We start from the raw sequence: 112,601 nt of genomic DNA on the forward strand, positions 1-112,601 counted from the left end.
GAGATCAACGACGCCGTGCTGACCGCCAACCCGGCGCTGGCCGAACAGCTGGACCGCACCGACGAACGCGCCCGCCTCGACCAGGAGCGCCACGGCGCGATCCGGGTCGGCACGGCGGAAGAACTGGCCACGCTGGGCCGCCTGTTCGCGCTGATGGGCATGTACCCGGTGGGGTATTACGACCTCTCGGTGGCCGGCGTGCCGGTGCATTCCACCGCCTTCCGCCCACGCACCGCGCAGGCGCTGGCGCGCAACCCGTTCCGCGTGTTCACCTCGCTGCTGCGGCTGGAGCTGATCGAGAATGTCGCGCTGCGTGAGCAGTCCGCTGCCATCCTCGCCCAGCGCCGGATCTTCACCGATGCCGCGCTGGCCCTGATCGAACAGGCAGAACGCGAGGGTGGCCTGGATGAAGCCGATGCGCGCCGCTTCGTCATCGAAGCGCTGGAGACCTTCCGCTGGCATGGCGATGCGACGGTTTCGCTCGCCACTTACCACGCGCTGCACGACGCGCACCGGCTGATCGCCGATGTGGTCAGCTTCCGCGGCCCGCACATCAACCACCTGACCCCGCGCACGCTGGACATCGACGCTGCGCAGTCCGGCATGCTTGCACGCGGCATCGATGCCAAGGCCGTGATCGAAGGTCCGCCACCGCGCCGCTGCCCGATCCTCCTGCGCCAGACCAGCTTCAAGGCGCTGGAAGAAACCGTGCAGTTCCCCTCTGGCGATGCAGGCGACGCCGGCACGCATACCGCGCGTTTCGGTGAGATCGAACAGCGCGGCCTCGCGCTGACACCCAAGGGCCGCGCGCTGTATGACCAGCTGCTGGCACAGGCGCGCGACAGCGGCGGCGCCGGCAGTACCGGCCAGGACTATCCGACGCGCCTGGCGGCGGCATTCAGCGCCTTCCCGGATGACCACGACACCCTGCGCCGCGAAGGCCTGGGCTATTACCGGTACGCCCTGACCGATGCTGGCCGCGCCACCCCGGCCGCAGTCGGCGACCTGCCGGCCGAAGCGCTGATCGCCGCGGGCCTGGCCAGCGCCGACCCGATCGTCTACGAAGATTTCCTGCCGGTCAGCGCCGCAGGCATCTTCCAGTCCAACCTGGGCGGCGACGAACAGCGTGCCTATGCCGCGCATGCCAACCGCGATGCCTTCGAGCAGGCGCTGGGCATGAAGGTGGAGGACGAGTTCGCCATCTACGAGCGGCTGCAGGCCGAGTCGCTGGCGAGCCTGCGTACCGCTGTACGGTAGTGCCGGCCGCTGGCCAGCTCCGCATGTACCAAACGCGCATCCGGGCTTGCGGACGGTAATGCGTGGAGCCGGCCAGCGGCCGGCACAACCCGGAAAGAGAACGTCGTGGTCCCTACATCGCGACCCGGAAACAGAACGCCCCGGTAGGTACCGACCGTTGGTCGGTACCGTGCACCATCACGCCTTCATCGTGCCGGTATCGAGCCAGCGCTGGTGCCACGACAGCGCTTCGGGCAGCAGATGCGGGGTGTGCTTGCCGTAACTCTCGCGGCTGGCGCGGTCAAAATAATCGTTCAACTGATCGCGGAAATCCGGGTGCGCGCAGTTGTCGATCACCACCCGCGCACGCTTGCGCGGCGTCAGCCCGCGCAGATCGGCCAGGCCCTGTTCGGTGACGATCACCGAGACATCGTGCTCGGTGTGATCCACGTGGCTGACCATCGGCACGATCGCCGAGATGCTGCCGTTCTTCGCCGTCGAGGGGCTCAGGAACGCGGACAGGAAGCCGTTGCGCGCGAAGTCGCCCGAGCCGCCGATACCGTTCATGATGCGGCTGCCCATCACGTGGGTCGAGTTGACGTTGCCGTACAGGTCGGCCTCGATCATCCCGTTCATGCCGATGCAGCCCAGGCGGCGCACCAGCTCCGGGTGGTTCGAGATCTCCTGCGTGCGCATGATGATGCGCTCGCGGTAGAAATCGATGTGCTCCTTGAAGGTCTCGTTCGCCTGCGGGCTCAACGCGAAGCCGGTGCACGAGGCATAGCTCAGCACGCCGTCGCGCAGCAGGTCGAGCATGCCGTCCTGGATCACCTCGGTGAACGCACTCAGATCGCGGAAGCCGCTCTTGGCCAGCCCGGCCAGCACCGCGTTCGGGATGTTGCCCACGCCGCTCTGCAGCGGCAGCAGGTTGGCCGGCAGGCGGCCCTTGGCTACTTCGTGCTTGAGGAACTCGATCAGGTACTGCGCGATCTGCTCGCTGGTGGTGTCGATCGGGCTGAACGGGCTGTTGCGGTCCGGGCCATTGGTGCGCACCACCGCCACGATCTTGTCCGGATCGCAGCGCAGCGCGGTCTCGCCGATGCGGTCGTTGGCGTGCACCAGCGGGATCGGCTTGCGGTGCGGCGGCAGCGCGGTGCCGTAGTAGATGTCGTGCATGCCATCCACGCCGGCCGGCTGCCACTCGTTGACCTCGACGATCACCTTCTTGGCCAGGTCCAGCCAGGTCTTGTTGTTGCCGACCGAGGTGGAGGGCACCAATGAGCCGTCCTCGCGGATCGCCGAGACCTCGATCACCGCCGTGTCGATCTCGCCGTAAAAACCGAACCACACGTGCTGGGCGACATGGCTGAGGTGGATGTCGATGTAATCCAGCTTGCCCTCGTTGATGCGGTTGCGCGCATCCGGGTCGCTCTGGAACGGCATGCGCATCGCGATGCCATCGGCCTTGGCCAGCGCGCCATCCAGTTCCGGCGCGGTCGAGGCGCCGGTCATCAGGCTGATCTGGAAGGGCAGGCCCTGGGCGTGCACCGCCTCGATGCGCTGCGCCAGCGCGACCGGCACCGCCTTGGGGTAGCCTGAACCGGTAAAGCCGCTCATGGCGACGGTTTCACCCGGCTGGATCAGGGCGGCGGCAGCTTCAGGGGAGACAACGCGGTCACGCAGACGCGCGTTTGCAATGCGATCGACAGACATGACGACAACGTTTCTGGGGGGATCCCCATTATCGGCGATCCATGCAGCCGCAGGGGTTCTACCTTGGTGGGATGGCGTTTTCACATCGCCGCCTCCCTGTTCAGGTTTGCCGCCTACTTCTGTACCCGCAAGTATTGTTTTGCAGTGCAGCGTGCAAGTTCTCCGCCGACCCTAGAAGATCGACCTGCATCCCGACGTGGGGGAGGGAGCAGAGCCCGCTGGCAGTTCGCTGCAAGCGGGCTTTTTTATTCCCGCCGTTCGGTGAAAGGTACGCCGCGCCGTTCGACGATGCGGTCACGCGCCGGTCGATGACCGCGTTACCGCGATGGCGTCTGGCCGGGGACCGCCACGCCGCGATGCCACATAATCCCCCCATGCCGATTTCTGATCTCGCCGCGCCCGCGCGCGTCCCCGACGCCCTTGTTCCCCTGGTTGATCGCGCGTTGGCGCGCCTGGCCCTGTCGCTGACCGAGGCCGGCCACTGGCCGCCGCCGGCTCCCGTACTGGACACCGTGCGCGCCCTGGCCGTCACCAGCGATTTCGCCATCGACACGCTGTGTCGCCAGCCGGCGCTGTTGTCCCACCTCACCCAGGACGGCTGCCCACCGCTGCCGCTGCCCGAGCTGGATCCGCTGCAGCCCAGCGAATGGCAGCAGCGCCTGCGCCGCTACCGCACCGCTGCCTCCACCCGCCTGATCTGGCGCGACCTGACCGGGCAGGATGACGTGCCTGCGACGCTGGCCGGCGCCACCCACCTGGCGGAGGCGTGCCTGCAACTGGCGCTGACCGCGCTGGAGCAGGAATTCACCGGCCGCCATGGCGTGGTCCGCGCTGCCGACGGAAGTGCGCAGCAGCTGGTCGTGTTCGGGCTGGGCAAGCTCGGTGGTGGCGAACTCAATTTCAGCTCCGATGTGGATCTGGTCTACGCCTACCCGCAGGGCGGCGAATCCGATGGTGCGCGTCCGCTGGCGGCCGAAGAGTATTTCGCACGCCTCGGCCAGCGCCTGGCGCGGCTGCTGGATGACACCACCGTGGATGGCTTCAGCCACCGCGTCGATCTGCGCCTGCGCCCGTTCGGTAACGCCGGGCGGGTGGCGCTGTCGTTCGCCGGCATGGACCAGTACTTCCAGCGCGAAGGCCGCGACTGGGAGCGCTATGCCTGGCTGAAGGCGCGCGCCGTCGCCGGTGATATCGCGGCGGGCGAAGCGTGGCTTCAGACGTTGCGCCCATTCGTCTACCGCCGCTATCTGGATTTCACCGCGCTTGATGGTCTGCGCGAGATGAAGGCCGCGATCACCGCCGAAGTGTCGCGTCGGGAAATGCACGACGACATCAAGCGCGGCCCCGGCGGCATTCGCGAAATCGAATTCCTCGCACAGGCCCTGCAGCTGATCCGTGGTGGCCGCGAGGCACCGCTGCGCGAGCGTCGCCTGCTGCACGCGCTGCCGGCACTGGTCGCCTCCGGCCAGATGGCCGAACAGGACGGTGCCGACCTGCTGCATGCCTACGGCTTCCTGCGTCGCCTGGAGAACCGCCTGCAGATGCTGCGCGACGCGCAGACGCACGCGCTCCCCACCGACGCCACGGACCGCCTGCGCATCGCCGCCGGTCTTGGTTACGAAGATTGGGAGGCGCTGGTTGCCGCGCTCGATGTACAGCGCGCGCGGGTCAGCACCGAGTTCGCCGCGCTGCTCGCACCGCGCCGTGGCCAGGCCGCGCCGGATGCACTGGCCAGCTACTGGCGGGGCCTGCCCGACAACGGCAGCGCCGAGGTGCTGGCCGAGGCCGGCTTCTTCGATGCCGGCAGTGCCGATCAATCCCTGCGCGACTTCGCGCAGAGTTCCGGGGTGAAGTCGCTGTCCGATGCCCCGCGTACGCGCCTGGACCGCGTGCTGCCGGCACTGCTGCACGCCGCTACACGCTCCCCGCAGCCGGATGCCGCGCTCAAGCGCGTGCTCGGCCTGCTGCAAGCGGTCATGCGCCGTACCAGCTATCTGGCCCTGCTCGACGAACAACCCAGCGCGCTCGCACGCCTGGTCGATGTGCTCGCCCGCAGCGCCCTGCTCGCCGAGCGGCTGGCTGCCTATCCTCTGCTGCTCGACGAACTGCTTGATGTGCGCGTTTCCGGGCCGATGCCGGATGCGGCAGGCATGCAGGCCGAGTGCGATATCGCGCTGACCATCGATGATCCCGAGGCCGCGCTGCGCCTGCTCAACGAGACACGGCTGGCGCTGAGCTTCCGGATGGCGATGGCCACGCTGGATGGCCGCCAGCGAGCGGTCGATACCACCCGGCAGCTGGCCGAGCTTGCCCAGGCGGTCGTGGTCACCGTACTTGCGCTGGTGCAGGCCGACATGCAGCGCCAGCATGGCGGTATTCCGGGCGGACGCTTCGCGATCATCGGCTACGGCAGCCTGGGCGGACTGGAGCTGGGCTTCGGCTCGGATCTGGATCTGGTCTTCCTGCACGACCATCCGCCCGGACAGGTCAGCAGCGACGGGCCGCGTCCGCTCGATCCCGGCCGCTGGTATGCGCGCCTGGCGCAGAAGGTGATGGCGATGCTGGGGGCGGTCACCGCTGCCGGCCGCCTGTACGACATCGACGTGCGCCTGCGCCCGGACGGTGGCAAGGGTGCGCTGGTCTCCTCCTTGGCCAGCTACACCGAATACCAGCGCGAACGCGCCTGGACCTGGGAGCACCAGGCACTGGTGCGCGCCCGCGCGATCGCCGGCGATGCCTCGCTGCTGGCCGACTTCGAGCGGGTGCGCGCCGATACCCTCGCACGCCCGCGCGACAATGCCGTGCTCTACACCGACGTGCTGAAGATGCGCGCGCGCATGCGTGCCGAGCTGGACCGCAGCGACGCGGCGCGGCTCGACCTCAAGCAGGGCGCGGGTGGGATCGTCGATCTGGAGTTCCTGCTGCAGACCGGCGTGCTCGACAGCGCCGGCACGCACCCGCAGGTGGTGGAACCGCGCGATACCCCCAGCCTGATCGACGCCCTGGCGGCGATTGCGTGGCTGCCTGGTGGCACCCGCGAGGGCCTGCACGAGGCGCATGCCGCGCTGCTGGACGTGGGCCTGGCCTGCACGCTGGACCGCCGCCCGCGCCTGGCGCCACCGACGCCCGCCCTGGAAGCCGCGCGCGCGATGATCATCGCGGCCAGCGATGCAGCAGGGCTGCCGTTCCAGGCCCCGCACCCCGCGTAGAGGCGGGCTCTGCCCGGCTGTCTATCGTCCCGCATCGCGCAGCTACCCATGGGGTGGCTCTACTCAGACAGCGCACGCTGCACCAGGGCCCGGTCGCGTTCACCACGGCGCAGGATCGCGCGGCGCTGAAGCGCGTCGCGCAGCATGGGGTCATCAGCCGCCAGGCCATTGCGCTGGGCGATGTACAGCACCGTCTGCAGCGGCCAAGCGTAGAACGCGCTGTGCGCAACCACGTCATCGATCAACGCAACCGGCACTGTGCGCCAGGCCAACGCGCGCGTCAGCGAGGCATCGGCCAAGCGGTCGACCAGCTGCTGGGCCAGTCCATGGGCATCGTGGTTGCCGGCCCGCACGATCACGCCACTGTGGCCGGCAAAGCCGGGCATGCCGCCGGCAGTCGACATCACCGCCATCAGCATGTCCGGGTTGGGCAACGCCGACGCGGTGCCGTCGGCCCACGTCCTGCAGAACGCCACTGCCGTGGGGCAGTACACGGTCAACGTTGCCGCCCAGCCACCTGCAGCCCGCAGCGGGTACAGTCCGGCGCTGGCCAGTTCCGTCTTCCCCTCACGTACCACCCAGTCCAGCCCGCGCGTACGCACGCCGGTGTGGGTGGCAGCACCGGCGGCCAGGCGTGCGCGCACTTGGCGCTCCACGGCAATTTTGTAGGTGGCATCTGTTTCCATCGCCATAGCCTGCTGCACCCGCGTGGGCACTGTCCAGCTAGTGCACGGCCGCAGCGCGCTTACGCCGTGCGCGGTGCCATCTTCCACAGCAACGCGCGGAACGGCGCCAGCAGAAACACGCCGATCGTCAGCTTCACCGCCAGATCGCCCAGCGCCCAGCTCACCCACGGCAGGCTGGAACCGGCGAACGCGATGCTCCAGAAAATCGTCGTATCCAGCGTCGCGCTGCAGGTCGTTGCCACCATCGGCGCGCGCCACCAATGCCCACGGCGCAGCCGGTCGAACACGGTGATGTCCAGCAGCTGCGCGGCGATGAAAGCCACGCACGAGGCCACCGCGATCCGCGGCGTGGCGATCCAGATCGACAGCGGCACGGCCAGCGCAAAGCCCGCCCAGGCCACCTTGCGCGCGGCCTGCGGGCCGAAGCGGCGATTGATGAGGTTGCTCACCAGGAACGCCACCGGGTAGCTGAAGGCACCCCAGGTCAGCCAATCGTTGATCGGGTACTGCACCAGTACATTGCTGCCCAGCACCACCACGCCCATGGCCAGCACCGCCAGCAGCAGCGACGGCACGGTCAACGGGGCAAAGGCAATGGCAGGACGCGCGGACATGGCGAGCCGGGGGAATAGGGGGAAGCGGCGGATTATCCGGGCTTGGCCGGCCCGGGGCCAGCCCGGGCCGGTTTGCCTACCAGCGTTCGCTCAGGTTGCTGGCGGCAGCGTCGGTGGTCGGCAGGAAGGCCAGGGCCGCGCCGTCGACCGCGGTCACCGTCCAGCCGGCACCGGCCGGCGTCGGCTCGAAGGCCAGCACATCGCCCACTGCCACGGCAGGCGCGGGCGTGTCGCTGCGGGCCGGCCACTGCAGCAGTGCCAGGTCGTCTGGCGCGTCGGGGTTCTTCAGCGCGACCTGAAAGCCGCCATCGGCCTGGGGCTCGACTCGCTCCACGGTCAGCGGCGGCAGCGGGCCGGCCTTTTCCGCGCGGGCGACGCGCGCCCGGCTGCGTTGGACAGATCCGTCGTGCAGCTTGCCGATCCCGGCCGAGGTCAGCCAGATCGGCGCGGTGACGACGACCAGGCTCACTACCGAGGTCACGGCCACGCTGCTGGCGACCGGGTGGCGGTAGACGGAGTACTGCGCCTGGGCCGGCAGGCTGGCGGCGAACAGTGCCACGACCAGTGCCGGGGCGATGACGCGCGGGGAGAGCTGTTTCATCTGATCACTCCGTTCACAGAAAGGGGAGAGGGCAACCGGCGCTTACCAGCGCTCGCTGGAGTGCCCGGCGGCCGCGTCCGGCGTCGGCAGGAACGCCAACGCCGCACCGTCGGCGGCCGTCACGGTCCAGCCTGCACCGACCTCGGTCGGCTCGAAATGCAGCACATCGCCCACCTTGAGCGTCGCGGCAGGATTGTCCGGGCGTGCCGGCCAGTCGATCAGCGCGGTCGCATCGGGGGCGTCAGGCCGCTGCAGCGCAACGTGGAAGCCGCCGTCGGGCTGGCGATCGATCTGCTGCACGGCCATCGGCGGCAGCGGTTCGGCCTTGCTTGCATCAGGCTTGGTGCGCTTGGAACCTTCGCGGACGCTCTGCGACCCCTTGGCCACCAGCAACACCGGCGAGGCGGCAATGAACGAGACGGTGTAGACGCTGATCACCGCGCTCACGCCCGAGGCCTGATTGCCGTTGAGATTGCCGGCCGATGCAGGCAGTACGGTAAGCGCAGACACAGCGAGCAGGCTCGCGCAGAGAAGGGATTTCGTCATGACGCAGTTCCTGGAGAGGGTAGGGGATGACGCGCTCATGGTTTCGGTGCCGCAGCGCCGTCCACCGGCACGTGGGCCACGCTGAGTTCCTGCTGCAGCGCGTGACGCTGCGCGAGGAAATCGAACACCGACTCGACGGTCACCACCGAGTAATTGCCCGAAATGCGTTCGCTGGCGGGATGATCGGTTACCGCGGCATTCGGCACGAAGAAGCGCGCGCCCAGCCGCTTGGCCACGCCGATATGCAGCGTACTGGGGCGATAGTCGCGCTCCTTCAGCCAGGCCTGCGCCTGTGCGCGCTTGATCAGCAATGTCCCGTCGTCCTCATGCGCCAGTGCAGCGGCCAGCACCTCAAGCACCCACTGATTGGAATTCTGGTACTCGTCGCGGAACGGGTAGGCAACCACGCTGTAGCGTGGCTCATGCAGCGCACGCGCTTGGATGGCAGGCGGGGTGAGCATCGCGATCAACGCCTTGCGAACCGCCGGCGTCGGCACCCCGATGCGCAGATCGGTATGGCTGCCACTTTCACCGATGAAGGTACTCAGCCCTTCCCGGAACAGCTCGGACTGCGGTGATTTGCAGTGGTTGAGCAGGTGCACCGCGCGCCAGTTGCCATCGGCCTCACGCAACAGGAAGGCCAGGTGGCTATGGCGCAGACCGTACTTGCTGAGGTCCTGGCCACCGCGGGCGATGATCACCACGTCCACGCCGTCCAGCGCGTCGAGTGTTTCCCCGGCGGTCAATGCCACATCGAACATCGCCGCCAATGATTGCGGCGTGGGATGACGCTCCACGCACTGCGGTTCGGCCTGCGCGGTCAGCGCAGCGCCAAGCAGGGCGCCACAAAGAAAAAGCGGGCGCAGGCGTTTGATCTGGGCAGCGAAAGGTACGTCCATGTCACACGGTCTCCGGCGGCACCGGCCGCGGCCGCATCATAGCGTTGTGCAAGGATGTCAGGCCTGAATCCCCAGCCGCGCACGCACGTCCTCGGCAACCCGCGTGGTCTCACGCAACGGTTCGATGCGGCCCTGCGTCTGCCAGTCCAGCCAGCGCGCCTGCAAGCGGCCACGTTCGCGCAGCGCGTGCTGGAAGTGCGCCAGCCGCCCCTGCGCCTGTTCGGCCAGGGCCACCGCGACCGGCATGCGCGTGGCACACGCTTCAGAGAGCAGGTTCACCGAATCCGGCGAGACCACCACGCGGTTGGCCCAGCCCAGCAGGCCGGCATACGGATTCACGCCGTCGCCGCCGTCGCCCCAGATCACGTTCGGCACATCGGCGAACGCACTGCGCAGCGCACCGACCAGGGCCGGTGGTGTGCGTCGCGAAGTCGTGGCCAGCAGGCTGCCCCCCTCGGCGCGCAGCTGCGAAGCGAGTTGCTGGAACACCTGCACCATGTCCGGCTCGTGCCAGGGCGCGTGCGGGGTCGGCCCGCCGACCAGCAACGCAGTGCGCGGGCCGGGCAAGGCGCTGAACGCAGCGAACGCGGCACGGCCGCAGGCCAGCCAGTCATCGTTGACCGGATTGAGGCTGCCGAGCAGGGTGAGCACGTTGCTGCCGCGCAGGCGGTCGTGCTCGGGAACGACCAGCAGGTCCCAGTGGCGCGGGCTCAGGCGCGGGTCGAGGATCTGCACCACCTTGGTGCCACGGCGGCGCAGTTCGCGCAGTGCCCCGGCGGCCTGGCGGCCACAGCCGACGGCCAGCGCAGGGGCCTCGGCGGCCAGTGCGGCAAAGGCCTCGCCGTAGCCGTTGGCCGCGCCCGGCAACCAGCGCGGGGCCAGCCAGCGCCAGGGCGCACGCGGGGTGAGCACCAGCGGACGATGCGCCCCCAGCTTCAATGCCGTGGCCAGGGCCACCGCCTGCCGCACATTGCCGGCACGGCCGTCAGTGATCGTCCAGGGTGGACTCCATCGTTTCACGTATGGCATTAATTCGTTTCAGTCAGGCTGGGTGTTGCAACTGTCGCGACACTCTACACTGCCAGCCTTCGCCGATCGCGCTGTCGCCCTGCCACGGTAGCCGATGCGCGAACGATTCCCTTATTTCCGGAGGCTTCATGTCCCACGTCCTTGACGATGCTGCGCTCGATCAGCTGTTCCGTACCGCCCGCACCCAGAACGCCTTCCTTGATAAGCCGGTCGACGACAGCCAGCTCAAGGCGCTGTACGAGCTGCTCAAGTGGGGCCCGACTGCCGCCAACGGCAGCCCGGCGCGCTTCGTGTTCGTGAAGTCTCCCGAAGCCAAGGCCAAGCTCGCCCCGGCGCTGTCGGAGGGCAACCACGACAAGACCCTGGCTGCCCCGGTCACGGTGATCGTCGGCTTCGACGAAGACTTCCACGAGAAGCTGCCCTTCCTGTTCCCGCACACCGATGCCAAGGCATGGTTCGATGGCCCGCGTGAAGGCCGCACCGAAGGCGCCTTCCGCAATGGCAGCCTGCAGGGCGCGTACCTGATCCTGGCCGCCCGCGCGCTGGGTCTGGATGCCGGCCCGATGTCCGGCTTCGACAACGCCAAGGTCGACGAAGCCTTCTTCAAGGGCACCGCGATCAAGTCGAATTTCCTCGTCAACCTGGGGTACGGTGACGCCTCGGGCCTGTTCCCGCGGCTGCCTCGCCTGTCCTTCGACGAAGCGGCCCGCATCGCATAAGCGTTACCGCCGGATCGTGGCCCGTCCGTGCGGATGGGCTGCATGAATTTTTTTTCTTTTCCCTTCGATTACGAGAGAGACCTGACATGACCGTGACCCGCAAACTGCTGCTGCCGCTCGCCCTGACCCTGGCCATCGCCGCCTGCTCCAAGCCGGCCGACGAAGCCGCTGCCCCGGCTGCCGATGCGCCGGCCGCCACCGAAACCGCCGCCCCCGCCACGGACGCTGCGGCTGCCGCCCCGGCCGCCGATGCGATCCAGATCGCCTCGGGCACCTACAAGCTCGACCCGACCCACACCGACGTGCTGGTCCAGTGGAGCCACTTCGGCTTCTCCCACCCGACCGCGCACTTCGGCGCCGCCGAAGGCACCCTGGTGTATGACGCCGCGGACGTGACCAAGTCCACCGTGGAAGTGAAGCTGCCGCTGACCGGCCTGAACAGCTTCACCGCCAAGTTCGACGAGCACCTGAAGAGCGCCGATTTCTTCGACGCCGCCAAGTTCCCGGCTGCCACCTTCAAGAGCACCAAGGTTGAAGCCAACGGCACCAACAAGCTGACCGTCACCGGCGACCTGACCATCAAGGACATCACCAAGCCGGTGACCCTGGATGTGACCATCAACGGCGGCGGCGAGCACCCGATGGCCAAGGTGCCGGCGGCGGGCTTCGATGCCACCACCACCCTCAAGCGCAGCGATTTCGGCGTCGGCGCGTACGCCCCGAACGTCAGCGATGAAGTGAACATCCGCATCACCACCGAGGCCACTGGCGAAAAGCCGGCTGCCTGAGTTTCTCCTCACTCGTCGTGAGAAGGCAGAAAGCCCGCCAATTGGCGGGCTTTCTTTTTGCGCAGCGGCCGATCGATACCCGGTAGTGCCGGCCGCTGGCTGGCAACCAGGAATCCCGCCGAAGCGCAGCCACGCATGGCGTGTCTCTACCGTTGACGGGACCGGGGTAGATCCACGCCATGCGTGGATACCAGCGCGATCAAGCCGCCGCCACCGGGGCGATGATCACCCCGCCGCCACCTGCGCGATCACCTTGCCCAGCCACAGCGTGGTGAAATCGGTCGGCGTGCGGCGTGCCGGGGCGGTCAGGCCGCTCTCGCGCAGGAACGCATGGGTCGCCTGGGCGAACGCCTGGCGGGCCAGCAGCGCGGCCTGCTTCACCGAGGCCTGCTGCTTGCGCAGCTGCACGATCTGCAGGCTCGGCTTACCGGGCATCGCGTACTTCTGGTAGCGGCGCAGCTCATCGGCGACCAGGTCGATATCGATGTTCGCCTGCACCAGCGCGGCCTGCGCGCGGGCCAACGGCACCAGGGCGGTGCGCAGCGGGGCGATGTTCCCGCCCACGGAGGGCGCCACCGCCGCCAGGGCGGCATCCAGCGCGGGATCGGCGCGCTCGGCGCGGTCGATCAGATCGGTCAGTGCCGAAAGAGAAGGGGCTTGCATGAAAGGCACCGGCACAAAACGCGATTGTCGCATTCGCGGCCGGTGCCCGTCGCGGGCTCAGTCGTCGTGGTGCTCGCTGCCGTGCGCCTTCCAGTAGCCGGTCGAGCGGATCCAGTCCTTGGGCACGCCCAGGTGACCCTCGATGTACTTGCGCATCATCCGGGCCCGGCGCGATTCGGCGGCGATCCAGTAGAAGGTGTCGCCGTCCGGTTCCTCGAAATCGGTCAGCACGTCTTCCAGCAGGGTGCTGGTGGCGGCGTCGAAGCCGTTGCGCTCCAGCCACGAGATGCGGATGCGGTCGTCCTCCGGCAGCTCCTGGCGGTCGCCGGATTCGGGGATCTCGATGTAGACATCGGCGTTGGCGCCTTCCGGCAGCGTCTCCAGCCAGCGGCCGATCGCCGGCAGCGCGGTTTCATCGCCGATCAGCACGTAGGTGTCGAAGTCATCGGCGGTCATGTGCGAGCCACGCGGGCCGCCCACGGCGATCGCATCGCCCGGCTGCGCGTTGGCCGCCCAGGTCGAGGCCAGGCCGTCGCCGTGCATGACGAAGTCCAGCGCCAGCTCGTTGCTCTCCAGGTCCCACCAGCGCGGGGTGTAGTCGCGCGAGGGGGAGGGCGTCTGGCCTTCCGGGTAGCGCGGGCCTTCCGGGGTCATCGTCGGGACCACGAACTGGCCCTCGGCGTTGGGGAAGAACAGCTTGACGTGGTCGTCCGGCGAGGGCGAATCGAAGCCTTCCAGCGCCTCGCCACCGACGATCACCCGGCGCATGCACGGGCTGATCTCTTCGGTGCGCAGCACCTGCAGCGGGCGGAACTTCACGGTATGACGGAGCAGTCGGTTTTCATGCAGAGCCATGGGAATACCTGGATCAGTGCCGCAGCGCGGCGTTGAGAGAGAAGGACCTGGCGGGCGGAGGCTGGCTGGGTCTGAAAAGAAGAAGGGGGGTCAGCGGCCCTGCGCCCGGATCCGCGCGGCGGCCTCGCGCAGCGCCTCGGCCACGGCGGCGGCGTTGTCGTCCTGCCAGCGGCTATGGCACAGGCCCAGCGCGTGCTTGAGCTCGCGCAGCGCATCGCGCACGGACGGCGGCAGGTTGGCCTTGGTGATCGTGCGCGCGCTGTCGCGTACCCGGTGCACCGCGGCATCGACCTCGTCGCGCTGTGCCTCCAGCTCGGCCTGGCCCAGCGCGCTGAGGGCGTAGCGCTTGCGCCCACCCTCCTCGACCGCGCCGACCCAGCCGGCGGCCTCGAACTGCGCCAGCACCGGGTAGATCGAGCCGGCGCTAGGCGTGTAAACCCGCACGAACATGTCGCTGATCAGCTGGATCAGCTCGTAACCGTGGCGCGGCTGGTCGGCGAGCAGCGACAGCACCAGCAGGCGCAGATCACCGCGGCTGAGGGGCCGGGCGGTCAGCGGGCGGGCAGGGCGGTCGAGGTCGCGCGGAGAGGTCATTTCGATATATCGAATGCAGTGGCGGAACGATATATCGAAAACTCCGGTTCGGCCAGCAACTGCGCGCGCATGGCAGGGATGCGTTCAGGTCAATTCGGCGTGTGACGGTGCGTGCTCGTGGTGGAACACTGCGCCCCGTCCGCTCCTTCCAGCGCGCCCGATGATTCACGCCGATGCGCGCTCAGCCGGCGTCGCATCGCGCACGAACTGCGCCCATCGCCTGCGCCGCAGCGCCTGCGCTGTCCATCGGTGTCCCGCTGACGCGCCGGTGTCATCGCTGCCGGGCAGGCTGAAATGCAGCGTGGAACCTTCCAGCGCGGCCCGCGCGCTGTCGCCGGCTGTCCTTCCGGACACGCTTGGATGGTTCCATACGCAACCGTAGCGAGGTAAGCAAACCCCTTGGTGCGCTACACTTTGCGGCTAGAAATCTAAAACAGTCGCGCGCGTGCGTGCGGTCATGGGAGCGCAAATGAACTGGTTGAACGAGGTGCTGAACAACGACCCGAATCCTGTGGAAACCCAGGAATGGATCGAGTCGCTGAAGGCCGTTATTGATGTCGAGGGCCCCGAGCGCGCGCATCAGCTGTTGGAAGGCATGGTGGAACTGACCCGTCGTTCGGGTGCTTACCTGCCGTTCTCTCCCACCACCGAGTACGTGAACACCATCGCGCCGACCCTGGAGGCCAAGAGCCCGGGCAACGCCGAACTGGAATGGCGCATTCGTTCCATCATCCGCTGGAACGCGATGGCGACCGTCGTGCGCGCCAACCGCAAGCCGGGTGACCTGGGCGGCCACATCGCCTCCTTCGCCTCCGGCGCCACGCTGTATGACGTGGGCTTCAACCACTTCTGGCGCGCCCCGAGCGACAACCACCCGGGCGACCTGCTCTTCATCCAGGGCCACAGCGCCCCGGGCATCTATGCGCGTTCCTTCCTGGAAGGCCGCATCGACGAAGCCCAGCTGGACAAGTTCCGCATGGAAGTGGACGGCGGTGGCCTCTCCAGCTACCCGCACCCGTGGCTGATGCCCGATTACTGGCAGACCCCGACCGTCTCGATGGGCCTGGGCCCGCTCGCCGCGATCTACCAGGCGCAGTTCCTGCGCTACCTGGAAAACCGTGGCCTGATCGAGAAGTCCGATCGCAAGGTGTGGTGCTTCATCGGCGACGGCGAGAGCGATGAGCCGGAAACCCTCGGCGCGATCGCGCTGGCCGGCCGCGAAGGCCTGGACAACCTGATCTTCGTGGTCAACTGCAACCTGCAGCGCCTCGACGGCCCGGTGCGTGGCAACGGCAAGATCATCCAGGAACTGGAAGGCGTCTTCCGTGGCGGCGGCTGGAATGTCATCAAGCTGCTGTGGGGCGGTTACTGGGATGCCCTGCTGGCCAAGGACACCAACGGCGTCCTGCGCAAGCTGATGATGGAAACCGTCGACGGCGAATACCAGAACTGCAAGGCCTTCGGCGGCGCGTATACCCGCGAGCATTTCTTCGGCAAGTACCCGGAAACCGCTGCGATGGTCGCCGGCCTGAGCGACGACGACATCTGGCGTCTCAACCGTGGCGGCCACGACCCGCACAAGGTGTATGCCGCGTACCACGAAGCGGTGAACACCAAGGGCATGCCCACCGTGATCCTGGCCAAGACGGTCAAGGGCTACGGCATGGGCAGCGCGGGTGAAGCACTGAACCCGACCCACCAGACCAAGAAGCTGGATGACGACGCTGTTCGCCACTTCCGCGACCGCTTCAACATCCCGGTGACCGACGCCCAGCTGGCCGACGGCCAGGTGCCGTTCTACCACCCGGGCCCGGATTCGCCGGAAGTGAAGTACCTGCAGGAACGCCGCGCTGCCCTGGGTGGTTACCTGCCGCAGCGCCGCCGCAAGGCCGAAAAGAGCTTCAACGCCCCCAAGCTGGCAAGCTACGAGCGCCTGCTCAAGAGCAGCGGCGAGCGCAGCTACTCCACCACCATGGCCTTCGTGCAGAGCCTGAACATCACCCTGCGCGACAAGGAACTGGGCCCGCACATCGTGCCGATCGTGGCCGACGAAGCCCGTACCTTCGGCATGGAAGGCCTGTTCCGCCAGATCGGCATCTACGCGCCGTTCGGCCAGAAGTACAAGCCGGTCGATGCCGACCAGCTCATGTTCTACCGCGAAGACCAGAGCGGCCAGGTGCTGCAGCAGGGCATCAGCGAGCCGGGCGCCATCGCCTCGTGGATGGCGGCCGGTACCAGCTACTCGGTCAGCAACGTGCCGATGCTGCCGTTCTACATCTACTACAGCATGTTCGGCTTCCAGCGCGTGGGCGACCTTGCCTGGCAGGCCGCCGACATGCGCACCCGTGGCTTCCTGCTGGGCGGCACCGCCGGCCGCACCACGCTGAACGGTGAAGGCCTGCAGCACGAAGATGGCTTCAGCCATATCGTGGCCGGTGGCATTCCGAACGTGCGCAGCTATGACCCGACCTTCGGCTTCGAAGTGACGGTGATCCTGCAGCACGGCACCAAGGCCATGATGGAAGATCAGATTGATGAGTACTACTACATCACGCTGATGAACGAAAACTATACCCACCCGGAAATGCCGGAAGGCGCGGCTGACGGCATCGTCAAGGGCATGTACCTGCTGACCGACGCCGGCAAGCCGAAGAAGGGCGAGCTGCGCGTGCAGCTGCTGGGTTCGGGCACCATCCTGCGCGAAGCCATTGCTGCGGCCGAGCTGCTGGACAAGGACTTCGGCGTGACCGCCGACATCTGGAGCTGCCCGAGCTTCAACGAACTGCGCCGCGACGGCTTCGACGTGGAGCGTTACAACCGCTTCCGCCCGGAAGGCGAGCAGCGCAAGGCGTTCGTGACCGAGCTGCTGGAAGGCCGCCAGGGCCCGGCGATTGCCGCCACCGACTACGTGCGTGCGTACGCGGACCAGATCCGCTCGTTCGTGCCGATGTCGTACACGGTGCTGGGTACCGATGGCTTTGGCCGTTCGGACACGCGTGCCAACCTGCGTCGCTTCTTCGAGGTTGACCGGTACTACATCGCGCATGCCGCGATTGCGGCGCTGGCGAAGGAAGGGAAGATGACGGGTAAGGATGTGGCCCGGGCGATCAAGCAGTACAAGATTGATCCTGAGAAGGCTAATCCTGTTGGGGTTTGATCTGGTCATTTAGTTGATGCGAAAAGGGCGGCCATTGGCCGCCCTCTTTTTATGTGTAACGAAGTTCTAACGATTTCTATGTCCGCAGAATTTTTCATCTCTTTTTCCTGATCACTTTGGGTTTGAATTTCTTCGTTTTGCCCAGAGAGGGGTCTAGTGGAATGCTCGTCAATGCAACATTGAACCCAAGTGCGTCAAGGTGAGAAATCGCGTTCTTTAGTGTGACCTTGGAAAAGAACGGTAGCTCGCTAGGTAAAGTCTTCGACGTGGCTATTGCATAGGTGATGGTGTAAGCGCTCGGATTAGGGCGTATTGCTGCGTCTACTAGTGCGATATGGGTTGGTAGTTTTAAGTTTAATTTTTTACGAAAATCTTCATCCTTCAGGAATGCCTCTGCAGCCACCGCTCCCTGCGAAAACAGGTGGCTAAGCGTTGCGGATGATCTGTAGTACTTGACGTGGACAAAGTTATCGCTCCCGACGATCAGGTCGCAAAATTCAATTTTGTCGTATGGGCCGCCTGTTTTTACATTATTCTTATCCATTAAATGAATGTTTGCTACTGTCTTAGAGACTTGTAAGTTGTATTCACCCTCGTTGGCGTATGAGTATGAGGGCAGGTAGCTGGGGAGGACTTTTGCGTTGGCGAGTCGCTTGTCTATTTCCGCAATGAAGTCAGCCTCGATCCTGAACCACGAGCCATTTCTAATTATAAATCTATCGTTGCCATTTGCTATTTCTGCGTGAATGCATCTGTAGGCAGGCCAGCTCTGAGTTGATCTATAATTTTCGTCATTTATATGTATGCTGATGCTTTTGATTGCTTCGAGGCTAAATTCAATTGATCTTGAATCTAAGTATTCGCGGAGATCATCAATGCAGAGAGTCTGGTGGCGAGGACTGCTTGGGTACATGTCAAAAGAGTAGCCTGAATTTGTTTCCCAATTGACAATTTCAGGCTCTCCTAGCCATACGCTATTCCCTCCCGTTTTCGAGATTTCATCATCAAGAAGGAGGTCCAAAATCTTGATTGTGTCTGGATCCCTTACTTTTGCGACGTTGTCTATCCACGAATAAGCGATGGGTAGGGGTGATTTAAATAACTCTAGTGTCTTTGCTAGTATCTTCGGAATGCCGTCTAGTTTTGTCTCCACCATGAGCGTAAGCGCATCTCGACCAGTAATATGTGTGCCGAGTAACGGAACTTTGCAGGCGCCAGTAACTGCATAAACTAGGTCCGATTCAGTGTTCGCCTGGAGATCAAAAATGTCCACCTCAAGAGAGCTTTGTGTCCTGGAGTTCAGTGGATTATCGTCATAGCTGGCCTTGTCAAGGCTTCTTAGCTTTTCTGGATCAACTGCGTTTAGGGTTACGCGCAGCCCGAAATCCCTCTCGGTAAGTTCTCCATTGATAAGGTGGAATCCGGTGCCAAAAGAAATTAGGAAGCTTCTTCCATCTAGATTTGCGTAAAGAACAGCGCCCACGTTGCTGCTTTTCCCAAATTCAACTATTGGTCCATCAGGATGTTCGGTGAATATGCGTGTCCAAATCGGAGCGTGTGCGGGCGATTCCCGCTTTACGTAGAGAATTGAATCAATCCCCGGGATGTTGAATGTGTACTTTTGCCCAGACAGCTCAGGTTTGACGAATTCGTCCGCCGTAAAGCTCCCTTCCTTCATTAAATAGATTGAGAGCTTCTCTTTGCGTTCAGTAGTGTTTGCCAAGTGTCATCCCCCTAAATGAATGGCACGACTGCGCTAATGTTGTCTCAGTGATTTACCCCGAATCCTAAGTTGTGTCAACGCTACTCTGCGGACCTAATCCGGTTCTCCCTACAGCTCTCGCGGCATATCGCCTGGGATTAGTGTGATCCTCTCCCTTGGTCGAACCGTCTCGCTGCTGTGGTTGGAAAACCTAAAATGCATGCCCATTTGCCAGCTCGATTCTTCCGCGGCCGGACTTGTGGCCTGACCTCTAGATCTCAATTGTGTAGTTCGATCTCCATCTATTGATCTTCTCCGCGGCACCGCGCATGCAAGAAGTCCAATTGCTCATGAGCATTGCGAGCGGTGAGAGAAGGGGAGGGGGACGCGATGTAGGTTGAGTTGTTAGCGATGGGGCGAGCGTACCCAGGTATGAACGCATACTCACAGAGCCCGCCTTAATCTTGCTCACCGAAAGCGTGCTGATTGCGACACTGAAAGGTACTATCCCGTCTCGAGGCCGATAGGCCTCATCAATCAGATGAGACAGGGGAAGCAAGGGTGGCGTACTGGTGGGTGAACCAGAAGCAGACGTTTGATCGGGCTGTTAAGGCGGGTTACCTGTGGTCACCGAAGACCAACGTGAAGGGCGACGCGAATCCCTTCTATGAGCACATGACTCAAGTACAGCCAGCTGATGTGGTCTTTGCATTTGCCAACGCCCGCATCCAGGCCATCGCGATCGTCAACGGCGTGCATTACGCGAAAGATCGCCCCGAGGATTTCAAGGCGACGAACAACAAGTGGCGCAATGATGGCTGGGCCGTTCCAGTCGACTATCATCTAGTGGATGCGCCACTTAACGTGAGCGACCACATGGAACAGATTGGGCTGCACCTCCCGGGGAAGTATTCACCACTAAAGGCAGACGGTAAGGCCAATCAGGCCTATCTGTTCCCTGTGCCCGAAGCGATGGCTGCAGTACTTCTGGGGCTGCTCAATGTCGATATCGATGACCTCGGTGACTGGCAAGACGAGGTACCGCTCAAGGAGCTCAAAGAAGATAGGAACATTGGCGAGACCCAGAAGGCACAGCTAATCATGGCCAGAAAGGGCCAAGGCATCTACCGAAAGAAGTTGAGCGATATTGAGAAGGCTTGCCGCGTTACGGGCACGAGCGACGCCAAGTTCTTGATCGCTAGCCACATCAAGCCATGGGCAAAGAGCGAGAACAGCGAGCGTCTCGATGGCAACAATGGACTGCTGTTGGCTCCCCACATCGATCGACTTTTCGACCGTGGCTACATCTCCTTTGAGGACGATGGCGGGCTTATTCTCAGCAAGCAATTGCCAGAGGCGGTACGGTTGAAGTGGGATGTTACTCAGAAGATTCCGCGCGTGCCGTTTTCGGCGGCGCAAGTCCAGTACCTCAACTACCATCGGGCCGAGTTGCTGCGTAAGTAGGCAGGAATCGCCGACAGCAGGCATCCCCATGGTCGGGGCTGCCTTGTCGATCCATGTTGGATGCCGTGCGGCAAGGGTGGCCAACTGGCGGCAGCCTGGCTTCTCAAGATGAGGGTCAGGCGATGGGCCGGGGTCAATCCCACGATTCGTAACGCCGCATCAGTTTGCGAGTGGTCGTTTCCACTCGCTGCCAGTCCGTAAGCTCCCCCGTCAAGCAGACATTTCTAAAGTAGAGCTTCTGGCGTGAGCGGTACGGTACTCGACGGGGCTCATGCCGCTGAGCGAGTCATGTGGACGAATCTCGTTGTAATCGATCATCCACCAATGCGCTGCGTCACGTACGTCCTCAATACGTGCGAAGAGGTGCTGGTCCAGCACCTCCTCACGGAACGCGCGGTTGAAGCTTTCGATGAAGGCGTTCTGGTTGGGCTTGCCAGGTTGTATGTATCGCAGCGCCACGCCGCTGAGTTTGGCCCACTGGGTGAATGCTTCGCCCAGCAACTCAGGGCCATTGTCCGACCGTAGAACTTGCAGTAATCCGTGATCACGTTTGAGCTGCTCGAACGCGCGCACCAAGCGACCAGAGTTGAGTGATGTATCCACCTCAATATGCAGCACCTCGCGGTTGAAGTCGTTGACCACATTGAACGTTCGGAATCGTTTGCCACAGGCCAACGCGTCACTCATGAAGTCCATGGACCAGACCGTATTTGGATGCCTGGGAACATACAGCGACACCCGCTTGCGCTCTAGCAGACGGCGCTTGGCCGCTCTTCTCAGGTTGAGCTTCATCGCCTTTTATACACGATAGATCCGCTTCGGATTCCAGTCCGGTCGCTTCTTGCGTAGTTGATCGCTGCACTTCCAGAAACCTCGACTGGGCCGCTCCTCGAGCAGCCTGGCCAATGCCGAGATCAACTCCGCATCGCGCACGGTTCAGTCCAGTGGCGGCGCATACCAGGCCGCACGAGACAAGCCCACGTAACCGCAGGACCGGCTCAGGGAGCGCGCGTGCACCTCGGTGAGGAGACGCACTGCCTCACGCTTCTGACCCGGCCGTACAGTTTTTTTGCGATCAGGTCCTTCAGCGCCGCGTTGTCCAGCGCCATTTCCGCATACATGCGTTTGAGCTAGGCGTTCTCAGCTTCGAGGTCCTTGACTCGACGAAGCTCGGACGTCTCAAGCCCGCCGTACTTGCTCTTCCACTAGTAATACGTAGCCGTGCTGATGCCGGACTGGCGACATAGATCCTTCACCGCAAGCCGGGCATCGCCCTGCTTGAAGATCGTGATGATCTGCGTCTCGGTGAATTTTGATGTGCGCATGCACTGTTTGCAGCCGTCGATGAAATCAACGCGGAACCGGTCCAGCTTGTTGCGGCAACCGGCCATGCCCAGTGCCACCGTGGCCGCCAAGGCGGCCATCATCATGGTGCGCAGGGTCATGGCTCAGCCCCGGCGGCTCAGGATGAAGATCAGTACGCCCACCAGCACGATGGCGCCCAAAATCTGCCCCAGCACGGGGATCACGATGGTGGGCCAGAGTACGGGGCGGCCCAGGTTGTACGCAAAGCCCTTGTACGCGTACTGGCCCAGAAGGTGCCGTACGGCGCGAACGGAACAATGACAAGGGTGTTCATTGCGCAACTCCTGTTCCGGCGCTGTGCACCTGCGCGCCGGTGCCGACAATGCCAAAGCGGCAATCGGGCGATGGCCCGTCCATGTTCAACAGGTCTGGTAGTGGTTGGCTGTCCACTCTATGGACACCGCGGCACGACGCTGACGTCGCCGCGCTTCTGCGTTAGCGGCAGTGATGAGCGCGACTTTAGGATCACTATCAGGATTCTCGACATTGGTCGGGTTCGCGCGCCCAGCGCGCAGTAACGCGTGGCGCCGCTGATAGAATCCGCTCCGAAGTAAATCGCGCCATGCCAGCGGTGGCATGGCAAGCACTATGACAGGGGATGTTGATGTATATCATGCTGGAAGGGCGTGCAGAAATTGCCGCTGCGCAGAAACTGCTTGAGACCACACTGAAGTCGCAGAGTGATGGGAAGCAGAAAAAAACCATTGGCTACCCTGGCGGCAACATGCCGGGCGCCTCGGTACAGACGTTTGATGCCTGGTGGTTCTGGTCAGGTAGAAGCAGCAAGGAGGATTCCTCCGCCAGCCGGAATCTGAACTGGTTCGGCCAATGGACCGACGAGCGCCACAGCGTCGACATCACCGTGGAGATCAATACCGCGCATGCGCCAGACAGCGCCCGTATCGGTGGATTCTTCGCACGGGATGCCAATACCGGAACTGTCTACCTCTTCCATTCCGGCAAGGTGGGTGGCGGCAAGCCCGGCGTGGGAAAGCAAGCCTTCCTGGCATGGAGCAAGCTGGAGTTGAATGAAGTTGTTACGGCTAATGGCAAGAGCCGTAGCGGCATCATGGTCGGGCCGATTGACGACCGGAATGCCAGCGCGACGATGCTGCGCTATGTGAAGTCCGTCGCGGGCTTCAAGGAGGCAGTCGACAAGGGCGTGATTGATACGCCGACGTTCCAGAAGACCCTGTACGAGTATGGCGAGTACTACAAGGAATGGTGGGGCCAGGTAAAGGCCCGCCGTGCGCGCCGCCTGGATTACGTTTCCCGCCACGGCGAAGTGGTGGATGCGCTGAAGCAATGGCGCGAGCAGCAGGGCCTGCCCAAGGGGCGCAGCATGCGCAAGAACCAGCAGGTCGACCTGGGCGTGGGTACGCCCAGTACGCTGGATGAAGTGTATGAAGTGAAGACCTCGACTGACCGCACCTGCGTATACGGGGGCATTGGCCAGTTGATGGTGCATGGCCGCGACGGTTGCCGCCGCGTGCTGGTATTGCCCGACGATGGCGCGCTGTTCAAGGGTCTGTCGGCCGCGCTCTCGGCACTGGGGATCGAGCTGATTCGCTACCGCCTTGGCAGGGGCAAGGTGGAGCTTCCGGTGGTGGCGGGCAAGTAGGTGGCCGCACGTATAGGGCCGATGGCCCTGCACGGCACGGATGGCGCAGGAAATCACAAGGAGAGCAGCATGAAGATGAGTATGGTGGCATGCGCACTGGCGTTGCTGATGGCAGTGGTGGCCAGCAGTTGCAGCAGCGCCGACGATGAGATGTACCAGCATTTCCGCTGCGCCAAGGCAGCCACGCTGCTTGAACGGGAAACCGAAGCGCAGAACGCCATGGTGCGTTCCTACAAGGCGGCCAAGACGCTGGGCGAACCCAATGCGCGCTACTTCATGATGCTGGGCCAGCGCTTCCAGGATGATGTGCCGCTCTACAAGTACACCGCCGGTGGCCAGGTGCAGCTGCTGACCAGCGTGTACAAGGAGCGGCGCTGCCAGAAGATGTACGCGCCGATGACGCGCGAGGAAGAAACCGAAATGGCCCGTGTGCTGGGCATTGAGGCCCCGGGCGAGGCAAATGCGCGTAGCTCCGTGATCGGTGAGCCGATGGCCCCGCCACCGCCACCGCCACCGGCACCGCCACCGGCACCGGCACCGCCAGAGCCTGAGGCACCGGCACCGCCAGAGCCTGAGGCACCGGTTGCGGCCGCGCCGGCTGCCGAGGAGGCAGCGGTGGGTACGGAACCGGACATGGCGCAGGCAGCGGCCCAGGCGGCGTACTTCGCTTCGCAGCCGGCCGGCGATGTGCCCGTGCGCGCCGTGGCCGAAGCACCCCCCACCGGTAATGCCTTTACCCCCAGCTTCGATTGCGCGCGTGCCAGTACCGAGGTGGAGCACCTGATCTGTGGCGATGCATCGCTGTCGGTGATGGATGCGCGCATGGCCGGGGCCTACCGCAAGGCGCTACCGTGTGGCGGTGAAGGGCTGCGCGCCGAACAGCGCGAGTGGATACGCTACAAACGCAACGCCTGCCGCGATGGCGAGTGCCTGGCGGATGCCTACGCGGTGCGCACGGCCGAGCTGGGCGACCGCTGCCACTGAGCGGTCGCGGTCCCCGCCGTGCAAGGCCGGGGGGCTGGGAGGTGGCCGCGTCCCCCTGTAGGGTGACCTGCCGCAGCGCAGGTCAGCCCCCACCTGCTACCATGCCCCCGCTACCCAGCCAGCCCACCCAGCGCAGACAGATGCGGGGCCGGCCGTCACATGTACGGCCCAGCGAGCCAGGACACCCTCCCGTGCCCCTTCAAGGAAGCTCGCATGTTCCGCAATTCCGTAATCCGCTCGGCCGCTCTGGCCTTCGCCATCTCCCTGACCCTTGGCGCCCCGTCCGCGTTCGCCGCTGACCAGACCAACGCGTCCGCCAGCACCACCGCCGTTCAGCGCAAAGCCGTCGCCCAGGGTCTCTATGAGCTGGCCTTCAGCCCCAAGCAGAACGCCGTGTTCGTCGCCTCCTCGGGCGGTTTCGGTGACGCTGCCGGTCCTTCCCAGGTCCTGCGCCTGAATCCGGATACCCTGGCCGTGGAAACCGCCATCCCGCTGGAGCGCAAGGCGTTCGGTGTGGTGCTGGACGACGCCAACAACCGCCTCTACGTCGGCAACACCGTCGATACCTCGGTCACCGTGGTCGACACCGCCACGAACAAGTCCGTCGGCATCGTGCAGCTGATGGAAAAGAAGGTCGGCAAGGATGGCAAGGCCGCCTACACCCACGATCTGCGCGAGCTGGTCGTCGATGCCGCCAACAAGCGGCTGTACGTCACCGGGCACTCGGGCGAGGGCAGCGTGCTGTTCGTAGTGGATACGCAGTCGCTGAAGGTCATCAACACCATTCCGGGCCTGGGCAATGCCAAGGCGCCCGGTCTGGCGTTGGATGCCAAGGCCAAGCGCGTGTACACCTCCAACCTGCTGGCTGAGCTTGTTACCGTCGGCACCGACAGCGGCAAGGTCGAGCAGCGCTTCAAGGTCAGTGCGGAGCAGCCGATGAACATCGCGCTGGATCCGGCTGGCAAGCGTCTGTTCGTGACCGACCAGGGCTCGGAAATGATCCGCAAGTACCAGGCCAGCAGCTCGGGCTTCGAATCGAAGCACCCGGGCCAGCGTGTGCTGGTGCTGGACCGTACCACCGGCAAGGAGTTGGCCAGCATCCCTACCGACGCCGGCCCGCTGGGCATCCTGCTGGACGCACCGCGCAAGCGCCTGTACGTGACCAACCGCGATGGTGGCACGGTGACCGCGTACAACAGCGACACCTACAAGCAGGTGGGGACGTACGCGGTGCCGACGCACCCGAACAGCTTGGCGCTGGACGCCAAGAAGAACGTGCTGTACGTGACCGTCAAGAACGGTGACAGCGAGCCGAAGGGCAGCGAAGAGTCTGTTGCACGGATTGCGCTGTAACAAGAGACTCCGAGAGGCCCGCCCGGTGAGGATTTCACCGGGCGGCGTCTTCGGATCTTCACCTTCGGACCATTGATTGGTCGATTACCAATCGCACTTCGCTCGGTGATAAATCAGCGCGTGCGGGCTAACACGGTCAACGGCTGCTGCTGGAGTCGCCAGCGAAACACCCTCCAGCGACGCATAGGTTGAGGCGCGCAAGCTAGGGGCGATTAGAACCGTGCGCGCATCAGGGTCAACGGCAATCAGACGAAGGTCGAACAATGTATGGATGTCTGCCCTGAGTAGTAGCCCATTGCTTACTGCGTTTGTCTCGCCATCCAAGTACGGAAAGATGTGCGCGGCTTCGAGTGCATCCAGTACGTCACACCCTGTGACGGCACAGCGTCCGGTATATGCCTTGATCAACGCAGTACGAAATGCGGGCTGACCGCGTCGGCGGACAATGCTCGCGAGCACGCGCCTACGCTGATCTGAAGCACTTCCTGGATCAAACGCGCCCTGTGTCTCTGCGTCTTGAGTTACCTGATCCAGGGTGGGCGTGTCCACCTGTGGCGGAAATCGACGTACGTCGATTAGCTTGATCAAACGCGCCGCAACGTCATTTCCCACATTCCTGGCCGGCTTCAGTCCTTCAACCCATCGCAGGCCCAGACCATCCAGAACGTAGGAAATGTTCTGCATGCGGAACTCCCACGCCTTAGCGTTCCTCCCGACTTTCTCAGACAGCTCGCGATAGGCGTGTGCCTTGACGACGCGGCGGCCATTCAACTCATCGGTCAACATAACGAGGTAAGCATCCACTGCTGCTTCCAGCTCACTGTCTGTCCAGTGCTCCACCATGGCGTAACCAACTCCAATGCGAATCTTTGATTCGATAGAGCCAGCGTATCGCAATACATTGGGCCAATGAATGGAGTGGTTGCGATTGCCCTGACAGATAGGAGTCGATCCGGTGGCTACTGCGTTGCTAGCTTCCTCCGCACGTAATACCCCCGCCCCTCCCCAAACACCACACTCAACGCCTCCACCTTCCCGAACGCATCCCGATGGAACTCGATCTCCAGTCCATCGATATCCGGTGACACAAAACGATTCGGCGACACTGGCAGCACGCGCCCATCGCGTTTCGTCCCCGCCACACCCACGCGCACCTCCCCATCAGCCACCTTCACCTCCAGCGTCGGGATGTCGAAGATGTCCGCCAACGCGCGGCGCTGCGCCATCGGCACGTTCTCATCGTGTTCGAAGACCCCGGCATAGTCCGCATATCGCGGTTCATGAAGGTCCAGCGCAACCGTGCGCACGGCAGGATTCACCCCACGCCCAATCGCATCGGACAGCGCATTGCGGATCTCCTTCGCCAGCGCAGCACCGTTCTCACCGTTGGTAAGAATGACGAAGCCGTCACCCGTCTCCAGATATCCCTCGATCCACGCCCGGTAGCTGTCGTTGGAGCCACCATGGTGGAAGATCCGGGTCTGCCCGGCACCGTCCAGACGCGGGCTAAGACCGTGCCAGCTCGGCGAGACCTCGGTCATCATGTCAGTCGCAATGGGTTGCGGCAGGAGGTTGCTTTGGCCGCGGTAGCTGGCGGTCAGGGCGGCGACGAACGCCGCCAGGTCGTTGGCGCTGGTCCACAGGCCCGAGGCGCCCTGTTCGGGGAAGGATTGCCAGCCGCGCGGCAGGGCGGTGGGCTTGCCCTCGCTGTCATGCGCTTTGGCAATGTTGTCGGTGGTGGCCGGCGGATCGGTGAAACGACTGCGCTGCATCTGCAGTGGCTCGAAGACCTGCCTGCGTGCGAGCGTGTCCAGCGGCTGGCCGGTAACATCTTCGAGCACGAGTTGTTCGACCATCACGCCGCCACCAGAGTAATCGCCCCGTTCGCCGGGTGTATGGATCAGACGTACGGGTTTGTTCTTGGCCGGAGCGATGCCGTCCAATGTCTGCAGCAAGGTGGGCAACGGTTCGCCGGGCAGGTAGTCGGCGAAGCCGTGCACGCCCAGCCCGGCGGTGTGCGACATCAACATGCGCAGAGTCAGCCTCGGTGCCGGTACTGCCTGGGTAACAGGCACTTTCCAGCTGCGCAGATAACTCGCGATGTCCTGGTCCAGTGCGAGGGTGCCATCGGCCACCAAGCGCAGTGATGTGGCGGCCGTAACCACCTTGCTGACCGAGCCGACCGAGAACAACGTGTCGGCATTCACGGCAGCCTGCGTGCCCATCTCGCGCGTCCCGTAGCCGGCGCTGTGCACGAGCTTGCCATCCCGTAGAACGGCGATGGCCACACCGGGCACATGGTGCTGGGCCATGCGTTGCTGCAGCGACCAGTGCGGCAGCGCGGTATCGGCTGGCACCACGGTGGGGCGCAGGCCGGAGGCGAGCGCCGTGCGGATCGCTGCGTCTTCGCGGTCCGCCGCCGATGCGGGGCCGGCAAGCAGCAGTACCAGCGCGGCACACAGCGACGCGCGCAGCAGGCCAATCTGAACGCTGCGGGTTCGCGAGTGTAGGGATGCCTGCGGAGTGGATGCGTAAGCCATGCGATACCTCATGAAGGAGCGATGCGCGAAAGACAGGCGCGCGTGCACGCCGCAGAGAGGGGCAATACGGTTCAGCGAAAGGCAGTATTGAGTGGCGGGCGATGGCGGCGGAGGCTATCGCACCGATCAGCGTCAACCTTGGGCAATGCGTCCGCTCACCGTCTGCCGGCGACCGCACCACGCTGGGTGAGGTACTCACGGACGCGATCGTTGCGTGCCTGATTCAGCGGCGAGCGCCACTGCCCGAAATCGGCCACCACGCCCAGGTTGACGTCGGCACCGTGCTCGACCAGATAGGCCACGGTCTCTACATCGCCGGAGCGTGCAGCGTTGATCAGCGGGGTTTCGTCCAAGGCGACGATGCGGTTGACGTCGGCCCCGGCGCCGACCAGGCGCTCGACGACCGGCAGATGACCGCGACGTGCCGCAGCGATCAGCGGATTGCCATCGCCGCGCGAGGCCAGGTCGGGCTGCGCGCCTAGCACGAGCAGGGCGTCGACCATCGCCAGTTCGCCTTGCTTGGCGGCGATGATCAACGCGGTGCCGTCGCCACTGACCTGCGTGTCCACGGCAACACCCGTCTTGACCAGCTGTTGCACGCGGGAGATGTCGCCTTTGCTGGCCGCGCTGAGCAGCTGCTCGGCGTGCGGCGAGACGGTGCGCGACGTGGTGGCGGTTTCGTTCTCTGCAACGATGATCGTTTTGCCCAACCGCGGCGTAGCGGCCACGGTGACACCAACATGCGCGACCAGCGCAACCGCACACAGCGCGCCCCAGCCGAAGCGCGTTGTCCGGCGGGCCGAGCGCGTGTCCAGACGCAGCAGCCCATCGATGCGCTGGCTCAAGCCACTGCGGGTGGCAGACATACCGACGGCCAGTGGCGCGCTGCGCCTGCGCTGTGTCGTCAGGCCGGCGATACCGGCTAGGAGGGAATCGGCATAGCCGCGGCCACTCCCGGTGCGCAGGGCCGCCCGTTCATCGCAAGCCATCTCGCGGGCGAGATCCAGCCGACGGCCCAGCAGGCGCAGGAACGGGCTCCACCAGTACACAGCGAGCAGTGCACGCTGTGCAGCCGTGATCCACAGATCATGCCGACGAACATGCGCGGCTTCATGCAGCAGCAGATCACGCAGCGCGGCCGGGGGCAGGGTGGATGCCATCGTGGTCGGCACCAGAATGTGCGGCGACCACAGGCCAACCACCATCGGGCCCGGGGCGATATCGGATAGTGCAATGCTGGCACCCGCAGGCAGTTCTCCACCCAGCAGCGCTTCGTGCTGGGGCGAATGCCGCGCGCTGCGATGCAGGCGACGCGCTTGCCATGCGCCTTGGCCCAAGCGGGTCAGACCCCATAGCGTGCCGAGCAGCCAGATCAGCACGGCGCCGTGCAGCAGCGTCGGCGTGGTGGAGGCGGGGATCGTGTTGGTGATGCCGTCCACTTTCTGCGCGGCAACCGCCACTGGAGCCCCAGTGGGTGAGGGCAGTACGGCCTGCTGCGTGACCTCAACAGTCGTCGGCGCGGTGCGAGGCAGCAGGACCAACAGCGGTGACGCCGCGGCCAGCACAAAGGCCACGCAGAGCGCCCAGGAGCGCGCTTCCGCACTGAGCCGGCTGCGCCCCAGCACCAAGGCCGCAAGTGCGAACAGCAGGGCACTCTGCCAGAGATGTTGCGCGGCCATCGTTGCCAGGGCCTGGGTCCAATGCACGGTCATTTGGGCGTCCTCGAAGGAGATGCGTCGTCCACGCGTTGCTGCAGCGCTTTGAGCTCGTCAGCGTCCATGTCGTGCTCATCGATCAGGTGCTGGGCCAGCACGCTGGGCGAATCGTTGAAGAAGGACTTGAGCAGATTCTCCAACGCCTGTTTGCGCGCCTCGCTGCGGGTGATCGCGGCGCTGTAGATGAAGGCGCGACCCTCGCTGCGATGGTGGACCAGGCCTTTCTTGTCCAGCACCTTGAACATGGTCAGCACGGTCGTATAGGCGACCGGCTTCTTCTTGGACAGCTCGTCGGCGACCTCGCGCACGGACGCCTCCTTCTTCTTCCAGAGCACCTCCAGAATGCGGCGTTCGGCGTCGGTCAGGGCAGGCGATACGGGGCGGGCCATGGCTATCTACTGGTTCGTTAGTTGATGGCCGCATCGTGCGCCCGACGGATCGGTCGTGTCAACTATGTAATTAGTAATGGACGACCTGCGCGGCGAGCCATGGCTCCGCCGGCCACGTCGCCGGCACGCATCTATGGGTTGTCATGGCCACGCAACAGCGCGCAGCTGGCACAGCACTCGCTCTCCGGCCTCTGCCGCAGGGCAGCACGCAATGCCGCATGGGCTGCAGGATGCGCACCAAGGCCATGCAACAACAACGTAAGTGCCAGCCCACAGCAGGCGTTTCCGGACGCGCTGGGTTCCACACGATGCGCAGCCTCCGGTGTGATCTCATGACAGTCCATGTACCGGTTCCCAGCGTCGACGATGCCCCATGGCAACTATCGTCCGCTGGCGTCTCAGAGGCTGAGATCGTGGCCGAGTGATGCCAGCTTCGCACCGCTGAACGCACCGGTGGGTATCAGTCAGCCCTGTGCACGCCACGTCAGCGCCCTGCCGATTTCTTTCACAGCTCACCAAACCCCCCCTGCCTAGGATCGAACCTCCTTTCCCCATCGCTCCAAGGAGTTCCCATGGCTGCTTCCCGCGTTCGCCTGCACGTTGAAGATTCCGGTGGTACCGGCCGCCCGGTGGTGCTGATCCATGGCTGGCCGCTGTCGGCCGAATCGTGGAAGGCCCAGGTCCCCGCGCTGCGCGATGCGGGCTACCGCGTGGTGGCCTACGACCGCCGTGGTTTCGGTCGCTCGGATAAGCCGGCCGATGGCTACGAGTACGACACACTCGCCGATGATCTGGCCGGTGTCCTCGAGGATCTCGATCTGAAGGACGCCACCCTGGTGGGCTTCTCGATGGGCGGTGGAGAAGTGGCGCGCTATGTCGCCAAGCACGGTGAATCGCGCCTGCACAGCGTGGTGTTCGCCTCGGCGGTGCCGCCGTACATGCTCAAGACCAGCGATAACCCCGAGGGCCCGCTGACCCAGGAAAAGGCCGATGAAATGCGCAAAGGCCTGGAGAAGGACCGCGACACGTTCTTCGATGGCTTCACCAAGGATTTCTTCAGCGCCAACGGCGAGCTCAAGGTCAGTGAGGAAGAGCGCCAAGCCGCCATCAAGCTCTGCCAGCAGTCCGACCAGACCGCGGCGCTGGGCTGCATGAAGGCCTTCGGTACGACCGACTTCCGCGACGACCTCAAGAAGGTGACGGTGCCGACCCTGGTGCTGCACGGTGACAGTGATGGCACGGTCCCGTTCGAGGGCTCGGGCAAGCGCACGCATGCGGCCATCGCGGGCAGTGAGGTGGTGGTGCTGAAGGACGCACCGCACGGCTGCAATGCCAGCCACGCCGATGCGTTCAACAAAGCACTGTTGGACTTCCTGAAGAAGTAAGTCGCAGGTCGTTATGCGCTGTACGCGCCCGGCACGTTGAACTCACGTGCCGGGCGTTCTTGTACGCTGTCCCCGCGCAGCAAAACTGTAGCGCCAGTCCACACGAGACCGCCCATGCGCCAGACCCAGACACCGCCCTGGAAGAAACCCAGTCCCAATGGGAACAAGAAGTCGCAGCCGCTCTCCGAGGCGCAGAAGGATGCGGCACGTCAGCGCGCCGAGGAAAACGGGCGGCGCTATCCCAATCTTGTCGACAACATGTGGGCGGCCAAACTGCCACGCGGCAGTTGACCATCACCTCGCTCAGCGCTTGACCGCGAGTACCCCATCCATTGCCAGCTCGGCCTTGAAGCCTGCCTTTTCCAAACGCTTGGCGACCTCGCGCGGCACATCGCGGCCGCTGGTCAGCTTGTTCGGCGCTCCGGTGTAATGGAACATCCGGCCGCCCTTGCGGATGACACGCGCCAGCTGGTCGTAGAACACCTGTGAGTACAGCTCGCCGGCGATGCCGAAGCGCGGCGGATCATGCAGGATCGCGTCCACCGAGGCGGTCTCCAGCCCTTCGATCTCCTGCGACACGTCACCCTGGCTCAGCGCCAGCCGGCCGCCGCTGCTCTCCGCGTCCGGATCGGGCGACCACGGGTTGAGGGTGCGCAGCCACAGCACATCCGGGTTCTTCTCGAACGAGCGGATACGCGAGACGCCGCCTTCCAGGCAGCATGCCGCGAAGTAGCCCAGGCCGCCACAGGTATCCAGCACCGTCTTGCCGGCCGGCGCGATCAGCGCGACCTTGCGGCGGGCATCCTCGAACGGGGAGACCTGCGCGCTGGGCAGCATCTTGATGCCGTCGATCCCGAAGGTCGGTGCGTCCCAGTCGGTCGGCACCAGCTTGATCAGCGCCGAGCCGAAGCGCGAGATGGCCAGGAACTCCTCGCCGTCCCAGTAGTACAGGGTGCGGTCCTTGGTCTTGCCGGGATAGGCGTAGGTCTCGCCCTTCCACTGCCAGTGGTCGGCCGCCAGCGTGGCGGTGCCGGTGGAGCGGCCGAGGTCGAGCGAACCGGTCCATTCACCGGTGCCGGCATCGCGGGCGCGGGTCAGGCTCTCGGCGAGCGGGCGGGTCAGCAGGGGGCCGGTGTAATGGGGCACGGGATCCAGGGCCGCGGCGCAGACGCCAGGCGGCATGTCAGTCAGGGGTGGGCATCGTACCTGAGATGCCCCTGGCCGGCCCTCATGCGACCGGTTCATGACCGGGAGTCCGACCCGCGCATGCGCTGGTGTCCGAGGTGCGCACGGGGAGTGCGCTGATCGCGGTGCGGCCGGCAGCTTTGGATACTTTGGCCATGTCCTACGACCACCTCCTCTGGCCTACCGGCACCGCCTACTTCTTCAGCGCGCACCTGCGCGATCGCAGCAGCAGCCTGCTGGTGGAACAGGCGCAGACCCTGCGGCTGGCGTTCCGGGTGGCGCAGCAGGCGCGGCCGTTCCGGATCAACGCGATCGTGGTGCTGCCGGACCATCTGCATGGGGTGTGGACATTGCCGGAGGGCGATGAGGAGGGGCATCGCCGTTGGGCGCAGGTCCAGGCGATCTTCGACAGGCAGCTGCCGATGGTTGATCCGCGGCTGCAGCTGCGGCGGGACCGCAGCCTGCGGCCCCTATGGCACAACGGCTTCCGCGAGCACCGGATCGTTGACGCCGAGGACCTGCAACGGCACGTGGCCTATGTGCACCACAACCCGGTCAAGCACGGGCACGTGCGGGATGCCACGCAATGGCCCTACAGCTCGATCCACCGCGGTCGCCGGGAGCCGGAGGAGCCAGGCTGAGGGTTGGAGATGGGGATGGGGATGGGGTTCCCGCCTGTGTACGACCGCGGGCGGGGATGTTGGGGATGGGTGTCGCGGACCGGGCCACCGGTGCGGGCGGGCGGTTGCCGCCTGTATCAGTGGCCCGGTGGGCGGGATCCGGAAACCTTGCCCATCAGGGGCACTTCACCGGAAAGACCGGGCCGGCGCCGATCAGCACCAGCGCCATGTAGTCGCTGTCCTTGGCCTTGCCCTTGAGCGTGGCGCCCGGGTTGAACTTGAAGATGCCGAAGCCGCCACCGGGGCGGACCAGCGCTTTGTTGATCTGGTCGGCATCGTCGCGGAAGAACTGGGCGATCTCCGCGCGGCTGGATTCCTGCAGCGGCGTGGCATCGCGCTGCCATTGCTCATCGCGGTTGAAGGACACGTAGTACTGGCCGCTCTGCTGCTCGATGCGGAATTCGGCGGGCTTGCGCGCGTGGGTGGCATAGCAGCCGAGCATCGGATCGGAGGAGAACACGCCGGCGCTGTTGTCCTTGCCGCAGCCGGTCAACAGCAGCGGCGACAGGAAGAGCAGGCTGGGCAGTACACGCATGGCAGATCCTTGGCGGCGGGTGTGGGAGCATTGTCCAACACGGCGTGAAAAGATGCCGTCTGCGTGCCCCGTGCCCCGTGCCCCGTGCCCCGTGCCCCGTCGCCGGCAGGCAATGGTGTACGGTGACGCGATTCTCAGGAGACCCCTCGTGCCGCCAGATTCTCCGCAAGCGCCGCGCCCATCGTCTGTCGCACCCATGTCGGCTCAACGGCTACCGCTGCTTGGCCTGGTCAGCTTCCTCGGCCTTCCCGTCGGGGCGGCCGCCGCGCATATCGCCACGGCCGCCAACCACGGGGTCACCGCCGGCGCCAGCACCACCGGCGTCTCGATCGGCGTACTTGCTTCAGCAGCCGTGGGCCTGATCGCCACGGTCGGCTCGCGCGTCCGTCAGGAGCGCTGGCCGTGGCTGGGCATCGTCGGTGCGGTGCTCAGCGCGGCGCCGCTGGTGCTGTTCCTGGTCGGGATGATGTTCAAGCACTGAGCCGGGCCGTCCGCTCAATGCCGGTGCCGCCGCCAGGCATTCCACACATGCGTGCTGGCCAGCAGCAGGCTGCCGACCACGGTCATCGGGGTCTCGGCGTCGTGGCTCGGCCATCCCATGGCGCCGGCCAGCAGCAACAGGAGTCCGATCGCCGCGCCGGCCATCGCCAGCACGGGCAGGCGATGCTGGCGGTGGGCGCGCCACAACGCGAAGCCGGTCACCGGCGCGGCGATGGCCACGAACAGGGCATGCACCCACTCGGCCTGGGCCCACACGCCCATCAGCGGGAGCATCGCCGCGAGCAGCGGCAGGGCCAGGCAGTGCAGCAGGCATAGGCCGGAAAGCGCAATGGCGCCGGCATCCAACAGGGCAGAGGATCGCTTCATGGGGCGTGGGGGCCTTGGTCAGTGAATGTTATATAGTAACATTTCATTCCCCTTCCTGACCTGCTCTGCCATGACTGCCTCTGCCTCCTTTGATTCGCGTCTGCCGGTGACCGTGCTGTCCGGCTTCCTGGGCGCCGGCAAGACCACCCTGCTCAATCAGCTGCTGCGCAACCGCGAGGGCCGCCGGGTCGCGGTGATCGTCAACGACATGAGCGAGATAAACGTTGATGCGCAGCTGGTGCGCGAGGGTGGCGCTGCGTTGAGCCGCACCGAGGAGACGCTGGTGGAGTTCAGCAACGGCTGCATCTGCTGCACGCTGCGCGATGACCTGCTGCAGGAGGTGCGCCGGCTCGCGGCGGAGGGGCGCTACGACTACCTGCTGATCGAGTCGACCGGGATCGCCGAGCCGATGCCGGTCGCGGCAACCTTCTCGGTGCGCGATGAGGATGGCTTCAGCCTCAGCGACATCGCGCGGCTGGATACGCTGGTGACGGTGGTCGATGGCGCGCGGTTCCTGCACGACTTCGGCTCAAGTGACCGGCTGATCGACCGCGGCCAGCAGGCCGGCGAGGACGACGACCGCGGTGTGGTGAATCTGCTTGCCGAGCAGATCGAGTTCGCCAACGTGCTCGTGGTGAGCAAGTGCGATCTGATCGACGATGACACGCTGCAGTCCACGCTCGCCGTGCTGCGTGCGATGAACCGCGATGCGCGGCTGGTGCTGTCCGAGCAGGGCAATGTGCCGCTGCACGAGGTGCTTGATACCGGCCGCTACGATTTCGTCAAAGCGCAGTTGGCGCCGGGCTGGATGCAGGCGCTGCGTGGCCAGCACACGCCCGAGACCGAGGAGTACGGCATCACCAGCTTCGTCTACCGCTCGCGCCGGCCGTTCCACCCGCAGCGTTTCGCACGGCTGCTGGAGACCGGGCTGGGCAGTGTGATCCGCAGCAAGGGTTTCTTCTGGCTGGCCAACCGCATGGACTGGGTGGGCGAGCTCTCCAGCGTCGGTGCCGCCACCCAGACCTCGGCTGCCGGCTTCTGGTATGCCTCGCGCGAGCGCATGGAGGCCGGTCTGGAAAACACCTCGCCGCTGCTGCCGCCCACGCGCGTGCCCTATACGGATATCGGCTGGGCCCGCCAGCAGGCGGCGTGCTGGACCGCGCCGATGCCGAGCGTGGAACAGGTCGGCGATGCCGGCGAGTACCAGGCGATGCGTAAACTGTGGCATCCCTGGTGGGGCGACCGCCGCCAGGAGCTGGCGGTGATCGGGGTGGCGATGGACGAACCCGCGGTGCGCGCCGAGCTGGATGCCTGCCTGCTCAACGATGAGGAACTGCGTGCCGGGCCGCTGCTGTGGCAGCTGCTGCCGGATGCGTTTCCGGCGTGGGCGCGCACGTAGCCGCGCGGCGTTACACCGGCGTCAGCCGCCACCCCGCATCGGTTGCGCGCAGGGTGTGGGTCAGGCCCACCGCCTCCAGCAGCGCGCTATCGTGCGAGACGATCATCAACGTGCCGGTGTACTGACCGAGCATCTGCTCCAGCGCGCCCAGCGAGGGCAGGTCGAGGTGATTGCCGGGTTCGTCGAGCAGCAGCAGCTGCGGCGGCGTCCGGGCGTACAGCACCGATGCCAGCGCCGCTTTCAAGCGTTCGCCACCGCTGAGCGTGGCCAACGGCCGCAGGCTGCGCTCGGCATCCAGGCCGAGCAGGGCCAGCTGCGTGCGCAGCGTGCCTTCGTCGGCCAACGGATGCGCGCGCTGCAGCAGTGACAAGGCCGAGGCGTCGCCCGGCAGCAGCGTGAGTGACTGGTCGAGCAGGGCGACGCTGGCCGCTACCTCGACCTGCCCCGAGAGCGGTGCCAGTGTGCCGGCGAGCAGCCGCAGCAGCGTGGATTTGCCGCTGCCGTTGCGGCCCTGCACGCCGATCCGCTGGCCGCGCTGCACGGTGAGATCCAGCGTGTTCCAGGGCGCTTGCACCCATGGCAGCTCGGCGGCGATGAGCTCGGCCGCGCGCTGCGGCCCGGGCTGTTGGATCACCGGGGCGAGCAGGGCGATCTCGATGTCCTGCTCCACCTCGCCGGCAGCCTCGCGCACGCGCGCATCCAGTTCGGTACGGCGCTCGTTCTGCTGTGCCTGCCAGCGGCCGGCAGTGTGCTCGCTGCGGTTCTTCATGCCACCGAGCAGGATCGGTGCCTGGTTGGCGGTGCGTGCATCGCGTGTAGCGCGCGCCTGCCGATGCGCCATCTTCTCGCGCTGATCGCGCAGCTCGGTCTGCTGCTGGCGGCGCTCGCGCTTGCGCAGGGCCAGCTCGGCCTGGGCGCTGCGCCGCTCGCCGTGTTTCTGATCGGCGTAGAGATCGTAGTTGCCGCCGTATTGGCGCAGTCCGCTGGGCGTCAATTCGACGATGCGCGCCATGTGGCGCAGCAGCGTGCGGTCGTGGCTGATCACGATCAGGCCGCCGTGCCAGCGCTGCAGCGCGTCGATCAGGCGCTCGCGATGGTCGGCATCGAGATGGTTGCTGGGTTCATCCAGGATCAGCCCCTCGGCACCGGACAGGAACGCACCGGCCAGTGCGACCTGCATCGCCTGGCCACCGCTGAGCGTCGCCGCCGGCTGCAGGGGATCGAGCGCGGGCAGCCCGAGCAGGTGCCACTGTGCCTGCAGCTGCTCGCGCAGATCCCAGCGCTCACCCACGCAGCTGAAATCGTCCGGATCGACGCTGCCGGCTTCGATGCGGAGCAGGGCATCGAGCACCGCACCGACCCCGGCCAGGTCGGCAATGCGGTCCTCGGGTACGCCGCTGTGCTGGGTGAGCAGGTGCACCGGCCCACTGCGCAGGATGCGGCCGGAGGTGGGCGCGAGATCGCCGCTGAGCAAGCGTGCGAGCACGCTTTTGCCCACGCCGTTGCGTCCGACCAGACCGGTCGGGGTGCCGTCGAACGCGGCGGACAGTTCGGAAAACAGAACCCGGCCGTCGGGCAAGGTATGCGTCACGCGGTCGAGCGTGAGAGCGAATGCGGTCATGCGACCTCCATTGGATGCCAAAGACTCCCCTCCTGCGGAACAGGCGGGTGGAGACGGGCCGTCAGACGACGGCGGCATCAATGGCGCATGTAGGCCTACCTCGGCAACAAAGGCGGCTGGCTGCCGCGCGTGCAGTATAGAACCGCGCAGCGGCAGGGCGATGAACGCCGCCTGCTCAGCAGCTCACGCCGGTCAGCCGCGCGCTGATGAAATCGATGAAGACCCGCAGCTTGGGCAGCACATGGCGGCCGGAGGGCCAGAGCAGGTAGAAGGTGCCGCAGGCATGGATGCGCTCGGCCATCACCCGCTGCAGCCGACCGTCGGCCAGTGCCTCGCGCACCGAGTGCTCGGGGATGTAGGCGATGCCGCGCCCGGCCAGCGCGAAGGCCAGCCGCGCTTCGATCGTATTGCTGACCATCGAGACCGGCAGTGCCAGTGGCGCAGCGCCTGGCGTCTGCGGCAGCGGCCACGGCTCCAGCTTGCCGCTGCTGGGGAAGCGGTAGTGCAGGCAGTCGTGGTGCAGGAGGTCCTCGGGCACACGCGGCGTACCGCGCCGGGCGAGGTAGTCTGGCGAAGCGACCAGGTAGCGCGGGAACACGCCGAGCTGCCGGGCGCTGAGGCGCGAGTCGGTGGGCTCGCTGACCCGCAGCACGGCGTCGAAGCCTTCCTCGATCACATCCACCAGCCGGTCATCGAAATCCAGCTCCAGGCGGATGCCGGGATAAGCCGCCATGAACTCGGTGAGCAGCGGCAGCGAGATGTCGCCGACCAGCGGCAGGCTGACCCGCAGCACCCCCGTGGGTGCCTCGGTCTGCTGGACCAGCTCGTCACGGGCGGCGTCACGCTCATCCAGGATGCGCCGGCATCGGACCAGGAAGCGCTCTCCCTCGGCGGTGAGGGTGACGCTGCGGGTGCTGCGATGGAACAACCGCACGCCGAGTGCCTGCTCCAGACGCGACACGGTCTTGCCGGCGGCCGAGGCGGAGATGCCGAGCATGCGGCCGGTCTCGACGAAGCTGCGGGTGTCGGCGACCTGCACGAAGGTCTGCAGGTTGCCGAGGTTGTCCAGGGCTGACATGGGCGGGCACACAGGAAAAGAGCCTTCACTGTAGCGGGCGTCATGGCCTGCGGGGACAGGCGTGGTGCGATGCTGCTGCAACAGTGAGGATCGCAGGTGGCCGGTGGCCACCAGTGGCCCGATTGACGCGCATCCGCGCCGCACGCGACCATCCGTCAGCCCTGCTGTGGGGCCTGCTCAGCGTCAGGGGACGTCATGCAACTCGTATTTACCAAGGGGTCTGGAAAGCACGACCGGATGGACCTGATCCGCGACGGGCATATAGCCGAAAGTATCGAGTGCCCCAAGCAGGGCATCATTCCCCACGACATGGTCCACTTCGCTGTCGAAAGTGTGCTCCACAAGCGCGGGTTCATCGGTCGCGTGCTGGAAGGTGAGGCGGCGTCATTCCAGATGCAGGCCGATTCTGAAAGCGATGGCGTGGAGCGGCTGGTGGAGGTGTTCCAGGCCGATGGCTGGTCGGGCTGGAGCACGGCTGCGGCGGACATGCTGGATCTGTATCAGGTGACCTGCACCGCGCGTCACTGCGCTCCGCTGGAGGTACTGGCAGCGGATATCGAAGCGGTTCGCGGGAAGATCCTTGAATTGACCGCGCAATGGCAGTCGGTTCCGGTGGGCAAGTCGTTGACGCTGCAGTTCGTGCATGGTGCGGGTGCACACTGACGCGCGGGGCGGCGATCCCCGTCACCCTCACGTGACCCGTTGGCCTGCTGTGTGAGGCAGCCGGGGGAGCATGACCGCGATTGCGGAGCTGGCAGTCCGGAATGTACGGAGCGCTGACCCGCTGTTTCCCCAGCGGCTCAGCCCCTACGGTGGCGCTCCCCCCACTTACGGCGCCTCCATGTCTTTCTTCCCTGACGTCAGCGGTTCCACTGTCGCGCTGGATGCGGCCCCCACCCGGGTGCACCCATGAGCGGTCACGCGGTCGATACCAGCGCCGTGCCCCTGCCCAACGCGGCCACCCGATTGCCTTTCGGCGGTCTGCTGGCGCTGGCCTGCGCGGGCTTCATCACCATCCTCACCGAGGCATTGCCGGCGGGCCTGCTGTCACCGATGAGCGCCGATCTCGGCGTGAGCCGCGCGCTGGTCGGGCAGCTGGTCACCATCTACGCCCTGGGCTCGCTGGTTGCCGCACTGCCGATGACCGCATTGACGCGGCGTTGGCCACGCCGCCCGCTGCTGCTCACCGCGATCGCCGGTTTCGTGGTGGTCAATACCATCACCGCGATGACACATCACTACGGCCTGATGCTGGTCGCACGCTTCTGCGCCGGCATCAGCGCGGGCCTGCTGTGGTCGCTGGTGGCGGGGTACGCCAGCCGCATGGTGGTGCCGCAGCTGCAGGGCCGGGCGATCGCGGTGGCGATGGTCGGCACGCCGCTGGCGCTGTCGCTGGGCATCCCGGCCGGTACGCTGCTCGGCCAGACCATCGGCTGGCGCTGGGCGTTCGGGTTGATGTCGCTGCTCAGCGTGGGCCTGCTGGTGTGGGCGCGGCTGGCGCTGCCGCCGTTGCCAGCCCCGGGCGCGGCGGCCCAGCAGCCGTTGGGCAACGTGCTGCGCCTGCGCGGCATGCGCACCGCGCTGATGACGATGTTCCTCTACGTGTTGGCGCACAACGTGCTCTACACCTACATCGAGCCGTTCGCGTCGCTGTCCGGCGCGGCGGCGTGGCTGGATCGCCTGTTGCTGGTGTTCGGGGTGGCCGCGCTGGTCGGCATCTGGATCACCGGACTGCTGGTGGATCGCTGGCTGCGCGCGCTGGTGATCGCAAGCACCGTGGCCTTCGCACTCTCGGCAGTGGCGTTCGGCCTGTGGCCCGGCTCGCCGTGGGTGCTGGTGATCGGGACGGTGGTGTGGGGCATATCCTTCGGTGGCGTTCCCACGCTGTTCCAGACCGCGGTGGCGCGCCGTGCGGACGAGGCCGGGGACATCGCGCAATCCTTCGTGGTGACCGGCTGGAACCTGGCGATCGCGCTGGCGGGCATTCTCGGCGGCGTGATGCTGGAAACCGTCGGCGAACGCTGGCTGCCAGCGGTCCTGCTGGTGCTGCTGCTGGCCACGTTGATGGTGGTGTTGCGCCAGCCGCGCGCCTGGGCACCGATCACGCACTGAGCCCAGCCGCCGCACCCGGCAAGATGGACCGTGATGCCCGGCGCTATGCTGGGGCCGGGTATCGCGATGGGAGCAGCGGGTGCGCAAGGGAGTTCTTCGAAGTGCTGTACTGGCACTGCTGTGCCTGGCCGGCATCGCCCACGCGGCGGCGCCGGAGCGGCGCATCGCGCTGACCATCGATGATCTGCCCTGGCAGCGCCTGGACGAACGCGCCGAGCCCGAGCTTGCCGCCTGGCACGCGCGGCTGATCGCGGCCCTGAAGCGGGCCGACGTGCCGGTGGTGGGCTTCGTCAACGAGGTCAAACTGGAGGTGGATGGGCAGGTGCAACCCGCGCGGGTGCAGATGCTGCGCGACTGGCGCGATGCCGGCGTTGAGCTGGGCAACCACACCTACGGGCATGTCGACCTGCATGCGATCGGGCTGGCTGCCTACGAGCAGGACATCCTGCGCGGCGAGGTGACGCTGCGTCCGTTGCTGGCCGAGACCGGGCAGGCGCCGCGCTGGTTCCGGCATCCTTACCTGCGTGCCGGGCAGTCGCCGCACGAACGCGCGGCGCTCGGGGAGTTCCTGCAGCAGCACGGGTATCGGGTCGCACCGGTCACGGTCGACAACAGCGAGTGGATCTGGGCGTTCGCCTACGATCATGTGCGCGATACCGACACCGATCCTGTCTCGCGCGAGGTACGCCTGCGCCAGCTGCGCCGTGGCTACGTGCCGTACATGCTCAAGAAACTGGACTACTACGAACAGCAGGGCCAGCAGCTGCTGGGCCGGCTGCCGGCGCAGGTGTGGCTGATCCATGCCAACGCGCTCAGTGCCGACTGCGTGGAGGAGCTGGTTGCGGCCACGCGCCGGCGGGGCTATCGCTTCATCTCGCTGGAGGCCGCCTTGCAGGATCCGGCCTATCAGCATTCCGATGGCTACAACGGCGCCGGTGGCATCAGCTGGATCCAGCGCTGGGCGATGGCGGAAAACAAACCGCAGGCCTTCTACGCAGGCGAGCCGCCGGTGCCGGCATGGGTGATGACGCTGGCCGGGCTCGAGGGCGAATGATGCGCCGGCTCAGGCCACGGCATCGCTGTTGGGGTTCTGCATGTTTTCGCGTGCCTGGCCGTACTGCTGCTTGCGCTGCTGGTGGAAGGCCATGAATTCGGCCGGGGCCAGCGCCTTGGAGAACAGCCAGCCCTGCCCGAACTCCACCTGGCGCGCCTGCAGATAGGCCAGCTGCGCCGGGGTTTCCACGCCTTCGGCCACGGTGAACAGGCCAAGGGTCTTGGCCATGTCGATGATGTGCGAGGTGACCGGGCTGGTCGCGCTGTCGGTGCCGATCGCATCGATGAAGGATTTGTCGATCTTCAATGCATCCAGCGGCAGCTGCTGCAGGTACTGCAGGCTGGAGTAACCGACACCGAAATCATCGATCGCCACGCAGTGCCCCAGCCGCCGCGCATTGGCCAGGCTGGTGCGGGCGCGGCGGACGTCGATGAAGCCACGCTCGGTGGCCTCCAGCCAGATCTGCTGCGGGTGGATGCCGGTGCCGTGCAACTTGCTGGAGAGCACCTTCAGCGCGCGGCCGCTGCTGACATCCTCGGCGGCCAGGTTGATCGCGATGTGGGCGGTGCGGTCCTGCACCAGCAGCTCGCGCATGTCGGTGATCACATGGTCGATGACCTGGTCGGTCAGCGCTTCGATCAGGCCGGCCTCTTCGGCCAGCGGAATGAACAGGTCCGGCCGCACCAGCGTGCCGTCGGCACGGCGCCAGCGCACCAGCGATTCGGCGCCCACGCAGATGCCGGTGTCCAGTTCGATGATGGGCTGGTAGTGCATGAAGAACTCACGCCGGCGCACCGCCGTGGCCAGCTCGCCTCGCAGCGACAGCCGGCGCCGCGACAGCCACACTACGCCGCCGATCATCGCCAGCGCGCCGAGCACGCCCAACGGGATGAACTGCCCGATCTGGTGGCGGAACGCGGCGACCAGATCGGTCCGCGGCGCCATGGCGATCGCCAGCCACTCCTGGTCCTGCGCGCTGGCATACAGCGTCTGGCCTTCCAGGCCGCTGGCCGGTTCACGCAGCAGGCGCTGCAGCAAAGCCTCGTCGGGGATGTCCTGCTGGGCGATCAGGCGCCCATCGGGGCTGGCCACCGCCAGGCGCACGTTCGGGTCGACGATCACGTCGACCAGCCGGGCCGGGTCCATGAGGATGTCGTAGCGTCCCAGTTGCAGGGCCAGCAGCGGTTGCTGGGGAGTGCCTGCCAGCGGCCGCACGTCCAGGGTGATGCCCGCGCCTTCGGCGGTGACATAGGCCGGCGGGCGCTGGATGATCTGCGCGTCCATCGGGCCCCAGGACGTGCAGGCCAGCCGGCCGTTCTCGAAATAGCCCACCTGTTCGGCCGAGTGGGTGCGTATCACCAGGCTGCGCATCAGCTGCAGGTGCTCGGGCGAGCACGGTGCCAACGTGCTCTGGTTGAGCTCGCGCAGGGTGGCCAGCGCCGTCTCGTAGGCGCGGTGCGCGCGCTGCAGGGTGCGCTCGGCGGTGGTCTGCAGCCGCACCTGCTCGGATTCGCTGGCGCGGCTCCAGGTGAAATAGAACACGGTGGCGATCGGCACCAGGGCGCCGAGCAGGGCAAGCACTACGGTGGCGGCAATGATCCTGGCGCGGTTCAAGCAGACCTCGATGCCCTGGCGGAGCCCTATATGACCATCAGCGGGCAGGGATTGGAACCATCCGGCGGGGGCGCCATCGCCCTGCCGGCATCACGCGCGGTGGAGCGAGGTGAATCCGTCACGTCATCGCCCCGGGCAGTGCCCGGCCACGGCCCCCGCGAACGGCCCGATGGCGACTGGCGCAACGCCTCGCGGAGGTCTATGTTCGGACGCTTCGCCCCTGCCGACGCTGCCCCATGACCGATCCTGCCGTCCCGCCGGAACACCTCCGGCGCAGCCTCTCCAACCGCCACCTGCAGCTGATCGCCATCGGCGGTGCCATCGGCACCGGTCTGTTCATGGGCTCGGGCAAGACCATCAGCCTGGCCGGTCCGTCCATCGTGCTGGTGTACCTGATCATCGGCGCGATGCTGTTCTTCGTCATGCGCGCGATGGGCGAGCTGCTGCTTTCCAACCTGCAGTACAAATCCTTCATCGATTTTTCCACCGACCTGCTCGGGCCGTGGGCCGGGTTCTTCTGCGGGTGGACGTACTGGTTCTGCTGGATCATCACCGCCATCGCCGATGTGATCGCCATCGCCGCGTATGCGCAGTTCTGGTTCCCCGAGCTGGCACCGTGGATACCGGCGCTGCTGTGCGTGATCCTGCTGCTCAGCCTCAACCTGGTCACGGTGAAGCTGTTCGGTGAAATGGAATTCTGGTTCGCGCTGATCAAGATCATCGCCATCTGCGCGCTGATCATCACCGGCTTCGGGCTGGTCGCCTGGGGGTTCACCGCCCCCTCCGGGCACGTGGCGTCGTTCTCCAACCTGTGGAACGACGGTGGCGTGTTCCCGATGGGCATGGCCGGTTTCTTCGCCGGCTTCCAGATCGCGGTGTTCGCCTTCGTCGGCATCGAACTGGTCGGTACCACCGCGGCCGAAACCGCTGATCCGGAGCGCAATCTGCCCAAGGCGATCAACTCGATCCCGGTACGCATCCTGGTGTTCTACGTGCTGGCGCTGATCGCGATCATGGCCGTCACCCCATGGCGTGAGGTGGTGCCCGGCAAGAGCCCCTTCGTGGAACTGTTCGTACTGGCCGGCATTCCCGCCGCGGCCAGCCTGATCAACTTCGTGGTGCTGACCTCGGCCACGTCGTCGGCCAACAGCGGCATCTTCTCGACCAGCCGGATGATGTATGGCCTGGCCGAAGAGGGGCACGCACCGAGCGCGTTCCGGCGCCTGTCGCGCGCGGCAGTGCCGGCGCTGGGGCTGGTGTTCTCCTGCGTGTGCCTGCTGCTGGGCGCGATGCTGATCTATCTGATCCCGAACCTGGTGACCGCGTTCACCCTGGTCACCACGCTGGCCGCGGTGTTGTTCATGTTCGTGTGGTCGTTGATCCTGTGCTCGTACATCGTCTACCGCCGCAAGCGCCCGCACCTGCACGCCGTCTCGGCGTTCAAGATGCCCGGTGGCGTGCTGATGTGCGGGGTGTGCCTGGCCTTCTTCGCCTTCGTGCTGGTGCTGCTGACCCTGCAGCCGGACACGCTGTACGCGCTGGCGATCAGCCCGCTGTGGTTCGCCCTGCTCGGCCTGGGCTACGCCGGCAAGCGGCTGCTGGCCCGCCGCCACTGAGTCAGCGCCGGGCCTGCCAGCGCGGCAGGCCCGGTATTCACCTTCGGTTCGCGCCCCCGGCCGGATGATCGCGCCGCACCCTTCCGTGCCCCGATCCGAGCTCGATGAATCCGACCCTGCCTGCCGCGTTGGCCCTGTTGTCGTTGCTGCTGCCTGGCCTGGCATCGGCGCGCACGGTCTATCGCTGCGTGCAGAGCAACACGGTCAGCCTGGCCACGGCACCCGAGCCCGGCTCCAGGTGCACCCCGCAGCAGATCGACGACAACGCCGTGCAGACCCCCAACCTGTGGGGCAACATGGGCGTCTTCAGCGGCACCCTGTACGAACGTGAGCAGGACGGTGCACTGGTCTACTCGACCCGCAACCTGCCGGGCTCGCGGGTGTTCCTGAAATTCACCGTGGCCACCCCACCGGGCGAACCCGCGCACGAGGGCCTGGGCAAGGTCGGCACGCCGCAGTTGAACCGGCATGCCAAGCAGTTCAAGGCGGCGGCCAAGGCCACCGGCGTGGACGATGCCTGGCTGCGTGCGATCGCGCATGCCGAGAGCGGTTTCGATGCCGGCGCGATCTCACCCAAGGGCGCGCAGGGCGTGATGCAGCTGATGCCCGATACCGCCACCGAGTACGGCGTGGCCGATCCGCTCTCGGCCGAGCAGTCGATCAGCGGGGGCGCGCGCTACATGAAGGCGTTGTTGCGCCGGTACAAAGGCGACCGCGTGCTGGCGGCCGCCGCGTACAACGCCGGGATCGGTGCGGTGACCCGCTACAAGGGCGTGCCGCCGTATGCGGAAACGCTGGCCTACGTGGAGAAGGTCAGCGCGCTGTATGTGCGCTATCGCGAGGCGATGGGGTTCAAGGTGGAGACGCCGGCGAAGTAGGCGCTGCTCCAGGGCGAAACGTCACGCGCTGTACCGCGCATGGGTCGCCACGCGGCCCACTGTGTTCACCGCCGCCTTGACCTCGGCACGCTGCGTGGGCGGCTGCCAGCGCGCGTGGACCATGAGCGCTCCCGGCGTGCAGGGTTTGCAGGCACGCCACGAGCGGCTAAGGTCGTGTCCCGAACAGCAGCAAGGACAGCGATGACGCGCGGACGATGGACGATGGTGGTGCTGATCGCCGCTCTGATGGCGGCGGCGCTGGTTTGGACCTTCCTGCGTGAACCGGCCGCGCCGGCACCGCCACCGGGCCCGGTGGCGACGGCCCTGGGCTGGACGCCGGCGATCAGCGTACTGGCCGGCGACGGCGTGGGCGGCAGTACGGAAGGCCCCGCAGCCCAGGCGCGCTTCGCCGATCCGTACGGCCTGGCCGTGGATGCACACGGCGTGGTCTACATCGCCGATGCCGGCGACAACAACCGCATCCGCCGCGTCCATCCCGACGGTCGCGTGGACACGCTGGCCGGGCAGGGCGAGGGTTGGCGCGATGGCGCCGCCCTGCAGGCGCAGTTCAACACGCCCTCCGGGATCGCACTGGATGCGGGCGGCAATGTCTATGTTGCCGATACCGGCAACCACGTGATCCGCCGCATCGCGGTGGATGGCACGGTAAGCACGCTGGCCGGTGATGGTCAGCGGGGGTTCGTCGATGGCCCGGCCGCCCAGGCGCGCTTCGATGGGCCGATGGGCGTGGCGGTGGATGCGGGCGGCCGCGTCTATGTGGCCGATACCTACAACGACCGCATCCGCGTCATCGAACCCGATGGGCGGGTGCACACCGTCGCCGGTGGCGAGCGTCCGGGCCTGGTCGATGGCATCGGTGCGGCCACCCGGCTGGATACGCCGGTGGCGCTGGCACTGGATCCGCACGCCAACCTGCTGATCGCCGATCTGTTCAACAACGCGATCCGCCAACTCGCCCCGGATGGCACGCTGGGCACCCGGGTCGCCGATGGCGGCCTGCTCAGCGGACCGATGGCGCTGGCGGTGACCCATGACGGGGTGATCTACGCCAGCGACATCAACGGCAAGGTGGTGCAGATCTCGGCCCAGGGCCATCAGCTGGCACTGGCCGGGGTACCGCCGCAGCCCCGCTTTGCGCGGCCCACCGCACTCGCGCTGGATGCCGAGGGCGGCCTCTATCTGGCCGATGCCGCCTCCTACCGCGTGCACCGGCTGCGTGCCCTCGGGCCGGGGCAGACGGCGCCGCCGGCGTTGATCGGCCCGGCACCGGAGGCCCCCTTGCCCGACACCGCCGGCCGGTGGCCCCTGGCTCCGCAGGACGGGTGGCACGAAGTGGTCGGCACGTTGGGTGAGGTGCGCGGGGACTTCAAAGGCGAGAGTCGGCACCATCTGCATGGCGGGTTCGATATCCGCGGCGATGTCGGCCAGCCGGTGTTGGCGATCGCCGATGGCAAAGTCGATACGCCGTTCGCGGCGTGGTCGGTCGGCGGCCAGGCCGAAGGCCTTTCGCTGGGCCGGCTCAAATACATCCATATGAAGGTTGGCCGCGATCCGCGCGATCGGCCGTTCGATGCGCGCTGGCAGCAGGTGTCCGGTGAGGACGGCAAGCTCGAACGCATCCGCGTGCGTCGCGGCACCCGGTTCGCCGCCGGCGAAGCCCTGGGCAGCATCAACCGGATGGCGCATGTCCACCTGAGCGTGGGCGCCAGTGGTTTCGAGCGCAATGCGGTGGCACTGGGCTTCACCGGTTACGCCGATACGTTCGCGCCGCGCATCACCGAGGTCGCCGTGCTGGACGACCTGGACCAGCTGGTCAAGGCGGGGGCCGACGGACGCGTCGCGATCCCGCGCCAAGGCCCGGGCGTGCAGATCGTGGTGGAGGCGTGGGACCAGGTGGACCGCAATCTGCCGCGGCGGCGGCTGGGCCTGTACCAGGTCGGCTACCAGGTCCTGGATGCGCAGGGCCAGCCGCTGGCCGGCTACGAGCAGCCGCGCTTCAACATCGTGTTCAACCGGATGCCGCGTGAAGACAGCGCCACCCGCGTGGCCTACGCACCGGACAGCGGCATCACCGTGCATGGCAGCGCGGTCACCCGGTTCCGCTACCTGGTCACCAACACGGTGCGCGATGGGTTGGTCGAGACCGGACGCTGGCAACCGGATGCACTGCCGGCCGGCGAATACATCCTGCGGGCCAGTGCGCGCGACTACAGCGGCAATGAGGCCATCGGCCCGCGCGATCTGAAGATCACGCTGTTGCCTTGAGCGGTGTCAGGCGCCGACGCGTACGCGTTCGGCGTCCATGTCGGCCAGCGGGCGTACCTCGATGCTGCCGAAGCGCGACCACGGGAACTGCTGGGCGATGCGCATCGCCTCGGCGTGGTCGGGCGCGTTGATCAGGTTGAAGCCGGCCAGCAGTTCGTGGGTTTCGGCGAACGGGCCATCGGTGATGCGGGTCTGGCCCTGGCGCACGCGCAGCGTGCGCGCGCTGTCCACCGGTTCCAGCTTCTGGGCGAGCACCAGGGTACCCTCGGCCTGCAGGCGGTCGGCGTGGTGCAGGCAGTCATGCATCAGGCGGTCGTATTCGTCGCCGGGCAGGGCCTGCAACAGGCCTTCGTCGATATAGATCAGCAGAAGAAATTGCATGGCCGGACCAGGGTGGGCGGGGAAACCGCATGATGCCCCAGCCCGCGGTCATGGCGTGTTGCAGCGCCGCAGCGCGGCCCTGTTCAGCGACGAAAAAATAGTTCGTCGTGCGTGTCGATTTCCATCCCCTTGGCACGTTGTATCCAGTGAACGGCCCGGGTTCCGGGCTGGCACACAGGAGCACCCCGTGAAAGTCATGGTACTGGTGAAGGCAACCGCCGCCACCGAGGCCGGTCAATTGCCGACCGAGCAGGAAATCCGCGCGATGGGCGCGTACAACGAGCAGTTGGTCCAGGCCGGGATCATGCTGGCCGGCGAGGGCCTGCACCCGACCTCGCGCGCCCGCCGCGTGGCCTTCGGCAGCGAGCCGCCGCGGGTGATCGATGGGCCGTTCGCCGAAACCCGCGAGCTGGTCTGCGGGTTCTGGCTGTGGCAGGTGCGCTCGCTGGACGAGGCCACCGAATGGCTCAAGCGCGCACCGTTCGCTGCCGGGGATGTGGTCGAGCTGCGGCCGATCCTCAGTGCCGAGGATTTCGGCGCGGCCTTCACTCCCGAATTGCAGGCGCAGGAACAGCGTCTGCGCGACCAGATCGGCACCGCCGATTGATTCCCCCCGCACCCCTGGAGCATTCCCATGAAATTGATTCCGTTCCTCGACTTCAACGGCAAGACCCATGACGCCATGGCCTTCTACGCGCAGGTGCTCGGCGGCAAGGTCACCTCTGAAATGAAGTACCGCGACATGCCGCCCATGGAAAGCCAGGAGGGCTGTGGCGAGATGCCGCCGGAGACACTGGACCACGTCGCGCACAGCCAAATGGAGGTTGGGTCGGCGATCCTGATGGCCGCCGATGGCCCGTCTTCCGACGGGCAGGGCAGTACCACGATCAACATCGATGTGGATTCGATCGAGGAGGCCGAGCGCGTGTTCAACGCGCTGGCCGACGGTGGCGAGATCAAGATGCCGATCACCGAAACCTTCTGGGCCCACCGTTGGGGTTTTCTGATCGACCGTTACGGCAAGCCGTGGATGGTCAACTGCATGAAGCAGCCCTGATTCTTTCGTTCAACAGGAACCATCCACATGACCAACGCTACGCAGCAGATGATCTTCGTGAACCTCCCGGTGCGCGACCTGGAGGCGTCCAAGACGTTCTTCGCCGCCCTGGGATACACCTTCAACCCGACCTTCACCGATGAGAACGCAGCCTGCATGATCATCAGCGACAGCATCTTCGTGATGTTGCTGGTGGAGACGTTCTTCGCGCAGTTCACGACCCAGCCGATCAGTGATGCGCGCCGCCAGACCGAGGTGATCACCTGCCTGTCGGCGCAGAGCCGCCAGGCGGTCGACGGGCTGGTGGACAAGGCGCTGAAGGCCGGTGCCCGCGAGCCGCAGCCGGCGCGCGATTACGGTTTCATGTACCAGCGGGGCTTCCAGGACCTGGATGGGCACCTGTGGGAGATCGCGCACATGGACGGCGAACCGGGGTGATGCCACGCCGCGGTGCGGCTTGTGCGCCGGCCGCACCGGTGCTCTGATCGGCCGCATGGATACGGCACTGACGCAACGACTGGAGACGATCTGGCGCATGGAGTCGCCAGTGGTGACCGCCCGCCTGACCCGCCTGCTCGGCGGCGATGTCGGCCGTGCCGAAGAGCTGGTCCAGGACACCTGGCTGGCCGCGCTGGAGCGCTGGCCCAGCCAGGGCGTGCCGGACAATCCCGGAGCGTGGCTGATGACCACTGCGCGCAACCGCGCCATCGATGTGCTGCGCCAGCACCAGCGCGTCGCCGGCCAGCACGCGCAGTACGGCAGCGCGCTGGAGCCGCTGCCATTGCCGGCGCCGGACGACAGCGACGCGCTGGAAGACGACATCGGCGATGACCTGCTGCGGCTCATGTTCGTCGCCTGTCATCCGGTGCTGGCCGCCGACGCGAGGGTGGCGCTGACCCTGCGCCTTCTCGGCGGCCTGACCACCGATGAGATCGCACGCGCATTCCTCGCGCCGGAGCCGACCATCGCCCAGCGCATCGTGCGCGCCAAACGCACGTTGGCACAGAAGCAGGTCCCGTTCGAAGTGCCGCGCCAGACAGCACTGCCGGAGCGCCTGGCCTCGGTGCTGGAGGTGGTCTACCTGATCTTCAACGAAGGCTATGCGGCCAGTGCCGGCGATGACTGGATGCGCCCGGCCCTGTGCGACGAAGCGCTGCGGCTGGGCCGCGTGCTCGCCAGTCGGTTGCCGACCTGGCCGCAGGTGCAGGGGCTGCTCGCCCTGATGGAACTGCAGGCCTCGCGCACCGCCGCCCGCACCGATGCCACCGGTACGCCGATCCTGTTGCCTGACCAGGACCGCACGCGCTGGGACTGGCTGCAGATCGCCCGTGGCCAGGCCGCGCTGCAGCAGGCGGTGGCGCTGGGCGGCGGTGACGATCCCTATGCGCTGCAGGCCGCCATCGCCGAGTGCCACGCACGCGCTCGCCGCGCCGACGACACCGACTGGGCGCGGATGACCGCGCTGTACGCACGGCTGGCACAGCGCCAGCCCTCGCCGGTGGTGGCGTTGAACCATGCGGTGGCGCTGTCGCGGGCCCAGGGCGCGGCGGCCGCATGGCCGTTGGTCGACGCACTCGGTGACGATGCGCGGCTGCGCGACTATGCGCCGCTGGCTGCGGTGCAGGGCGACCTGCTGGCCCAGCTGGGGCGGCACGCCGAAGCACGGGCGGCATTCCAGCGTGCGGCCGCGCTGACCGCCAATGCGCGTGAGAAGGCGATGCTGCTGGCCCGTGCGGCAGCCGTGTAGACCGGCACTGCACTGCGCGGCGGCTCTGGCCTACACTCGGGCGATTGTCGGTCAGTCATGAGGTGCAGCGTGAAGCGTGTGGTAATCAGCCTGTTGGCGTTGTCGGTGTCGTCGGCCTTGATGGCCGCCACCCCCAAATTCGATGGCGCGCGGATCTCCGCCGACGTCAAGGAACTGGCGTCGGACGCCTACGAAGGCCGCTCGCCGGCCACTGCCGGTGAAGAGAAGACCATCGCCTTCCTGAGCAAGCAGTTCGCAGCGGCGGGCCTGCAGCCGGGCGGCGACCTCAAGGACGGCAAGCGCCTGTGGACCCAGGCCGTGCCGCTGCTCAAGGGCGATATCGTCGGCACCCCGAGCCTGTCGTTGAGCAGCAAGGGCAAGCCCCAGACGCTGAGCCAGGGCAAGGAAATCGCCGTGCGCGCCGCGATGAACGGGGCCAGCGCGGTGGACATCAAGAACGCGCCGCTGGTCTTCCTCGGCTACGGCGTCAAGGCCGCCGAGCGCAACTGGGACGATTTCAAGGGCGTGGACCTGAAGGGCAAGATCGCCGTCGTGCTGATCAACGATCCGGATTTCGAAAGCGGCCAGGGCGACTTCGACGGCAAGGGCATGACCTACTACGGCCGCTGGACCTACAAGTACGAAGAGGGCGCGCGCCAGGGGGCCCTCGGCGTGCTGATCGTGCACGAGACCGCGCCGGCCTCGTACGGCTGGGCCACCGTGGCCGGCTCCAACACCAACACCATGTTCGATGTGGTCCGCGACAACCCGGCCGAGGCGCATCCGCTGCTGGAAGGCTGGATCCAGCGAGATCTGGCGGTGGAGCTGTTCAAGCGTTCGGGCCTGGATTTCGAGGCGCTCAAGAAGCAGGCGCAGACCCGTGATTTCAAGCCGGTGGAGCTGAAGGGCGAGACCTTCTCGGCCAAGTACGCGGTCAAGACCGAGGTGATCACCTCGCACAACGTGGCCGCGCGCCTGGAAGGCAGCAAGCATCCTGACGAGACGGTGATCTACAGCGCCCACTGGGACCACATCGGCGTGGGCAAGCCGGACGCGAACGGTGACACCATCTTCAACGGTGCGCTGGACAACGCCAGCGGCACCGCCTCGCTGATCGAACTGGCCCGTGGCTTCGCCAAGGGCAAGCGCCCGGAGCGGTCGGTGCTGTTCCTGGCCGTGACCGCCGAGGAAAAGGGCCTGCTGGGCTCGGAGTACTACGCCACCCACCCGCTGTACCCGCTGGGCAAGACCGTTGCGCTGATCAACATGGATGGCATGGCGCCCTTCAGCCCCTCGCGTGACTTCGGCATCTACGGCTCGGCCAAGCTGGAACTGCTGGACCAGCTCAAGGACGTCGCCAAGGGCTGGGACATCCGCTACACGCCGGACCCGAAGCCGGAAGCCGGCCTGTTCTTCCGCTCCGATCACTTCCCGTTCGCCAAGCGTGGCGTGCCGGCAGTGTCGTACTCGGCGGGCCAGGACTGGGTGGAGGGGGGCGTGGCGGCCGGCAAGGCTGCTTCGGATGACTACACCGCCAAGCGCTATCACCAGCAGGGCGACGAGTGGCAGCCGGACTGGACCTTCGCCGGTGCCTCGCGCGATCTGGAAGTGCTGTACACGCTGGGCAACCAGCTGGCCAACTCGCGCGCCTGGCCGAACTGGAGCGAAGACTCCCAGTTCCGCGCCCCGCGTGACGCCAGCGCCGCCGAGCGGAAATAAGACGCGTCCGGCCGGCATGCCGGCCGGACGCCCGCTGTAGAGCCACGCCATGCGTGGCTTCGCGGTCTCGAACCCAGACGTAGCGCCACGCCATGCGTGGCTTCGCGGTCTCGAACCCAGACGTAGAGCCACGCCATGCGTGGCTTCGCGGTTCCGGAAGAAAGCCAGCCACCCATGGGGTGGCTCTACACCGCTTCGTCCCCCCAAACCCTGCCTTCGTCGCATGCCGCTTGTTCCCGCTGGCGGCGGGGCTATGCTCGCCTCACTCCCTATGTGATGACGCCGCCGTGTTCGCCAGCCTCTCCCTGATCTTCCGCATTCTGTTGGCCTGGGCCGCCGCCATCGTGGTGGCGGGGTTCGTCTGGAGTGGCTTCTTCCACGGTATGGATGAAGGCCCCGGCTGGGTGTTCGGCCTGTTGGCCCTGTTCGTGATGGTGACCGCACTGGGCAGCTGCATCGCCCATATCCGCCGCGTGCAGCACGTCGCCGGGCGCCTGGACGCGGCCACCCTGTCCAGCCGCCAGCGCCGCCAGATCGAGGTGCCGATGGATGCCGGCCCGGCCTTTGCCCTGGTCGAGGCGGCCATCGCCGAGCTGCCACGCGTGGAAGACATCGAAAGTGCGCCCGGCAGCCTGCAGGTCCGTGCCTATGTGCGCCGCGTGGATATCTACAACGGCCGCCCACCGTCGCGCTGGAACCTGCCTGCGCGGCTGGCGATCAAGCGCAACAGCGTGCTCGCCACGGTCACGCCGGGGCAGGGCACCAGCAGCGTGACCCTGCTGTTCGAGCCCGATGCCGGGGTCTGGGCCGATCTGCTGGCGGTGGACGAAGGCAGCAACCATGAGAACGCCGAAGCGGTCGGCCGTGCGATCACCCGCCGGGTGGCCGAGCAGCGCCGCGACGAGCAGGCCGCCGCCGAGCAGACCGCGACCGAGAAGGAACTCTCGGTGGCCAAGCTCAACCTGCTGCACGCCCAGGTCGAGCCGCACTTCCTCTACAACACGCTGGCCAACGCGCAGGTGCTGACCCGGACCGATCCGCCGCGCGCCGACCAGATGCTCGGGCACCTGATCCAGTACCTGCGCAGCTCGCTGCCCAGCGTGGAGGAATCGATGTCGACCCTGGGCGTGGAGCTGGAGCGCACCCAGGCCTACCTGGAAATCCTCAAGATCCGCATGGGCGCCCGCTTGGCCCTGCAGGTGGACGTGCCCCCGGCCCTGCTCAGCCTGCCGCTGCCCTCGATGGCGCTGCAGACCCTGGTCGAGAACGCGATCAAACACGGCCTGGAACCCAAACCCGGCGGCGGCACGGTGTGGATCATCGCGCGCGCCTTCGAGGACCATGTCACCCTCACCGTGGCCGACGACGGCCTCGGGTTCGGGCAGGGCACCAGTGGTACCGGGATCGGCCTGAAGAACCTGCGCGAACGCCTGCGCCTGACCTGCGGTGAGCACGCTGGCGTGGCGATCGTGTCCAATTTCCCCACCGGCGTGGCAGCGACGATCACCCTGCCGCGCGATGCCCGCGAGGCGATCCATGCAGCTTGACGCCCTCATTGCCGAAGACGAAGACCTGCTGCGCCAGTCGCTGGTGGCACAGCTGCAGCGGTTGTGGCCGGAACTGCGGCTGGTGGCCGAATGCGAGGACGGCGCCAGTGCGCTGGAGCGCCTGGCCGAGCTGAAGCCGGACCTGGCCCTGCTCGACATCCGCATGCCCGGCATCACCGGTATCGAGGTGGCCCGCGCGCTGCCCGAGATCAGCCCGCGCACCCAGGTGGTGTTCGTCACCGCCTACGACCAGTACGCCATCGACGCGTTCGAGCAGGGCGCGATCGACTACCTGCTCAAGCCGGTCAGCGATGAGCGCCTGCTGGCCACGCGCGAGCGGATCCTGGCGCGCATGCAGTTGGGCCGCCCGGACAGCGGCATGCTCGAGCAGCTGCTGCAGCGCCTCGGCAATCAGCCCGCCGCCGCCTCAAGCGCACCGCCTTTGGCCTGGATCACCGCCAGCAACGGCCGCGACACGCAGCTGATCATGCTCGAAGATGTGATCTACTTCCGTGCGGACAGCAAATACACCACGGTGGTGACCGAGCAGGGCGAAAGCCTGCTGCGCACCTCGCTGCGTGAACTGCTGGATGCGCTCGATCCGCAACGTTTCCGCCAGATCCACCGCTCCACCATCGTGAACATGAAGGCGGTCGCCGCAGTCACCCGCGATGACACCGGCCGCGGCCAGCTGCGCTTGAAGCACCGCACCGAAGTGCTCAACGTCAGCCAGCCGTTCATGAGCCTGTTCCGCGGGATGTAACGCGCCTTTTTCTTCGTCTGGAGCCTGCCATGCGTACCGCCGTTGTCGCCAGTCTCTGCGTGTTGATGCTGGCGGCCTGCCAGCAATCGAACGACACCTCCGTCACCCGCATCCGCGCCAACGGCGTGGATACGCTGTACAGCAAAACCACGGTCGACAACGGCGTGGCCAACTTCGACTGCATCGCCAGCAGCAGCGGCCGCTGCCATTACCTGGTGCTGGATGCGCGCTGCACGAAGGACGCAGACTGCCCCTATCCGCCGCTGCACCGGTTGGCGGTGGCGGTGGGCAAGACGGAGCAGATGGCCGGGCTCCAGGCCGGCTTCAAGCACTGCGTCAGCGCCGTCCAGAAAGAACAATGCCACCGTGAGTGATCACGGTGGCATCGTGGCTCCCCCCGCTTTTCAGTAGGGTCAGAACGCGGGCTGCAGATGCAGGTTGGTGCCGTTGGGCTGCTCGCCGACATGATTGAGCTGGCCCACCAGTTCGGTGTGCTGCTTCATCCGGCCGATCTCGCGCATGATGCGGATGTCCTCGTGGCGCAGCTCGCGCTTGGCACTCACCGCCTGCTTGTAATCCAGGACTTCCGGATAGTGCTGGGCCATGTCCAGCGCCTCGGCCACGCATTCGACCGTATCGGCATCGGAGGTGATGCGGGCGCGGCTGTTGAAGGCCTTCATCCAGCGCTCGAAGCCGGCGGTGTGATCGAACATGTTGGCCATGAACCAGATCACGAACAGGATCGACACCCATGAACCGAACACGATCACCACGCGGGTGAAGGTGATATGGAAGTCATCCTTCCACAGGTAGTTGCTGATCAGGCCGAGGATGAGCAGGGAGGACGCCTGCCAGCCCACGATCGAGGCCATCAGCCACTGGCCCTTGGCTTTGGCCAGTACCGCGACTTCTTCGCGGATCTGCTGTTCACTCTTGTTACGCCAATGCGCGACCTGTTTTTCGAACGGGCTGCTGTACAGCTCGTTGTCCTGCAACAGCAGACCCAAACCTTTGAACAAAGCGATCATGACGAGCTCCTTCTGGAACGTGCGGCAGCGCATTGGACGACGTTGTGGCGTATCCAGTTCTAGCACTTTCACGGCGCTTGGCAATGGGCAAAGCGCAAAGATCCGGCGCCATTTCTGCCTGAATGGGCAATCTCGCAGCGGATTTGCGCACTGCGGCACGTAAATCGCCGGGTAAATACGGCTCGGACGGCGGCTCCCATGCTGCATCTGCACATTGCGCAGACCCTGGCGGGCACCTGCCTCGCCAGCCCCACCGGTATCACGCAGAATTGACGCATCCGCGCGAAATGCCGGTCCGCTCGCCCTCGGTACTGCTGATGTCCTCCCTGCTGCGCTCGCTTGCCCGCCCTGCCACCGCCCCCATACGCCGCTGGGTGCTGGGCGCCTTCCCCCGCGGCCAGAGCGGGATCGACTACGACCACCCGCTGGGCGACCCCGGCTGGTTCGGCCCCGACAGCATCACCTGGCGGGTGCATGCCGAGTTTCCCGGCATGCTCGCCGGCGGCCTGTGCGCCCTGATGCTGCAGACCCTGCATCCATTGGCACTGGCCGGGGTGTACGACCACTCCAACTTCCGCGATGACCTGGTCGGCCGCCTGCGCCGCACCACCGCGTTCGTCGCTGGAACGACCTACGCACCCACCGCGGAAGTGGAGGCGCTGATCGCCAAGGTGACCCGCATCCATGCACAGGTGTGCGGTCACACCGCCGATGGCCGCGCGTATTCCGCCGACGATCCCGCGCTGCTCACCTGGGTGCACGTCACTGAAGCGTACGGTTTCCTGCAGGGCTGCCGACGCTATTGCCGGGACGTGCCTACGGCGGTCGCCGACCAGTACTACCGTGAGTACAAGCGCGTGGCCGAGGCGCTTGGCGCTGTAGACGTTCCCGCGTCGGAAGCGGAGGTGGACGCTTACTTCGCGCGCCATCAATCGCAGCTGGTGTTCGATGCGCGCTCGCGCGAGGTGCTGGCGGTGCTGTCAGGCATCCGCCTGCCGGTGCCGATGGCGGGTCTCTCGCGCGAGCTGTTCCTCGGTGCAGGTGCAGCGCTGCTGCCGGACTGGGCGACTGCGATGATCCAGCGCACGCCGATGCAGCGTGCGCAGTCGCGGGCATCGGCGGTGATGCTCAAAGGCATGGCGCCGTTGTTCCGGCGCGCGCTGCAGGATGGGCTGGCGACGCGGGCGTGCACGCGGATGGGTGTGTCGGCTGGGGTGCTTGCTGATTGGCCTTGAAGCGGCAAGTGCCCTGTGCCCGCTGGTTGGGTCGGGCACGCACAGGCTTCCGGGACCCGCTGCTCTACAGCGAAAAAAAACGGGCGCCGAAGCGCCCGTTCTCTCATCTCAGCAACGTGCGGTGACGCACCTCACCACACCTTGACCCGCTTCTCCGGCGCCAGGTACAGCTTCTGGCCTTCCTTCACCTCGAAGGCCGGATACCACGCATCCAGATTGCGCACCGTCAACGCACGGAACTGGCCCGGCGCATGCACATTGGTCAACAGCGAATTGCGCAGCGCCTGCTCACGCGCCTTGCTCCGCCATGCCTGCGCAAAGCCCAGGAAGAACCGCTGATCCGGCGTGAAGCCTTCCAGCGTCTGGCCCGGCTTGCCCTGCAGCGACAACTGATACGCATCGTAGGCCGTCGAAAGACCTGCCACGTCCGCAATGTTCTCGCCCAGCGTCAGACGACCATTCACCGATACCCCCGGGAACGGCGTGTAGCTGCTGAACTGCGCCGCCAGTGCATCGCCGGCCGCGTTGAACTTCTTCAGATCTTCGGGCGTCCACCAGTTCTGCAGCTTGCCCGTCTCATCGAACAGCGCACCGGCGTTGTCGAAACCGTGGCTGATCTCATGGCCGATCACCGCACCGATCGCGCCGTAGTTCACCGCATCATCGGCTGCGCCGTCGAAGAACGGCGGCTGCAGGATCGCGGCCGGGAACACCAGGCGGTTTTCCAGCGGCACGTTCATCGCATTGATGGTCTGCGGGAGCATCGCCCACTCGCTGTGATCCACCGGCTTGCCCAGCTTGGCGATGTTGCGGCGGTACTCGAACAGCTCCGCACGCTCGGCATTGCCCAGCGCGTCATCGCGCTTGATCTCAAGACCGGCGTAGTCGCGCCACTTGTCCGGGTAGCCCATGCCCACGGTCAGGCCATCCACCTTGGCCTTGGCACGCGCCTTGGTCTGCGGCGACATCCACTCCAGCGCATCGATGCGCTTGGCGAACGCAGCGATGATGTTCTTGGCCATCGCGTCCGCGCGCGCCTTGGTGGCCGGATCGAAATGACGTTCGACGTACAGCTTGCCGATCGCTTCGCCCACGGCATGGTTGCTGTCATCCACCGCACGCTTCCAGCGCTCGCTCTGCTGCGGGGTGCCGTTGAGCGTGGTGCCGTGGAAGGCGAAGCGCGCATCGGCAAACGACTTGGGCAGGTACGGCGCGGCGCGGTCCAGCGCATGGAAGGCCAGGTAGTCCTTCCAGACCTCCAGCGGCTCGGTGGCGACCAGGCGCGAGATGCCCGCGACGGCCTTGGGCTGCCACACGATGAAGTCCTGCTGGGCGTCCAGCCCGGCCGAGGCCAGGAACGCGTTCCAGTCCATGCCCGGGGCCTTGGCGCTCAGGTCGGCCTGCTTCCAGGCGTTGGCGCCCTTGGCGACGTCGTTGGTGTCTTCCTGGGTGGCGTGGGCCTGGGCGATCCTGGTCTCCAGCGCGAGGATGCGCTGCGCCTTGGCGGCCGGATCGGCGACGCCGGCCAGCTGCAGGACCTGGGCGATGTAGGCCTGGTACTGCTTGCGGATCTCGGCCATGCGGCCGCCCTGCAGGTAGAAGTCGCGGTCCGGCAGGCCCAGGCCGCCCTGCACCAGGTACGGCGCGGTTCGGTCCGGCTGCAGCAGATCCACCGAGACCCACACGCCGAACAGGCGGTCGGTGTAGAAGTTGGTGGCGTTGAGCAGGTCCACGTCGGCGCGCAGCGTGCCGCCGAGCGCGGTGGCCAGCGCGGCCTTGTCGCTGATCCCGGCGATGGCGTCCAGTTCCGGTTTGACCGGGGCGACGCCGCGCGACTCGATGCCGCTCTCGTCCATGAAGGCGGCGTAGTAATCGCCGATCAGCTTGGCCTCGCCCTCGGCCTTGGTGTCGGCCGCGGCGCCTTCGAGGATCGCGCGGGTGTCGGCCAGGGTCTTTTCGGAGATGACATTGAAGCTGCCGTAGCTGGAGCGGTCGGCCGGGATCTCGGTGTTCTTGACCCAGGTGCCGTTGGCGAAGCCGAAGAAGTCATCGCCGGCGGCGACGCTGCGGTCCATGCCGGCGGCGTCGAAGCCGAAGCTGCCCAGCTGCGGCTTGGGCGCGGCCGGTTCGGCCGGGGTGGTCTCGGGGGCGGCCGCGGCCGGTGCAGTGGCCTCGCGGTCGCAGGCGGCCAGGCTCAGCGACAGGCTGGCGGCAATGGCGAGCATCAGGGTGGGGCGGCGCAGCTTGGACATTGAGCTTCTCAGCAACGGAAACACCCAAGTCTAATCCCGTACCGGGCGCGCGGTTATGCCGGCTTCGGCGGCATCGGGTACCGGGTGTGCCGGTCTTCCGGGTTCACTGATGTGAACCCCGGCCGCGGTGCTTCCCGTGCCGTACGCGCTGGTGCATGCTGGGGCCTGCACGGATTCCGCGGGCGCCGGCTGGCGCCGGTGTGACGAGCAAGGCGTCAAGAATCCCGGGCAGCGGCCGCTCAGGTTTGGGGAAACCAGGAAGCGTTTACAGATGAAGTCAGCCTGTCGTTCGGGAAAAGGGTTGCGATGCCCGCGTTGAACCGTGCCCTGGCACGGCCACTGCGGACGTTCGTGTGGCTCGGGGTATCCCTGGGCGTGCTGCTGGGCGCCGGGCTGGTGGCGACGCTGCTCAATGACTGCCAGCGACGGCAGGAAGCCGCGCAGCGCCAGAGCTCGGCGCTGGCCACCGGCGCCCAGCGCCTGCTGCGGCTGGAACTGCGCAACCTGGAGCGGGTGATGCAGGGCATCTCCCGCGATGGCGCGCTGCTCTTCCAGCGGGTGCCGGCGCAGGCACCGGACCTGCTCGATGCCAGCATCGCCGGGGCGCTGCAGCGGCATGCCGAACTGCACAGCATCGTGGTGGTCGACCAGTACGGGCGGGCCCTGACCAGTGGCAGCGGCGACCTGCAACTGCCGCTGTGGGCGGTGGATGGCAATCGCGGCCTGGGCAGCCAGATTTTCCTCGGGCCGCCGCAGGCGCTGGATGCCGCGCACTGGATCCTGCCGCTGGCGCTGCCGATGGGCGGTGACCGCTGGCTGTTGGCACGGCTGCGCACGGCGGAACTGCAGGCCATCATCGGCGGCATGGATACCGGCGATGCCGGGGTGGTCTCGATCACCGACCCGCATGGCTACGTGCTGGCGCGCAGCCCGGATCCCGGCGCCGTGGCGGGGCGTCGCTTCGGGCTGGCCAAGCGCGAGCTGCTGCGCCGCGACGCACTGACCCCGCTGGGCACCGAGACCAGTGCCGTGGATGGCATCGAGCGCATTTCCAGCCTGAGCACGCTGGCCCAGTACCCGCTGGCGGTCTACGCCGGACTGGGCCGGCGCGATGTGCTGGCGGCCTGGTGGCCGTATGTGCAGGCCTCGATCGGGGTCTACCTGCTGTACTGGGCGCTGTTTGCCGCGGTGTATGTCAGCCTGCGCCGCGCCACCCGCGACCAGGACAGCCTGAGCGAGGAACTGCGCACCGGCCATGCCGAGCTGCGCATGGCCCATCAGGTCGGCAAGGTGTGTACCTGGTACGTGGACGAGGATGCCTGCCTGCTGCGCTGGTCGCCGCTGGCCCGTGAGATCTTCGGCATCGACATCGAGAGCCTGCCCGTCGCGGATTTCTTCGCGCGCGTGCACCACGACGACACCGCGCGCATGCAGCAGGCCTTCGATGCCGCCTTTGCCGGCAGCGGCGTGCTCGATGAGATGTTCCGCCTGGTGCTGCCGGGTGGCGCGACCCGCTGGGTTGCCGCGCGCGGCCAGCGCGTGGCGGTGGTGGACCGCCAGCGCCGCATGATCGGTGCGTTGACCGATGTCAGCGAGCGGGTCGATGCGCTGGCCCGGGTGCAGCAGGCCGAGCGCCAGTTCCGGCTGCTGTTCGACCGCAATCCGGCGCCGTTCTGGGTGTTCGATCCGGACACGCTGCGCTTCCTGGAGGTCAACGAAGCGGCGGTGCGCCAGTATGGCTACAGCCGCGATGAATTCCTGGCGATGAGCATCCTGGACATCCGCCCGCGCGAGGGTTGGGAGGAGATCCGCGGGGCGATCGCGCAGGCCCGCATCGGCGATGTGCAGGACGCGCAGGTGCGCCTGCACCAGCGCAAGGACGGCAGCGTCTTCGAGGTGCGTGCGCATCTGGCGCGGTTGGATTTCGATGGCCGCCAGGCCTGCCTGGTGCTGGCCGAGGACGTCAGCGAGCGGCTTGCCTATGAGCGCGACCTGGCCTACCACGCCACCCACAACCCGGCGACCGGCCTGCTCAATACGCGTGCACTCGCCGCGCAGCTGGACGAGGAGGGCGGGGCGTACACGATCGCGTACGTGCAGTTCCGCGGCCTGCAGCTGGTCTCGGACACGCTCGGCCGCGAGGTCGGCGACGTGGTGCTGCAGGCGATGGCCAAGCGCCTGGGCGGGCTCGGCGTGCGCTACGGGCTGCTGGCGTTCCAGCCCGCCGAGGATTTCATCTTCGCCATCCGCGACGACCATCAGCGCCAGACCGCGCTGGACACCCTGGTGCAGACTGTTTCCGAACCGGTGCGGGGGCAGGATTGGCTGCACCAGTTCGAGCCGCGCATCGGTGTCGCGGTGAAGGCCGGCGACGATGCCAGCACCGCCGAACAGGTGATCGGCATGGCCGCGCAGGCCGCCCACGCGGCGCGCGACGAAGGCAACGTCATCGCCTGGTACGACGCGACCGTCAGTTCGCGCCTGGCCGAGCGGCTGCGCCTGGCCGGGCGCATCCACAGTGCGATCGACACCGAGTTCGAGCTGTATTACCAGCCGATCTGCCACGCCAGCGACGGCAGCCCGGCCGCGCTGGAAGCCCTGCTGCGCTGGCCCCAGGCCGATGGCAGTTTCATTCCGCCGGGCGAGTTCATCCAGCTGTGCGAAGACACCGGTCTGATTCTCGCCCTGGGCCGCTGGGTGATCCGCGCTGCGGCGCAGGCGCAGCGGCAGCTTGTCGACGCGGGCTGGGACCTGCCCATCGCGGTGAATGTCTCGGCGGTGCAGTTCTTCAACAGCGACCTGGTGGCCGAGTTCACCCGCGCCAGCCACGAATTCGGGCTGGCCCGCGGTGCGCTGCAGGTCGAGCTGACCGAAAGCAGCCTGATGCGCAAGCCGGGCCAGGCCAAACAGACCATGCAGCGCCTGCACGAGCAGGGCATCTGCATTTCGCTGGATGATTTCGGCACCGGCTATTCCAACATGTCCTACCTGCAGCACCTGCCACTGGACATCCTGAAGATCGACCGCAGCTTCGTGGCCGACGTGGAAACCAACCCGCGCAACGCCTCGATCTGCCGCGCGCTGCTGTCACTGGGCCACAGCATGGGGCTGACCATCATCGCCGAGGGCGTGGAAACGCCCGGCCAGCTGCAGTGGCTGGCCGCCCATGGCTGCGACCAGGTGCAGGGCTATCTGCTCGGCCGGCCGATGCCGCTGGCACGGCTCATCGGGCAACTGGAATCGGTGGAGGCATAGCGCCGGGTGGTGTCTGGTGGCGGGTGCCGCGCGGCATCACGCCAGGGCGTCCACCAGGTAGTCGATGAAACTGCGCACCTTCGGGGCCAGGTGGCTGCGGCTGGTGTACACCGCATGGATGCCCACGCCCGGCACCTGCCACTCGGGCAGCACGCGCTCCAGCCGCCCATCGGCCAGCGCGTCGGCGACCAGGAAATCCGGCTGCACGATGATGCCCATGCCGGCGATCGCGGCCTCGCGCAGCACATCGCCGTTGTTGGCGCGGACACCGCCGTGCACGGGCACCGAGACCTCCCCCCGTGGTCCCTGCAGTTGCCATGCATCGCCACCGGCCCAGTAGCTGTAGCTCAGGCACTCGTGCGCGGACAGGTCTTCCGGCTGCTGCGGGCGCCCGTGCGCGTCCAGGTACGACGGCGCCGCGCACAGGCTGATCTGTGCGTCGCCCAGCTTGCGCGCGATCAGGGCCGGGCTGGGCTGGCGGGTGATGCGGATGGCCACGTCATAGCCTTCTTCGACCATGTCCACCAGACGGTCGGACAGCGACAGGTCCAGTTCCACCTGCGGGTAGCGCGCGCGGTAACCGGCCAGCAGCGGGCCCAGGCGGGCGATGCCATAGCTGACCGGCGCGTTGATCCGCAGCCGCCCAGACGGCTCCAGCGCCTGCGCGCTGATGCCGGCTTCCAGCGCGTCGAACTCGGCCAGCAGCCGCACGCACTCGGCGTAGTAGGCCGCGCCCGTGCTCGTGGGGCTCACGCGGCGGGTCGTACGGTTGAGCAGCCGGGTCGAGAGGCGCTTTTCCAGCGCCGCGATCTGCCGGGTCACCCCGGCGGTGGACAGGTCCAGGGCCTGCGCGGCGGCACTGAAGCCGTTGCGCTCGACCACGGCGACAAACACACGCATGGCGTCCAGAGTGTCCATTGTTTCTTTTTCCGAAATAAACAGCGTCGATGCATCGTATTTATTGGCCGATCTGTCCGCAATACGCTGATCTGCAGATCGACCCGTTGGGTCCTGCCATTGGAGTCCGCGATGTCCCGCTTGCCGTCCCTTTATATCTCCCATGGCTCGCCGATGACCGCACTCCATCCCGGTCTGGTGGGCGAGCGCCTGGCCGCGCTGGCGGCGCGCCTGCCGCGCCCGCGCGCGATCGTGATGGCCTCGGCGCACTGGCTGACCCATCAGCCGGCGGTGGGCGGCCACGCCCAACCGCCCACCCTTCACGATTTCGGCGGTTTCCCGCAGGCACTGTTCGACCTGCAGTATCCCGCCCCGGGCGAGCCCGCGCTGGCGCAGGAGGTCGCGCAGCGGCTGGGCGCTGCCGGTCTGCCGGCCGCGATCGATCCGCAGCGCGGTCTCGATCACGGTGCATGGGTGCCGCTGCGGTTCCTGTATCCGCAGGCGGACATCCCGGTGGTGCCGCTGGCGATCCAGCCACTGCTCGGGCCGGCCCACCAGTTCGCGCTGGGGCGCGCGCTGGCGCCGCTGCGCGAGCAGGGCGTGCTGTTGATCGGCTCGGGCAGCATCACCCACAACCTGCACGATTGGCGCAGCTACGCGGACGGCAAGGAGGCGCCTTATGTGCGCCCCTTCATCGAATGGGTCGAGCAGCGCCTGGCCGCCGATGACAGCGCTGCGTTGATCGATTACCGCCGCCAGGCCCCGCACGCGGTGCAGGCGCACCCCAGCGACGAGCACCTGCAGCCACTGCACTTTGCGATGGGCGCCGCCGGTGGCGAAGCGCTCGGTGCGCAGCGCATCGATGCCGGGATCGATGCCGGCTTCCTGGCGATGGACATCTATCGCTTCGATGGCGCCGACGCGCAGCAGCGCGCCGCGTGAGGGGCCTGCTGTCCGCCGACTGAGCCTGCCGCGCCCCGCGCATTCGCGTGGCGGCGCACGTGTGGTACGTTTTTTCCTGTTTCCGGCGCCGGCTGTCCGCAGCCTCCCCCGCGCTGCTTACTGGAAAATGCATGCATACCATTGAAGTCGTTCTGGCGATGCTGGTGGCGGTGGTCGCCAGCGGCTACCTGGTCCGCGTATTGCCGTTGTCGCTGCCGTTGCCGCTGGTGCAGATCGGGCTGGGCGCGGTCATTGCCGGGGTGTTCAACCGCGGCCACGCGCTCGAGCCGGAGATGTTCTTCCTGCTGTTCCTGCCGCCGCTGCTGTTCCTGGATGGCTGGCGCATCCCCAAGCAGGGCCTGTTCCGCGACAAGGGCGTAATCCTGGAACTGGCCTTCGGGCTGGTCGTGTTCACCGTGATCGGTGCCGGCTTCCTGATCCACTGGATGATCCCGGTGATGCCGCTGGCGGTGGCCTTCGCGCTGGCGGCGATCATCTCCCCGACCGACCCGGTGGCGGTCAGCTCGATCGCCTCGCGCGCGCCGATTCCCAAGCGGCTGATGCACATCCTGGAAGGCGAGTCGCTGCTCAACGATGCGTCCGGCCTGGTCTGTTTCCGCTTCGCGGTGGCGGCGGTGATGACCGGGACCTTCTCGCTGGCGAATGCCTCGCTGACCTTCCTGTGGGTGGCGGTGGCCGGACTGGCGATCGGCGTGGCGGTGACGCTGGGCGTGTCCACCTTCCAGCGCTGGCTGTGGCGGCGCTTTGGCGAGGAGCCGGGTGCGGCGCTGCTGGTCAACCTGCTGATCCCGTTCGCGGCCTACCTGCTGGCCGAAGAACTCAATGCGTCGGGCATTCTCTCGGCGGTCGCCGCGGGTGTCACGATGAGCTACGTGGAGCTCACCGGCCGCGTCTCGGGCAGCATGCGCGTGCAGCGCACGGCGGTCTGGAACATGCTGCAGTTCAGCTTCAACGGGATCATGTTCGTACTGCTGGGCGAGCAGTTGCCGGGCATCGTGGAACGCGCGATCAAGACCGTCAGCGAGAGCGGGCACCACAGTGCGTGGTGGCTGCTGGTCTATGTGGTGGTGATCAACCTGGCGCTGGTGCTGCTGCGCCTGGCCTGGGTGTGGCTGTCGCTGCGCTGGAGCCTGCTGCGTGCGCGCCATCGGGGCGAGGCCCGGCAGGGCACCTCCTGGCGGATCGTGGTGGCGACCTCGGTGGCGGGCGTGCGCGGTGCGATCACCCTGGCCGGCGTGCTGACCCTGCCGTTGTTCCTGCCCGACGGCAGTGCCTTCCCGGCACGCGACCTGGTGATCTTCCTGGCCGCGGCGGTGATCCTGATTTCGCTGGTCGGTGCCAGCATCGCGCTGCCGCGCCTGCTCAAAGGCCTGGAACTGCCGGCCGATTCGGGCGAGCGGAAGGAAGAGGACCTGGCACGCAAGCTGGCCGCCAAGGCCGCGCTGGCCGGCGTGGAGCGCACGCGCCAGCAGCTGGTGCAGAACCAGACCACCGAGAACGTGCAGCTCTACAACGACGCCGCCTCGCGGGTCAGCCTGCTGTACCAGCGCAACCTGGAGAAGGAAGCCGGGCCGGATGCGGATCCGGAGAAGGTCAAGCGCATGGAGCAGGGCTATCGCCAGCTGCGCACCGCGGGGCTGACCGCCGAGCGTGAAGAGCTGTTCCGCCTGACCCGGCGGGGCAAGATCTCCGATGAGATCTCGCGCAGGCTGATCCGCAATCTGGACCTGCTGGAGACGCGGCAACGCGATTGAGGCCGCACCGTGCCACGGGTAGAGCCACCCCATGGGTGGCTGCCCTTCGTCCCTGACGCGAGGGTTCCAGTGGGTCCGCGCAGCCACCCGTGGGGTGGCTCTACCCCGCCACACGTGGATCAGACGTCTCCGGCAGACGTGGGATCAGGCGTCCGGCTTCTGATCCAGGAAGTAGGCCACCACGGTGCCCTTGACCTTGATCGTCATCGGGTTGCCGCGGCGGTCGCGGGCCTTGCCGGCCTGCACGCGGATCCAGCCTTCGCTGACCGAATATTCTTCAACGTTGTCGCGCTCGACATCGTTGAAACGGATGCCCACGCCGCGCTCCAGCGCAGCGGCATCGTGGAAGGGGCTGGCCGGGTTGATCGCCAGGTGATCGGGAGGGGTATCGCTCATGGTCACAGGATGCTGACGACCACCAAGGCCGTCTTCTGCCGCACAGGATAAACCGCAGCGGGCCCCACGCCGAATTTCGCTTCCTGCCAACGCCCTTGCACGGCAGAATGCGCCCCTGTCTCCAGGATTACCGGCCATGCCCGACAACAGCGATTATTTCGACTTCGAAGAAGAAGAGCGCGATTTCGACGAGGACGATTTCGAGGCGCGGATCTGGAATCTGTTCGTGCTGATCAACCCGGGCGATGAAGAACTGGCGCTGCAGCAGTTCAACCGCTGGCGCGAGGCGCTGCTGGAAAGCGGCGAGGGCATCGATGAGGACGCCGACTGGCTGCCGCCGATGATGGCCGCGATTGCCTGGCAGTCCGGGTTCGAGGTGGAGCGGGGCGATGCCGATGCGCTGATGTCGGCGGTGAACGAGCTGTCCGCGCGCTGGAACCTGCAGATCGACTGGGGCGGCGACCTGGACGATGAAGACTTCGTGGCGGAGGTGGATGCGCCGATGTTGATGACCACCGCCCACGACCGCCTGCGCGAGCACAACTACGCGCTGTGGAGCGTGGATACCGGCAATGACACGCTGGCCGGCTGGATGGCGCTCAACCGCGATGACGATGCGATGCTGGCGCTGTGCTCGCTGCTGGGCGTGGAAGTACGGCCGGGCAGCGATCCGTTCTGAGGGCGCGATTGCGGCCTGCGCATGCCGACCCACGGTCGGCAGCTACGCCTGATACTGGCTTCTTGCGTTGGCGATCACGGCTTTGACCCGTTCGCGGTCCGTATGTCGTGAGATGGCCTGTGCGCCCAGCGCGATGGCCTGCAGGCGCAGCGGGGCGGGCACGTCGTAGTGCGCGCCGCTGCGGCGGTTCTGGAACGCCCGCCGTGGAATCCCGAGCTGCGCCGCCATGGCGTGCAGCTCGGGCAGGGTGTCGGCCATCAGATGCGCCCAGCGCTCGCCGCGCCAGGGATGTACTGCATCGTCGATATAGACCGTCACCGGATCGCCGTGGCTCAGGCCTGCGGCTTGTCGTCGCTGGCGGCCGGGGCGGCGTCGGCGTCGGCATCGGTGCCGGCCTCGTCTGCCACCTTGGCGTCGTCGCCGGCGTCGGCAGCGGTTTCGGCGTCTTCGCCTTCCTCGCCTTCCACACCTTCAAACTCGGAGACCAGCTGGGCCAGGTACTCGTCGGCGGTCTTGCCTTCGTCGGCGGCCAGGTCGTCGATCAGCTGCTGCAGCTGGGTCGAGTACTCCAGGTTGACCTTGCGGCCTTCCTTTTCCTGGACGTTGGACAGGTGCTTGAGCATGGCCAGCATCGGCACCGGGTTGTCGGCGTTGCCCATGGTCTGGCCGCCGATGGCCAGCAGCCACTCGGTGCCCTGCAGGCCGATCGCGGCGACGACCTGGCCTTCTTCGTTGGTCAGCACGGCATGGTTCTGCACCGGCTGCTGGGCGTTGAGGCGGTTGATCGGGCGCTTGGGCTGCTGCTTCTTGCGCTTGTCGCGCTTGGCCTTGGACTGCTTGGACATGGGTGCGGTCTATCTACAAAAGGAAAGACCCATTGTAGTGCCGGCCGCTGGCCGGCTCCACGGATTCCCTGAATTCCCTCTGCTGCCGCCTTCGTCGCACCCCTCAGGGCGCGACAGCCGGCGCGAGCGTCGCCTGGATATCGGCATCGGCAGCGGTGGGCGACAGGGCAACTTCCTGCCCGGCGCCGGCCAAGGCTGCCGCTTCGGCTGCCTTGGTCATCACCACGATGCTGATCCGGCGGTTGATCGGGTTGTCCGGCTGCGTGCGGTCGAACAGCACCGAGGAGGACAGCCCGACCACCCGGGTCACCTTGTCCTCGGTCATGCCGCCATCAAGCAGCGCCCGCCGGGCGGCATTGGCGCGGTCGGCGCTGAGCTCCCAGTTGCTGTAGCCGTGGGCCGCGTTGTAGGCGGTGGTGTCGGTATGGCCGGTGATGCTGATCCGGTTCGGCACGTGGTTGATGAACTGCGACAGCTCGCGAAGGATCGCGCGCGTGTAGGGCTTGAGCGAGGCACTGCCCATGTCGAACATCGGCCGGTTCTGCTTGTCCACGATCTGGATGCGCAGCCCCTCCGGAGTGAGGTCGAGCAGCAGCTGATCCTTGAACGGTTCCAGCGCCTGGCTCTTGCTGATCGCTTCTTCCAGCTCCTGCTTGAGCGCTTCAAGCTGGCGTTTCTCGCGCTCGCGCTCGTCCTGCTGCGGCACGGGCCGGGAGGCCTGCTGGTTCTGGAAGGGATCGTTGCTGTTGCCGCGCGAGATGTCGGTGGCGCCGCCCAGCTTGATCATCGAGGTGCTGGCGCCGCCCGGTCCGGCCATGCCCGGGGCCGGGGTGGAGCTGCTGCCGGCCAGCGGGCTGGGGTTGCGGAAGTATTCGGAAATCGCCGCGCGCTCGGGCTTGCTGGTGGCGGCCATCAGCCACAGCACCAGGAAGAAGGCCATCATCGCGGTCACGAAGTCGGCGTAGGCCACTTTCCAGGCACCGCCATGGTGCGCGGCATGACCGGCCTTCTTGACCCGGCGGACGATGACGGTGGGTTTGGTCTCGGCCATGGCGCTGCCTTACTTGACCGTCTTGAGGTGCTGTTCGAACTCGCTGAAGCCCGGGCGCACGTTGGACGGCAGGGTCTTGCGGGCGAATTCCAGGGCGATCTTCGGGTTGTAGCCGCGCAGGCAGGCCAGCAGGGCGGTCTTCACCGATTCGTAGATGCGTGCATCCTGTTCGGCGCGCGCTTCCACGGCCGAGGCCAGCGGGCCGACGAAGCCATAGGCCAGCAGGATGCCCAGGAAGGTGCCGACCAGTGCGCCGGCGACGTGCGCGCCGACTTCCGTGATTTCCCCGCCGATCGAGCCCATGGTGATCACGATGCCCAGCACCGCGGCGACGATGCCGAAGCCGGGCAGGCCGTCGGCGACCTTGTTGAGCACCGCGGCCGGCTGCATCGCCTCGCCATGGTGCTTCTCCAGCTCCAGCTCCAGCAGCGGCTCCAGCTCGTGCGGCTCGATGTTGCTGCCGATCATCAGGCGCAGGCAGTCGGTGATGAAATCGACCAGGTGGTGGTCGGCCTGCACCTTGGGGTAGTTGGCGAAGATGCTGCTTTCGGCCGGGCGCTCGACGTGGTCTTCCAGCGCCATGAATCCTTCGCGGCGGGCCTTGTTGAGCAGCTCATAGAGCAGGCTGAGGACGTCGATGTAGTCCTGCTGCTTGTAGCGTGGCCCCTTGAACACGCCCACGGTGGCCGCCAGGGTCTGCTTCACGGTTTTGACCGGCGTGCCGACCAGGAACGCACCCAGCGCCGCACCGCCGATGATCACCAGTTCATAGGGCTGCCACAGCGCGCCGAGTTTGCCGTGCGCCCCGACATAACCGCCGAGCACGCTGAGGATGACGACGAGAAGTCCAACGATGATGAGCATGGGGCCGACGCGGGAAGGGGATACCTCCATGTCGGCCCCTTCACACCCTTTCTGAAGGGGGGCGTTCGCTCGACGTCACACTTTCCCGGATTCAGCCTGCCGGGCCAGCCTCGGCACCACCGCGTTGCAGCGGGTCCGGATAGGCCTGCCCATTGGGGGTGAACGACAACGAGACCGAGTTCAGGCAGTGGCGTTCATGGGTCGGCGGCGGGCCATCGGGGAAGACATGGCCGAGATGGCTGTCACACCGCGCACAGACGATTTCGGTGCGGACCATGCCATGGCTGGCATCGCGGATCTCGCGGACATGGGCCGGATCGAAGGGGGCAAAGAAGCTCGGCCAGCCGGTGCCGGAGTCGAATTTGGTGCTGGAGCGGAACAGCGGCAGGCCGCACAACCGGCAGCCGTAGACCCCGTCCTGCTTGTTGTCCAGGAACACCCCGCAGAACGGCGCCTCGGTGCCGTGGTGCAGGAGGACACGCTGCTCATCGGCGCTGAGGCCGGCCACCAAGGCCTGGCGCTGGGCGTCGGTAGGTGGGGACAGGTCAAAAGCCGTCATAAAGGTTCCCTATTGGTATGGCAGTTAGATTGGGCTTTTGCCTCTCAAGGTACAAGCCGGCATTCATGGTGCTGATACCCGTGCAGGTGCATGGTGAAGACCTGAACCGCCGCCGGGAGATCACCATGTACCGCCCACGCCGCCTTGCCGCTGCCCTGCTGGCGTTGCTCCCATTGGGCGCGGCCGCGCAGATCGGGCCGCCACCCAGCCCCACCGCGACCCGCCCGGTCGTGGCCCCGCCGCCGACCCCTGCGCCCCTGCCGATCCCCGCGCAGCCGGCCCCGGCCGACAGCCTGTCCGGGCAGATGGCGCCGGTGAAATCGTCCTCGCAGACCCAACAGCGGCTGCGCACGCACCCGATCCAGAGCAAAGGCCCGTCGCAGCCGGCGCCGATGCGGGGGCCGGCCGTGCAGAGCAAGGTCTACGACCGAAACGGCCGGATCATTCCGGGGGTCAAGCAGGTGGGCCCCAACCGCGTCCTCGATACCCGCACGGGGCGTTACTACGACGCGGTGCCCAGTGGCGATGGCCAGCAGATAAAACCGTGAGGGCTGCGGCGCTGGGCCGCGGAGCATAAATGGTTTACATCGGGCTGCCCGCAGTCATCGCCGTCAACGCACCACCTCACTGTTTTTTCGCCTGTGATTAACCGGATCGGCGGGACCCTGTACCCGCGCCGCAACCCAGCGCATCCCCCGAGGTTTTTCGAGAAGAGTGCAATCATGGCTAACCAGCAGAACCGCAGTCCCGGCAAATCGCCGCAGGAGCAGCAGGGCAGTCAGCAGCAGAACCAGAAGCCCGGCCAGCAGAACCAGCAGCAGTGGGACCAGCAGAATCAGAAGGGCGGCAAGCAGCAGGACCAGAAGCACCAGGACCAGAAGCAGCAGCGCTGATGCGCTTGACGCAATGAACGAAGGCGGTGCGCACACGCGCGCCGCCTTTCTGCGTTATCGGCCCGGCATCAATCCGGGATGGGCAGGGTCAGGGTTTCCTTGACCTCTTCCATCACGATGTAGCTCTTGGATTCACGCACGTGCGGCAAGGTCAGCAACGTGCTGCCGAGCAGCTTGCGGTAAGAGGCCATCTCACTGATGCGTGCCTTGAGCAGATAGTCGAAATCGCCCGACACCAGGTGGCACTCCAGCACGTTGGGCAGCTTCAGCGCCGCGCGCCGGAACTCCTCGAAGATATCGCCGGATTTGTAGGCCAGGCTGATCTCCACGAATACCAGCAGGCTGGCCTTGAGGTAATGCGGATCCAGCTTGGCGTAATAGCCGGTGATCGCGCCGTCGCGCTCCAGCCGCCGCACGCGCTCGGTGCAGGGCGTGGTCGACAGCCCGACCCGCTCGCCCAGTTCGGTGAAGGAAATGCGACCCTCGGCCTGCAGGATGCGCAGGATCTTGCGGTCGATCTTGTCCAGTTCACGGGCACGCGTGGCCATCGGCGTCAGCCTCTCGAGGATGTTGGCGGGACAATATCCTGCCTGATGCAGGAAAAACAGGCGATTTGATTGGTTGGGGCTGACTATACTTCCTCAATTATGGTCCCGGCGTGCTCCTGCGCAGGGAATGATCGGGTTGGAGAGGTGTCATGCGCGTTCTAGTCCTTGGCAGCGGTGTGATCGGCACGACCAGTGCCTGGTACCTGCGGCAGGCCGGGTTTGAAGTCACGGTCGTCGACCGCCAGCCCGGTCCGGCGCTGGAAACCAGTTTCGCCAACGCAGGCCAGCTGTCGTTCGGCTATACCTCGCCGTGGGCCGCCCCCGGCGTGCCGCTCAAAGCGGTCAAATGGCTGTTCTCCGAGCATGCGCCGCTGGCGATCCGCCCGGGCCTGGACTGGCACCAGTACCGCTGGCTGGCGCAGATGCTGCGCAACTGCACGCACGAGCGCTACGCGATCAACAAGGCGCGCATGGTGCGCATGTCCGAGTACAGCCGCGACTGCCTCAACGAGCTGCGCCGCGAGACCGGCATCGAATTCGAGGGCCGCGACCTGGGCACCACCCAGTTGTTCCGCACCCAGCAGCAGCTGGATGCCTCCGCGCAGGACATCGAAGTGCTGGCCCAGTACGGCGTGCCGTACCAGGTGCTCGACCGCGCGGGCATCATCGCCCATGAGCCGGCGCTGGCCGGCGTGGCCGACAAGCTGGTCGGCGCGTTGCGCCTGCCGCGCGACCAGACCGGTGATTGCCAGCTGTTCACCCGTCGCCTGGCCCAGATGTGCGTCGATGCCGGGGTCGAATTCCGTTTCGACCAGGATATCGCCGGCCTGCACAGCGATGGCGACCGCATCACTGGCGTGCGCATCGATGGCAAGCTGGAAACCGCCGATCACTACGTGGTCGCGCTGGGCAGTTACTCGCCGTCGCTGGTCGCACCGCTGGGCATGCAGCTGCCGGTGTACCCGCTCAAGGGCTACTCGCTGACGCTGCCGATCACCGATCCGGCAATGGCGCCGACCTCGACCATCCTGGATGAAAGCTACAAGGTGGCCGTGACCCGTTTCGACGATCGCATCCGCGTCGGTGGCATGGCCGAGGTGGGCGGGTTCGACCTGTCGCTCTCGCCGCGCCGCCGCGCCACGCTGGAGAAAGTGGTGCGTGATCTGTATCCGGAGGGCGGCGATCTCTCGCGCGCCGAGTTCTGGACCGGCCTGCGCCCGGCCACGCCGGACGGCACCCCGGTGGTCGGTGCCACGCCGTACCGCAACCTGTTCCTCAATACCGGCCACGGCACCCTGGGCTGGACCATGGCGTGCGGCTCCGGCCGCTACCTGGCCGACCTGATGGATGCCCGCCAGCCGCAGATCAGCACCGAAGGCCTGGATATCTTCCGTTACACCCACCATGCCGCCTCTGTCCGTCACCGTGAGCCGAGTTCATGCGCCCAGCCCGTGCGTTGATTGATCTGGACGCGCTGCGCAGCAATTACCGGCTGGCGCGCGAACTGGGGGGCGGCAAGGCCGTTGCGGTGATCAAGGCCGATGCCTACGGGCACGGCGCGGTGCGCTGCGCCCGCGCGCTGCAGGCCGAGGCCGATGCCTTTGGCGTGGCCTGCATCGAGGAAGCACTGGAGCTGCGCGCGGCCGGCATCACCGGCCCGATCCTGCTGCTGGAAGGCTTCTTCGACGCCAGTGAGTTGCCGCTGATCGTGCAGCACGACCTGTGGTTCGCGGTCGGCGCGCCGTGGCAGGTCGAGGCGGTGGCCGCGTTCCAGACCACCGCCACGCTCAACGTGTGGTTGAAGCTGGACAGCGGCATGCATCGCCTGGGCCTGTGGCCGGACGAGTTCCGTGCCGCGCACGCCACGTTGAGCGCGCTGGCGCATGTCGGGCCGATGGTGCTGATGACCCACATGGCGCGGGCCGACGAACTGGACAGCCCGCGCACCCGCGAGCAGGCCGACGTCTTCGCGGCCACCATCGACGGCTTGGCCGGGCAGACCAGCCTGTGCAACTCGCCAGCGCTGCTGGGGTGGCCGGACGTACGCAGCGACTGGGTGCGCCCGGGCCTGATGCTGTACGGGATCAACCCGATGCCGGCGCATACCGCGCTGACCGGGCGCCTGCGGCCGGTGATGAGCATGCGTTCGAAGATCTTCGCCGTCCGTGACATCGCGGTGGGCGAGCCGGTCGGTTACGGCGCGCGCTTCGTCGCGCAGCGCCCGACCCGGGTTGGCGTGGTTGCGCTCGGTTACGCCGACGGTTACCCGCAGTTCGCGCCGAACGGCACCCCGGTGCGGATCGACGATCAGCCGGGCATCGTGATCGGCCGGGTCTCGATGGACATGCTCACGGTGGACCTGACCCACCTGCCGCAGGCCGGCATCGGCAGCACGGTGACGCTGTGGGGCGATGCCCCCCGCATCGAGGCGCTGGCACCGCTGTGCGGGGTCAGTGCTTACCAGCTGCCGTGTGGGGTGAAGCGGGTCGTGCGCGAGTACGTCGACGTCTGAACCGCCACCGGCGATACCGCGTGCATGAAAAAAGGCGGCGCTGATGCGCCGCCTTTCTCATGTGGGCCCAAGGGCTCAGGTGCTGGCCGTGGCCTCGTTGCGCAGGTCGCGCCGGATCCAGTCATCCAGCAGGCGCTTCTCATAGCGCAGCGGGTCGGTGTCGCTCTGTCGCCCGATATTGTGCAGGTAGCCGGTGTCCTGCAGCTTGCGTTCCCCTTCGCTGATCACCTGGCCCTGCGCATCCTTCAGGGTGTAGGTGAGGGTCACGCGCGGGGGTAGATATCGCGCATCACCCGGATGTCGTTGGCGCGAGGGCCATGCCAGGGCTCGTAATCGCCGGCGCGCTTGATATCGGTAAAGGTGACCTGCAGCGTCTGGCCGGGCTGCAGCGCCTTGCTGGCCGTGGTCTGCACATACTTGGCCAGTTGCTGCACCCAGTCGCCGCGTTCGGCCTCGAAGCGGTTGTTGCTCAGCCGGATCTCGGTGAACTGTGCCGGGTCGGTCCAGGTCACCTGGACAGGGCCTTCGGTCTTGAGCGCGCGCGGGGCCTGCGGGTCGGTCACGGTACGCGGGGCGGCCGCGGCGCTGCCGATGAGCAGCAGCCCGGCCAGGGCCCCGGCGATCAGGGAGGTGCGGTTCATGACAATGCCTGGGTCGCGATCACAAGTGGGATCAGGTACCAGTGTGATCCCGATCCGGGTGGCGGACAATCCACGCGTGTATGCTCCGCGTCTGCGGTTGGCGCCAATTCACCCAGGCCCGCCCCAGACCCCCGGCGCTTGACGCTGCGAATACGCGCGTTGGCCGATCCTGTCCTCCTCTGTTTCGCCAGTTGCCTCATTGAAGCCCTTGCCCAGCCTGCCCACTTCGACGTTGGAACGCGCCTCTTTCCTGGCTTCATCGCCGGATCCGGCCCTGTATCGCACGGTCCTTGAGCGCCTGAATGCGGGGTTCTGCATCATCGAGGTGATCTTCGACGATGCCGGGGTGGGCGTGGATTACCGGTTCGTGGAGGTCAACGAGGCGTTTTCGCGCAATACCGGCTTGAACAATGTCTGCGGGCAGCGGATGACCAGCCTGCAGCCCGGCCATGAGACGGACTGGTACCGCACCTATGGCGAGGTGGCACTGAGCGGCCAGGCCCGGCAGTTCGAGATGGAAGCACGCGCGCTGAACCGGTGGTATTCGGTCGAGGCGGTCAGCGTTGGCGAACCGGACGAGCATCTGGTGGCCGTGGTGTTCTTCGACATCACCAACCGCAAGCACATCGAGGTGGAGCTGGCCGAAAGCGAGGCGCGCTTCAGTGCGCTGGCCGATGGCCTGCCGATGCCGGTGTGGGTCCTGGATGAGCGCGGGCATTCGCGCTTCGTCAACAGTGCCTTCAGCGAGTTCTTCGGCGGCGACGAGCAGCGCGTACCGGACGATGTGTGGCGTGGCCTGGTGCATCCCGACGATGCCTCGGTGTTCGATTACGAACTGCAGGAGGCACTGAAGTCGCAGCGCTCCATGCATGCGCTGGTGCGCGGCCGTCGCGCCGATGGCCAATGGCGCTGGCTGGAAATGAACGCGCGGCCCCGCTTTTCCAGGATGGGCCGTTTCATCGGCCTGGCCGGCAGCAGCCCTGATGTGACCGAGCGTCGCGAAATCGAAATGGCGCGCGAAGAACTGCTGCAGTCCGAGCGTGCCGCGCGCAGCGCCGCCGAGAACATGGCGCGGCTGAAGGATGAGTTCCTGGCCACGCTTTCGCACGAGCTGCGCACCCCGCTCACCACCATCCTGGGCTGGAGCGAACTGCTGTTGCAGCGCATCGACAACACCAGCCCGATGTACAAGGGGCTGGGCGTGATCGCCAACAGTGCGATGGCGCAGAAGCGGCTGATCTCGGACATGCTGGACCTGAGCAGCATGCTGCTGGGCAAGGTCCAGCTGGAAGTGGAAATGCTGGATCTGCGTGCGCAGCTGGAAGAGGCCATGCGTGCACAGGAGCTGGTCGCCGAAGGCAAAGCGCTCTCGATGGAACTGGTGATGCCCGACGAGCCGTGCCTGGTGCTCGGCGATGCCACGCGCCTGCAGCAGGTGCTGTGGAACCTGCTGTCCAACGCCATCAAATTCACCCCGGCCGAAGGGCGCGTGGTGCTCACCCTGGCCGCCGATGGCGGGCACTGGTCGATCACCGTGACCGATTCCGGCGACGGCATCGCGCCGGAGTTCCTGCGCCATCTGTTCAGCCGCTTCCGCCAGGCCGACGGCACCACCACGCGTCGCCATGGCGGCCTGGGGCTGGGGCTGGCGATCGTCCAGCAGCTGGTGGAACTGCATGGTGGCGTGGTTGCGGCCAGTAGCGAAGGCCACGGCCAGGGTGCCAGCTTCAACGTGCGCCTGCCGCGCTATCAGCCGCAGGCCGATGGCCGCCCGCTGCGCGAAGTGTTCAGCGGGCCGATCACCGAACAGATCATCGAGCCGTATCCGCTCAAGGGCCTGCACCTGCTGGCCGTGGAAGACCAGCCCGAAGTGCTGGAGTACCTGCGGCGGCTGTTGGAAGAGCAGGGCGCTTCGGTTACCACGGCATCCTCTGCCGGCGAAGCGCTGGCACTGCTCAACGAAAACGGCCACAGCGGTATCGATGCCCTGCTGACCGACATCGGCATGCCGGGCATGGATGGGTACGGCCTGGTACGCACATTGCGCGACAACATGGGCGTCGAGCCAGAGGCGTTGCCGGCGGTGGCGGTGACGGCGCTGGCGCGTGCGGACGACCGCAAGCGCGCATTGGCGTCAGGCTTCCAGGAGCACGTGGCCAAGCCCTATTCGGTCGCCCAGCTGGTGGCCGCGGTGCGTGGCGTACTCGCCAGCCGCTGAGCCGGCGCCGCTGCCGGCAGCCGTTGGCAATGTGTTGACGCCGCGGCGGGCACACTGAGGGCGTACGCCACAGGAGTTGCCATGTCACGTTACGCCCCCCGCATCCACACCGATCCGGCCGCCATCGCGGCCCTGGAAGCGCTGCTGCCGCAGCTGCACGGCCAGACCCAGGTCGAGCTCACGCTTGATGACGGCAGCCGCCTGCTGGGCACCGTGGCAGTGCAGCCGACGCTGCAGCAGTACCGCGATGCCGACGAACATGAAGGCAGCAACGGCCAGCTGCGATTGGACGATCTGGATACGCCGGTCCAGCAGCACCTCATCTGGCTCGATCAGATCAGGGCCATCCGGCAGCTGCCCTACCGCGAGTGATCGCGGCGGGCAGTGCATCGGCGCCGGCTCAGTGGGTGAATTCGCTGGGCTCGGCTTCAAAGCGACGCGCGTAGGCGCGCTCATCGGCGATCCGCGCCACCTCTTCATCGGCCATGTCCGGCGCCCCATAGACCGCATAGGCTACGTTGCCATCGGAGGTCTTCCCGATCTGGTGCAGGCGGTAGCGCGAATGGCCGCCGCCGGTGTCTTCGGGGTAATGCACCGGTGGTTGGCTGCCCTCCATGTCCATTTCGCTGTTGTCGACTACGCCACCGACGAACAATGCACGCATGAGCCATCTCCACGGGAAGTGAGGCTCCACCCTGCCGGTTTGGATGTTGTCAGGGCATCAACAGGACGTTGAATAAACGCAAATCCGGGTCCGGCGGGGCGAACCGGTAGAATGGCGGCCTCTTTTCAAGATGTGCCCCCGCATGGCTGCCCAGCACGACGCTCCCCTGGAAACCCTGTTCCTGCCCTTCGCCAGTGGCGCACTGTCCTGGCCGGCCGGCCCCGTGCTGTTCCTGCGCGCCCGCGACGGCGCGCCGCTGCGCGAGCACGCCCAGCCGGCCCAGCTGGCCTGCGAGCAGAGCTTCCGCCCGTTCGCCGATGCGCTGGAAGCCAGTGGCTGGACCGTACGCGACGAGCAGCAGCTGGCCAGCGACGCCACCCGCTACGCCGTGGTGCTGGTCCTGCCGCCGCGCCAGCGCGAGGAGGCCAAGGCCCTGTTCGCCCGTGCGCTGGCGCTGGCCGCGCCCGGCGGCATCGTGGTGGCCTGCCAGCACAACAACGAAGGTGCCCGCTCCGGCGAAGGCGACCTGCAGCAGTTGGCCGGCCTGGGCGGCAAGCTGACCAAGAACCACTGCCGCGCCTACTGGACCGCGCCGCTCAATGGCCAGCACGACGCCGCGCTGGCGCAGCGCTGGGCGTCGCTGGACGCGCCGCGCGCGATCCTGGGCGGCCGCTTCCAGAGCCGCCCCGGCATCTTCGCCTGGGACCGCATCGACCCGGCCTCGGCGCTGCTGGTGGAGCAGCTGCCGGCCGACCTGGCCGGCCGTGGCGCTGACCTGGGGGCCGGCTTCGGCTACCTCTCCGCTGAAGTGCTGGCCCGCTGCCCGAACGTGAGCGCGCTGGACCTGTACGAGGCCGAAGGCCGCGCCCTGGCCCTGGCCCGCGAGAACCTTGCCGCGCTGGGCAAGCCGGCGGCGCTCGGCTTCCACTGGCAGGACGTCACCGCCGGGATCGAGGGCGAGTACGACTTCATCGTGACCAACCCGCCGTTCCACACGCCCTCGCGCGCCGACCGTCCCGACATCGGCCAGCGCTTCATCGCCGTGGCCGCGCAGGCGCTGCGCCCGGGCGGGCGGATGTGGCTGGTGGCCAACCGCCATCTGCCGTACGAGCAGATCCTCAACGAAAGCTTCGGCCAGGTCCGCGTGGCCGCCGAGCGCGATGGCTTCAAGCTGATCGAAGCGACCAAGGCGAGCAAGAGCGCGACCCCGGCCCGTGCCCCGCGCAGCACCGAGCCGAAGTGGGGCCGCGGAGGCCGCGCATGAAGCTGGTCAAGCTGTTGGCCAACCTGGGCTATGGCAGCCGCAAGCAGGTGCAGGGGATGTTCCGCGCTGGCCTGATCACCGATGCCGACGGCGAGGTGCTGTACGCCGACGACGCGGTCGCGCATGAGGCGATCCGGGTCGAGGGCGAGCCGCTGGATCCGCCGCAGGGGCTGACCCTGATGCTGCACAAGCCGCGCGGTTACACCTGTTCGACCAAGGACAAAGGCCGGCTGATCTACGACCTGCTGCCGCCGCGTTACCGCGAGCGTGCGCCGGTGCTGTCCTCGGTGGGCCGCCTGGACCGCGACACCAGCGGCCTGCTGCTGATGACCGATGACGGCGCGCTGCTGCACCGGATCGTGTCGCCGAAGTCGCGCCTGGACAAGGCCTACGAGGTCACCCTGGCCGAGGACCTGCGCGGCGATGAAACCGCGCGTTTCGCCAGCGGCGGGCTGCTGCTGGAAGCGGACGACAAGCCGTTGCTGCCGGCCGAGCTGCACGTGAACGGCCCGCGCCAGGCGCAGCTGGTCCTGCACGAGGGCCGCTACCACCAGGCGCGCCGGATGTTCGCGGCGGTCGGCAACCACGTCGAGGCGCTGCACCGCAGCCGCATCGGCGGGCTCTCGCTGGGCGATCTGCCGGAAGGCGAGTGGCGCATGCTCGATGCCGCCGATCTCGAGACACTGTTCAACGTCCCATGAGTGCTTTGGCCGCGCTGCCGTTCCTGCCCGACGCCGTCATCTTCGACATGGACGGCCTGATGATCGACAGCGAGCGGGTCTCGATCGCGTGCTGGTCGCAGGCGGCGCAGGAACTGGCGCTGCCGTTCCCGGAGGGGTTCTGGCTGCGCATGGTGGGCCTGGGTGACCGCGACTGCGAGTGCCTGCTGCTGCAGACGGTGAATGCCGAGCAGGTCGCTGCGCTGTTCGCGCGCTGCCATGACCTGTATGAAGCGCGCACGCAGCAGGGCCTGCCGCTGCGCCCGGGCATCCTGGAGATCCTGCAGCTGCTGCACGATCACGGTGTGCCGCGCGCGGTCGCAACCTCCACGCGCCAGCCGCGCGCCTCGCGCAAGTTGGCCGCCGCCGGCCTGCTGCCGTTCTTCGAGGTGGTGGTGACCAGCAGTGACGTGTCGCGTCCCAAGCCGGCGCCGGACATCTACCTGCTCGCGGCGCAGAAGCTGGGCAAGGACCCGGCGCGCTGCCTGGCGCTGGAAGATTCCCCGGCCGGCATCCGCGCGGCGGTGGGTGCGGGCATGACCGCGATCCAGGTGCCGGACCTGGTGCACCCGGATGAGGAACTGCGTGCACTGGGGCATCGCATCGTGGGTTCGCTGCTGGATGCGCGGGCGTTGTTGATGCCGTTGTTGCCTCCTCCTTGAGTTTGCCCAACGGCCTGCCAGCGGCAGCGGGGCTCGGCTCGCCGATACACCGGCATAAAAAAGCCCGGCACATGGCCGGGCTTTTTCGTGTACGTCGCCGCTGCAATCAGATGCGGCTGAACACCAGCGCTGCGTTCGTGCCACCAAAGCCGAAGCTGTTGGACATCACGGTGTTCAGCTGTGCCGGCTGCGTCTCGCGCACGATCGGGAAGCCTTCCACCAGCGGGTCCAGCTCGCCGATGTTGGCCGAGCCGGCGATGAAGCCGTCACGCATCATCAGCAGGCAGTAGATCGCTTCGTGCACGCTTGCCGCGCCCAGCGAGTGGCCGGACAGCGCCTTGGTCGAGGACAGCGGCGGGATGGTCTCGCCGAACACTTCACGGACCGCCTTCAGCTCGGTGACATCGCCCAGCGGGGTCGAGGTGCCGTGCGTGTTGAGGTAGTCGATCGGGCCGGTGAGGTGCTCCATCGCCATGTTCATGCAGCGCACCGCGCCTTCACCGGACGGGGCGACCATGTCGGCACCGTCGGAGGTGACGCCGTAGCCGACCAGTTCGGCGTAGATGCGCGCGCCACGGGCCACGGCGTGGTCGTAGTCTTCCAGCACCAGCATGCCGCCGCCACCGGCGATGACGAAGCCGTCGCGGTCCTTGTCGTACGGGCGCGACGCCGAGGCCGGGGTCTCGTTGAAACGGGTCGACAGCGCGCCCATCGCATCGAACATCACGCTCATCGACCAGTGCAGGTCTTCACCACCACCGGCGAACATCACGTCCTGTGCGCCGTGGCGGATCAGGTCGGCGGCGGCGCCGATGCAGTGCGCCGAGGTAGCGCAGGCGGCCGACAGCGAGTAGCTCAGGCCCTTGATCTGGAACGCGGTGGCCAGGCAGGCCGACACGGTGGAGCACATCGTGCGCGGCACCATGTACGGGCCGACCTTGCGCACGCCACGGGCGCGCAGGATATCGGCCGATTCCACCTGCCACTGGCTGGAGCCGCCACCGGAGCCGGCGATCAGGCCAGTACGCGGGTTGGCGACCTGCGCCTCGTCCAGGCCGGCATCGGCGATGGCGTCGCGCATGGCGATGTAGGCGTAGGCCGAGGCATCGCTCATGAAGCGCTTCACCTTGCGGTCGATCTGCGCATCCAGGTCCAGTTCGATGTTGCCGCCGACGTGGCTGCGCAGGCCGGCTTCGGCGTGGTCGGGCAGGTGGCGGATGCCGGCGCGGCCTTCACGCAGTGCCGAGGACACGGTGTCCAGATCGTTGCCCAGGCACGAGGTGATGCCCATTCCGGTAATGACGACGCGACGCATCAGAAGTTCTCAGTGGAAGTGAACAGACCTACACGCAGGTCTTTGGCAGCGTAGATTTCGCGGCCATCGACGAGCATGCGGGCGTCGGACTGGGCCATCACCAGCTTGCGGTTGATGACGCGCGAGATATCGATTTCGTAAGTGACCAGCTTGGCGTTGGGCAGCACCTGCCCGGTGAACTTCACTTCACCGCAACCCAGGGCGCGGCCACGGCCGGGCGCACCGATCCAAGTCAGGAAGAAGCCGGTCAGCTGCCACATGGCATCCAGGCCGAGGCAGCCGGGCATGACCGGGTCGCCGAGGAAATGGCAGTCGAAGAACCACAGGTCAGGGCGGATATCCAGTTCGGCGCGTACCATGCCTTTGCCGTGCGGGCCGCCGTCCTCGCGGATATCGGTGATGCGATCGAACATCAGCATCGGATCATTGGGCAGGCGACCGCTGCCCGGGCCGAACAGTTCACCGCGGGCGCTGGCCAGCAGCTGGTCGCGCGAGAACGCGTTGAGACGAGTCATGGAAAACGCAATCCTGAAGAAGTTGTCGTCGGGGTGAGCCGACCACAGGTCGACTGCTCTTGCATGAAGCAAGTGCTCAAGAGTGCATGAGGAAAAGTGATTCAATCAAACGTTTTAACCGTACGCCGCCGTAGTGTTTTCAGGTTCAAAAACGCATGTTGTTGTTATCCAACAACCATACTGCAGCGTGTGGCTGTAATCTTGTTCATCTGAATTCGAGTACCGACGACCGTGTCCCGCCCCCGCAAGATCATTCACGTCGACATGGATGCGTTTTACGCGTCCGTGGAGCAGCGCGACGATCCAACGTTGCGGGGCAAACCGGTGGTGGTGGCGTGGCGCGGCATGCGCTCGGTGGTGTGCGCGGCCTCCTACGAAGCACGCGTGTTCGGCGTGCGCTCGGCGATGCCTGCGGTACGCGCGGAGCGGCTGTGTCCGGATGCGGTGTTCGTGCCCCCGGATTTCGTCCGTTACAAGGCGGTGTCGCGCCAGGTGCGCGAGATTTTCCTGCGGCATACGGAGCTGGTGGAACCGCTCTCGCTGGATGAGGCGTATCTGGATGTGACCGAGCACAAGGGCGGCATGACGGTGGCAACGGAGATCGCGCAGATCATCCGCGCGCAGATCCGCGAGGAGACGCAGCTGACGGCGTCGGCGGGGATCGCGCCGAACAAGTTCCTGGCCAAGATCGCCTCGGATTGGCGCAAGCCGGATGGGCAGTTCGTGGTGCCGCCGCATCGCATCGAGCAGTTCCTGACGCCGTTGCCGGTGAACCGCGTGCCAGGCGTGGGCAAGGTGATGGCGGCCAAGCTGGCCGAGCTGGGCATCGCCACGGTGGGCGATCTGCGTTCGCTGCCGCTGGAGGAACTGGAGGCGCGCTTCGGTACGTTCGGCGGGCGCTTGTTCAATCGTGCGCGCGGCATCGATGAGCGACCGGTGGAGCCGGATCAGCCGGTGCAGTCGATTTCGTCGGAAGACACGTTCGCGGAGGATCTGCTGCTGGAGGATCTGGCGCCGGCGATCGTGCAGTTGGCGGAGAAGACGTGGCAGGCGACGCGCAAGACCGACCGGGTGGGGCATACGGTGGTGTTGAAGTTGAAGACCTCGCAGTTCCGGATCATTACGCGCAGTTTCACGCCGGAGTCGCCGCCGGATTCGATGGAGGAACTGCGGGATATTGCGCTGGGGTTGCGGGCGCGGGTGGAGCTGCCGCTGGAGACGCGGTATCGGTTGGTGGGGGTGGGGTTGGGGGGATTCCGGGAGCGGGAGGTGGTGCGCCAGCCGGGGTTGTTTGATCACCTTGGCGATGTGTAGTTGGTCGTTTTTTTGGCCTTTTTCAAGATCGATATCAGCGTTGACCCCAACGCTAACGCTAACGCCAACGTCAACGGCGGATGCGCTGGTGTTCAGGTGATGAGGGTTTGGGACGACGCGGGTGGGGTAGCGGGACCCGCTGCAAGTCCCGCTCCGCGGCCCGGCCCAGCCGCTGGCGGCTGTGCGTTCAGTCGCATGCGAGGCAGTGCCTCGCAAGCAATGCGCCTTCACCCATGTAAGCTCGTGTGTTGCCATCCATGGCAACACACGGTCCCGATACCCCACCCGCGCCGTCCCTCCGACACTGGGTCGGTGCGCAGAGAGGAAACGCGTCGCGCTTTTCAATGTGCGCAATGACGTTGGGCTTCTACGAATGCGCCCTTACGGCCACTGCATTTCACCCTTGGCTACTTTCGCGCTCAGCTCCAGCGAGCTCTCGCCGGCCAGGGTCGGATAGCGTTTTTTCATCGCGGCAATCAGTGCGTTGGCGTCGTTGCTGCGTGCCGTTTCTTCGTCGAAGGCGCGGATGTAGTCGGCGGTGAAATCCACGGCGCTGATGTCCAGGGCGGCATCGGCTGCGTAGTGGCCCGGGATGACGCGGGTGGGTTTCAGGGCTTTGAGGGTGGCCAGTGTCTGCAGCCAGTGCGCGTGCGATTGCGCGCTTTGGGTGTCGGCCATCCAGACGTGTTCGCCGGCGACGATCGGGATGCCGCCGAGGATGGTGCGCAGGGCGGGGATCCACAGAACGGTGCGGTCCGGGGTGGGACCGGTGAGGCCGATGATCCTGATCGGTTGGCCTTCGAGGGTGAGGGTGTCGCCGTCGAGGGGTTCGGGGATGACGATGCGGGTGGGTTTGCCTGCACCCATCTGCGGGCCCCAGTACGCGAGTTTGGCGGCCTGGGTGGCGTTGATGTGGGCAACGGTTGCGGGGGTGGCGAGGACTTGGGCGCCGGGGAAGGCCTCCTGCAGGGTGGCCAGGCCGAAGTAGTAGTCGGGGTCGCCGTGGCTGATGTAGATCGTGGTCAGCCGTTTGCCGGAGGCGCGGATGCGCTGCACCAGCTGGGCGGCGTCGGATGCGGCGAACTGGGCGTCGACCAGGATGGCGTCGTGGCGGCCGGTGATCAGGGTGGACGCGACCGAAAACAGCGCCTCGTCGCCGGGGTGGTAGGGCTGCACCTGCAGCGCGTGGGCTTCGGCGGTGGCCGCAGCGGCGTGGCTGATGGCCGGTGGGCTGACGGTGAGCGCGGTACCGAGCGCCAACGCCAGGGCCAGGGTGGTGCGGGAAACGTTCGGCATTTCAAGAAGTCCTGTGTAGTGCGGCCCCGACATGACCCCGGGGCGATACGGCCCCGGCATCACCCCGGGGCCGGTAGAGCCGACCGTTGGTCGGCTGCTTCACATCGGCGGCCTGGTCAGTACGCAACCGTGGCGATCTGCCGCACGTACTGCGGGGTTTCGATCTCGCTGACGAAGGCGTCGGCGTAGTCGGCGTAGCTGATCCGGCTGTGGCCGTCGGCACCGACCAGGAAATTCTTCGCCTGGGTGCGGAAGCCGCCGCGCTGCGGGCCGGGGCCGATCTCGGCGGCGGGCGAGTAGAAGGTCCAGTCCAGGTCGTCGACGGCCTGCAGCTGCTTCAGCGTCTCGCGCGCGGCCAGGGCGACCGGCTTGTAGGCATCCGGGAAGCCCTCGGTGTCCACCAGTTGCACGCCCGGGGCGACTTCCAGGCTACCGGCACCGCCGACCATGATGAAGCGCGGTACGCCGGCCTGGCGGGCTGCCTTGACCAGTGCGGCGCTGGTGGTGGTCACGGTGCTCGGCGCATCACCCGGGCGCGGGCCGAAGGCGCTGGCCAGCACGTCGTGGCCGGCGATCACGGCTGCCAGGGCATCGGTATCGTCCAGCGCGGCGACGGCCAGCTGGGCGCCCTCCAGTTCGGCCGGCAGGTCGGTCTCGCGGCGCACGATGGCGGTGACCTGGTGGCCGCGGGCGAGGGCCTGGCGGGCGATTTCACGGCCGATGTTGCCGGTGGCACCAACAAGCGCGATTTTCATGGGGGATGTCCGTTTAGGAAGGAAGGCCAGCGTATGCCTCTGGAATCGAACGAAAAACCGCGTATAACGGCCTAATTTGTTGCACGGATCGATCAAATGGACCGGATGACCGCCATGAACGTGTTCGTCGAGGTCGCCGAGCGCGGCAGCCTGACCGCAGCGGCGGAGGCACTGGAGATGTCGCGGGCGATGGTGACCCGTTATCTGGCCGAGGTGGAGCGCTGGCTGGGCGCGCGGCTGCTGCACCGGACCACGCGCCGGATCAGTTTGACCGGCCCGGGCGAGGCCGCGCTGCTGCGGTTCCGGCAGATGCTGGCGATCGGTGATGAGCTGCGCGGTGAGCTGGCCGCGGACAACCCCGAGCCGCACGGGCTGCTGCGGGTCACCGCGAGTGTCTCCTTCGGGCAGATCCACCTGGCGGCGGCGGTGGCGGCGTTCGTCAAGCGGCATCCGCTCACGCGCGTGGAACTGCTGCTGGTGGATCGGGTGGTGAATCTGGTCGAAGAGCGCGTGGACATCGCGGTGCGCATTTCGCGCGCGATCGATCCGAGTCTGATCGCGCGGCCGTTGGCGCCCTGCCGTTCGGTGCTGTGCGCGGCGCCGTCGTACCTGACCGAGCACGGCACGCCGACCACCGCCGATGCACTGGCCGCGCACAACTGCCTGACGCACCACTATGTCGGCAAGAGCGTGTGGCACCTGCAACGCGACGGACGGAAGATCGCGGTGGTGGTGGGCGGCAACATTAGTGCCAATGAAGCGTCGCTGCTGCTCGAAGCGGTACGTGCCGGCGCCGGCATCGCGATGTTGCCGACGTACCAGATCGCCCCGTTGCTGCGCAGTGGCGAGCTGATCGAGGTGCTGCCTGATTACGAAGTGGAAGGCTTGGGTATCCACGCGGTATATGCGTCACGCCGGCAGCTGCCGACGATCATGCGCAGCTTCCTGGATTTCCTGGTGGAACGTTTTGCCAGCCCGGAATTCCTGGCGCAGCTGTAAACGCGGCGCTACCCGGGCGTGCATCGGCATCACACACGCACCTCCGTACAATGGCCCTTCCCTGCTGTGGAAGTGAGCATTGCCTTGTCTTACCCGTATCCGTTGGTGGTGTTCGATCTGGATGGCACGCTGGTGGACAGCGCCGCCGATATCGCCGAGGCGTTGAACCGCACGCTGGAGGACTGGCAGTTGCCGCGCGTGCCCGAGGCCACCGTGCTGACCTGGATCGGCGATGGTGTGCGCCGGTTGGTGGAGCAGGCATTCGATGCGGCTGGCAGCGCCGTCGATCTGGACAAGGTGATGCCCGGTTTCATGCGGCACTACGAGGCGTGCCTGTTGCGCAGCCCACGTCTGTTTGATGGTGTGACCGACACGTTGGCCGCATTGCGCGAACGCGCGGTGACGCTGGCGATCTGCACCAACAAGCCGTCGGCGCTGGTGGCGCCGTTGCTGCAGCATTTCGGGTTGCAGGATCAGTTCGCGCTGGTGCTGGGCGGAGATTCGCTGCCGGAACGCAAGCCCAGTGGTGCGCCGTTGCGGCATATCGCGGCGCACTTCGAGGTGGCCGTCGAGGCGGCCCTGATGGTGGGCGATTCGATCACCGATTACCGCGCCGCGGTGGATGCAGGCATGCCGGTAGCGCTGGTGCGCTATGGGTATCCGCGCGGGCTCGATCTAAACAACGTCGCGGCGGTGGCGGTGATGGACGATCTGCGGGAACTGCTGGCGCTCTAATGCGCGTGTGCCGACCAACGGTCGGCACCTACCAGGTTCAATGGTTGTGCCGACCAATGGTCGGCAGCTGCCGAGGGCGGGACGGCAGCGGTGCCGCCGTCCCGTGCGCTTATTTCGGCTGGTAACGCACGCTCAGGCGGTACTCGCGGCCCGGCTGGTTGTACCAGGCAACGGTTTCGTAATCGCGGTCGAACACATTGCTGACGCGGCCCAGTACCGACCAGTCGCGGCTCAGCGCGTATTCCAGGCGCAGGTCCACGGTGCCATAGCCACCCAGGCGCACGGTGTTGGCCGCATCGTCGTAACGCTTGCCGGCGCCGTTGGCGGTGAGGCCGGCGCGGAAGTCACCGAAGCGGCGATCCACGTCCAGGCGCGCGGTGTTCTGGGCGCGGCGGGCCAGCCAATTGTCGAACTGCGGGCTGCCGTCGGTGCGGTTGCGCGGGTCGGTGTGGCTGAGCTGTGCATTGAGGTCGAACCCGGCCACGGTGATCGCACCGGTCAGTTCGGCGCCGCGGATGCGGGCCTTCTCGACCTGCGACATCATGAAGGTCGTCGCGTCGTACGTGATCAGATCATCGATGCGCGTTTCGTACACGTCCAGGCCCCAGCGCCAGCCGTCGCCCTGCTGGGCAATGCCGACGTTCGCGCTCTTGGATTTTTCCGGGTCCAGGGTCGGCACGCCGCTCCACGGGTCGTAGAGGTCGCTGAAGGTCGGGGCCTTGAACGCCGTGCCGTAGCTGGCGTTGAGGCGGAAGCCGCTGCCCAGCTCCAGGCCCCAGCCGAGGCTGCCGGTGGTGTGGTTGCCGAACTGCTCGTTGTCGTCGTTTCGCACGCTGGCCTGCAGGTGGTGCGCGCCGAAGCGGCCCTGGTACTGCACGAACACGCCGGTGTTGTCGCGGCTGTCGACCAGATAGCCGGCACTGCTGCCGTCCAGGTTGTCCTGGCTCCAGTCCACGCCGGCGCTCAGCAGCTGGCCATCGGCGATGCCGATATCGGCCTGCACCGAGGCGCTGTCACGGTGGGTCTGCGCGTTGCCCAGCCACGTATCACCGTTGAAGTTGTCCGATTCGTTGTCGGCCCGGCCGACATTGACGGTCAGGTTGAAGCGCGCGCTGGGCGTGTAGCGCAGCTTGCCACCGAGCACCTGCTGCAGGGTCTCGGAGTAGTTGTAGTAGCCGTCGTAGTGGTTCTCGCCTTCGGCGCGCAGCGCGGTGCCTTCCAGGCTCAGCGTATCGGTCAGCGCATAGCCGCCGCGCAGGCTCATCGACAGGTTGCGGTAGCCATCGCGGTCGGGCTCATTGGCGCCACAGCCGGCGAACGGCGAGACGGAGCCGCGGCAGGCGTTGATGCCGTCGGTGTGCTGGTAGGCGATGTCGGTGCCGAACCAGCCACGCTCGCCACTGCCACCGAAGCCACCGCTGGCCTCGCGCAGGCCGTTGCTGCCGCCGCCGAGCTGCAGGTGCGGGGCGAACTGGCCGGCATTGCGGCGGGTGAAGATCTGGATCACGCCACCGATCGCGTCGGCGCCGTACAGGCTGGACTGCGGGCCACGCACGATCTCGATGCGCTCGATCTGCGCCAGCGGAAGGTCCTGGATCATGGCCAGGCCGAGGTCACCGGTGTTGATGCGCACGCCGTCGATCAGCACCAGGGTGTGGGCCGAGTTGGTGCCGCGCAGGAACAGCGAGCTCTGCTTGCCCAGGCCACCGCTGTTGTTGAGGTTGATGCCGGCCCGGCCGCGCAGCAGGTCCTGCAGCGACGGTGCCTGGCTGCGCTCGATCTCGGCGCGGTCGATCACCTGGGCCGGCGAGATGCTGTCCTGCAGGGCGATCGGGGTGCGGGTGGCGGTGACCAGTACCTGGTCCAGCGCGGTCGCCTCGTCCTGGGCCGACGCCAGCAGGGGCAGGGCCGACAACACGGCCAGGGAAAGGACTTGGATCTGCAGCTTCATCGATGACTCCATGCACCGCGCACGCCCGCGCGGCAAGGGGTGGGGATGATCGCGCTGCAGGGAGTTCGACGGTGGGCGGACGCGCAGGCGCCTGCTTGCCGCCGCCATGCCCGCCGCATCGCAACCAGTCGTCTTCCAGGCCGGTCTCCGGGCTTGCGGGTCGATGGCGGTGCCATCGTGCCAGGCGCCTTCCCATGCCGGAGCACAGTGGCGTGTTGCCTGGTGTTTCCTCGCTTACCGTTGCGGGGGCAGCGCCGGAGTGGCGGCGGGGCACGAGGCCTGACGCGTCACCGGCTTCCCGTTTCAACCCGGCGGCATTGCAGCCCCGGGTCACCTGAAAGTGGGCGCAGTCTAAGCCATCGGCCGGGCCGGTGGAGCGCACCGGTTAGAATGCGCCTCGCTTTTTCGATGTGATCTCCATGACCCCGACGTGGTTGCAGCACCCCGGTACCGACGCCCGTGACCCTCACCGGCCGGCCGCAGCGGGCAGCAGAGGGGGCCCGGCATGATCCTCGACCTGATCCGCCACGCCAGCACCGGCCGCGACGACCATCTCGATGGCCGTACCGATCCACCGCTGCATGAGGGCGCCACCGACGCGCTGTGCGCGCGCTACGCGGCGCTGTCCTGGGAGCGCGTGCTGTGCTCGCCGCGGCAGCGCGCCGTGCGCACCGCCGAAGCGCTGGCGGCCCCGCTCGGGCGGGGGGTGGACACTGACCAGGAATGGGAAGAGCTGGATTTCGGCGACTGGGATGGTGCCGCGCTGGAGGCGCTGCCGATGGACGCGCTGTCGGCGTTCCATCTGGACCCACACGCCAACCCGCCGCCGCACGGCGAAAGCTGGGGCCACTTCGAGCGCCGCATCGCGCGTGGGCTGCATCGGCTGCTGGATGATCCGGACCCGGTGCCGACCCTGATCGTCAGTCATGGCGGGCCGCTGCGGATGGTGCTGTCGCAGGTCTGCGGGTTGCCGATGGCGATGTGCTGGGCGCTGCGCATCGACCACGGCACGCGGCTGCGGCTGCGCGTGGAGCGCGAAGACGATCAACTCTGGGGGAGCTGCTGGAACTGCAGCAGGTATGAAGCGCGCAGGACCGACGATGCGTCGGTCCGTGCGGATCAGCGAGGCTCGTCGTCGCTCTCGAACGGCGGTGCCTCATCGCCCTCATCGTCGCGATGCTCGACCGTGCGGTCGTAGACCGGGCCGGACGCGGGCGGCGCCTTTTTCAGCGGCTGCTCGGCGATGATGGCCTCGTACTCGGCCACCAGCACGGTGCGGCGTGCTTCCGGCAGTTCCTGCCAGTGGCAGTCCTGCAGCGCGCCTTCCAGCGAATAGAGCAGGTTCAGGCTCGGCTTGAAGCCGGCACGGCGCACCTTGACGAAGGCACCCACGGCGCCGACCGCCACCAGGTCTTCCGGCGTACGCAGACCGACCTGGCGCAGCCATGCTGCGCTCTTCGGGCCGATGTTGCGCAGCTTGGCGCCACTCATCCCAGGGCCTCGACGAACACGGCGGCGATCGCTTCAAGGCCGGCCTGGTCCTCGGCGTCGAAGCGCGCCAGCGACGGGCTGTCCAGATCGAATACACCGACCAGGTTGCCGTTGTGGACCAGCGGCACCACCAGCTCCGAGCGCGAGGCCGAGTCGCAGGCGATGTGGCCCGGGAAGGCGTCCACGTCTTCGATGCGCTGGGTAACCCGCTGCGAGGCGGCGGCGCCACACACGCCCTTGTCGAGCGGAATGCGCACGCAGGCGGGCAGGCCCTGGAACGGGCCGACGACCAGCTCCTTGCCATCGAAGAAGTAGAAGCCGACCCAGTTCAGGTGCGGCAGGGCGTGGTAGACCAGCGCCGACAGGTTGGCCGCATTGGCGATGCGGTCGCGCTCGCCATGCACCAGGGCACGGGCCTGGGCCAGCAGCTGGCCGTACTGTTCCGGCTTGCTGCCGGTAAGCGTGGAGGTATCGAACATGGCCGCAGTCTACCAAGCCGCACGCCCGCCTGCGCCGGGGCCGGCGGAACGCAGCAGACCGCAGCGCGGCGCTGCCGGGACGGCGGATAATGACGCGTTTCCAGCCCTGGTCGTCTTTCATGTCCCTGCCTGCGCCGTTGCCCGCCGCCCTGTTCGTCACCGGTACCGATACCGGCATCGGCAAGACCTTCAGCAGCTGCGTGCTGCTGCATGCCCTGCGCCGGCATGGCGGCACGGCCGTGGGCATGAAGCCGGTCGCCAGCGGCTGTGAGCGCACCCCGCAGGGCCTACGCAACGAGGATGCCACCGCCCTGCTGGCCGCCAGCGTGCCGACGCCCGGGTACGACGACCTGAACCCCTTCGCGCTGGAGCAGCCGCTCGCGCCGGAGATCGCCGCGGCAGAAGCGGGCGTGCAACTGTCGCTGGCGCCGATCGAAGCTGCCTTCGCACGCCTGCGTGCCAGCGCGGACACGGTGGTGGTGGAGGGCGTCGGCGGCTGGCTGGCGCCCCTGTCGGCCACGCTGGACCAGAGTGATCTGGTGCAGGCGCTGAAGCTGCCGGTGGTGATGGTGGTCGGGCTGCGGCTGGGTTGCCTCAACCACGCACGGCTGACCGCCGAGGCGATCGCGGCCCGCGGCGCGCACTGCATCGGTTGGATCGCCAACGAGGTGGACCCGGCGATGGCGCGCCGCGATGAGAATGTCGCGCTGCTCAAGGCGCGGTTGCCGATGCCGTGCTGGGGCCGCCTGCCGTATGCGCCGGGTGCGGATCCGGCGAGCCTGGCAGACCGCCTGGTGTTCTGAGCGTCAGCCCACCGCGCGCGCCTGCAGCGCGTTGGCCAGCCGGCCGACGGTGGCGATGGCACCGACGAAGCGCGCATCCAGTTCCTGGCAGCACGACAGGCGCAGGCAATGCCGGTATCGCGCACCGCGTGAGTACACCTGGCCGGGCATGAACACCACGCCTTCGGCCAGCGCGTGCTCGAACAGGTTCCCGGCATCGATCGCCGCGGGCAGTTCCACCCACAGCAGGAAGCCACCGGTCGGCTGGGTGGCCGAGGTGCCGGACGGAAAATGCTGGGCGATCAGCCCACGCACGTGGGCCACCTGGTCGCTGTAGAGCCGGCGCAGCCCACGCAGGTGGTGCTCGTAGTTTCCGGCCTCCACGAATGCGGCCACCGCATCGCCGAGCAGGCGTGATTCGGCGCCGGAGGAATGGAATTTCAGCAGCTGGATATCGGCAGCGAAGCGACCTCCGTCGAGCCAGCCGATCCGGTAATCCGGCGCCAGTGTCTTGGAGAAACCACTGCAGACCATGATCCAGCCATCGCGATCAAAGCTCTTGGCCAGCGGTTCCAGCGGCTCCTTGAACTGCAGTTCGGCGTAGACCGCATCTTCGATCAGCGGCACCTCGTAGTGATTCACCAGTGCGGCCAGGCGCTGCTTGTTCGGCACCGGCATGCTGCCGCCGAGCGGATTGTGCACGGTCGGCATGGCCATGATCGCGGCGATGCCCCCGGCCTCGAGCAGGGCTTCCAGCGCATCCAGATCGAGCCCGTCGCGTGGATGGGTCGGCAGCTCGATCGCGCGCAGGCCCAGGCTGCGCAGCAGCGGGTAGATGTTGAAGTACGAGGGCGCTTCGATCGCCACCGCATCGCCGGGTTTTGTCACCACGCGCAGGGCCAGCTGCAGGGCTTCCATCGCGCCATGGGTCAGCACCAGCCGATCCACCGTGGTGTGCAGCCCCAGCCGCGGCCCACGTTGCACGATCTGCGCCAGCAGCCGCGCGGCGCCGTTCGGGCGGGCGTAGGTCTCCACCGTGGTGGCGGCACGACGCAGCACCTGCGCGGTACTGCGGGCCAGCTGCGCGCCGGGATAGAAGCGCTTGCCGCGCGGGCCGGCGAAGGCCAGATCGACGATGCCCGGCTGCTGCTGCGCGGCCAGCACGCGCGCCATCATCGCCTGCTGGGCGGGTGCGCTCGGCGGCGACGGTGCCTGCCGCAGCGACTGCGTGGGTTCGGGCAGGCGCGGGCTGACCACGAAGCCGGCCTTGGGCCGCGGCAGCACCAGCCCGGCGTCTTCCAGCTGCCGATAGGCCGCGATCACCGTGTTGAGGCTGAGGCTGCGCTGCGTGGCCAGCCCGCGCAGCGAGGGCAGGCGGGCGCCGACCGGCAAGCGACCGCTGCGGATCGCGTCGGCCATTTCATCGGCCAGGGATTGGTAGAGGTTGGTCGCCATCGCCAGCTGCATCCACAGAATCTGTAACCGTGCGGATGCCAGTCATCTGCATCTGTATCCGCGCCTGGCGCCAGCCTACCATGCGGTCTTGCGACTTCCCCCGCGCACGGCAGGGCATTGTGTGCCGTGCGTTTTTTCTCCTTCCCGAGCGCGCTCAGCGGGCCGAAATCGTGGTGCTCACCAGGCGCGGCTGCTCGCGGTACAGCGCCGGGTACTGCTGCTTCAGCGCGACCACCTTGGGCAGGTCGTTGATACGGATGTACAGCGATTCGGGGTGCAGCGTGAGGTAGTTCTGGTGGTAGCCCTCGGCGGCGAAGAACGGCTTGCCGCCGTCGACCTGGGTGACCACCGGCGCGGCGTAGGTCCTGGCCTGTTGCAGCTGGGCGATGTAGGCGCGGGTGGCATCGCGCTGGGCGGCGTCGTCTGCATAGACCGCAGAGCGGTACTGGGTGCCGCGGTCCGGGCCCTGCCGGTTGAGCTGGGTCGGATCGTGCGCCACCGAGAAGAACACCTGCATCAACTGGCCGTAGCTCACCTGCGAGGGGTCGTAGGTCACCTGCACCGCCTCGGCATGCCCGGTACCGCCGCTGCCGACGCGCGGGTAGGTCGCGTTCGCCGCGCTGCCGCCGATGTAACCGGAGAGCGCACTATCCACGCCCTTGATGTGCTGGAACACGCCCTGCACGCCCCAGAAGCAGCCGCCGGCGAATACCACCTGGGCGCGCTTCACGCCCGGCTGGCGCAGGTCCGCCTTGCCGGCCGGTGCGGGCACGGCCACCGTCGCAGCGGCCGCGGCAGCCTGTGCGGGCCGATCCAGGCCCACCACCACGCTGGCGGTGAGTGCCGCGATGGCAACGGCGATGCCGCCGGCCACGAGTTTGTCGAATGCGATCTTCATGCGATGGCTCCTCAACCAAACGTAAAGGCGTAGGCGCGCACGCCTGGATCGAGGAACTCGATCTCGAAGGTGCGCTCCTGCACGTCGCCGGACTGGCGGATCAGCTGATACAGGCGGTTTTCATCCACGACGCCGTCGCCGTCGGCGGAAACATCGCCACCGGCCGCAGGGCCCGGCGCGTGCCCATCGATGCGCACGCGGAACCGCACGGGCTTGCCGTCTTCGCCCGGGGCCAGCACGAGGTGCAGGTCGCGCGCATGGAAGCGGAAGGCGATGCGGCCGCCGCCCGTTTCCTGCCGGGCATCTTCGTTGCCCACGGTCCAGCGCCCGGCCAGGGCCCACTGGTTGTGCTGCAGCGTCGCAGGCACGGCGTAGTCGGCGGGTTGATCCTGGCGCTGGCCGCCGGGCGAGGCGAAGTTCTCGGCACGCGCATGGCCGAGGTAGGTCTCCGGCGATTTGAGGTTGCCCATGTCGGCCTGGCGCGCCACGCCATCCAGCGTCATCGCCACCGGTGCATCGTCACCGGGCAGCGTGTTGCCGGCCTCGCGCAGCAGCTGGCGGATGATCTGCTCGGACTGTGCGTAGTTGCCCTCACCGAAGTGATGCGCACGGATCCGGCCCTGCGCGTCGATGAAGTAGTGGGCCGGCCAGTACTTGTTGTTGAAGCCGCGCCAGATGGCGAAGTCGTTGTCGATCGCCACCGGGTAGGTGACCTTCAGATCCTTCACCGCGCGCTGCACGTTGGCCAGATTGCGCTCGAAGGCAAACTCCGGCGCATGCACGCCGATCACCACCAGCCCGTGGTCGCGGTAGCGCTCGGCCCACTCGCGCACGTAGGGCATGGCACGCAGGCAGTTGATGCAGGAGTAGGTCCAGAAGTCGACCAGCACCACCTTGCCGCGCAGCGCCTGCGCATCCAACGGCGGGCTGTTGAGCCAGCCGGTGGCGCCGGCCAGCGGGGGCAGGGTGCCTTCCACCGGCAGCGGCTGCCCGGGCGTGCTCGCAGCGGCACGCATCATCGCCGCGCCGGCGACCGGCTCCTGTGCTGGCAGCACGTCGAGCAGGCCCTGTTCCAGCTTGGCGGTGCTGACCGTGGAGAGCCGGGTCAGCACGCCGGTGTCCCAGCCCATCGCGATGGCGACCACCGCCAGCAATGCGGCGATGCCCAGCCCGCGGCGTACCCACTCCCCCACCCCGAGGCGACGCTTGAGCGCGGCGAACACACGCCCGCCGATCCAGATCGCCAGGGCCAGCGAGGTGGCCGCGCCCAGTGCATAGGCGAGCAGCAGCCCGCTGGTGCCGACACTGGCCCCCTGCAGCGCCGCGCCGGTGAGGATCAGGCCGAGGATCGGGCCCGCGCACGGCGCCCACAGCAGGCCGGTGGCGATGCCGATCAGCAGCGAGGTGCCAACGCCCCCGCGTCCGGCATCACTGGCCGCATCGGCCGAGGCGCTCAGCCGCGCGCCCAGCCGCTGGAACGGCGACAGCAGGCGGTCGGCCAGCGCCGGCCACAGCAGCGCCAGCGCAAACACCGCCATCACCACCAGCGCGATCCAGCGTCCGATCTGGTTGGCCTGCGCCACCCACTGGCTGCTCACCGCCGCCAGGCTGGCGACCACGGCGAACATCAGCGCCATGCCGATCAGCAGCGGCAGCCCACTGCGCAGGAAAGGGCGGTCGGACCGTGCGAACACGAACGGCAGCACCGGCAGGATGCAGGGGCTGAGGATGGTGAGCACGCCACCGAGGTAGGCCAGCACGAGCAGAAGCATGGAGAGGTCCTTCTATGACGCAGGGGAGTGCGGCACTCAGGCCGCGACGAAATTCATGGCCACGCCGTTCATGCAATAGCGCAGTCCGGTCGGGCGCGGGCCGTCATCGAAGACGTGGCCGAGGTGGCCACCGCAACGCCGGCAGTGCGCCTCGACCCGGACCATGCCCAGCGTGGTGTCGCGGTCTTCGCCGACGGCATCGTGCAGCGGCGCCCAGAAGCTGGGCCAGCCGGTGCCGCTGTCGAACTTGGTGGAGGAGGAGAACAGCGGCAGCGCGCACCCCGCACAGGTGAAGGTGCCGCGCCGGTGTTCCTTGTTGAGCGGGCTGCTGAACGGCCGCTCGGTGCCCTGCCGGCGCAGCACGCTGTACTGGCCCGGGGTGAGCTGCTCGCGCCACTGCGCATCGCTGCGCATGACCTCGAACTGGCGCGCAGGCGCGGCAGGGGCCGCCGGGGCGGGCCCGCTGCAGGCGGTCAGGCCGAACAGACCGGCGGCGGCCGCCATGCCACCCATTCCAAGCACATTGCGACGTGTGTAGCGCATGGCCGATCTCCGGGTACGGGAACGATGCGGCCATGCTGCGCCCGGCCCGGTCAACGAATCCTCACGCAGGGTTAAATTTTCCGTGACACATTCCGGTCGCGATCCGCCGACAATGCCTCATGCCCTCCTGCCGCCCCCCGAGCCGATGAGCAGCGCCAAGCGTGTCCTGATCGTCGAAGACGATGTCCACATCGCCAACCTGCTGCGCATGCACCTGCGCGACGAGGGCTATGAGGTCACCCATGCCGCCACCGGCGACGAGGGGTTGGCCCTGCTCGAAGGCCAGCCCTGGAGCGCGCTGGTACTGGACCTGATGCTGCCCGGCGTGGACGGCCTGGAGATCTGCAAGCGCGCCCGCGCGATGACGCGCTACACCCCGATCATCATCACCAGTGCGCGCGCCAGCGAAGTGCACCGCATCCTGGGGCTGGAGCTGGGCGCGGATGACTACCTGGCCAAACCGTTCTCGATGCTGGAACTGGTCGCCCGCGTGAAAGCACTGCTGCGCCGCGTGGAAGCGATGGCGCAGAACGCGCGCATTGATGCCGGTGAAACCGAGGTGGCCGGGCTGCGCATCGACCCGGTCGCACGCACGGCGCAGGTGGAGGGCAGGCCACTGGAACTGACCCCGCGCGAATTCGACCTGCTCTACTTCTTCGCCCGTCACCCAGGCCAGGTGTATTCGCGCATGGACCTGCTCAACCAGGTCTGGGGCTACCAGCACGACGGCTACGAACACACCGTCAACACCCACATCAACCGGCTGCGCAACAAGATCGAGCGCGATGCGGCCAATCCGCAGCGCATCCAGACGGTCTGGGGGCGCGGCTACAAACTGGTCGATGGCAACGAAGGGGGCGGCGCATGATCCGGCTCACGTTGTCGCAGCGCCTGTCCGCGGTGTTCTTCGCGCTGCTGCTGTTGTGCTGTGGCGCGCTGGTGTGGATCCAGATGCGCAGCACCACGGTGCATGAGCAGGAAACCGTACAGCGCCTCTCGCGCGGGCTGGCCGAACACATCGCGCGCAGTGGTGAGTTGATGGATGGCCGCGGCATGCGCAACGGCGAAGTGCGCGCGCTGTTCGGCAAGCTGATGGCGGTCAACCCGAGCGTGGAGGTATACCTGCTCGACGACCAGGGCCGCATCCTCGGCCACGATGCTCCGGACGGTCATCTCAAGCGCAGCCGGGTCGATCTGGCACCGGTAAAGGCGCTGCTGCGCGACGAGCCGCTGCCGATCCTCGGCGATGACCCGCGCAGCGCCACTGGCCGCAAGGTGTTCAACGCGGCGCCGCTGTGGGTGCAGGGGCATCAGGCCGGCTACATCTACGTGGTGCTGGTCGGTGAACAGCGCGAAGCACTGGCGGCCAACATCGCCGCCAACAGTACGCTGCGCACCACGCTGTGGTCGTTGGCGATCGTCGCGGTGGTGGGCCTGCTGGCCGGCCTGGTCGCGTTCCGTTGGGTCACCCGCCCGCTGCGCCAGCTGACCCGGCGCATCCAGTCCTTCGATGTCGATGCCGCCACCCCCGATGCCGCCCCGCCGCCGGCGCCGCTGCGCAGCGGCGAGCGCGATGAACTGGCCATCCTGCAGCACAGCTTTGGTCACATGGCCCAGCGCCTGGGCGAGCAATGGCAACAGTTGCGCCAACAGGACCTGCAGCGGCGCGAGCTGGTGGCCAATATCTCCCACGACCTGCGCACGCCGCTGTCCTCGCTGCACGGGTATCTGGAAACGCTGGCCCTCAAAGACGCCACGCTGGGCGCCGACGAGCGCCAGCGCTATCTCTCGATCGCGCTGTCGCAGAGCCACAAGGTCGGGCGCCTGGCCCAGGCGTTGTTCGAGCTGGCCCGGCTCGAACACGGCGGTGTCGTACTGGACCGCCAGGCGTTCTCGCTGCCGGATCTGATCCAGGATGTGTTCCAGAAATTCGAGCTGGCGGCCGAGTCGCGCCGGCAGACTCTCAGCGCCGACATTCCGCCGGGTATCCCGCCGGTGATCGCGGACCTGGCATTGATCGAGCGGGTGCTGACCAACCTGCTCGACAACGCGATCCGCCATACGCCGGAAGGCGGGCGCATCACGGTCACCCTGCGCGCGGCCGATGGCCAGGTGCAGGTCAGCGTGGCCGATACCGGCCCGGGCATTGCCGCCGAACGCCGCGCCACCCTGTTTACCGCGATGCCGGCGTTGAGCAGCCAGCGGCCGGACAGCGGTGGTCTGGGCCTGCTGATCGTGCATCGCATCGTGCAGCTGCACGGGCGTGAGATCCGCCTGCTGGAGAGCCCGGAAGGGGCGTTGTTCGTGTTCTCGTTGCCGGCGGCGCGGTAACAGCGCCCAAAAAAAGACCCGACAGAGGGAGGGTTCTGTCGGGTCTGGGATTGCGTGGGGGGAGGGACCCACGCAAATTCGATGTTGTCCGGCTCAGCCGCGGGTCTTGCCCGCGCTGGGCGTGGCGGCCGCGAACGGCTGCCGGGCGAGTTCGCTGAAGGCTTCGGAGGCCTTCAACCCCAGGCCGGCCACTTCCTGGCTAGCGCTGGTCCAACGGGCGAGGTTGTCACGTGCCAGTTGCGCGCCCTTGGGCAGCAGCGACTGCAGCGTGCCGGAGTCCTGTGACTGCACGACTTCACCGAAGAACCCGCTGGTGGCGGTGATGTTCTTCTCCAGCGTCTTCAACTGCACCCCGAACATGCTTTCGGCATTTTCCAGCGCGAGCCGGTTGGCGCGCGTGGCCGTGGCGGCCAGCTGGCGGGTGTAGTCGCTGAAGGAATCGGTGAACGCGGACGCCATGGTCAGGACGGCTCGAGAACGTTGATGCAATGCAGCATACGCCGAAAATATTGCATTGCAACATTTCGTTGCCAGTTGTGGTCCGGTTTCACCTGAACCGCTTTCCGATCAATGGGTTGCATGGGTCGGGGGCCGCGATGACCGGCGGACAGCCGACCAACGGTCGGCTCTACCGCGCTGTGCACCCGCGCGCCGCCAATCAACCGCGATAGCGGCAGCCGGACGTGCAGGTTTCGTGCACGGTGACTTCGCTCAGCTCGGGCAGGGCCGGCTTGAGTTCGTTCCAGATCCAGACCGCCAGCCGCTCGCTGGTCGGGTTCTCCAGACCGGGGATGTCATTGAGGTAGTGGTGGTCCAGGCGGTCATAGATCGGCTGGAAGGCGGCTTTGACGTCGCCGAAATCCATGATCCAGCCGGTCTGCTCACCTGGCTCGCCCTCCACTTTCAGTTCCACCCGGAACGAGTGGCCGTGCAGGCGCGCGCACTTGTGGCCCGGCGGCACATTGGGGAGGTGGTGAGCGGCCTCGAGGGTAAAGACTTTGAAGATTTCCATGGCCGCATTGTAGCGGTGGGCCGGGGGTGCGGCAGCGCCAGGCCGTTAATTGTTGCTAACGAAAACATTTCCATCCGGATGAAGAGATGTTAGTTTCTCTTATATCCGTATGAAGAGATGTTATTGGCCGTGGTTCAGCCAGACATGGACTACTGCGGAACTTGTCGTCCACCACCCCACTGAAGTTCATGCCCAAGCCCACTCTTCTTGTAGCGGCGTTGTCCGTCGCTCTGGCCACGCCTTTGACCGCGTTCGCCGACGCCGCCCCCGATGCCGCCGCCGCCGGCGACAGCAAGACCCTCGCCGCCGTACGGGTCACCGGGTCCAACATCAAGCGCACCGATACCGAGTCGGCCAACCCGGTGCAGGTGATCGAGCGCCAGCAGCTGGAGGAGACCGGCAAGGCCACCGTCGCCGACCTGCTGCGCTCGATCTCGGCCAACACCGGCAACGCCAACAACGAAACCACCAACAACGGCTGGGCCTCCGGTTCGGCCGGCATCGGCCTGCGCGGCCTGTCGCAGAAGAACACGCTGGTGCTGCTCAACGGCCGTCGCCTGGCCAACTACGGCTTCCCGGCCGGCGGCCTGTCGGACACCTTCGTCAACCTCAACGCGCTGCCGCTGGTCGCCGTGGAGCGCATCGAAGTGCTCAAGGACGGCGCGTCGGCCGTGTATGGCTCCGATGCGGTGGCCGGCGTGGTCAACATCATCACCCGGCAGAATTTCGAAGGCGCCGAACTCGGTGGCAGCCTCGGCACCGCCGACCAGGGCGGGCTGGACGAGCAGAACCTGAAGTTCATCGGCGGTATCGGTGATCTGGACACGGATGGCTACAACATCCTGGTCAGCCTGGAAGGCTACAACCGCGAGCGCCTGGACCAGGACCAGCGCGACCTGACCAAGTCGGGCATCTACACCGACAAGCCCGGCGGCCGCTGGAACGGCTGGTCGGCCAAGGGCGCGCGGTATCTGGTCAACGGCACCTCGGTGCCGATGCTCGATTCCAACGGCAACTGCCCGGAGGGCACCACCCTGGTCGCCAGCGCGCCGATCGATGGCCTGGCCGGCAACACCTGCGGCTTCAACCAGGCGCCGTACACCACGCTGATCCCCTCGACCAAGCGTTACCAGGCCTATGTCAACGGCACCTTCCGGGTGAACGACAACGTCGAAGCCTTCGGTGAAGTGCTCTACAGCGACATCAAGGGCGTCTCCTGGTTCGGCAGCAGCCCGTTCTTCACCCTGGAAAGCGGTCGCTTCGCGCTCAACGCCGATACCGGGCTGGCCGAGCCGGTCTCCTCCAATCTGCCGGCGAGCAGCCCTTACAACCCCTACGGCCGCGCCGTGCCGATCGAGTACACCTTCTTCAACCTCGGTGCGACCATCAAGACCAACCGCTCGCAGGCTTACCGCGGCCTGGTCGGGCTGCGCGGCAGCCTGCAGAACTGGGACTGGGAAGTGGGTGCATTCGGTGCGCGCAGCAGTGAGCGCGAGACCGTCTCCGGCGGCTTCGCCAATCGCTATGCGCTGGCCGATGCGCTGGCCACCGGCAGCTACAACCTGCTCAATCCCGCGGCCACCCCGCAGGACGTGCTCAACGCGATCAACATCAGCACGCTGCGCCCGGCCGAGTCGGTGCTGCAGGGCGTGGATGCCAAGATCTCCGGTGCGATCGGGCACACCTGGGCCGGCGAGATCGGCTTTGCCGCCGGTGCCGAGTGGCGCCGCGAAAAACTCGATTCCAACAACCCCTGGCAGATCGATGCGGGCCTGCAGATCCGCCCGGCGATCGCCGAAGTGCACGGTGAGCGCAAGGTGACCGCGGCCTATGCCGAAGTGAACGTGCCGCTGGCCGAGCGCCTGGAGCTGCAGGCCGCTGCGCGCGCCGATCATTACAGCGATTTTGGCGATGCCTTCTCGCCCAAGCTGAGCCTGCGCTGGCAGCCGTGGGACATCCTGCTGGTGCGCGCGGCCGCCTCCAAGGGCTTCCGTGCGCCGTCGCTGTCGGAGAATTCCAACAGCACCAGCATCGCCTACGGCAGCGTGATCGATCCGCGCGATCCGGACGTGCCGGGCTCGCGGCAGAACCCGACCTTCTTCACCGTGGGCAACAACGACCTCAAGCCCGAGCGCACCAAGAGCTTCAACGCCGGCATCGTGCTCTCGCCGTGGTCCAACACCAGCCTGAGCGTGGACTACTACCGTATCGAGCTGGAGAACCTGGTAGGCACCAACAACACCCAGACCCTGGTCACCGATGACGTGCCCGGTGCGGTGCTGCGCGATGAGCGTGGCAAGCTGCTGGCGGTCTACAACCGCTATCAGAACCTGAGCGAGCTGAAGACATCCGGCTTCGATGTCGAACTGCGCCAGCGCTTCCCGACCGAGCGTGCCGGCAACTTCGGCCTGAGCACCGCCTTCACCCACGTGCGCGACTACAGCCGCCCCACCGTGGTCGGTGGCCCGCTGGTGGATTACGCCGGCAGCAACCTCGGCGCCACCCTGCCCAAGAACAAGGCAACCACCACCTTCGATTGGAGCTATGGCGATTTCCGCACCGCGCTGACCTGGTACTACACCAGCGGCTACGACCAGAAGGCCAGCGCCGCGGCCACCGCCGTGCAGGACCGCGTGGATGCCTACAACCAGTTCGACCTGTACGTGGGCTACACCGGCATCGACAAGCTGACCCTGTACGCGAAGATCCAGAACCTGGCCGATGAGGAACCGCCGTACGACGCCTCGTTCCCGGGCATCCGCGCGCCGTACGACTTCAGTCAGTACGACCTGCGTGGCCGCTACTTCACGGTCGGCTTCGACTACCGCTTCTGAACCTGCGGGCCGGTCGCCTTCGCGCCGGCCCGGCACCTGGCTGCACCGGAGCGTGCGCATCCAACGGGGCCGGCGGAGATGCCGGCCCGCTTCATGGGGAACTGCTGTGTCTTTGCATCGTGTCGTGTCACGTCCCATCACCTGGCTGATGGGCGCGTTGTGGTTGCTGGCCGCGCCAGCGTTCGCGCAGAGCGCGTACTTCTTCCCGCAGGGCGGCGAGTTCGATCCGTCCATTCCCACCCCGCAGCAGTTCCTCGGCTATGAGATCGGCAGCCGCTACACGCGGCACGACCAGCTGGTGGCCTACTTCAACGAACTGGCCAAACACTCCGACAAGATCAAGGTCGAAGAGATCGGCCGCAGTTACGAGGGCCGCCCGCTGCTGATCGCCACGGTGACCTCGGCACAGAACCTGCAGAACCTGGAGGCGCTGCGGCGCCAGCACGTCACCCTGGCCGATCCGGCGCAGCCGCTCTCGGCCGCCGGCAGCAGCCCGGTGGTGGTGTGGCTGGGCTACAGCGTGCACGGCAATGAAACCTCCAGCGGTGAAGCAGCGATGCTGACCGCCTACTACCTGGTCGCCAACCGCAGTGCGGAAACCGCGCAGTGGCTGCAGCAGGCGGTGGTGCTGTTCGATCCGGCGCAGAACCCGGACGGGCGCGACCGCGCGGCGAGCTGGCACAACGCGTATGCGTCCTCGCCGGCCTCGGCCGATCCGGCCGACAAGGAACATGTCGAACCGTTCCCGCAGGGCCGCACCAATCACTACTTCACCGACCTCAACCGCGACTGGCTGGCGCTGACCCAGCAGGACACGCGGCCGAAGATCGCCTACTTCCACCAGTGGTATCCCAACGTCCAGATCGATTTCCACGAGATGGGCAAGGACAGCACCTACTACTTCGAACCGTCGCCGGCCAGCATGCACAGCCCGCTCATCCCGGCGTCGTCGTATGCGTTCAACAAGACCCTGGCCAAGTACCACGCACAGTCGCTGGATGCGCTGGGCTCGCTGTACTACACCGGGGAGAACTTCGATAACTTCTCGCCGGTCTATGGCTCGACCTACCCGGACTTCCACGGTGCGGTGGGGGTGACCGTGGAGCAGGCCAGCTCGCGCGGCCGCGTGCAGGAATCGGTCAACGGCCTGCTGACCTTCGGCTTCACCATCCGCAACCAGGTGGCCACTGGCCTGGGCACCGTGCGCGGCGCGGTCACCGAGCGCGACGGGCTGCTGAAGCTGCAGAAGGATTTCTTCCAGTCGGCCCTGAAGCAGGCCAGCCAGCAGCCGGTGAAGTCGTTCGTGTTCGGCGACGCGGCCGATCCGGGCCTGACCCGGCGCCTGCTGGATCTGCTGCTGCAGCACCAGATCACCGTGCAGGCATTGAGCGCCCCGGTGACGGTGGACGGCCAACGCTTCGAGCCGGGCAGCGCCTACGTGGTTCAGGCCGCGCAGCCGCAGTTCCGCCTCGTCCATTCGATCTTCGCCGACACCCCGCCGATCAAGGGCGATGTGTTCTACGGCAGCACCTCCTATGCGATCGCACCAGCCTACGGCGTCGCATTCGCCGCCAGCCGCAGCCGGATTGCCGGTGGCGAGCACGTGGCCAGCGTGCCGGACGCGAACGGTGGCGTGGTCGGTGGCCAGGCGGGCTATGCCTACGTGTTTGACTGGCGCGATTACAACGCCAGCCGCGCGCTGTACGCGCTGCAGGCCAAGGGCCTGCTGACCCGCGCGGCCTTCCAGCCGTTCACGGCGGCCACCGCGCAGGGCGAGCAGTCGTTCGGCTACGGCAGCGTGGTGGTGCCGGTGGCGGGCCAGCCGCTGGCCGGTGCAGAACTGCTCGCGGCGGTCGACGCCGCGGCACGCAGCAGTGGCGTGCATATCCAGGCGCTGTCCAGTGGGCAGAGCCGTGGGGGTATCGATCTGGGCAGCGACAGTGTCAAGGCACTGCGCAAGCCGGCGGTCGCGCTGGTGATGGGCGAGGGCGTGAGTGCCACCGAGATCGGCTCGGCCTGGTTCCTGCTTGATCAGCATCTGCAACTGCCGGCCAGCAAGATCGATCCGGCCCAGCTCGGCAAGGTCGCTCTGGATCGCTACACCACCATTGTCCTGGCCGGGGGCACCTACGGTGGCGTCGATGCCACCGCCGTGGCCGCGCTCAAGCGCTGGATCAATGCTGGCGGCACGTTGATCACCTATGGCACCGCCGCGCGCTGGGCGATTGAGCAGAAGCTCAGCGACGAAGTGCTGGGGCCGGAGGAGAAGGAACCGGAGGCGGCACGACGCGCCTTTGGCGATCAGCGCGACATCGCCGCGATCGAACGCGTGAGCGGCAACATCCTCAGCGCCGACGTGGACACCACGCATCCGCTGGGCTTCGGCGTGCCGCGCCGGCAGCTGGCGGTGAACAAGGAAAACGGCCTGAGCTTCCAGCCCAGCCGCAACCCGTTCTCCACGGTGGTACGCATCGACGAAGCGCCCAAGGTCAATGGGTATCTGTCCGAGCGCAACCGCAGCCGCGTCGCTGGTGCGGCCTGGCTGCTGGTCTCGCCGCAGGGGCAGGGCAACGTGGTGCTGTTCGCCGATGACCCGGCGCACCGCAAGTACTGGCACGGCACCGAGCGCCTGCTGTTGAACGCGATCTTCTTCGGCAACCAGCTCAACCCGACCAAGCCGCGCGGCTGACGCCTTCGGCAGCGGTAGTGCCGGCCGCTGGCCGGCTCCCGACCACACCCAGGGTGACACGCCGGCCTCCCCCGCTATGTGTCCGACACAGCCGACCAACGTCGGCTGTTTTCGGTTGCGGGACACCCATCACACCCCATGTGAAAATTCCGTATTGCGAATCATTCGCAATAAGAATAGGATGGCGCCCGCCGGGATCGCCCGGCTGTTTCCGCGAGAAGCCGCCCGCCTGATCGCTGCGCGTCCACGTTGTCGAACCGTAACCGTCCTTTCTCCAGGGGAACCACCATGAAGATCGTCCCGCTCACCGCGGCCCTGCTGGCACTGGTGCTGGCGCCGGCCGCCCATGCACAACCGGCCACCAAGGCCACCCCTGTGTCCCCGACCGCGGCTGCCTTCCTGGCGCAGTTCGCCACCGAAGGCACCGACAGCGTCAGCTGGGCCCAGTTCGAGGCCTTCCGCAAGCAGCGTTACACCGACACCGACCGCAACCAGGACGGCCACGTCGACGAACAGGAATACGTCGATGAGTACCTGCAGCGCTTCGATGTGCGCCTGGCCGACGCGCGCGCCGGCCACCTGCGCCAGACCGACACCCGTTTCAAGGCACTGGATCGCGACGGAAACGGGGCGATCAGCCGCGCCGAGTACGATGCCGCCGGCGAACGCACCTGGGCCGGCTACGAGACGTCGCAGAACGCCTCGCAGGAGACGGCTGCGGCGTCTTCGCGCGATCCGCTGAAGATGCCGACCTCGCACACCGCCAACGGCATGCTGGAGCTGTACGACCGCAACCAGGATGGCGCGGTGGATCGCGAAGAGTTCGACGCAGTGCGTGCCGCGGGCTTCGCCGCCACCGATGCCGACGGCAACGGTACGCTGTCGCTGGCCGAATACACCGCCGAGTTCAGCGGCCGCCTGGAGCAACAGCGCCAGCGTGTGCGTGCCGATGCCGCGCGCCAGGCCCGCGTGCGCTTCGCCTCGCTGGACAAGGACACCGATGGCCGCATGACCTTTGCCGAGTACCAGCTCTCGGGCAAGCGCATGTTCGACCGCGCCGACAGCAATGGCGAGGGCGTCGTCGATGCACGCGATCCCGAGCCGGTCGCCGGCGCGCACTCGGCCAACGGCAGCCGCTAGCGGCCTGGACGTGCGCTGCACCCACGGATGAACCCGGCGCGCGCCCCCTGCGCGCCCTTGCCCCCCAGCCCCGCTCGATCCACCGATCGCCGCAGCCAGGAACGGCCCGCCGCCACCGCGGCCTCACGCCATTACCTTCCCCTCCTGCGGAGCTTGATCATGAAGTCGTCCCTCACCCTGCTGGCGCTGGCGGTTGGCGCCAGCCTGTCCGTCACCGTGCATGCTGAAACCGCTGCCGATGCCAGCACGCTCGATACCGTGCGCGTGCAGGCCGAGCGCGCCAAGAAAACCCGTTCGACCAACCAGAACGTCACCGTCCTCACCGCGGCTGATCTCGACAACGAGATGGCCAACACGATGGAAGAAGCGATCCGCTACATCCCCGGTGTCAGCATCGTGGACATGGGCCGCTTCGGCGACAACGGCTTCAATATCCGCGGCCTGGAAAGCGACCGCGTCGCGATCACCGTCGATGGCCTGAGCCTGGGCGAATCGGTGGAAACCGCGCGTTCCTACGAGTTCTTCCGCGGTGGCCGCGGCGATGTGGACATCGATACCCTCAAAAGCCTGGCCGTGATCAAGGGCGCCGACTCGATCAGCGCCGGCAGCGGTGCGCTGGGGGGGCGGTGGTGTTCACCACCAAGGACCCGGCCGACTACCTCACGCGCACCGGCAACGACACCCACCTGGGCTTCAAGGCGGGGTACTCCGGTGCCAATGACGAAACCATGGGCACGCTGACCTTTGCCAACCGTACCGGCATCGTCGAATCGATGCTGGTCTACACGCGCCGCGAAGGCCATGAATCCGAGTCGTGGTATGACACCACCAACGACCGCATCGGGGTCGGTCGCCGCACGCCGGATCCGGTGGACAGCACCCGCGACAACCTGCTGGGCAAGCTCGACCTGCAGCTCGACGAGGCCAACACGCTGGGCTTCCTCTACGAGCGTGGCCGCGCCACCAACGACGTGGACAACCTCTCGCGCGTCTACGCGCCGGGTTACCTGTCGCGCAAAGGTCATGACACCAACGACCGTGACCGCTACGGGGTGAACTACCAGTGGCGCGCTGACAACGCGCTGTTCGATACGCTGGATGCACAGCTGGACCGCCAGGTCACCGACAGCCGTGGCATCACCACCATCGTGGCCGGCAGCGGTTGCCCCGGCGGCACCACGCCATGCCTGCGCAGCGAGAACCGCTCGACCAAGCAGACCCTGGACCGCGCCGCGGCCGACTTCAGCAAGGTCTTCGCCACTGCCGGCGCGCGCCATGACGTGGTCTACGGCCTGGCCTGGCAGCAGCGCGACATCGATTTCACCGCGGTTGATACGCGCTGGAATGCGGCCGGCGCGGTCGCCTCGGTGGAGATCGACCCGCGGCAGGTGCCCAAGACCGACGTGACTGCCTGGAACCTGTACCTGCGCGACAGCGTGCAGCTGCTGGACGAACGGCTGACGCTCAGCGCCGGTGCGCGCTACGACCGTTACGACTACTCACCGCAGGTGGATGCCACCTTCGTGGACCGCACCGGCACCGTGCGCGATGTGAGCTTCGCTTCGCCGAGCTGGCAGCTGGGCGCCGAGTACCGCTTCCTGCCCGATCACGCGCTGTGGGCGCAGGTGGGTCGTGGCTTCCGCGCCCCGACCGTGGCGGACATGTATTCGCCGACCAGCGCCACCCAGGTCATCAACGCGCAGAACGGCCAGCCGCTGCTGCTCAACGACACCGTCTCCAACCCGGACCTGGAGGCGGAGAAGAGCCTGAATCTGGAGTTCGGCTACCGCTGGAGCACCGATCGCGCGCAGCTGGGCCTGTCGGTGTTCCGCGACCGCTACGAGAACTTCATCGAGTACACCAACCTGGTCCAGTCGGTACCCGGCGGCTTCCGCACCACCGCCACCGGCCCGGTGCTGTATTCGCGCAACTACACGATGCCGACCAACGCGGGCGAAGTGACGGTGAAGGGCGTGGAGCTGGAAGGGCGCTGGCAGATCAGCGACGCCTGGTCCTCGCGCCTGGCGGCCTCCTACAGCGAAGGCGAGAAGCGCAACGGCGACCCGCTGGAGAGCATCGTGCCGGCCAGTGCGGTACTGGGCGTGCGCTACGCGCCGTCGCCGGTGTGGAACCTCACCGCCAGCGTGACCCACGCCGTGGCCAAGAAAGCGAAGGACGCCTACACCACCGACGCCACCGGCAAGGTCATCACGCCCGCCTTCGTCGACAAGGCCGATGGCTACACCGTGCTGGATCTGTACGGCACCTGGAACGTCACCCCGCAGTGGAAGCTCAGCGCCGGTATCTACAACCTGACCAATGAGGAGTACTACCTCTGGCAGCGCGTGCGCAACATCAACAAGGGCACCAACACGCTGTACGGCTACGTCAACGATGAGGGCATCGGCCGCTACAGCGAGCCCGGCCGCAATGCGCGGATCACGGTGGCCTACAGTTTCTGAGTCGGGGCGCCGAGCCACTGCCGGACAGGCGCCAACGACCGGGCCGGTAGTGCCGGCCGCTGGCCGGCTCCCGAGACACACAAAAAAGGGCGACGCAGATGCGTCGCCCTTTTTGCGTTTCAGCGATGCCCGGAGGAATCAGCTGGCGCGACCGCCGCCGCCACCCTGGCTGCGACCGGCACCGCCACGGCGCTGGCCCTGCGGCTGGCCACCGCGCGGTGCACCGCGACCGGCGCCATCACGCTGGCCGCCACCGGCCTTCTTCGGGCCGGCATGGGCGTGGCGCGGGGCCTCGCTGTGCGGACGACGCGCATGCTTGCGCGGCGAACGATCGCCACCCGGCACTTCGGCCTTGCCCGGCGCACTGTTGCCCCAGCGGATCGGGGTCTGCGGCTCGAAGCCCGGCACGTCGCGGATGTCCATGTCCTTGTCGAGCAGGCGCACGATCTGGCGCAGCAGCTTGGCTTCGTCCTGGGCCACCAGCGAAATCGCCTGGCCGGTCGAACCGTTACGGCCGGTACGGCCGATGCGGTGCACGTAATCCTCGGCCACCATCGGCAGGTCGTAGTTGATGACCTTCGGCAGCTCGTTGATGTCGATACCGCGCGCGGCGATGTCGGTGGCCACCAGCACGGTCACGCGGCCGGCCTTGAAGTCACCCAGGGCACGCAGGCGCTGGCCCTGGCTCTTGTTGCCATGGATCGCCGCGGTCTTGATGCCGGACTTGTCCAGGAACATCGCCAGCTTGTCGCAGCCATGCTTGGTACGGCCGAACACCAGGGTCTGCTCACGGCTGTCCTGCGCCAGCAGGTGCAGCAGCAGTTCGCGCTTGCGCGCGCCATCGACCGGATGCACGCGGTGGGTGATGGTCTCGGCGACGGTGTTCTTCGGGGTCACCTGGATCTGCGCCGGATCGCGCATGAACTCCAGGGCCAACTGCTTGATGCTCTCTTCGAAGGTGGCCGAGAACAGCAGGGTCTGGCGGTTCTGGCGCGGCAGCTTGGCGAGGATCTTCTTGATCGACGGCAGGAAGCCCATGTCGAGCATGCGGTCGGCTTCGTCCAGGACCAGGATCTCGATGCCGGACAGGTCGACGCTGCGACGCTCGATGTGATCGATCAGGCGGCCCGGGCAGGCGACCAGCAGGTCCACGCCACGGCGCAGCACGTCGAACTGGTTGCCCATGCCGACGCCGCCGTAGATGCAGGCGCTCGGGATGCGCAGATACTTACTGTAGCCGCGCAGGCTGTCATGTACCTGGGTGGCCAGTTCGCGGGTGGGGGCGAGCACCAGTGCACGCGGCTTGCGCGGGCCATTGACGGCCTGCGGGTTGGTACCCAGGTGCTGCAGCAGCGGCAGGCCGAAGGCGGCGGTCTTGCCGGTACCGGTCTGTGCGCCGGCCAGCAGGTCGCGACCTTCCAGGGCGAGCGGGATGGCCTGCTCCTGGATCGGCGTGGGGGTATCGTAGCCCTGCTCGGTCAACGCGCGCAGCAGGAACGGGGCAAGGCCCAAGGATTCAAAAGACATCGGGTGGAAGCTCCAAAGACAAAGTAACGCCAGGCCGAATGGCCGGACGCGAGGCAGATCAATGTGATCGGCTGACTCGGAGCGTTCCCGTGAACCGCGCTGCGAGAATTGGGTGCAGTCGACGCGGTGCGAAGACTGGAATGCATGACGAATGGCGTCGGAGTGGGGGCGGGCGACGGATCGTTGATCCATATCGCCGGCGATCCCGAAGGGAAACGGACGGCCGCTGCAGACCCGGATAGTCTAACGGATGTTTGAGACCCATACCAAACCTCCCTGTTCAGCTTGGGAGGAGGGGGCGGAACGATAGCGCCACGCCATGCGTGGCTGCTCCTGCGCGTAGGCAATGCATTACGGTAAGGCGATGCGGCGGTGCAGCTGGTCGGTCCGCCAACCATTTGATTACACTTGAAACCTATTTTCGCGATCCCGGATACCCAC

Annotated in this window: 102 protein-coding genes, 2 pseudogenes and 1 riboswitch (1 of these 105 running past the window's edge); of the genes and pseudogenes, 54 read left to right on the top strand and 50 right to left on the bottom strand. The window is 66.8% G+C overall.

What is annotated here, in order from left to right:
• Positions 1–1,257: the 3' portion of a VOC family protein gene (locus BIZ42_RS11340; protein WP_070426493.1), read on the top strand. The gene continues 117 nt to the left of window position 1, outside the view; only the last 1,257 of its 1,374 coding nucleotides appear in the window; its start codon lies beyond the left edge, outside the window; its stop codon occupies positions 1,255–1,257.
• Positions 1,258–1,434: 177 nt separating this feature from the next.
• Here the strand turns inward: BIZ42_RS11340 and BIZ42_RS11345 are convergent, their stop codons facing one another.
• The gene (locus tag BIZ42_RS11345; protein ID WP_070426494.1) at positions 1,435–2,949 is read right to left on the bottom strand and encodes an acetyl-CoA hydrolase/transferase family protein; all 1,515 of its coding nucleotides are present in this window, start codon (positions 2,947–2,949) and stop codon (positions 1,435–1,437) included.
• Between the two features lie 374 nt (positions 2,950–3,323).
• Here BIZ42_RS11345 and glnE point away from each other — a divergent pair, with 374 nt between their 5' ends.
• A complete protein-coding gene (gene glnE / locus BIZ42_RS11350) occupies positions 3,324–6,158 on the top strand; it encodes a bifunctional [glutamate--ammonia ligase]-adenylyl-L-tyrosine phosphorylase/[glutamate--ammonia-ligase] adenylyltransferase (protein ID WP_070426495.1) in 2,835 nt (944 codons plus the stop codon).
• 59 nt (positions 6,159–6,217) lie between these two features.
• On the opposite strand, the gene BIZ42_RS11355 is transcribed toward glnE, so the two are convergent.
• The 6 genes from BIZ42_RS11355 to BIZ42_RS11380 all read right to left on the bottom strand — a co-directional run bounded on the left by BIZ42_RS11355 (position 6,218) and on the right by BIZ42_RS11380 (position 10,533).
• Positions 6,218–6,844: a hypothetical protein gene (locus BIZ42_RS11355; RefSeq protein ID WP_156785734.1), complete on the bottom strand. Its 627-nt coding sequence runs from the start codon at positions 6,842–6,844 to the stop codon at positions 6,218–6,220.
• A 59-nt stretch (positions 6,845–6,903) separates the two neighbouring features.
• Positions 6,904–7,458 (bottom strand): queuosine precursor transporter, encoded by a 555-nt coding sequence (locus tag BIZ42_RS11360; RefSeq protein WP_070426497.1) that lies wholly within the window; start codon positions 7,456–7,458, stop codon positions 6,904–6,906.
• 76 nt (positions 7,459–7,534) lie between these two features.
• The gene (locus BIZ42_RS11365; RefSeq protein WP_070426498.1) at positions 7,535–8,059 is read right to left on the bottom strand and encodes a hypothetical protein; all 525 of its coding nucleotides are present in this window, start codon (positions 8,057–8,059) and stop codon (positions 7,535–7,537) included.
• Positions 8,060–8,101: 42 nt separating this feature from the next.
• Entirely contained in the window at positions 8,102–8,605 is a 504-nt protein-coding gene (locus tag BIZ42_RS11370) for a hypothetical protein (protein WP_070426499.1), read from the bottom strand.
• A gap of 35 nt (positions 8,606–8,640) precedes the next feature.
• On the bottom strand, positions 8,641–9,504 hold the full coding sequence (locus tag BIZ42_RS11375) for a DUF2145 domain-containing protein (protein ID WP_070426500.1): 864 nt from the start codon (positions 9,502–9,504) through the stop codon (positions 8,641–8,643).
• 57 nt (positions 9,505–9,561) lie between these two features.
• Positions 9,562–10,533, bottom strand: a complete 972-nt coding sequence (locus BIZ42_RS11380; protein ID WP_070426501.1) for a mitochondrial fission ELM1 family protein — start codon at positions 10,531–10,533, stop codon at positions 9,562–9,564.
• A 128-nt stretch (positions 10,534–10,661) separates the two neighbouring features.
• On the opposite strand from BIZ42_RS11380, the gene BIZ42_RS11385 reads away from it, so the two are divergent.
• Entirely contained in the window at positions 10,662–11,252 is a 591-nt protein-coding gene (locus BIZ42_RS11385; RefSeq protein WP_019186197.1) for a malonic semialdehyde reductase, read from the top strand.
• Positions 11,253–11,338: 86 nt separating this feature from the next.
• Positions 11,339–12,040, top strand: coding sequence for a YceI family protein (locus tag BIZ42_RS11390; RefSeq protein ID WP_083279845.1), 702 nt, complete (start codon positions 11,339–11,341; stop codon positions 12,038–12,040).
• Between the two features lie 225 nt (positions 12,041–12,265).
• Here the strand turns inward: BIZ42_RS11390 and BIZ42_RS11395 are convergent, their stop codons facing one another.
• The 3 genes from BIZ42_RS11395 to BIZ42_RS11405 form a co-directional block, all read right to left on the bottom strand.
• The gene (locus BIZ42_RS11395) at positions 12,266–12,703 is read right to left on the bottom strand and encodes a hypothetical protein (protein WP_070426502.1); all 438 of its coding nucleotides are present in this window, start codon (positions 12,701–12,703) and stop codon (positions 12,266–12,268) included.
• A gap of 57 nt (positions 12,704–12,760) precedes the next feature.
• Positions 12,761–13,558: a siderophore-interacting protein gene (locus tag BIZ42_RS11400; protein ID WP_046272875.1), complete on the bottom strand. Its 798-nt coding sequence runs from the start codon at positions 13,556–13,558 to the stop codon at positions 12,761–12,763.
• A 90-nt stretch (positions 13,559–13,648) separates the two neighbouring features.
• The gene (locus tag BIZ42_RS11405) at positions 13,649–14,152 is read right to left on the bottom strand and encodes a PadR family transcriptional regulator (protein ID WP_070426503.1); all 504 of its coding nucleotides are present in this window, start codon (positions 14,150–14,152) and stop codon (positions 13,649–13,651) included.
• Positions 14,153–14,621: 469 nt separating this feature from the next.
• Here BIZ42_RS11405 and aceE point away from each other — a divergent pair, with 469 nt between their 5' ends.
• Positions 14,622–17,309: a pyruvate dehydrogenase (acetyl-transferring), homodimeric type gene (gene aceE / locus BIZ42_RS11410; RefSeq protein ID WP_070426504.1), complete on the top strand. Its 2,688-nt coding sequence runs from the start codon at positions 14,622–14,624 to the stop codon at positions 17,307–17,309.
• 94 nt (positions 17,310–17,403) lie between these two features.
• On the opposite strand, the gene BIZ42_RS19305 is transcribed toward aceE, so the two are convergent.
• Positions 17,404–19,032, bottom strand: a complete 1,629-nt coding sequence (locus BIZ42_RS19305; protein WP_083279846.1) for a TIGR04141 family sporadically distributed protein — start codon at positions 19,030–19,032, stop codon at positions 17,404–17,406.
• A 555-nt stretch (positions 19,033–19,587) separates the two neighbouring features.
• On the opposite strand from BIZ42_RS19305, the gene BIZ42_RS11415 reads away from it, so the two are divergent.
• The gene (locus BIZ42_RS11415; protein WP_156785735.1) at positions 19,588–20,475 is read left to right on the top strand and encodes an HNH endonuclease; all 888 of its coding nucleotides are present in this window, start codon (positions 19,588–19,590) and stop codon (positions 20,473–20,475) included.
• A gap of 210 nt (positions 20,476–20,685) precedes the next feature.
• On the opposite strand, the pseudogene BIZ42_RS19310 reads toward BIZ42_RS11415, so the two are convergent.
• Positions 20,686–21,800: pseudogene (locus BIZ42_RS19310) on the bottom strand (IS3 family transposase).
• A 123-nt stretch (positions 21,801–21,923) separates the two neighbouring features.
• Positions 21,924–22,121 (bottom strand): hypothetical protein, encoded by a 198-nt coding sequence (locus BIZ42_RS11430; protein WP_070426507.1) that lies wholly within the window; start codon positions 22,119–22,121, stop codon positions 21,924–21,926.
• Between the two features lie 323 nt (positions 22,122–22,444).
• Here BIZ42_RS11430 and BIZ42_RS11435 point away from each other — a divergent pair, with 323 nt between their 5' ends.
• The 3 genes from BIZ42_RS11435 to BIZ42_RS11445 all read left to right on the top strand — a co-directional run bounded on the left by BIZ42_RS11435 (position 22,445) and on the right by BIZ42_RS11445 (position 25,798).
• Positions 22,445–23,461: a hypothetical protein gene (locus tag BIZ42_RS11435; protein ID WP_070427518.1), complete on the top strand. Its 1,017-nt coding sequence runs from the start codon at positions 22,445–22,447 to the stop codon at positions 23,459–23,461.
• 69 nt (positions 23,462–23,530) lie between these two features.
• Positions 23,531–24,445: a lysozyme inhibitor LprI family protein gene (locus BIZ42_RS11440; protein ID WP_070426508.1), complete on the top strand. Its 915-nt coding sequence runs from the start codon at positions 23,531–23,533 to the stop codon at positions 24,443–24,445.
• Positions 24,446–24,658: 213 nt separating this feature from the next.
• Positions 24,659–25,798 (top strand): YncE family protein, encoded by a 1,140-nt coding sequence (locus BIZ42_RS11445; protein ID WP_070426509.1) that lies wholly within the window; start codon positions 24,659–24,661, stop codon positions 25,796–25,798.
• Positions 25,799–25,882: 84 nt separating this feature from the next.
• Here BIZ42_RS11445 and BIZ42_RS19315 read toward each other — a convergent pair whose 3' ends face one another.
• From BIZ42_RS19315 to BIZ42_RS11460, 4 genes are all read right to left on the bottom strand, one after another.
• A complete protein-coding gene (locus tag BIZ42_RS19315; protein ID WP_083279848.1) occupies positions 25,883–26,641 on the bottom strand; it encodes an HNH endonuclease in 759 nt (252 codons plus the stop codon).
• A gap of 116 nt (positions 26,642–26,757) precedes the next feature.
• Complete coding sequence (locus BIZ42_RS11450; RefSeq protein ID WP_083279849.1) at positions 26,758–28,338, bottom strand: serine hydrolase domain-containing protein; 1,581 nt, start codon at positions 28,336–28,338, stop codon at positions 26,758–26,760.
• A gap of 155 nt (positions 28,339–28,493) precedes the next feature.
• Entirely contained in the window at positions 28,494–30,050 is a 1,557-nt protein-coding gene (locus BIZ42_RS11455) for a M56 family metallopeptidase (protein ID WP_070426510.1), read from the bottom strand.
• On the bottom strand, positions 30,047–30,442 hold the full coding sequence (locus tag BIZ42_RS11460; RefSeq protein WP_070426511.1) for a BlaI/MecI/CopY family transcriptional regulator: 396 nt from the start codon (positions 30,440–30,442) through the stop codon (positions 30,047–30,049). The genes BIZ42_RS11455 and BIZ42_RS11460 overlap by 4 nt, the downstream gene beginning before the upstream one ends.
• A gap of 572 nt (positions 30,443–31,014) precedes the next feature.
• Here BIZ42_RS11460 and BIZ42_RS11465 point away from each other — a divergent pair.
• Positions 31,015–31,827 (top strand): alpha/beta hydrolase, encoded by an 813-nt coding sequence (locus tag BIZ42_RS11465; RefSeq protein WP_070426512.1) that lies wholly within the window; start codon positions 31,015–31,017, stop codon positions 31,825–31,827.
• 114 nt (positions 31,828–31,941) lie between these two features.
• Positions 31,942–32,118: a hypothetical protein gene (locus tag BIZ42_RS19695; RefSeq protein WP_172838047.1), complete on the top strand. Its 177-nt coding sequence runs from the start codon at positions 31,942–31,944 to the stop codon at positions 32,116–32,118.
• Between the two features lie 12 nt (positions 32,119–32,130).
• Here the strand turns inward: BIZ42_RS19695 and BIZ42_RS11470 are convergent, their stop codons facing one another.
• Positions 32,131–32,973: an MnmC family methyltransferase gene (locus BIZ42_RS11470; RefSeq protein WP_172838048.1), complete on the bottom strand. Its 843-nt coding sequence runs from the start codon at positions 32,971–32,973 to the stop codon at positions 32,131–32,133.
• A 194-nt stretch (positions 32,974–33,167) separates the two neighbouring features.
• Here BIZ42_RS11470 and BIZ42_RS11475 point away from each other — a divergent pair, with 194 nt between their 5' ends.
• A complete protein-coding gene (locus BIZ42_RS11475; RefSeq protein WP_019185716.1) occupies positions 33,168–33,653 on the top strand; it encodes a transposase in 486 nt (161 codons plus the stop codon).
• A gap of 154 nt (positions 33,654–33,807) precedes the next feature.
• Here BIZ42_RS11475 and BIZ42_RS11480 read toward each other — a convergent pair whose 3' ends face one another.
• A complete protein-coding gene (locus BIZ42_RS11480; protein ID WP_019185717.1) occupies positions 33,808–34,227 on the bottom strand; it encodes a hypothetical protein in 420 nt (139 codons plus the stop codon).
• A gap of 196 nt (positions 34,228–34,423) precedes the next feature.
• Between BIZ42_RS11480 and BIZ42_RS11485 the strand changes: the two genes are divergently transcribed.
• The gene (locus BIZ42_RS11485) at positions 34,424–34,708 is read left to right on the top strand and encodes a hypothetical protein (RefSeq protein WP_070426514.1); all 285 of its coding nucleotides are present in this window, start codon (positions 34,424–34,426) and stop codon (positions 34,706–34,708) included.
• Positions 34,709–34,722: 14 nt separating this feature from the next.
• On the opposite strand, the gene BIZ42_RS11490 is transcribed toward BIZ42_RS11485, so the two are convergent.
• Complete coding sequence (locus tag BIZ42_RS11490) at positions 34,723–35,094, bottom strand: MerC domain-containing protein (protein WP_046272885.1); 372 nt, start codon at positions 35,092–35,094, stop codon at positions 34,723–34,725.
• A 70-nt stretch (positions 35,095–35,164) separates the two neighbouring features.
• On the opposite strand from BIZ42_RS11490, the gene BIZ42_RS11495 reads away from it, so the two are divergent.
• Entirely contained in the window at positions 35,165–36,493 is a 1,329-nt protein-coding gene (locus BIZ42_RS11495) for a GTP-binding protein (protein WP_070426515.1), read from the top strand.
• Between the two features lie 10 nt (positions 36,494–36,503).
• Here BIZ42_RS11495 and BIZ42_RS11500 read toward each other — a convergent pair whose 3' ends face one another.
• Positions 36,504–38,114, bottom strand: a complete 1,611-nt coding sequence (locus tag BIZ42_RS11500; RefSeq protein ID WP_070426516.1) for an ABC-F family ATP-binding cassette domain-containing protein — start codon at positions 38,112–38,114, stop codon at positions 36,504–36,506.
• A 175-nt stretch (positions 38,115–38,289) separates the two neighbouring features.
• On the bottom strand, positions 38,290–39,192 hold the full coding sequence (locus tag BIZ42_RS11505) for a LysR family transcriptional regulator (protein ID WP_070426517.1): 903 nt from the start codon (positions 39,190–39,192) through the stop codon (positions 38,290–38,292).
• Positions 39,193–39,429: 237 nt separating this feature from the next.
• Between BIZ42_RS11505 and BIZ42_RS11510 the strand changes: the two genes are divergently transcribed.
• The 3 genes from BIZ42_RS11510 (at position 39,430) to BIZ42_RS11520 (ending at position 42,358) form a co-directional block, all read left to right on the top strand.
• Positions 39,430–39,855, top strand: a complete 426-nt coding sequence (locus tag BIZ42_RS11510; protein WP_237393496.1) for a hypothetical protein — start codon at positions 39,430–39,432, stop codon at positions 39,853–39,855.
• 246 nt (positions 39,856–40,101) lie between these two features.
• The gene (locus BIZ42_RS11515; protein WP_070426519.1) at positions 40,102–41,304 is read left to right on the top strand and encodes an MFS transporter; all 1,203 of its coding nucleotides are present in this window, start codon (positions 40,102–40,104) and stop codon (positions 41,302–41,304) included.
• 79 nt (positions 41,305–41,383) lie between these two features.
• Positions 41,384–42,358: a polysaccharide deacetylase family protein gene (locus BIZ42_RS11520; protein WP_070426520.1), complete on the top strand. Its 975-nt coding sequence runs from the start codon at positions 41,384–41,386 to the stop codon at positions 42,356–42,358.
• Between the two features lie 9 nt (positions 42,359–42,367).
• Here BIZ42_RS11520 and BIZ42_RS11525 read toward each other — a convergent pair whose 3' ends face one another.
• The gene (locus BIZ42_RS11525) at positions 42,368–43,972 is read right to left on the bottom strand and encodes an EAL domain-containing protein (RefSeq protein WP_070426521.1); all 1,605 of its coding nucleotides are present in this window, start codon (positions 43,970–43,972) and stop codon (positions 42,368–42,370) included.
• A 236-nt stretch (positions 43,973–44,208) separates the two neighbouring features.
• On the opposite strand from BIZ42_RS11525, the gene cycA reads away from it, so the two are divergent.
• From cycA to BIZ42_RS11540, 3 genes are all read left to right on the top strand, one after another.
• Complete coding sequence (gene cycA, locus BIZ42_RS11530; protein WP_070426522.1) at positions 44,209–45,588, top strand: D-serine/D-alanine/glycine transporter; 1,380 nt, start codon at positions 44,209–44,211, stop codon at positions 45,586–45,588.
• A 104-nt stretch (positions 45,589–45,692) separates the two neighbouring features.
• On the top strand, positions 45,693–46,466 hold the full coding sequence (locus BIZ42_RS11535) for a lytic transglycosylase domain-containing protein (RefSeq protein WP_070426523.1): 774 nt from the start codon (positions 45,693–45,695) through the stop codon (positions 46,464–46,466).
• A 246-nt stretch (positions 46,467–46,712) separates the two neighbouring features.
• The gene (locus BIZ42_RS11540; protein WP_335743730.1) at positions 46,713–48,752 is read left to right on the top strand and encodes an SMP-30/gluconolactonase/LRE family protein; all 2,040 of its coding nucleotides are present in this window, start codon (positions 46,713–46,715) and stop codon (positions 48,750–48,752) included.
• Positions 48,753–48,758: 6 nt separating this feature from the next.
• Here the strand turns inward: BIZ42_RS11540 and BIZ42_RS11545 are convergent, their stop codons facing one another.
• Entirely contained in the window at positions 48,759–49,133 is a 375-nt protein-coding gene (locus BIZ42_RS11545; protein ID WP_019185729.1) for a YciI family protein, read from the bottom strand.
• A gap of 187 nt (positions 49,134–49,320) precedes the next feature.
• Here BIZ42_RS11545 and BIZ42_RS11550 point away from each other — a divergent pair, with 187 nt between their 5' ends.
• From BIZ42_RS11550 to BIZ42_RS11585, 8 genes are all read left to right on the top strand, one after another.
• Complete coding sequence (locus BIZ42_RS11550; protein ID WP_019185730.1) at positions 49,321–49,740, top strand: YciI family protein; 420 nt, start codon at positions 49,321–49,323, stop codon at positions 49,738–49,740.
• A gap of 27 nt (positions 49,741–49,767) precedes the next feature.
• Positions 49,768–50,190, top strand: coding sequence for a VOC family protein (locus BIZ42_RS11555; protein WP_070426525.1), 423 nt, complete (start codon positions 49,768–49,770; stop codon positions 50,188–50,190).
• 27 nt (positions 50,191–50,217) lie between these two features.
• A complete protein-coding gene (locus tag BIZ42_RS11560; protein WP_070426526.1) occupies positions 50,218–50,628 on the top strand; it encodes a VOC family protein in 411 nt (136 codons plus the stop codon).
• 55 nt (positions 50,629–50,683) lie between these two features.
• Positions 50,684–51,937 (top strand): sigma-70 family RNA polymerase sigma factor, encoded by a 1,254-nt coding sequence (locus BIZ42_RS11565; protein WP_070427520.1) that lies wholly within the window; start codon positions 50,684–50,686, stop codon positions 51,935–51,937.
• 69 nt (positions 51,938–52,006) lie between these two features.
• Positions 52,007–53,656, top strand: coding sequence for a M28 family metallopeptidase (locus BIZ42_RS11570; RefSeq protein WP_046272899.1), 1,650 nt, complete (start codon positions 52,007–52,009; stop codon positions 53,654–53,656).
• A 287-nt stretch (positions 53,657–53,943) separates the two neighbouring features.
• Positions 53,944–55,203: a histidine kinase gene (locus BIZ42_RS11575; RefSeq protein ID WP_070426527.1), complete on the top strand. Its 1,260-nt coding sequence runs from the start codon at positions 53,944–53,946 to the stop codon at positions 55,201–55,203.
• Complete coding sequence (locus tag BIZ42_RS11580; protein ID WP_019185736.1) at positions 55,193–55,966, top strand: LytTR family DNA-binding domain-containing protein; 774 nt, start codon at positions 55,193–55,195, stop codon at positions 55,964–55,966. Before BIZ42_RS11575 ends, BIZ42_RS11580 begins: the two co-directional genes overlap by 11 nt.
• 29 nt (positions 55,967–55,995) lie before the next feature.
• A complete protein-coding gene (locus tag BIZ42_RS11585; protein ID WP_070426528.1) occupies positions 55,996–56,340 on the top strand; it encodes a hypothetical protein in 345 nt (114 codons plus the stop codon).
• A gap of 39 nt (positions 56,341–56,379) precedes the next feature.
• Here the strand turns inward: BIZ42_RS11585 and BIZ42_RS11590 are convergent, their stop codons facing one another.
• Positions 56,380–56,994 (bottom strand): hypothetical protein, encoded by a 615-nt coding sequence (locus tag BIZ42_RS11590; RefSeq protein WP_026070179.1) that lies wholly within the window; start codon positions 56,992–56,994, stop codon positions 56,380–56,382.
• Between the two features lie 317 nt (positions 56,995–57,311).
• Here BIZ42_RS11590 and BIZ42_RS11595 point away from each other — a divergent pair, with 317 nt between their 5' ends.
• Positions 57,312–58,229 carry an oxygenase MpaB family protein gene (locus tag BIZ42_RS11595; RefSeq protein WP_070427521.1) on the top strand — a complete coding sequence of 306 codons (918 nt, stop codon included), beginning with the start codon at positions 57,312–57,314 and terminating at the stop codon, positions 58,227–58,229.
• Between the two features lie 131 nt (positions 58,230–58,360).
• On the opposite strand, the gene BIZ42_RS11600 is transcribed toward BIZ42_RS11595, so the two are convergent.
• Positions 58,361–60,481, bottom strand: coding sequence for a M13 family metallopeptidase (locus BIZ42_RS11600; protein ID WP_070426529.1), 2,121 nt, complete (start codon positions 60,479–60,481; stop codon positions 58,361–58,363).
• A 306-nt stretch (positions 60,482–60,787) separates the two neighbouring features.
• Between BIZ42_RS11600 and BIZ42_RS11605 the strand changes: the two genes are divergently transcribed.
• The gene (locus tag BIZ42_RS11605) at positions 60,788–63,736 is read left to right on the top strand and encodes an EAL domain-containing protein (RefSeq protein WP_070426530.1); all 2,949 of its coding nucleotides are present in this window, start codon (positions 60,788–60,790) and stop codon (positions 63,734–63,736) included.
• A gap of 36 nt (positions 63,737–63,772) precedes the next feature.
• On the opposite strand, the gene BIZ42_RS11610 is transcribed toward BIZ42_RS11605, so the two are convergent.
• Positions 63,773–64,654 (bottom strand): LysR family transcriptional regulator, encoded by an 882-nt coding sequence (locus BIZ42_RS11610; RefSeq protein ID WP_070426531.1) that lies wholly within the window; start codon positions 64,652–64,654, stop codon positions 63,773–63,775.
• A 111-nt stretch (positions 64,655–64,765) separates the two neighbouring features.
• Between BIZ42_RS11610 and BIZ42_RS11615 the strand changes: the two genes are divergently transcribed.
• Both BIZ42_RS11615 and BIZ42_RS11620 read left to right on the top strand, forming a co-directional pair.
• Positions 64,766–65,575: a class III extradiol ring-cleavage dioxygenase gene (locus tag BIZ42_RS11615; protein WP_070426532.1), complete on the top strand. Its 810-nt coding sequence runs from the start codon at positions 64,766–64,768 to the stop codon at positions 65,573–65,575.
• A 131-nt stretch (positions 65,576–65,706) separates the two neighbouring features.
• Positions 65,707–67,350 carry a Na+/H+ antiporter gene (locus BIZ42_RS11620; RefSeq protein WP_070426533.1) on the top strand — a complete coding sequence of 548 codons (1,644 nt, stop codon included), beginning with the start codon at positions 65,707–65,709 and terminating at the stop codon, positions 67,348–67,350.
• 144 nt (positions 67,351–67,494) lie between these two features.
• Here the strand turns inward: BIZ42_RS11620 and BIZ42_RS11625 are convergent, their stop codons facing one another.
• Positions 67,495–67,746 (bottom strand): DUF3297 family protein, encoded by a 252-nt coding sequence (locus tag BIZ42_RS11625; protein WP_019185745.1) that lies wholly within the window; start codon positions 67,744–67,746, stop codon positions 67,495–67,497.
• 136 nt (positions 67,747–67,882) lie between these two features.
• Here BIZ42_RS11625 and BIZ42_RS11630 point away from each other — a divergent pair, with 136 nt between their 5' ends.
• Entirely contained in the window at positions 67,883–68,425 is a 543-nt protein-coding gene (locus BIZ42_RS11630; protein WP_070426534.1) for a hypothetical protein, read from the top strand.
• Positions 68,426–68,467: 42 nt separating this feature from the next.
• On the opposite strand, the gene BIZ42_RS11635 is transcribed toward BIZ42_RS11630, so the two are convergent.
• The 5 genes from BIZ42_RS11635 to msrB (BIZ42_RS11655) form a co-directional block, all read right to left on the bottom strand.
• Entirely contained in the window at positions 68,468–68,743 is a 276-nt protein-coding gene (locus BIZ42_RS11635; RefSeq protein ID WP_019185747.1) for a DUF4031 domain-containing protein, read from the bottom strand.
• A gap of 14 nt (positions 68,744–68,757) precedes the next feature.
• Positions 68,758–69,270: a hypothetical protein gene (locus BIZ42_RS11640; RefSeq protein ID WP_070426535.1), complete on the bottom strand. Its 513-nt coding sequence runs from the start codon at positions 69,268–69,270 to the stop codon at positions 68,758–68,760.
• A 103-nt stretch (positions 69,271–69,373) separates the two neighbouring features.
• Positions 69,374–70,321 (bottom strand): flagellar motor protein MotB, encoded by a 948-nt coding sequence (gene motB / locus BIZ42_RS11645; RefSeq protein ID WP_046272907.1) that lies wholly within the window; start codon positions 70,319–70,321, stop codon positions 69,374–69,376.
• A gap of 9 nt (positions 70,322–70,330) precedes the next feature.
• Complete coding sequence (gene motA / locus BIZ42_RS11650; RefSeq protein ID WP_019185750.1) at positions 70,331–71,185, bottom strand: flagellar motor stator protein MotA; 855 nt, start codon at positions 71,183–71,185, stop codon at positions 70,331–70,333.
• A gap of 91 nt (positions 71,186–71,276) precedes the next feature.
• Positions 71,277–71,744, bottom strand: coding sequence for a peptide-methionine (R)-S-oxide reductase MsrB (msrB, locus tag BIZ42_RS11655; RefSeq protein WP_019185751.1), 468 nt, complete (start codon positions 71,742–71,744; stop codon positions 71,277–71,279).
• A gap of 65 nt (positions 71,745–71,809) precedes the next feature.
• Here msrB (BIZ42_RS11655) and BIZ42_RS11660 point away from each other — a divergent pair, with 65 nt between their 5' ends.
• Both BIZ42_RS11660 and BIZ42_RS11665 read left to right on the top strand, forming a co-directional pair.
• Positions 71,810–72,292: a classical arabinogalactan protein 4 gene (locus BIZ42_RS11660; RefSeq protein WP_083279850.1), complete on the top strand. Its 483-nt coding sequence runs from the start codon at positions 71,810–71,812 to the stop codon at positions 72,290–72,292.
• Between the two features lie 174 nt (positions 72,293–72,466).
• Positions 72,467–72,637 (top strand): hypothetical protein, encoded by a 171-nt coding sequence (locus BIZ42_RS11665; RefSeq protein ID WP_019185753.1) that lies wholly within the window; start codon positions 72,467–72,469, stop codon positions 72,635–72,637.
• 68 nt (positions 72,638–72,705) lie between these two features.
• Here BIZ42_RS11665 and BIZ42_RS11670 read toward each other — a convergent pair whose 3' ends face one another.
• Complete coding sequence (locus tag BIZ42_RS11670; RefSeq protein WP_046272909.1) at positions 72,706–73,185, bottom strand: Lrp/AsnC ligand binding domain-containing protein; 480 nt, start codon at positions 73,183–73,185, stop codon at positions 72,706–72,708.
• A gap of 149 nt (positions 73,186–73,334) precedes the next feature.
• On the opposite strand from BIZ42_RS11670, the gene BIZ42_RS11675 reads away from it, so the two are divergent.
• Together BIZ42_RS11675 and alr are read left to right on the top strand one after the other, a co-directional pair.
• Positions 73,335–74,645 (top strand): D-amino acid dehydrogenase, encoded by a 1,311-nt coding sequence (locus tag BIZ42_RS11675; RefSeq protein WP_070426536.1) that lies wholly within the window; start codon positions 73,335–73,337, stop codon positions 74,643–74,645.
• Positions 74,624–75,697 carry an alanine racemase gene (gene alr, locus BIZ42_RS11680; RefSeq protein ID WP_019185756.1) on the top strand — a complete coding sequence of 358 codons (1,074 nt, stop codon included), beginning with the start codon at positions 74,624–74,626 and terminating at the stop codon, positions 75,695–75,697. The genes BIZ42_RS11675 and alr overlap by 22 nt, the downstream gene beginning before the upstream one ends.
• A gap of 75 nt (positions 75,698–75,772) precedes the next feature.
• Here the strand turns inward: alr and BIZ42_RS11685 are convergent.
• Positions 75,773–76,338 (bottom strand): annotated as a pseudogene (locus BIZ42_RS11685) (DUF3016 domain-containing protein).
• Between the two features lie 232 nt (positions 76,339–76,570).
• Here BIZ42_RS11685 and BIZ42_RS11690 point away from each other — a divergent pair.
• Together BIZ42_RS11690 and BIZ42_RS11695 are read left to right on the top strand one after the other, a co-directional pair.
• Positions 76,571–78,556, top strand: coding sequence for an ATP-binding protein (locus tag BIZ42_RS11690; protein ID WP_070426537.1), 1,986 nt, complete (start codon positions 76,571–76,573; stop codon positions 78,554–78,556).
• A gap of 81 nt (positions 78,557–78,637) precedes the next feature.
• Complete coding sequence (locus tag BIZ42_RS11695; protein WP_046272912.1) at positions 78,638–78,928, top strand: DUF3247 family protein; 291 nt, start codon at positions 78,638–78,640, stop codon at positions 78,926–78,928.
• Between the two features lie 28 nt (positions 78,929–78,956).
• Here BIZ42_RS11695 and BIZ42_RS11700 read toward each other — a convergent pair whose 3' ends face one another.
• A complete protein-coding gene (locus tag BIZ42_RS11700; RefSeq protein WP_019185760.1) occupies positions 78,957–79,220 on the bottom strand; it encodes a hypothetical protein in 264 nt (87 codons plus the stop codon).
• A gap of 142 nt (positions 79,221–79,362) precedes the next feature.
• Here BIZ42_RS11700 and BIZ42_RS11705 point away from each other — a divergent pair, with 142 nt between their 5' ends.
• From BIZ42_RS11705 to BIZ42_RS11715, 3 genes are read left to right on the top strand one after another with little or no spacing between them, the layout of a single operon-like run.
• The gene (locus BIZ42_RS11705) at positions 79,363–80,484 is read left to right on the top strand and encodes a class I SAM-dependent methyltransferase (protein ID WP_070426538.1); all 1,122 of its coding nucleotides are present in this window, start codon (positions 79,363–79,365) and stop codon (positions 80,482–80,484) included.
• Positions 80,481–81,185, top strand: a complete 705-nt coding sequence (locus BIZ42_RS11710; RefSeq protein WP_070426539.1) for a pseudouridine synthase — start codon at positions 80,481–80,483, stop codon at positions 81,183–81,185. The genes BIZ42_RS11705 and BIZ42_RS11710 overlap by 4 nt, the downstream gene beginning before the upstream one ends.
• The gene (locus BIZ42_RS11715) at positions 81,182–81,865 is read left to right on the top strand and encodes an HAD family phosphatase (protein WP_070426540.1); all 684 of its coding nucleotides are present in this window, start codon (positions 81,182–81,184) and stop codon (positions 81,863–81,865) included. The genes BIZ42_RS11710 and BIZ42_RS11715 overlap by 4 nt, the downstream gene beginning before the upstream one ends.
• 106 nt (positions 81,866–81,971) lie before the next feature.
• Here BIZ42_RS11715 and fabB read toward each other — a convergent pair whose 3' ends face one another.
• Together fabB and fabA are read right to left on the bottom strand one after the other, a co-directional pair.
• A complete protein-coding gene (gene fabB / locus BIZ42_RS11720) occupies positions 81,972–83,180 on the bottom strand; it encodes a beta-ketoacyl-ACP synthase I (RefSeq protein WP_019185764.1) in 1,209 nt (402 codons plus the stop codon).
• A complete protein-coding gene (gene fabA / locus BIZ42_RS11725; RefSeq protein WP_019185765.1) occupies positions 83,180–83,695 on the bottom strand; it encodes a 3-hydroxyacyl-[acyl-carrier-protein] dehydratase FabA in 516 nt (171 codons plus the stop codon). Before fabA ends, fabB begins: the two co-directional genes overlap by 1 nt.
• A gap of 231 nt (positions 83,696–83,926) precedes the next feature.
• Here fabA and dinB point away from each other — a divergent pair, with 231 nt between their 5' ends.
• Positions 83,927–85,009: a DNA polymerase IV gene (gene dinB, locus BIZ42_RS11730; RefSeq protein ID WP_070426541.1), complete on the top strand. Its 1,083-nt coding sequence runs from the start codon at positions 83,927–83,929 to the stop codon at positions 85,007–85,009.
• A gap of 381 nt (positions 85,010–85,390) precedes the next feature.
• On the opposite strand, the gene BIZ42_RS11735 is transcribed toward dinB, so the two are convergent.
• The gene (locus BIZ42_RS11735) at positions 85,391–86,305 is read right to left on the bottom strand and encodes an MBL fold metallo-hydrolase (protein ID WP_070426542.1); all 915 of its coding nucleotides are present in this window, start codon (positions 86,303–86,305) and stop codon (positions 85,391–85,393) included.
• Between the two features lie 116 nt (positions 86,306–86,421).
• Positions 86,422–87,060 carry an NAD(P)H-binding protein gene (locus BIZ42_RS11740; protein WP_070426543.1) on the bottom strand — a complete coding sequence of 213 codons (639 nt, stop codon included), beginning with the start codon at positions 87,058–87,060 and terminating at the stop codon, positions 86,422–86,424.
• A 96-nt stretch (positions 87,061–87,156) separates the two neighbouring features.
• On the opposite strand from BIZ42_RS11740, the gene BIZ42_RS11745 reads away from it, so the two are divergent.
• Together BIZ42_RS11745 and gph are read left to right on the top strand one after the other, a co-directional pair.
• Positions 87,157–88,059, top strand: a complete 903-nt coding sequence (locus tag BIZ42_RS11745; protein WP_070426544.1) for a LysR family transcriptional regulator — start codon at positions 87,157–87,159, stop codon at positions 88,057–88,059.
• 84 nt (positions 88,060–88,143) lie between these two features.
• Positions 88,144–88,794: a phosphoglycolate phosphatase gene (gene gph / locus BIZ42_RS11750; RefSeq protein ID WP_070427523.1), complete on the top strand. Its 651-nt coding sequence runs from the start codon at positions 88,144–88,146 to the stop codon at positions 88,792–88,794.
• Positions 88,795–88,903: 109 nt separating this feature from the next.
• Here gph and btuB read toward each other — a convergent pair whose 3' ends face one another.
• Positions 88,904–90,745, bottom strand: coding sequence for a TonB-dependent vitamin B12 receptor (btuB, locus tag BIZ42_RS11755; RefSeq protein WP_070426545.1), 1,842 nt, complete (start codon positions 90,743–90,745; stop codon positions 88,904–88,906).
• A 120-nt stretch (positions 90,746–90,865) separates the two neighbouring features.
• Positions 90,866–91,098: riboswitch (cobalamin riboswitch) on the bottom strand.
• Between the two features lie 152 nt (positions 91,099–91,250).
• Here btuB and BIZ42_RS11760 point away from each other — a divergent pair.
• Positions 91,251–91,943 (top strand): histidine phosphatase family protein, encoded by a 693-nt coding sequence (locus BIZ42_RS11760; RefSeq protein ID WP_237393497.1) that lies wholly within the window; start codon positions 91,251–91,253, stop codon positions 91,941–91,943.
• Here the strand turns inward: BIZ42_RS11760 and BIZ42_RS11765 are convergent.
• Entirely contained in the window at positions 91,865–92,236 is a 372-nt protein-coding gene (locus BIZ42_RS11765) for a TfoX/Sxy family protein (RefSeq protein ID WP_070426546.1), read from the bottom strand. The genes BIZ42_RS11760 and BIZ42_RS11765 overlap by 79 nt on opposite strands.
• Positions 92,233–92,715, bottom strand: coding sequence for a GAF domain-containing protein (locus tag BIZ42_RS11770; protein WP_046273812.1), 483 nt, complete (start codon positions 92,713–92,715; stop codon positions 92,233–92,235). The genes BIZ42_RS11765 and BIZ42_RS11770 overlap by 4 nt, the downstream gene beginning before the upstream one ends.
• Before the next feature lie 119 nt (positions 92,716–92,834).
• On the opposite strand from BIZ42_RS11770, the gene bioD reads away from it, so the two are divergent.
• Positions 92,835–93,518: a dethiobiotin synthase gene (gene bioD / locus BIZ42_RS11775; RefSeq protein WP_046273813.1), complete on the top strand. Its 684-nt coding sequence runs from the start codon at positions 92,835–92,837 to the stop codon at positions 93,516–93,518.
• A 3-nt stretch (positions 93,519–93,521) separates the two neighbouring features.
• Here bioD and BIZ42_RS11780 read toward each other — a convergent pair whose 3' ends face one another.
• The 4 genes from BIZ42_RS11780 to msrB (BIZ42_RS11795) form a co-directional block, all read right to left on the bottom strand.
• Entirely contained in the window at positions 93,522–94,952 is a 1,431-nt protein-coding gene (locus BIZ42_RS11780) for a PLP-dependent aminotransferase family protein (protein ID WP_237393498.1), read from the bottom strand.
• Positions 94,953–95,106: 154 nt separating this feature from the next.
• Positions 95,107–95,850, bottom strand: a complete 744-nt coding sequence (msrA, locus tag BIZ42_RS11785) for a peptide-methionine (S)-S-oxide reductase MsrA (protein ID WP_070426548.1) — start codon at positions 95,848–95,850, stop codon at positions 95,107–95,109.
• Positions 95,851–95,861: 11 nt separating this feature from the next.
• The gene (locus BIZ42_RS11790; protein ID WP_070426549.1) at positions 95,862–97,622 is read right to left on the bottom strand and encodes a cytochrome c biogenesis protein DipZ; all 1,761 of its coding nucleotides are present in this window, start codon (positions 97,620–97,622) and stop codon (positions 95,862–95,864) included.
• Between the two features lie 36 nt (positions 97,623–97,658).
• Positions 97,659–98,165 carry a peptide-methionine (R)-S-oxide reductase MsrB gene (gene msrB, locus BIZ42_RS11795; protein WP_070426550.1) on the bottom strand — a complete coding sequence of 169 codons (507 nt, stop codon included), beginning with the start codon at positions 98,163–98,165 and terminating at the stop codon, positions 97,659–97,661.
• Positions 98,166–98,310: 145 nt separating this feature from the next.
• On the opposite strand from msrB (BIZ42_RS11795), the gene BIZ42_RS11800 reads away from it, so the two are divergent.
• Together BIZ42_RS11800 and BIZ42_RS11805 are read left to right on the top strand one after the other, a co-directional pair.
• Entirely contained in the window at positions 98,311–99,033 is a 723-nt protein-coding gene (locus tag BIZ42_RS11800; protein ID WP_070426551.1) for a response regulator transcription factor, read from the top strand.
• Positions 99,030–100,496 carry a HAMP domain-containing sensor histidine kinase gene (locus BIZ42_RS11805; protein ID WP_070426552.1) on the top strand — a complete coding sequence of 489 codons (1,467 nt, stop codon included), beginning with the start codon at positions 99,030–99,032 and terminating at the stop codon, positions 100,494–100,496. The genes BIZ42_RS11800 and BIZ42_RS11805 overlap by 4 nt, the downstream gene beginning before the upstream one ends.
• Before the next feature lie 93 nt (positions 100,497–100,589).
• On the opposite strand, the gene BIZ42_RS11810 is transcribed toward BIZ42_RS11805, so the two are convergent.
• Positions 100,590–100,955, bottom strand: coding sequence for a phasin family protein (locus tag BIZ42_RS11810; RefSeq protein WP_070426553.1), 366 nt, complete (start codon positions 100,953–100,955; stop codon positions 100,590–100,592).
• A gap of 199 nt (positions 100,956–101,154) precedes the next feature.
• Entirely contained in the window at positions 101,155–101,508 is a 354-nt protein-coding gene (gene queD, locus BIZ42_RS11815; RefSeq protein ID WP_046273820.1) for a 6-carboxytetrahydropterin synthase QueD, read from the bottom strand.
• A 188-nt stretch (positions 101,509–101,696) separates the two neighbouring features.
• On the opposite strand from queD, the gene BIZ42_RS11820 reads away from it, so the two are divergent.
• The 5 genes from BIZ42_RS11820 to BIZ42_RS11835 all read left to right on the top strand — a co-directional run bounded on the left by BIZ42_RS11820 (position 101,697) and on the right by BIZ42_RS11835 (position 110,633).
• Complete coding sequence (locus tag BIZ42_RS11820; protein ID WP_070426554.1) at positions 101,697–104,342, top strand: TonB-dependent receptor; 2,646 nt, start codon at positions 101,697–101,699, stop codon at positions 104,340–104,342.
• Between the two features lie 148 nt (positions 104,343–104,490).
• The gene (locus BIZ42_RS11825; protein WP_070427524.1) at positions 104,491–107,031 is read left to right on the top strand and encodes a M14 family zinc carboxypeptidase; all 2,541 of its coding nucleotides are present in this window, start codon (positions 104,491–104,493) and stop codon (positions 107,029–107,031) included.
• Positions 107,032–107,319: 288 nt separating this feature from the next.
• On the top strand, positions 107,320–108,171 hold the full coding sequence (locus BIZ42_RS11830; RefSeq protein WP_070426555.1) for a hypothetical protein: 852 nt from the start codon (positions 107,320–107,322) through the stop codon (positions 108,169–108,171).
• A gap of 159 nt (positions 108,172–108,330) precedes the next feature.
• Entirely contained in the window at positions 108,331–108,912 is a 582-nt protein-coding gene (locus BIZ42_RS19885) for a TonB-dependent receptor plug domain-containing protein (RefSeq protein WP_237393500.1), read from the top strand.
• On the top strand, positions 108,801–110,633 hold the full coding sequence (locus tag BIZ42_RS11835; protein WP_237393501.1) for a TonB-dependent receptor: 1,833 nt from the start codon (positions 108,801–108,803) through the stop codon (positions 110,631–110,633). The genes BIZ42_RS19885 and BIZ42_RS11835 overlap by 112 nt, the downstream gene beginning before the upstream one ends.
• Before the next feature lie 138 nt (positions 110,634–110,771).
• Here BIZ42_RS11835 and BIZ42_RS11840 read toward each other — a convergent pair whose 3' ends face one another.
• The gene (locus BIZ42_RS11840) at positions 110,772–112,160 is read right to left on the bottom strand and encodes a DEAD/DEAH box helicase (protein WP_070426556.1); all 1,389 of its coding nucleotides are present in this window, start codon (positions 112,158–112,160) and stop codon (positions 110,772–110,774) included.
• Between the last annotated feature and the right edge of the window lie 441 nt (positions 112,161–112,601).

Origin of the sequence: Stenotrophomonas sp. LM091 (assembly GCF_001806305.1) — a bacterium.
GTDB lineage: Bacteria > Pseudomonadota > Gammaproteobacteria > Xanthomonadales > Xanthomonadaceae > Stenotrophomonas > Stenotrophomonas bentonitica_A.

Coding starts and splice junctions, on each gene's coding strand:
- BIZ42_RS11345 (WP_070426494.1), bottom strand. CDS start 2,949: ATGTCTGTCGATCGCATTGCAAACGCGCGTCTGCGTGACCGCGTTGTC.
- glnE (WP_070426495.1), top strand. CDS start 3,324: ATGCCGATTTCTGATCTCGCCGCGCCCGCGCGCGTCCCCGACGCCCTT.
- BIZ42_RS11355 (WP_156785734.1), bottom strand. CDS start 6,844: ATGGAAACAGATGCCACCTACAAAATTGCCGTGGAGCGCCAAGTGCGC.
- BIZ42_RS11360 (WP_070426497.1), bottom strand. CDS start 7,458: ATGTCCGCGCGTCCTGCCATTGCCTTTGCCCCGTTGACCGTGCCGTCG.
- BIZ42_RS11365 (WP_070426498.1), bottom strand. CDS start 8,059: ATGAAACAGCTCTCCCCGCGCGTCATCGCCCCGGCACTGGTCGTGGCA.
- BIZ42_RS11370 (WP_070426499.1), bottom strand. CDS start 8,605: ATGACGAAATCCCTTCTCTGCGCGAGCCTGCTCGCTGTGTCTGCGCTT.
- BIZ42_RS11375 (WP_070426500.1), bottom strand. CDS start 9,504: ATGGACGTACCTTTCGCTGCCCAGATCAAACGCCTGCGCCCGCTTTTT.
- BIZ42_RS11380 (WP_070426501.1), bottom strand. CDS start 10,533: ATGCCATACGTGAAACGATGGAGTCCACCCTGGACGATCACTGACGGC.
- BIZ42_RS11385 (WP_019186197.1), top strand. CDS start 10,662: ATGTCCCACGTCCTTGACGATGCTGCGCTCGATCAGCTGTTCCGTACC.
- BIZ42_RS11390 (WP_083279845.1), top strand. CDS start 11,339: ATGACCGTGACCCGCAAACTGCTGCTGCCGCTCGCCCTGACCCTGGCC.
- BIZ42_RS11395 (WP_070426502.1), bottom strand. CDS start 12,703: ATGCAAGCCCCTTCTCTTTCGGCACTGACCGATCTGATCGACCGCGCC.
- BIZ42_RS11400 (WP_046272875.1), bottom strand. CDS start 13,558: ATGGCTCTGCATGAAAACCGACTGCTCCGTCATACCGTGAAGTTCCGC.
- BIZ42_RS11405 (WP_070426503.1), bottom strand. CDS start 14,152: ATGACCTCTCCGCGCGACCTCGACCGCCCTGCCCGCCCGCTGACCGCC.
- aceE (WP_070426504.1), top strand. CDS start 14,622: ATGAACTGGTTGAACGAGGTGCTGAACAACGACCCGAATCCTGTGGAA.
- BIZ42_RS11435 (WP_070427518.1), top strand. CDS start 22,445: ATGTATATCATGCTGGAAGGGCGTGCAGAAATTGCCGCTGCGCAGAAA.
- BIZ42_RS11440 (WP_070426508.1), top strand. CDS start 23,531: ATGAAGATGAGTATGGTGGCATGCGCACTGGCGTTGCTGATGGCAGTG.
- BIZ42_RS11445 (WP_070426509.1), top strand. CDS start 24,659: ATGTTCCGCAATTCCGTAATCCGCTCGGCCGCTCTGGCCTTCGCCATC.
- BIZ42_RS19315 (WP_083279848.1), bottom strand. CDS start 26,641: ATGGTGGAGCACTGGACAGACAGTGAGCTGGAAGCAGCAGTGGATGCT.
- BIZ42_RS11450 (WP_083279849.1), bottom strand. CDS start 28,338: ATGGCTTACGCATCCACTCCGCAGGCATCCCTACACTCGCGAACCCGC.
- BIZ42_RS11455 (WP_070426510.1), bottom strand. CDS start 30,050: ATGACCGTGCATTGGACCCAGGCCCTGGCAACGATGGCCGCGCAACAT.
- BIZ42_RS11460 (WP_070426511.1), bottom strand. CDS start 30,442: ATGGCCCGCCCCGTATCGCCTGCCCTGACCGACGCCGAACGCCGCATT.
- BIZ42_RS11465 (WP_070426512.1), top strand. CDS start 31,015: ATGGCTGCTTCCCGCGTTCGCCTGCACGTTGAAGATTCCGGTGGTACC.
- BIZ42_RS19695 (WP_172838047.1), top strand. CDS start 31,942: ATGCGCCAGACCCAGACACCGCCCTGGAAGAAACCCAGTCCCAATGGG.
- BIZ42_RS11475 (WP_019185716.1), top strand. CDS start 33,168: ATGTCCTACGACCACCTCCTCTGGCCTACCGGCACCGCCTACTTCTTC.
- BIZ42_RS11480 (WP_019185717.1), bottom strand. CDS start 34,227: ATGCGTGTACTGCCCAGCCTGCTCTTCCTGTCGCCGCTGCTGTTGACC.
- BIZ42_RS11485 (WP_070426514.1), top strand. CDS start 34,424: ATGTCGGCTCAACGGCTACCGCTGCTTGGCCTGGTCAGCTTCCTCGGC.
- BIZ42_RS11490 (WP_046272885.1), bottom strand. CDS start 35,094: ATGAAGCGATCCTCTGCCCTGTTGGATGCCGGCGCCATTGCGCTTTCC.
- BIZ42_RS11495 (WP_070426515.1), top strand. CDS start 35,165: ATGACTGCCTCTGCCTCCTTTGATTCGCGTCTGCCGGTGACCGTGCTG.
- BIZ42_RS11500 (WP_070426516.1), bottom strand. CDS start 38,114: ATGACCGCATTCGCTCTCACGCTCGACCGCGTGACGCATACCTTGCCC.
- BIZ42_RS11505 (WP_070426517.1), bottom strand. CDS start 39,192: ATGTCAGCCCTGGACAACCTCGGCAACCTGCAGACCTTCGTGCAGGTC.
- BIZ42_RS11510 (WP_237393496.1), top strand. CDS start 39,430: ATGGACCTGATCCGCGACGGGCATATAGCCGAAAGTATCGAGTGCCCC.
- BIZ42_RS11515 (WP_070426519.1), top strand. CDS start 40,102: ATGAGCGGTCACGCGGTCGATACCAGCGCCGTGCCCCTGCCCAACGCG.
- cycA (WP_070426522.1), top strand. CDS start 44,209: ATGACCGATCCTGCCGTCCCGCCGGAACACCTCCGGCGCAGCCTCTCC.
- BIZ42_RS11535 (WP_070426523.1), top strand. CDS start 45,693: ATGAATCCGACCCTGCCTGCCGCGTTGGCCCTGTTGTCGTTGCTGCTG.
- BIZ42_RS11540 (WP_335743730.1), top strand. CDS start 46,713: ATGGCGGCGGCGCTGGTTTGGACCTTCCTGCGTGAACCGGCCGCGCCG.
- BIZ42_RS11545 (WP_019185729.1), bottom strand. CDS start 49,133: ATGCAATTTCTTCTGCTGATCTATATCGACGAAGGCCTGTTGCAGGCC.
- BIZ42_RS11555 (WP_070426525.1), top strand. CDS start 49,768: ATGAAATTGATTCCGTTCCTCGACTTCAACGGCAAGACCCATGACGCC.
- BIZ42_RS11560 (WP_070426526.1), top strand. CDS start 50,218: ATGACCAACGCTACGCAGCAGATGATCTTCGTGAACCTCCCGGTGCGC.
- BIZ42_RS11565 (WP_070427520.1), top strand. CDS start 50,684: ATGGATACGGCACTGACGCAACGACTGGAGACGATCTGGCGCATGGAG.
- BIZ42_RS11580 (WP_019185736.1), top strand. CDS start 55,193: ATGCAGCTTGACGCCCTCATTGCCGAAGACGAAGACCTGCTGCGCCAG.
- BIZ42_RS11585 (WP_070426528.1), top strand. CDS start 55,996: ATGCGTACCGCCGTTGTCGCCAGTCTCTGCGTGTTGATGCTGGCGGCC.
- BIZ42_RS11590 (WP_026070179.1), bottom strand. CDS start 56,994: ATGATCGCTTTGTTCAAAGGTTTGGGTCTGCTGTTGCAGGACAACGAG.
- BIZ42_RS11595 (WP_070427521.1), top strand. CDS start 57,312: ATGTCCTCCCTGCTGCGCTCGCTTGCCCGCCCTGCCACCGCCCCCATA.
- BIZ42_RS11600 (WP_070426529.1), bottom strand. CDS start 60,481: ATGTCCAAGCTGCGCCGCCCCACCCTGATGCTCGCCATTGCCGCCAGC.
- BIZ42_RS11605 (WP_070426530.1), top strand. CDS start 60,788: ATGCCCGCGTTGAACCGTGCCCTGGCACGGCCACTGCGGACGTTCGTG.
- BIZ42_RS11610 (WP_070426531.1), bottom strand. CDS start 64,654: ATGGACACTCTGGACGCCATGCGTGTGTTTGTCGCCGTGGTCGAGCGC.
- BIZ42_RS11615 (WP_070426532.1), top strand. CDS start 64,766: ATGTCCCGCTTGCCGTCCCTTTATATCTCCCATGGCTCGCCGATGACC.
- BIZ42_RS11620 (WP_070426533.1), top strand. CDS start 65,707: ATGCATACCATTGAAGTCGTTCTGGCGATGCTGGTGGCGGTGGTCGCC.
- BIZ42_RS11625 (WP_019185745.1), bottom strand. CDS start 67,746: ATGAGCGATACCCCTCCCGATCACCTGGCGATCAACCCGGCCAGCCCC.
- BIZ42_RS11630 (WP_070426534.1), top strand. CDS start 67,883: ATGCCCGACAACAGCGATTATTTCGACTTCGAAGAAGAAGAGCGCGAT.
- BIZ42_RS11640 (WP_070426535.1), bottom strand. CDS start 69,270: ATGTCCAAGCAGTCCAAGGCCAAGCGCGACAAGCGCAAGAAGCAGCAG.
- motB (WP_046272907.1), bottom strand. CDS start 70,321: ATGGCCGAGACCAAACCCACCGTCATCGTCCGCCGGGTCAAGAAGGCC.
- motA (WP_019185750.1), bottom strand. CDS start 71,185: ATGCTCATCATCGTTGGACTTCTCGTCGTCATCCTCAGCGTGCTCGGC.
- msrB (WP_019185751.1), bottom strand. CDS start 71,744: ATGACGGCTTTTGACCTGTCCCCACCTACCGACGCCCAGCGCCAGGCC.
- BIZ42_RS11660 (WP_083279850.1), top strand. CDS start 71,810: ATGGTGCTGATACCCGTGCAGGTGCATGGTGAAGACCTGAACCGCCGC.
- BIZ42_RS11665 (WP_019185753.1), top strand. CDS start 72,467: ATGGCTAACCAGCAGAACCGCAGTCCCGGCAAATCGCCGCAGGAGCAG.
- BIZ42_RS11670 (WP_046272909.1), bottom strand. CDS start 73,185: ATGGCCACGCGTGCCCGTGAACTGGACAAGATCGACCGCAAGATCCTG.
- BIZ42_RS11675 (WP_070426536.1), top strand. CDS start 73,335: ATGCGCGTTCTAGTCCTTGGCAGCGGTGTGATCGGCACGACCAGTGCC.
- alr (WP_019185756.1), top strand. CDS start 74,624: ATGCGCCCAGCCCGTGCGTTGATTGATCTGGACGCGCTGCGCAGCAAT.
- BIZ42_RS11695 (WP_046272912.1), top strand. CDS start 78,638: ATGTCACGTTACGCCCCCCGCATCCACACCGATCCGGCCGCCATCGCG.
- BIZ42_RS11700 (WP_019185760.1), bottom strand. CDS start 79,220: ATGCGTGCATTGTTCGTCGGTGGCGTAGTCGACAACAGCGAAATGGAC.
- BIZ42_RS11705 (WP_070426538.1), top strand. CDS start 79,363: ATGGCTGCCCAGCACGACGCTCCCCTGGAAACCCTGTTCCTGCCCTTC.
- BIZ42_RS11710 (WP_070426539.1), top strand. CDS start 80,481: ATGAAGCTGGTCAAGCTGTTGGCCAACCTGGGCTATGGCAGCCGCAAG.
- BIZ42_RS11715 (WP_070426540.1), top strand. CDS start 81,182: ATGAGTGCTTTGGCCGCGCTGCCGTTCCTGCCCGACGCCGTCATCTTC.
- fabB (WP_019185764.1), bottom strand. CDS start 83,180: ATGCGTCGCGTCGTCATTACCGGAATGGGCATCACCTCGTGCCTGGGC.
- fabA (WP_019185765.1), bottom strand. CDS start 83,695: ATGACTCGTCTCAACGCGTTCTCGCGCGACCAGCTGCTGGCCAGCGCC.
- BIZ42_RS11735 (WP_070426542.1), bottom strand. CDS start 86,305: ATGCCGAACGTTTCCCGCACCACCCTGGCCCTGGCGTTGGCGCTCGGT.
- BIZ42_RS11740 (WP_070426543.1), bottom strand. CDS start 87,060: ATGAAAATCGCGCTTGTTGGTGCCACCGGCAACATCGGCCGTGAAATC.
- BIZ42_RS11745 (WP_070426544.1), top strand. CDS start 87,157: ATGGACCGGATGACCGCCATGAACGTGTTCGTCGAGGTCGCCGAGCGC.
- btuB (WP_070426545.1), bottom strand. CDS start 90,745: ATGAAGCTGCAGATCCAAGTCCTTTCCCTGGCCGTGTTGTCGGCCCTG.
- BIZ42_RS11760 (WP_237393497.1), top strand. CDS start 91,251: ATGATCCTCGACCTGATCCGCCACGCCAGCACCGGCCGCGACGACCAT.
- BIZ42_RS11765 (WP_070426546.1), bottom strand. CDS start 92,236: ATGAGTGGCGCCAAGCTGCGCAACATCGGCCCGAAGAGCGCAGCATGG.
- BIZ42_RS11770 (WP_046273812.1), bottom strand. CDS start 92,715: ATGTTCGATACCTCCACGCTTACCGGCAGCAAGCCGGAACAGTACGGC.
- bioD (WP_046273813.1), top strand. CDS start 92,835: ATGTCCCTGCCTGCGCCGTTGCCCGCCGCCCTGTTCGTCACCGGTACC.
- BIZ42_RS11780 (WP_237393498.1), bottom strand. CDS start 94,952: ATGGCGACCAACCTCTACCAATCCCTGGCCGATGAAATGGCCGACGCG.
- msrA (WP_070426548.1), bottom strand. CDS start 95,850: ATGAAGATCGCATTCGACAAACTCGTGGCCGGCGGCATCGCCGTTGCC.
- BIZ42_RS11790 (WP_070426549.1), bottom strand. CDS start 97,622: ATGCTTCTGCTCGTGCTGGCCTACCTCGGTGGCGTGCTCACCATCCTC.
- msrB (WP_070426550.1), bottom strand. CDS start 98,165: ATGCGCTACACACGTCGCAATGTGCTTGGAATGGGTGGCATGGCGGCC.
- BIZ42_RS11800 (WP_070426551.1), top strand. CDS start 98,311: ATGAGCAGCGCCAAGCGTGTCCTGATCGTCGAAGACGATGTCCACATC.
- BIZ42_RS11805 (WP_070426552.1), top strand. CDS start 99,030: ATGATCCGGCTCACGTTGTCGCAGCGCCTGTCCGCGGTGTTCTTCGCG.
- BIZ42_RS11810 (WP_070426553.1), bottom strand. CDS start 100,955: ATGGCGTCCGCGTTCACCGATTCCTTCAGCGACTACACCCGCCAGCTG.
- queD (WP_046273820.1), bottom strand. CDS start 101,508: ATGGAAATCTTCAAAGTCTTTACCCTCGAGGCCGCTCACCACCTCCCC.
- BIZ42_RS11820 (WP_070426554.1), top strand. CDS start 101,697: ATGCCCAAGCCCACTCTTCTTGTAGCGGCGTTGTCCGTCGCTCTGGCC.
- BIZ42_RS11825 (WP_070427524.1), top strand. CDS start 104,491: ATGGGCGCGTTGTGGTTGCTGGCCGCGCCAGCGTTCGCGCAGAGCGCG.
- BIZ42_RS11830 (WP_070426555.1), top strand. CDS start 107,320: ATGAAGATCGTCCCGCTCACCGCGGCCCTGCTGGCACTGGTGCTGGCG.
- BIZ42_RS19885 (WP_237393500.1), top strand. CDS start 108,331: ATGAAGTCGTCCCTCACCCTGCTGGCGCTGGCGGTTGGCGCCAGCCTG.
- BIZ42_RS11840 (WP_070426556.1), bottom strand. CDS start 112,160: ATGTCTTTTGAATCCTTGGGCCTTGCCCCGTTCCTGCTGCGCGCGTTG.